Genomic DNA, 89,240 nt, shown 5'->3' on the forward strand with positions numbered 1-89,240 from the left:
ACTCATCCCAGAACCCCTTGCCCAGCTCTGGTTTCGATGTCATTTTGATCATAACGACGCGTCTTCGATGGTTCACTTGTATTCGCCTTCCCGACCCCCACCTGACACCGTCTCGCAGTGCCTTTTCCCTGTCGCTCACCACCACGACTCATTCACCGCAGCAACACAGGGCGGTTTGAGATCTCCGCCTGCACAGCGATCCCGAAGGGCCCACCTTCATCACAAACACAGCACCGCTCCAGTTCAGATCTCGCCTTCTACACCGAAACCCTCCCCTTTCACGTTCATGGCACACACAAGGCATCATCCCAGCCTGGCTGGCCAACGAGATCGCCAACGGCGACAACACCACCCTCCGTCGCATCATCACCGACCCCGACGACGGACAAATCATCTCCGTCGGCCGCCGCTCCTACCGGCCACCCGCCGCACTGGCACGCCTGGCCTACGCCCGAGATCGCGAATGCAGGTCCCCCGCGTGCCATCGACCCGCGCAGGTCTGCGAGCTCGACCACGTCGACGAGTGGGAAGCAGACGACGGCGAAACAGCGTACGACAACCTGGCCTCGTTCTGCACGAAGGACCACCATATCAAGGACCTGCCCGGCTGGTCGTACACAATGGACAAAGAGACCGGCGAGATCACCATCACGACACCTACCGATGACCAGTACACCAGCAAACCCGAGCCCCTCCACGAACCCCGCGAAAACCCACTCCCCGACGCCGACGAACCACCACCCTTCTGAATTCAGGGTCGGCGATGATTTTGGTATGCGTCTGATGCGTTGTCGTTGACCGCACATTGCCGCCTGGGTGACTGGACCAAGGCCGGGCTACGGCACAGAGTCCACCGCACTGTGCTCGACAAGTTCGGCAGCAGAGGGTTGCTCGACTGGTCCCGCGCCACCCTCAATAGACGGGACGCCGTAGGTGCCTGCGGTGTTGTTCATGCACCAGGTGTTTCGTATCGTCACGGTCCTGGTCGCCGATCGAGCACCGACGGCCCACAGGCACCTTACGACGAGCCCTAAGGAACCCCTCAGTTGCCGCGCAGCGGGCGTCCGGGGAACGCGTCTGCTTGCAGCGCACCGTCGCGTACGACGAACGTGCCGTCCACCAGCAGGTGGCAAACGCCCTGCGCAGGCCGGGTGGAATCGGCGAAGGTGGCCCGGTCGCTGACCGTTTCCGGGTCGATCACGACGATGTCGGCGTCGGCGCCGACGGCGAGATGGCCCTTGCCCCGGATGTCGGCGCACACCTGGTCGAGCACGCGCGCGGGCAGGTAGGAGCAGCGGCGGAAGGCTTCCAGCCAGCTCCACAGGCCGTGTTCGCGCACCATCAGCCGCAGCGACTTGGTGAACGTGCCCGCCGTCCGCGGGTGGGTTCGCCCGCCGGGCGGCAGCGGCCATTCGGTGCTTTCCCTCGTCCCATCCTGCCAGGTGACGAACATCGCGTCGCTGGCGACGATGCTGTCGGCGAATTCGAGGGCACCGCGTAGCAGCGCGCGATCGGCCTCAGCGCGCTCGTCGAGATAGTGCACGATGCACGGCGCGCCGGGATCGGCTGCACGAACCGCGCGCAACCGCGCTTCGTCGGCGATGCGTTCCCCGGTCTCGACGAGCACGAGGTCGGAGGGAACCATGCCCCACGCGGGAAGCCGTTCCGGGGAAAGGAAAAACGCGCCGATCGCGGTCGAACCGGCGCCGTAGGGGTAAGCCTCGACGGTGACCCGCGAACCGGCCGACCTCGACTGGTCCAATGTAGACAAGACGCGGTCGATGTGCCTACGGGACGTGCTGTTCACGTGGCAGTGGTGCATGGCCGCGCCGGTCTCCCCGGCGGCGATGGTGATTTCGGTGGAACCGTCCACGGGTGTCGTCGGATCCGCCTCGATGAGCTCGCGCACATGCGTGAAGGTCGGCACGTCCAGACGCGACGCGAGTCGCGCCACGTCAAGGAATTCGGCCGGATCGGTGCGCGGCGCGTAGCCGAGCAGGATGCCGACGCCGAGCCCGCCCGCGCCGAGTTCCTTCTCGAGCCGGCCGAGCCAGGTGGTGCGTTCGGCGGCTGTCGAGGACCGCTGCCATTCCGGTTCGCCCAGCACGGCGAGCGTGTCCTGCGTTTCGGTGCCGGTGTGCGCCACGAACCGCGCACCGGCCCAGGAAGCGGCGTACCCGTAGTGCAGCGGGCGTCCCTGCTGCGCGGCAGCGTCGTAGGCGTCGGCCACCCGTGGCGCCCCGGCCTCCAGTTCCAGGGTGGCGCATACCCCGTCCATCGCCTGCAACCGCTGCCCGGCGATCGAGTCCACGTGACTGTGCAGGTCGATGAAGCCCGGCCCGACGACGAGCCCACTCACGTCGAGCACCACCGCATCGGGCGGTGCGGTCAACTGGTCGCCGACCGCGGCGACCTTCCCGGCACTGACCAGGAGATCCGTCGTTCGCGAGAGGCCGGTTCCCGGGTCGCACACCAACCCGCCCCGCAGCAGTACATCCATCTCAGTTCCTCCTCAGTACCTCGATGGCCCGCGCGGCGGCGAACCCGATGAACGCGTCCCGTTCCGGAGCTTGCGCGCGGGCGTCGACGGCTTCGGTGAATACTGCGACCGCGAACCGCCCTCCGTCGTCGTACTCTACGACGCCGACCTCGTTGCGGATTGTCGGTAGTGTGCCGGTCTTCCCGCTGATGCGCACGTCGTCGGTGTGGAACCCGGAACGAAGCCGATGCGGCCACACCTGTAAGCCGAGCCAGCGTCGCACCTCTGCACACGCTTGCGGCGGTGCGGCCTCGTCGCGCCAGATCATGCCGAGCAGCCTGGTCATGTCCTCGGGCGTGGTGCGGCAGGTCTGGTCCGGCTGGAGAGCACGAAGCTTCCGCAGTTGCTGCGGGGACAGCTTCGTGAGCAGGCGCTCATCGTCCTCATAGGACAAGCCGAGGTCCTCGCCGATGGTGGCGAGCAGTTCCGCGCAGTCCTGGTCGATCACGGTCGCGGTGAGCCCGAGGCGGTCCAGCAGAGACCGGACCGCGGGTTTGCCGACCCGCGCGAACACCAGGTCCGTCGCGACGTTGTCGCTGATCCCGATCATCAGGGTGGCCAGCGCGTCGAGCGACAATGTGGCCGGATGGCGGAAGGTGGCGAGACCGTACGGGGAAGGCACCTTCGGCCCGGCCGGCACGGTGACCTGCTCGGCGAGATCGCATTCGCCGGCCACTGCCTGCCGCGCGAGTTCGACCGCGACCGGGACCTTGAACACCGAAGCCGTCACGACCGGTTCGGCCGAGGAGATACCGAAACTGGCGGTCCCGTCGATGTCAGTGGCATGCATGCGGACCCGCAGGCCGAGTTCGTCCGCGCGTGCGGTGATCTCCCGCTCCATCAGACTCCTTTCGCCGTGAAACTGAAATCCTCGGCGCGCTGCGGGATCCGCACCGCCAGCACGGCGCCGATCAGGCTCGCGACCACGAGCAGCCCGAACGCCGCCGGATAGGAGAAGCCGTCGACCAGCATCCCGAGCAGCAGCGGCGCGCTCGCACCCGCGACCTGCCCACCGAAGTTGATCACACCCATCCCGGAGCCGGTCAGCGCGGACGGGAACACTCGCATCGGCAGGCCGAACAGGCACATCGAGCCGAGCCCGTCGATGGCCATCGCGAGCGCCTCGAAGAGGATGAACTGGCCGGCGCTGGTCGCCAGGGCCATCGGGACGAGCAGGCACGCCGTGGTGAGCGTGGTGGCGAACAGATACCAGCGCGGGCGCGCGTTGAAGTAGCGATCGAACAGCCACCCGCCGAGGACCGTGGTGGCGAAGCTGACCAGCGGGGGGATGGCGGCGAGCACGCCGATCTTGGCGAGGGAGACGCCCTTGCTCTCCAGCAGGTAACTCGGCACCCAGGTGATCAGGCCGTACACGATGAAGTTCTTCGCGCAGAACAGGCCGGCCAACAACCACACCTGCGGTGAGCTGAGCACCGCGCGGCGTGCCTCGGGCGAGGGTTTCGGCGGCCGCTTCACCGACTCGCGCATCCTGGCGGGCAGCTTCCGCGGAATCAGCAGCCAGAGCACGATGCCGAGCACGGCACCAACGGCCGCCAGCCACACGAACGAACCGCGCCAGCCGTAGGCGATCAGCAACGGCGCCACGATCAGCGGCGTGATCCCGCTGCCGATGCCGCTCGCGGACATCACGATGCCCATGACCGTTCCGCGGTTCTTCGGCGTGGTGCGTTCGGCCACGGTCTTGAACGAGACTGCCGGGAAAAACCCTTGGGAGGCACCGAAAGTGGCGCGCAGGATCAGCAGGATGGCGAAGGACCCGGCCAGCGCGGTGAACATGGTGAATGCGGACCACAGCAGCAAGGTCGCCAGCAGCAGCACTCGCGCGCCGACGCGATCGGCAAGGACACCGGCCGGGATCTGGCAGAGCATGTACACCACGGCGAACACCGTGACGAGCAATCCCTGCTGGGTCTTGGAAAGATCGAATTCCGCGCCGATCGAAGGAAGCGCCATGCTGATCGCGAACCGGTCGACGTAGTCGATCGTGTAGGCCAGCAACAGCACGACACCGGTCATGATGCCGATCCGCCGCACCCGCCTGGTGTCCGGCTCGACCTCGACAAGTTCATCCACCATCGCGACCTCCATTGACGCCGTAGTGGTCAGTGATCACCGGGTCGGGTCCAGCCAGGCAAGTTCTGCGGGCATCGCGCCGGTGGCGATGTGCTCGGCGAGCATCCGCCCGGTGAGCGGGCCGAGCGTCACACCCCACATGCCGTGGCCGCCCGCCACGTAGACGCCTTCGGTCGCCGACGGCCCCACCAGCGGGATCCCGTCCGCGCTCAGTGGCCGTGCGCCGACCCAGCGGTGCTCGGCACGGTCCCAGTCGGCGCCCGTGAGCAGTGGACGGAGCGCGCGAATGATCGTCGCGATCGCGCGGTGGTCCAGCGGTGCGTCCGGCCGCTGGAACTCCATCACGCCGGTGACCCGCACCCGGTCACCGCGCGGGGCGAGCGCGGACCGCGCACCGGGGAAATACAGCGGGCCGGCGAGCGGTTGCCGCACCGGCACGGTGAAGCTGTAGCCGCGGCCGCCGAACTGGGGCATCCGAACGCCGTGCTCCGCGGCCAGTGCGGGCAGCCACGCACCGTTGGCGAGCACGACCGCGTCGGCCTCGCGCCGGCCGTCGGAGCATTCGACGACCACTCCCCCGCCATGCCTACGCACACCCGTGACGTTGACCTGCTCGGTGACCTGGCCACCCCGGTCGCGGACGTGCTCGGCGAGCGCGGCGGTGTAGGCGACCGGATCGAGCCAGCGCTGCCCGCGCACCCGCATGGCGAAGCCGATCCGGTCGGTGAGCAACGGTTCGGCGGCCTTCGCCTCGGCGCCGCTGAGCAGGTCCACCTCGACCCGCTGGCCGCTCGCGGCCACCCCGGCGAGCTCGTGATGCAAACCGGCGGCTGCGGCGACATCTCCGAACGCGGCGAGCACATCGGCCTCGTGTATCTCGGCGGGCACGCCGGCCGAAAGCTGCGCGTCGAAGGACTCGAAGATCTGTTCGTTCAGGCCGCGATATCCGGCCATGGCGCGTTTCCATTGCGGCCACGTGCAGTGACGGGTCATCCGGAGCAGGAAACGGGCAAGTTCTTGATCGGCCCGCACGGGCAGCCGAACCGGCGAATTCCGGTCGAGGACGGCGCGTATCCCGTAACGCAGGATCGACGGTTCCGGAAGCGGCACCGTGAACGCGGGGGCGACGAAGCCGGCGTTGCCCCACGAGGCACCATGCCCGGCCCTGCCCCGGTCGAGCACCTCCACTTCGACGTCGTAGTCCTGTAGTGACCACGCGCAGGACAACCCGACCATGCCCGCACCGATCACCACTACCCGCCGGGGACGCATCGAACTCGTTCCTCCTCCACCGCCACGTCGCAATACGCTGAACCTAGGCGGGCCACGACACGGCCTCTTCGTTGCGCACACCCAATCGGGCGGGGCAGATTCGTTGGATCCGACGAAGCCCCCGGTGTTTCGAAGGCGCGCGGTCGCCTCGGCCAGAACCACGGACCTTGAACGCGCGCTAGCCGGGCAGCACCCGCAGCTGCAGCATCGCGGCGAACCGCGCCTCCGGATCGCCGAGGTCGATGCCGCCGACCTCGGTCAGCCTGCGCAACCGGTAGCGGAAGGTGTTCGGGTGAACGTGCACCGCCTCCGCCGCGACGCCGACATCGCCGAAGGCGTCGAGCCAGGCGGCCAGTGTCGGCACGAGGCTGGCTCCGTGGCGCTCGTCGTAGTCCCGCAGCCGCGCGAGTGCCCCGCTGAACCGGTCGCCGTTGCCCACCGCCAGATCGCGCAACTCCAGCAACAACACCTGCGGGTGCACGTCGTCGAAACGCGCCACCTTCCGGCTGCCCGGCCGGTCCCGGAGGGCCCGCAGCGCGCGATCGGCACAGTGCTTCGCCGGCGCCAGTTCCGCGGTCGTGTGCGCGCCCAGGCCGACACCGATCACCGCGTCGGTGCGCGACCGGTTGAGGAAGTCCTCGGCGATCCGGACCGCGCGCTGCTCGGCCTCCACGCCGCACCGGTCGACCGGAAGCAGTCCGTACACCACATGACCGAGCAACGCGACCGCACTGCGCGGATGCATGGCGGCGAGGTGCATCGCGAACCCGTCCCGCACCCGCTGCCGCTCGGTTTCCCTGCTGGCCTCCTCGACGATGGTCTCCGCTTCCCCGGTGGGATCGAGCAGGCCGAGCGCCAGCACGACCACGGGCGTCCCGGCAAGCCCGAGCCGGTCGAGCGCGGAGTGCGCACCCGGCCCACCCTCCAGCGCGGTGCTGAGCAGGTCCGCGCGCAACCGCCCGCTCACATCGGCTCCGGCGCGCACTCGCAACAGGTGCAGGGCCACCAGCTTCGCCGCGTCGACCAGCACCGCCTCCCGCTCGGCGGAAAGCGGTTCGCTTACCGCGGCCCAGATCGAGCCGAGCAGTTCGTCGCCGGCTCGCACGGCGATGGCCGCCCGCGCCATCGTGATCGACTCGTCGCCGAACACCGCGCTGTCCACGTAGATCGCCCGGCGGCTGCGGTAAAGCTCGTCGAACACACCGGTTTCGGTGAGCAACCGCGAATAGCGCCGCGGGACCTGCCTGCCCAGCACCGTCTCCACGCGGGAACGATCCGCCCGGTCCTGGTGACCGGAGAAGGCCAGCACCCGCGAGCCGCGATCCTCGATCGTCACCGGCGCGTCCAGCTGCGCGGCGATCGCATTCGCCAGCGAGAACAGGTCACCGGACGGGAAGCCGCCCAGCGTCTCGGCGTCCTCGGCGGGAACGCCGTCGTCGATCAGCACCGAACGCAGCAACGCCGCCAGCTGCACCCAGGAAGCACCGGCCGCGACGCCGAGCAGCACCACGTTCGCCTCGGCCGCGGCGGCACGAACCCGTTCGTCGCACGGAACCGGCGAGCGGATCACCAGCGCCCCGGCACGACCGGCCAGCAGCCCGAGCAGCACGGCGATCTCCGCCGCATCGTGCACGCCCACCCCGAGGACCACCGCGGACTGCGGGATCACCAGCTCGTCCGCGGCATCGTGGATCACGACCCCTTCGATCCTCGTCACCCCGGCCGGATCGCCACAGATCACTTCCAGCAACGTGCCGCCGAGATCCTCGATGACCCTCGCCAAGCTCGCCCGAACCATTCGGGCACATTAACCGAACGATCCTCCTGAAGTGGTGTTTCAACAGTTTCTAGGGCGGCGGGGCGAGTTCGGCGTCCAGGGTCTCGTTGACCCGCATCAGCATGTCGATGTGATGCGCCAGCCAAACCATGAACTGGCTGTCCGCCGATCGAATGTCCATGTTCAGCACGCGGCTGACCCGGTTCAGCTTGTACAGCGTTGTGTTGCGGTGTAAGCGAAGGCGCCGTGCCGCAGCGTTGAGGTTGCCCGATTCCGCGATATAGGCGAGGACGACGGTCTCCAGGCTGCACGTGTTGCCGTCCGCCCGGCGCAGCGGTGCGAGGATCTCGCCGGCGAACTGGCGACCGCTTTCGGAGTGCGCCAGCTCACGGATGGCGACGTGGATGCGCAGATCGTCGTAGCCGACGACCGGGGAGGAGTTGACCCGGCGACCCAGCGCGAGCGCCGTGCGAGCCTCGCGATAACTGGCCGCGACTCCGCCGGCACCGATTCCCCACCGCCCGAACGCGACATGCGCGTCCGAGCCGAGACGTTCGCGCAGCACGCGCCGGATGGCGTCGGCGATCTCCCGTATCGAGGTGACCTCGGCGGGGTCGGCAACGGGACACACCACCACGAGGTTCCCGCCGATCTGCGTCGTCAGGGTGGGCAGGTTCGCGTTGGGGCAGAGCCGTTCGACAACGCGTGCGGCAGCGCTGAACCGGCGCACTGCCCTGGCATGGTCGGTGAGGGGTGGATCCAGCTCCGCGACATAGACCACGTAGGTGGCGTCGACACCGAACCCGTGGTGCCGGGCTCGGGCCTGGAGCTGCTGGCCGTCGGAAAAACGACCGTGCACGAGCTCCACGATGAAGTCGCCACGAATCCGTTCCTCGGCTTCGGTGATCGACCGGATCCGGAGCATCTCCGACCCGATCAGCACGGCGCCCTCGTGCGTGATGATCCGGCGCTGGGCGCGGTCGTGCGGGTCGGCGTCGACCATGTCCAGCGCGGCGGCGATCCCGGTGATCTCGCCGCCGAAGGTCACCGGTGAGGCGATGAGGACGACGCCACCCCGGCCGTCGCCCACGGGCTCCAGCACGACGGGGTCGACCGGGATCGTCCCGGCGGAGAGGCCACCGAGGTGGTCGATCAGGGCACTGACCAGCGGTCCCGCCGGCGGCTTCTCGGCACCGCCGACGCTTTCGTAGGCCAGCAACGAGCCGTCCAGATCGACGACCAGCACGGGCGTCTTACCCATGCGCGCCATGCCGTAGGCCAGCGCCTGCACGCCGGCACCCCGGGCGAGGATCTCGGCGAGCGCGCGGTGCACCCGGTCCCGGTACTCCAGCACATGCGTCGACTGCGCGAGCACCTTGGTGGCGACGAGCTGGCTGACCGTCCGGTAGTCGGCGGTGGGCGGCAGGAGCGCCAGCGGCAGCTCCACCGCGTCCGCGGCCGCGCGGGCCTCGGGGAAGGACGCCCGCAAGACCGTGGGGGGTCCCATGTCGCCCGGCTCGATCTGGACCAGGACGGCTACCGCGCCCGCGTCCTTCGCGCGCCGAACGGTCGCGGGCCCCGCATCGCCCCGCAGCAACTCGGCCGGGGCGTGGACCACGACGCCTTCGTTGTCCGAGGTCGTGGCCAGTTCCGAAAGCGGCAGGCACCAGCGCACAAACCGCATCGACCCGGACGATCCCGCGACGAGGTTGTTGCGCAGCAACGGTTCCGCGAGCAGGGCGGCGACCGTGAGCGTCTCGGGAACCTCCGCGTCCCGGCGGGACCGCTGGTGCGGGACTGTTGCCGACGTGTCGTCCATCCCTTGCGTCATATGGTGTGCCATATGCCTACTTCCGGTCGTGGAGTCGGTGCAGTTCGTCCAGTGTCAGCCATGGTGGTCTCGCCGGACAATCTTCAAAAGCCGTCACTGTCCACAATTCGCCGGAGGTTCTTCGTGCACTTCGCACCATCGGCCAGCCCCGCCGGGGGGCTCGCGCCACCTGGCCCAGCCGACGGCCGGTCCGTGAATCCTGCCGCACCCGGGCGGGTAGTCCACACCTTCCGTCCGGACACAGCGGCCGACGTCCGCGCCACCCTCGACGAGGCCGAGGCCGCCGCGCGCGAGTGGGCGGCGACCCCGCCGCTGCGCCGGGCGACCGTCCTCACCCGGATCGCCGAGAGGCTGGAAGACCGCCGTGACGAACTCGCCGCCCTGATCACCGGCGAGGAGGGCAAGCCGCTCGGCGCCGCGCGCGGTGAGGTCGGCAAGTCCGCGGAACAGTTCCGGCTCGCCGCTCAGCTCGCGTATCTGGTCGAGGGCACCACCTACCCGAGCGAGTCCCCCGGCACCTTCGCCTACACCCTGCGTGAACCGCTGGGTGTGCTCGCCGCGATCACCCCCTGGAACTTCCCGCTCTCCCTGGCCGCCCGCAAGATCGCACCGGCGCTCGCGGCCGGCAACGCCGTGGTGTTCAAGCCCTCCCCGGTCACCGCGGGGACCGGCGCGCTCCTGGTCGAAATCGCCGTCGAGGCGGGGCTTCCCACGTCGGTGCTGCCGATCCTCCAGGGGCAGGACGCGGAGGCGATGGCCGCCCTGCTCGGCGATGATCGCCTTCGGGGGATCAGTTTCACCGGCTCGGACGCCACCGGTGCGCTGATCCGCGCGCAGGCCAGCAGCCAGGCCCGGCTGCAACTCGAACTCGGCGGCCACAACGCCGCGGTCGTGTGTGCCGACGCCGACCTCGCGAAGGCCGCCGCGGACATCGCGGTGGGCGCGTTCGGCCTGACCGGCCAGGCCTGCACGTCGACGGACCGGGTACTGGTCGCCAGCGCGGTCGCGGCCGAGTTCACGGAGTTGCTGGCCGCGAAGGTGCGAGCCCTGCGCGTCGGCCCGGGCGACGCGGACGGGGTCACCACCGGACCCGTCGCCACCGCCGCCCAGTTCGAAAGGCTGACCGCCCTGAAGGAGTCCGCGGTGGCCGCGGGGGCCAAAACGGTCGCCGAGGCGGACCTGCTGGACGGCCGTGACCCGGACGGGTACTGGGTCGCGCCCACCTTGTTCGACGATGTCCCGGCCGATCATGCGCTCGTCACCGGCGAGGTGTTCGGGCCGTTCTGCTCGGTCGTCGGAGTGCACGACCTGGACGAGGCGCTCGCGATCGTCAACGCCTCCGCGCATGGTCTGGTCACCGGCGTGCACACCGCCGACCTGGCCGTGGCCCACCGTTTCGCCGCGGCGGCCCGCTGCGGGATCGTCAAGGTCAACGCCCCGACGACCGGCAACGGCGTGGCCCCGCCGTTCGGCGGCTGGAAGGCCTCCTCCGGCGGTGCCTTCCCGGAGGGTGGGCGCCAGGCCCTCGACTTCGTCACCGAAACCAAGACCGTCTACCTCACCCATGGAGCGAACTAATGCAGACCATCCACCGCCTGACCCTCGAAGACGCGCTGATCATCCTCAAGGCCGCCGAGGCCGAGGCCGAGCGGATCGGTGTCAAGCAGACGATCTGCATCGCGGACGACGGCGCCCACCCCATCGCGCTGCACCGCATGACCGGGGCCCGGCTCACCGGCGTGGAGATCGCGATCGCCAAGGCCTTCACCGCCGCCGGTCACCAGCGCGCCACCCACCTGTTCAACGAGCCACCGAACGGGCCCGCGCTGCCGGGCAATGAGGCCTTCGGCATCCAGCACATGCACACCGGGAAGTTCACCGTGTTCGTGGGTGGCTTCCCGATCGTCCACGATGGACAGGTCATCGGCGCGGTCGGCGTCAGCGGCGGCAACGGCGAGCAGGACAAGGCCGTCGGCGCGGCCGCACTCGCCGCATTCGACAAGCACATCGCCGGAGCCGTCGTGGCCTGAGTTCGGCAGGGGTACAGGTTCAACCGCTGTCGTTCCGACAGCACAGAGGGTCTTCGCGGGTCACAGCCCGCGAAGACCCTCTTTTGCGATCTTGCGACGGGGCGCATCCGGCCCGCGCCGGTCAGCGCGGCACTACCGGTGCCCGGCAGAACAACAGCGACTGGTGGGCCAGCACGAACAGCCGGATCATGAGCGCCAGCGAACTCAACCCGACCAGCGTGGTCGGCATGGAGAGGGTTACCCAGCCGACGTTGACCACCGCGGTGCTCACCATTATCGACATCTGCGACAGCGCCGTGCCGGCGATGCCCGCGGTGGCCATCAGGGTGAGCACCCGGCCTGCCGTCCGGCTGCCCAGCCTGCGCAGCAACGGCCTTGCCGCGACCAGGCCGACCAGCGCAAGCGCGGCGACCACCGGAGCGGCCTGATCGGTGATCGTCGCGATCTGGTGATACCAGTACGGGGCGGGCGGGCCACCGAGCGAGCTCCAGTCCCCGATCCAGATCATCCTGGTGAGCTCGAAGATCGCGTGCATGCCCGGAATCGCGATCAGAATCGTGCGCAGCGCCCGTATCCCACCGGCCAGCCCGAGCTCTCCCTGGTATGCGGGCGCGACGGTATCGACCTCGCCGAAGTCGCGCACTGCGAGTCGCTGCGCCTCGATATCCGGACGGCCGGCGGCGCGGTAGGCCTCCGCCGCGTCCATCAGCCCGTCTCTTGCCTCGTTCAGCAAATCGGCCTTGGCGGCGCGCGGACCCCGCAGCCTGGCGTCGAGCCGCGCGAGGTGTTCGGCGATGGGACCGGCGCCGGCCTCGATCAGTTCCGTCATGCTTGTTTCTCCGCGAGTTTGCGCGCGATCGCGATCGTGTCGACGGGGCGCCCCTGACGAGCACGGGTTACGCCGTGCAGAAGGGCGCCCCGCCGCCCCCATAGCGAAGCTTCGCCCACGCGCGCTCTGTGGCCGGCTTGACAGCCGCGAGTTGACGCAAGGGGCGTCATGGCCTCACCGGCCCGAGTACTCCGTTGATCACCGCAGTGAACTCCCGCCACTGTGCGCGTTCGGCGGCGAGTGCCCGCTGGCCGGATCTGGTGAGCTTGTAGGTGCGCCGTTTGCGGCCGCCGACCACATCCCATTCGCTGCTGAGATACCCGGCTGCCTCGAGCCTGCGCAGCGCCGGGTACACGGTCCCGGTCGGCAGGTCGAGCTGACCGTCGCTGCGCAACTGCAGCGCCTCGATGATCGCGTACCCGTGCAGCTTGCGGCCGTCCAGCACGGCGAGGAGCAACGCGTCGAGATGCCCTCGGAGTTCCTCCGCCTTCATACGTAGGGACTCTACCTAGCACGAAGATCCGGGGCGACCCCGAGGCGACCCTGAGTTTACCCTGACTTCTTGCATTTGCGCGCTACATGTAGCGGCACTACCTATACAGTCTCCGGCATGAGCAGTCCTGTATCAAGTCGCGGCAATCAAGGTGACCACCACGCGCGCCCCGAAGGCCCGCTATCGGGGCGGCGGGGCGCCCTGGTCGAGAACGTGACTCGATTTCGGATGGAGCGCCCTGTCGACACGATAAGGGGGTCTGGGGGCTTGCCCCCAGTCGGGGGTGTGGGGGCGGAGCCTCCGCAAGGCACGGTCGCGCGCAAACTCGCGGAGAAACAAGCATGAACGCGGTAGACCTGTCCAGGCTGCAGTTCGCCACCACCACGTCGTTCCATTTCCTGTTCGTCCTGCTGACACTGGGTTTGGTGACGCTGGTAACGATCATGCAGACCCGCCACACGATCGGCGGGAAACCCGAGCTGCGAAGAATGACTCGATTTTGGGGGAAGTTGTATGTCATCAATTACGCGTTGGGAATCGCCACCGGAATCGTGATGGAGTTCCAGTTCGGACTGAACTGGACCGGGGTCTCCGCGGTCGCCGGGGACATCTTCGGCGCCCCGCTGGCCATCGAGACGCTGGTCGCGTTCTTCCTCGAGTCGACGTTCCTCGGGCTGTGGATCTTCGGCTGGGACCGGATGAACAAGTGGCTGCACCTCACGCTGATCTGGCTGGTCGCCATCACCGCGTACGCGTCCGCGTTCTGGATCATGGTCGCCAACTCGTTCCTGCAGAACCCGGCGGGCACCAGGCGTGAAGGGAACGTGCTGCGGCTGACCGACTTCGGCGCATTACTGAGCAACCCAACGTTGCGTGCCGCGCTGCCGCACGTGCTGTTCGCCGCCCTGCTCGCCGGCGGCATGTTCGTGGTCGGAGTGAGCGCGTACCACTTCATCAAGCGCACCACCGAGGTCGAGTTCTTCCGGCGGTCGATGCGGCTCGGTGTGCTGGCCGCCGCGATCGCCGCACCCTTCGTGATGTTCTACGGTTTCAACCAGTTCGAACTGGTCCGCTCGGTGCAGCCGGCGAAGTTCGGCGACGGCGTTCCGCCGGAGCTGTTGCAGGCCTGGACGGCACGATTCGGGCCGGGCGACTATGCCCCGGCGTCCTGGACCGGCTGGCCGCTCGGCCTGATGATCGCGGCCGGGTCCTTCCTGCTGATGGTGATCTGGGCGACCGCGCCACTGCTGTTCCGGAACTGGCTGTTCCGGGTCAACTGGCTGCGGCCGGTGCTTTACCTGATGGTCGCGGGGACCCCGGTCCCGTTCGTGGTCGCGATCTTCGGCTGGCTGGCCAGGGAAGGCGGGCGGCAGCCGTGGGTGATCTACGGCGAACTGCTGACCAGGGACGCGGTCGCCGGACTGCCCGCGAGCCAGGTTCTGGTGTCCTATGTCGGTTTCACCGCGCTGTTCGCCACGCTCGCGGTCGCCGACTGGGTGCTGTTGTCCAGGATCGCCCGGCGCGGCCCGGAACCCGGCCGACCGGCCGTCGACAACGAGCGGCCGCACACCCTCGTGCTTTCGGGAGTATGACGTGGAAATCCTCTGGTCCGGTGCACTCGGACTGCTGCTGACCGGTTACTTCGCGCTGGCCGGATACGACTACGGCGTGGGCATGCTGGCGAGCCGGCTCGGCCGGGACGAGGCGGGCAGGCGCCGGGTGCTCGGCGCGCTCGGCCCCTTCTTCCTCGGCAACGAGGTGTGGCTGGTTGCCGCGGTCGGAGTGCTCTTCGGCGCGTTTCCACACCTGGAAGGCACCGTCCTGGCCGGCGGCTATCTGCTGGTGGTGACCCTCCTGCTGGGCCTGGTCGCGTTCACCGCCGCGGTGCAGTTGCGCAGCAGGCGCCCGGACGCCCGCCGCGGCGGCTGGGATGCGCTGATCACCGGTGGCGCACTGGTCACCACCGTGTCCTGGGGCATGCTGATCGGCAACCTGGTGCAGGGTTTTCCGTTGGACGCGAGCGGCAAACCGGACGGCGAGCTGACCTCACTGCTGAGCCCGTACGCGCTACTGTTCGGCGCCGGGTTCGTCGCGTTGCTCGCGCTGCACGGCGCGGTGTTCCTGACCGTGCGGGGGGACGACACGGTGCGCAAACCGGCGCGTCGGATCGCGCTCGCCCTGGTGCCGCCGTCGGTGCTGTTCGTGCTGATCGCGACCGGGTGGGCGGCGGTGGCCGGAGTGCCGGGCAGCACCGGCGTCAGCCCATTGATCGGCTTCGGCGGGGCACTGCTGGCGGTCGCGACGCTGCTCGGGGTGCGGCTGGCGTTGCGGGCCGGCCGGTTCCGGGTCGCGCTGGCCGCGACCATGCTGACGGCGGCGTTGCCGGTACTGGTCGCGGGATCGTTGCGGCTGCCGACCGTTCTGGTGTCCACATCGGAGGACTACCGGCTGGCGCTGGACACCGCGGCCGCTCCCCCGTCGACGCTGGCCCTGCTGACCACCATCGGCGGCCCGGCGATCTTGCTGGTGATCGTGGTCCAGTGGCTGACCTGGCGGGCGAACCGCCACCCGGTCGGCCCCCGGACCCTGCTGCACTTCTGAGAGTGGGGATTCCCGATGCGACCGATCGACAAACAGCTGCTCGGTGAGTTGCCGGTGCTACGGCGATATCTGCTGGTGCTGGCCGGTTTCGGAGTGTTGCTGGCGGCCGTGGTCCTGGTGCAGGCGGAATTCCTCGCCGCGCTGCTGGTCGGGTTGGCCGGCCATCCGGCTCCGGTCGCGGTGAGCACGGCGATCGCGGCGCTGGCCACGGTGGTCACCGGCCGCTGCCTGCTCACCTGGTACCAGGGCCGGGCGGCGGCCGCGGTGACGGCCTCGGTGAAGTCCGCACTGCGCAAGCGGATCCTCTCGTCCATAGTGGAGCGGCAGGACCAACGGGCCGGGGAGCTGGCGACCCTGGCCGGCAAGGGCGTGGACGCGGTGGACGGCTACCTCACCGGCTACCTTCCGCAGCTGGTGGTGTCGGTGACGGTACCGATCGCGGTGATCGCCCGGCTGTTCGCCGCGGATCTGGCGTCCGCGCTGGTGATCGTCGCGACCCTGCCGCTGATTCCGGTGTTCGCGATCCTGGTGGGCCTGCACACCAAGGCGAGCACCGCACGGCAGTGGCGCCTGCTGTCCACTTTGGGCGGTCATTTCCTGGACATGGTCACCGGGCTGCGCACGCTGAAGGTGTTCGGCCGGGCCCGGGCACAGGCCGGGGCGGTGCGTTCGGTGGCCGGTGCGCACGCGGACGCGACCATGCGCACGCTGCGGGTGACGTTTCTTTCCGCGCTGGTGCTGGAGCTGGTGGCGACGCTGTCGGTCGCACTGGTCGCGGTGCCGATCGGCTTCCGCCTGCTGGACGGCACGATCACCGCGCACGTCGCGCTGCTGGTGTTGCTGCTGGCGCCGGAGGCGTACCTGCCGCTGCGCGCGGCCGGGTCGAAGTTCCACGCCAGTGCCGAGGGGCTCGCGGTGGTCGAGCAGGTCCGCACGGTTGCCCGCCCGCCGGCCACGACGGTCGCGGCGGTGACCGAGGTACCGGACCTGCGCACGGTACGCATCGAGTTCCGCGGAGTGACCGTGCGCTACCCGGGTCGTGCGACACCGGCTCTGTCCGAAGTGGACCTGGTGATCGAGCCGGGCGAGCGGATTGCGCTGACCGGTCCGAGCGGCGCCGGCAAGAGCACCGTGCTGGCCGTGCTGCTGGGTCTGGTCCGGCCGGACGAGGGTGCGGTGCTGGTCGGTGGCACCCCACTGGTGGAGCTGGATCTCCAGCGGTGGCGGGAAGCGCTGGCCTGGGTTCCGCAGCGGCCGACGCTGTTTCCCGGCAGCATCGCGGACAACATCGCACTCGGCCGACCGTCCGCGACTGCGGCCGACCTCGCCGAAGCCGGGCGGGCGGCCGAACTGGCGCCGGTGATCGAGCGCTTGCCGGACGGTTATAGGACCACACTCGGGGAGGGCGGTGCCGGGTTGTCGTCCGGGCAACGGCAGCGGATCGGGCTGGCCAGGGCGTTGCTGCGCACCGAGTCCGGACTGTTGCTGCTGGACGAGCCGACGTCCCGGCTGGACGGGGACAGCGAGGCTGCGGCGCTCGCCGCGATCGGACGGCTCGCCACCGGCCGGACCGCGCTGCTGGTCGCACACCGGCCCGCGCTGCTCGGCCTGGCCGACCGGGTAGTCGAACTGAACAGTGTTTCAAAGGGCGCGCGATCGGTTTTGGGCAGCCAGGCCGTGACTCGCGCGTGATCCTTGCTTCCCAGGTTGGCGGCCTGCCTCCCCAAAACCGAGGCCTCCGCTGTGCGCGCCTGCGGTCACCTCAGGCGGGAACACCGACTTTGAGACGCACTCTAGACAACCGCCAGGTACGGAAGGAACTGTCGTGCGCACGTTAAGAATCTGGGGCGTGGAACGCGGCGATCTGCGCAGCCTGGCATTCGCGGCGCTGATCGCCGCCGGGGGCGAACTCGCCGGGCTCGCGCTGCTGAGCACCGCGGCCTGGCTGCTGCTGCGCGCCGCCGAACAACCGCCGATCGCCGCGCTGACCGTGGCGATCGTCGCGGTCCGCACTCTCGCGCTGTTGCGTGGCACCCTGCGTTACGCCGAGCGCCTCGCCGGGCACCGGGTGGTACTGCGTTATCTCGGCTCGCTGCGCACCAGAGTGTATGAATCCCTGGTACCGCACCGAAACCAGGCACACGGCGGCGATCTGCTCGCCCGGGCGGTGTCCGATGTGGACGCCATGCAGGACGCGGTGCTCCGCTGTGTGCTGCCCGCGCTGGTGGCGGCCGGGACCGGTCTGGTCACGGTGATCGTGGTGGCGTTCGCTTCGCCGGTGGCCGCACTGGTGCTGGCCGCCGGGCTCGCGCTCGCCGGGATCGGGCTGCCGATGCTGTCGGCGCGGATCACCGGGGCGGCCGCCCGTGACCGCGCACCGTCGCACGCCGAACTGGCCGCGCACACCGTGGAACTCGTGCGCGGCGCCGACGAACTCGCGGTGTTCGGCGCGCGTGAGCGGGCACTCGGCAACGCGAACCGGGTGGCCGACCGGCTGGCGCGGCAGGACAAACGCAGCGCGGCCAGGGTCAGCGCGCTCGGCGCGGCTGGAATGGTGCTGCAGTTCGGTACCGCGCTCGCGGTGTGCCTGCTCGCCGCCGACCTCGCCGGGCCGACGATCGCCGCGCTCACCCTCGGCACGATCGGGGTGTTCGAGGTCGCGCTGCCGCTGACCGGCGCGGCCGCTCGCTGGGCCGAGGCCAGCGCGTCGCTGCGCCGGGTGCATGACTTGCTGACCGCGCCCGCGCCGCGACCGGGCCCCCGGCAAACGCCCGAGGAGCCGGTGCGGGTGGTGGCCACCGGGCTCGGCGTGCGGTATCCGGGCCGTGAGGAGCACGCGCTGTCCGGATTGGACCTGGATCTGCCGTACGGCAAGCGGATCGCGCTGGTCGGGCCGAGCGGATCGGGCAAGAGCACGGTGCTGCACGCCCTGCTCGGGCTGGTCGAGCCGAGTGCGGGTGGGGTCACCGTGAACGGGGTGGCGCTGGGCGCGTTCGCGCCGGAGGCACTGGCCCCGGTGATCTCCGGTGCGCTCGCCGACGCACACGTGTTCCACACCACCGTCCGGGAGAACCTGTTGCTGGCCAAGCCTTCGGCGACCGACGCGGAATTGCGCGCGGCGTGCGCGACGGCCGGGCTGGGCGACTGGCCGGACGGGTTGCCGGCTGGACTGGGCACGGTGCTCGGCGCGGACGGCGCGGCGGTGTCCGGCGGGCAGCGGCAACGACTGGTGCTGGCCAGAGCGATGCTGGCGAACCCGCAGGTGCTGCTGCTGGACGAGCCGGTCGAGGGCCTCGAACCGGCAACAGGCGACGCGGTGCTGCGCTCGGTGCTCGCCGAAGCCCGCGGCACCGTGGTTCTGGCCACGCACCGACTGGCGCCGCTTGCCGACGAGCGCGCGTTCGACGAGATCGTGGTGCTGGACAACGGAAAGGTGATCCAGCGCGGCAGTCACCGTGAACTGGTCAACGTCCAGGGTTACTACGCGGACCGCTGGCGGGCCGAAGCATCTCTCGTATCGGCGGCCGCTCGGCGATGAGCACCCGACCGGACCCGGTGGGCACTGGGCGTGCGACGCCAGGAAGCGCTGGCGTCGCGGCAGCGACGCGGTGCATGATGTCTGCACAATGGATGAGTTGGCGCCTGATGGAGGCGAGGTAAGCCTCGCCTATGACTCGCTTGACGGACTTTCTGTCGGGGACGCGCTCGGTGCGCAGTTTTTCGTACCAGGTCGATCGTTTTCGGATTTCGCCGCCGGCTGGTTGCCGGAAAATCCGTGGGAGTGGACCGACGACACGGAAATGGCCTGCTCGGTGGTGACGGAGCTTCGTGATCACGGCAAAGTCGGCCAGGACAGGCTGGCGGCCGCCTTCGCCGACAGATGTGAGCCTTACCGTGGTTACGGTCCCGGAAGTGTCGTCATTCTGCATCAGATTCGCGATGGCGTCCCGTGGCGCAAAGCGGCCGCGTCGGCGTTCGGTGGCGAGGGGTCATGCGGAAACGGGGCCGCGATGCGCGTCGCGCCGCTGGGCGCTTATTACGCGGGTGATCTCGCCGTCGTCGCCGAGCAGGCAGTTCGTTCCGCCGAGGTCACCCACGCCCACCCGGAGGGGGTCGCTGGGGCGGTTGCCATCGCGCTCGGCGCATCGGTGGCCGGTACCGCACGTCTGGCCGGAACCCGGCCATCGCCACACGCCTTCCTCGATGCGGTCCTGGACAGTCTTGACCACAGCAGCGTCCGCCGTGGGATCGTGCGGGCACTGAGCCTGCTCGGCCGGTCGGTAGCGGAAGCCGCTTACGAATTGGGCAATGGCTCACGGGTGACCGCCCAGGACACGGTGCCGTTCGCCTTGTGGCTTGCGGCGACGCAGCTCGACAACTACCCCGCGGCGATCACGGGATGTGTCGAGGCCGGTGGTGACGTCGACACCATGGCGGCCATGGTCGGCGGTATCGTCGCGGCCTACACCGGGTCGGGCGTCGCCGACCGGCCTGGCGTGGCAGGAGTGCCACCGACGTGGATACGTTCGCGCGAACCACTACCGACCTGGACCCTCGGGTGTAGTCATTGAGTCGGCGGCTACCTATATAGCGAAGTCGACGACCAACTGCTGGACCGGGGACGTGCCTGCCTGAGCCAGGAACTCACGTGCCCGAACCAGGAACTCACGTGCCCAAACCAGGAACTCACGTGCCCAAACCAGGAACTCACGTGCCCAAACCGGGAACACGGGTGCCTGAGCCGGGAACACGGGTGCCTGAACCGGGGACACACCAAGTGCTGGCGTGTCCCCGGCTCGGGAGGGCGAGTTCTCAGTTCGGGAAGGCGAGTTCTCGGTTCGGGAGAGCGAGTTCCGGGTTCGGGAAGGCGAGTTCCGGGCTCGGGAAGGCGAGTTCTCGGTTCGGGAAGGCGAGTTCTCGGTTCGGGAGGGCGAGTTCTCGGTTCGGGAGGGCGAGTTCGCACCGGGCCGGTCCAGGGGTGGACGGCTCGCGACAATCAGGTTGGTACGGTAAGAAGAACGTGAGATACCTGCGACAACCATTCGCGTATGGCAGCGTGCGTGCCTTGGTGTGCAGGGCTCAGCAGGACGGGTCATCGGTGTCGTCGTGTAGAGCATCCTTTTTGGATTCGTCCGTTTTTCCGACGTTCGGTTCGAGGATGGTTCCTGGTCGGGTGGTGTGGGTGCGTCCGGTCGGAGTTGTCACTGCCAGTTCGCCCGTCGCCTCGTCCAGGTGGAAGTCCCGTCCTTCGCTCACAAAGACCAACCACTCGCTTCCCTCTACCGCCCCCGGAATTCTCGATAACCTCAGCGCGGTATCGTCCACGGGGGACGCCGGGAACGGCTACTACGCTCAGCGGGGTACGCGGCCGGCGAAGGTGACCAGCAGCGCTAGCAGGGCGGTGCCGCCACAGACCCCGGCCATGGTCGCGAACGAGCCGGCACCGTCCGGGGAGTCGCCGAGGATGATCGCGACGATCGCGCCGCCCATCGCGGCGCCGACGAAGCGGAGCATGTTGAAGACGCCGAGGCCGGTGCCCGACCCGGCGTCCTGCGCCGAGCGGCTGGCTCCGGCGGCCGCCGGGGTCTGGGTCAGGGCCATTCCCGCGCCGATGCACGTGGCCACCGCAACGATTGTCCACATCGGACCCGCACCGGAGCCACCCACCGCGAGGACGACCGCCAGGACGGCCTCGGCCAGGCCCAGACAGATCAGGCCGATTCGCAGCGCTTGGCGCGGACTCCAGCGCTCGGTGAGCAAGCCCGCTACCGGGGCGAGCAGCGTCATCGCCAGTGGCAGTGCGACGACGAGTAACCCGGCCGCCCGGGAACTGAAGCCCCAATGCGCCGTGACATACAACGGGATCGTGAGCAGGGTGGCCGTGAGGCAGAACATCTGACACAACGCGGCCACGGCGGAGCGGACGAAACGTGGTTCGGCCAGCAGCTTCGGCGGCACGAACGGTTCCGCCCGGCGCCGCTCGATCACCACGAACGCGCCGAGTACCGCGGCCGCGAGCCCGATTCCACCCCACGCGAGCAGCGAGCCCGGGCCGGCGGCGCCCAAGACCGACGCGCTGACCAGCACGAGTGTCACACCGAGGGCCAGCGAGCATGCTCCGGGCAGGTCCAGCGGGACCGCTCGCGGCGCGGTCTGCGGTATCCAGCGCCAGCCTCCCGCGAAGGCCGACACCGCGAAGGGCACGATCGCGATGAACACCGCTCGCCAGCCGAAGGCGTCGGTGAGGATCCCGCCCACGGTGGGGCCCGCGGCCTGGCCCGCCCCGTTGGCGGCGGCCCACCACGACACCGCCCGCCCCCGCCGCTCCGGCCCGACCGCCGTGGTGATCAACGCGAGCACGGTCGGCAGCACGAGTGCGCCGGAAAACCCTTGCACCAAGCGGAATATGACGAGCAGCGGCAGCGTCGGTGCGGTGGCCGCGCCCAGGGCGCCGATCGTCACGCCGACCATGGACGCCAGGAACACCCGCCGCCGGCCGAGCCGGTCGCCGAGCCACCCCGCGAAGGGCAGCCCGACGGCACAGGTCAGGTTGAACGCGACGACGATCAGCGTCCCGCTGGTCAGCGGCGCGCCCAGGTCGGCGGTGATCACCGCCAGCGGCACGTTGACCAGAGTGTTCGCGATGGTACTGGCGAAGGTGCCGACCATCAGCGCCGCGGCGAGCAATCCGAGTGGACCGCCCGTCCCGGAACGTACGGACCGTTCTCGTAGTGCTCCGGTCATGCGCCGGCCTCTCCCCACGCTCCGCCGTCGCTTCAGCGCACGGCCACGATCAGGTCCACCTCGACCGGGGCGCCCCCGGGCAGCGCGCGCACCCCGACCGCCGCTCGGACGGGCAGGGCGTGCTCGCCCAGCCGGGCGGCGAGTACCGCCGAGGCCCCGTCGGCGACGGCGGACAACTCGGTGAACTCGGGCGTGCAGCAGATGTAGACCGTCATCCGGACGCAGCGCTCGATGAGGTCCAGGCCGCCTGCCGCCTCGCTCACCGCCACCAATGCGTTGCCGGCAGCCAGCCCGGCAGCCCAGGACGCCGTGGCGAGGTCAAGATCCTGCCCCACCCGCCCGGTCACGACGAGCTTTCCCGCGCGGCGCGGCGTCATGCCGGCGCTGTAGGCCAGACCACCGGCGAGCACGGCGGTCCGGTACCGGCCTTGCGGGACAGGCGGCGGTGCGGATGCCTGTTCAGACACCGAGCGCCACCCCTTCCTGACGTGAGTCGGACCCGCCCGCGAAGCAGCCGTGCTCATGGTCGACCGAGATGACCTGCGAGCTCCCGCCCGCGCCCCAGTCGCCGACCGGCACCACGTGGTGTCCGAGCCGGCGCAGCCCGTCCAAAACGTCCGGCCCCAGCCGATCCTCGACGCGCAGTTCGGCGGGAGATCCGAGATCCCCGGCGTCGCTGCCGGGGAACACGGTGAACCGGGGCGCGTCGACCGCGGCCTGCGGTCCGGCGCCGTGGTCGAGCAGATGGGACACCAGTTGGGTGTTCCACTGCACCTGGCCGTCCCCGCCGGGAGTGTTGCCGACGTGCCGGAGCCGGCCTTCGTCATCGGTGACGAGCCAGGCGTTGAGGGTGTGCACGGGTTTGCGCCGCGGCTTGACCTCGTTGGGGTGACCGGGCACCAGGTAGGCGCCGCGGCCGAGCCGGTTGTTCAGCACGATCCCGGTGCCGGGGATCGTGATCCCCGCGCCGAAGGTGAAAGCAAGCGACTGGATCAGGCTCACCGCGCGGCCCTCGCCGTCGACGGCCACCATCGAAGTGGTGTCGCCGGACGGGTTCGCTCCGGCGGGTCCCGGCAGGTCGCCGGAGGCGATGCGGGCGCGGGCGGCTTCGACCGCGGCGGGCTCACCGCCAAGCCGCCAGCCGTCGGAGTCGCTTCCCGCCCGGGCGTAGCGGTCGGCGAAGGCGATCCGGGCGGCGCCGGCGAGCCAGTGCACCTCTTCGGCCGAAAGCGGGGCGTCGCCGAGTTCGCCGTCGCACACCGAGAGCTGGTCGAGGACCATCCAGCCCGGTGTCGGCATCGGGGTCTGGTACACCCAGTGACCGCCGTAGCGGCGGCGCAGGGCGGACTCGGGCAGCACGGTGGCGGCCGCGGCCCATTCGTCACCGGAAAAGGGCGCGTCAAGCCCGTTGAGGTGTTCGACGGCTCGTTCGGCCAGCTCACCGGTGTAGAGCGCGGCCGGGTCGTCGGCCAACCGTTTGATGGACGAAGCCAGCGCGAGCTGTGGTAGCCGGGTGCCGACCGCCGGGACTCCCCCACCGGGCAGCAGTGCCGCGGCGGTGTCCGGATCCGCGGCGAGGCGGGAGGTGTGCTCCCGGATGTCGCCCGCGGTCCGCGCGGTGCATGGCAGGCCGCGCTGCGCCAGCGTCACGGCCGGCGCCCACAAGTCGGTCAGCGACTGCGTCGCGCCAGCGCGGTGAAGCGCTTCCAGCGCCGCGATCGCTCCCGGCACGGTGACGGAAAGGGCGCCGTACCGAGGGATGCTACGCATGCCCGCATAACGTTCCGGCGTGCCGCCATCGGGGCCGAAACCGCTGCCGCAAAAGGCTTGTACGGTGCCGTCCGGCTGGTGAACCAGTGCGAACGCATCGCCTCCGATGCCACACTGCCCGGGTAGCGCCAGCCACGCCACCGCGGCCATGGCCAGCGCGGCGTCGACGGCCGTGCCGCCACGTTCGAGCACATTCGCGCCGGCGCGGCTGATCGCGGGGTGGCTGGCCGCGACCATGCCGTCGCTGCCGAGGCTGGCGGGTCTGAGCGCGTCGGGAAACCTGGTCATCTGCGCACCCTGGCACGAAACGCACGATGCTGGTTAGGTACGGATTGCACACCGCCTCGGGCCGGGATCTGTGCATTCTGCTGCTCCGGCAAACTGCACAATCCCGCACCCGGCGGATGTGCATGGTTGTCATGGCGGCACCCGCGCCGGTATTGCACGGTGACCCGCACCACCACAACCACCGCCAAGGTCGGCGGGAAGGAGGCCGCCGTGGCACTGACTGCCGCGCACTGGGTCTACCTGGCGGGGGTGCTCCTCATCATCGGAGTCACCATCGCCCGCAAGAATGTCCTCGTCCCTGCCTTGCTCGCAACCGCCGTGACCGCCTGGGTCATGACCGGAAGTCCGATCCGGGGCATTCAAGCGATCTTCGACGCCAGCCTGACCGCGGCGTCCGAGCTGTTCAACATCTTCCTGATCATCGCCATGGTCACCGCGCTGCTCGGCGCCCTGCGGGCGATGAAGGCCGATCAGCGCATGGTCACCCCGTTCCAGAAGGTCATGCGGGGCGGCTGGTCCGCCTATGCCGTGCTGGCCGTGGTCACCTACGGCATCAGCCTGTTCTTCTGGCCGACACCCGCGGTGCCGCTGATCGGGGCGATCCTCGTCCCGGCCGCGATCCGGGCCGGGCTGCCCGCGATGGGGGCCGCCATGGCGATTGCCGTTGCGGGCCAAGGAATGGCGTTGTCCAGCGACTACGTCATGCAGGTCGCGCCCGGGTTGTCCGCCACCGCCGCTGGAGCGAAGGCGTCCACGGTGGCCGACATCGCGCTCGTCCTCTCGTTGATCACCGGCGTCACCGCGCTCGTCATCACCGCGCTCATGATGCGTCGCCACATGAAACAACCGTCCGCCGAGAACTTGGAGCGGTGGGAGGCAGGCGTGGTGACCGACTTAACTCCGGCACGGCGGCTACTGCGCCGTATCAGGTCCACCGCCCAGCAGCCGACCGCCGAGCCGATCTCCGTCGAGGAGGTCGCCGAGGTGGTCGAGGAGGAGAAGGTCCCGGTAGGCGCCACGGCCGGACCGCCCGGCAACGATCTGCCCAGGGCTCCCCGCGGTGGCGGGGGCGGGCACGCCGGAAGCGACGATCCGCCGTCCTCCCCCGGAACCTCGGAAGCACCGGAAACGGAGACCGACGACCCCCGGGTCGCCCGGTTGTCGAAGATCTTCTCCGCCGGGGTGCCGTTGGTGTTCGTGCTGATGATCGCCTACCTGGTGCTCGGAAAATTCGACCTGGTTCCCTCGCTCGAGGGCGGCGACGCCGCGGCGCTGGTCGGCGGCCTCGCGGCCATCCTCGTGATCATCGCCGTGGTCGCGCTCGAAGGCCCGAAGAAGGCCCTGACCTCGGTGGGCGGGCATGTCACCGACGGCCTGGTCTTCGCGTTCCGCGCGATGGGCGTGGTGCTCCCGATCGCGGGATTCTTCTTCCTCGGTAACGCCGACTTCGCCGGCAAGATCCTCGGCTACGAGGACACCGACAAGGCGCCTGGTCTCCTCGTCGACCTGGTCACGGCCGCCGCGCGGTACATCCCGCACAGCGGGGTGATCGTGTGCTTCGGTGTGCTCATCATCGGCATGGCGTGCGGGCTGGAGGGCTCGGGCTTTTCCGGGCTGCCGCTGACCGGCTCGCTGGCCGGGGCACTGGGGCCGACCGTCGGCGTCGACCCGGCGACCCTGGCCGCGGTCGGGCAGATGGGGTCGGTGTGGGCGGGCGGCGGCGTGCTCGTCGCCTGGTCGTCCTTGCTCGTGGTGGCCGGGGTGACGCGCGTCCCCGTGATCGACCTGGCACGCAAGGCTTTTCTCCCCGTGATCGCCGGCCTGGTCCTGTCCACGCTCTTCGCGGCGCTCGTCCTGTAGGCCGCTCCAGTCACATCACGGCTCCGGTGCCCTGTGCACCGGAGCCGTTTTGCGTACTGCGGAGTCTGTACGAAACGCTGCAAGAAGTCGACGTTTCCTGTGCTTTTTGACCACGATTTGCCGATCCCTCCCTGACTAGCGTTCTGCATATCGGGTTCGGCCACCACACACCGGCCACCCGCTTCCGCCACTCTCATCGACTCCCGAGGAGGGTTCGCCATGACCCTGACAGTTGACAACTCCGCGGGCACGCAGGGCCTGCTGTCCCGAGACGACTTCCGCGCGGCACTCGAGGACGCCATCAAGGGACGCGAGGCCAAGAACGCCTCGTTCAGCAAGGCCTGGGCCGACGGCGAGCTCACCCGCGAGCACTTCGCTCGCTGGGCCGAGAACCACTACCACTACGTCGGCCCGTTCGCGGACTACCTCGGCTACATCTACGGCAACACCCCGGACAAGTACACCAATGCCAAGGACTTCCTGCTCCAGAACATGTACGAGGAGGAACTCGCCGACATCCGGCACACCGATCTCCTCATCAAGTTCGCCGAGTCGTGCGGCACCACCCGGGAACGCATCGAGAACCCGGAGAACATGAACGCGGTCACCCGTGGCCTGCAGGCATGGTGCTACGCGGTCGCGATGCGCGAGCACTTCGTGGTCGCCACCGCGGCGCTGGTCGTCGGCCTGGAGTCGCAGGTTCCGAGCATCTACAAGAAGCAGATCGTTCCGCTGCGCGAAAAGTACGGGTTCACCGAGGACGAGATCGAGTTCTTCGACCTGCACATCACCTCCGACGAGGTGCACGGCGAGCGCGGCTACCAGATCGTGCTCGACCACGCCGACACGCCGGAACTCCAGCAGCGCTGCCTGCAGCTGGTCCGCTGGGGTGCGGAGATGCGCTTCTCCTACACGAAGGCGCTCTACGACACCTACGTCGCGCCCTCGCGGTGAGACTCCGTCCGACTCTGTCGCGGGGGTGGGTGTCCGCACCCCCGCGGCCTGGCCTGGAGGTCCTTCCGTGAGCGACACGCAGACCTGGACGGCCACGGTCCCGCTCGCTGATCTGAAGCGCCGCAAGAAGACCCGAGTCGAGCTGGGCGACCGTGCGGTGGCCCTGTTCCTGGTCGGCGACCGGGTCTTCGCGCTCGACGACGTCTGCGTCCACAAGGGACGCTCGTTGTCGCGCGGAACGCTCTGGCAGGGCAAGGTCATCTGCCCCGGCCATCAGTGGCAGTTCGATCCGGAGACCGGCGAGGCCGACGACCAGGACGATTGCCAGCCAGTCCATGACGTGCGGGTGGTCGACGGCATCGTGTACGTCGCCGAGAACCCCCGCAGCTAGAGGAGACCCCCATGTCCCAACTGCCTCGCAGTTTCGTCGCCGTCGGGGGCGGCCAGGCCACCGCGACCGCCGTGCGCCTGCTGCGCCGTCGCGGCTTCGACGGCCCCGTGACGGTGCTCGCCGGCGAGAGGCACGCTCCCTACCAGCGGCCCCCGCTGTCGAAGGAATTCCTGCGCGGGGAAAGCACCATCGAGGAAGCCACGTTGCTCGACGAAGCCTGGTGCATCGCCAACGAGGTCGACCTTCGCCTCGGCACCCGTGCCGAATCCGTCGAGCCGGGCAAGGTCCGGCTGGAGGACGGGTCGGTCGTGCCAGGCGACGCCATCCTGCTCGCCACCGGCGCGCGTTCCCGCCGCCTGCCCGGCGTCGAAGGCGACCGGGTGCTCTACCTTCGCACGCTCGACGACGCCATCCGGCTGCGTGACCTGCTCTCGTCCGCGGAGCGGATCGCCATCGTCGGCGGCGGCTTGATCGGCTCGGAGGTGGCTTCCTCGGCTCGCGACGCCGGCGTCGCCGTGACCGTCCTGGAAGCCGGAACGCTGCCGATGCTCACGCAACTGGGCCCGCGGATGGCCCGCTTCTACGCGGACCTCCATCGCGAGTTCGGCGTGGACTTCCGCTGCGGTCAGGAGATCGGCGCGGTCGACAGCACCGCGGACGGGGTCGTGGTACGCACCGCCGACGGTGCGGTGGAAGCGGACCTGGTGGTGGTCGCGGTGGGTGCGGCCCCCAACGACGAGATCGCCGAGAAATCCGGGCTCGCCGTCGATCCGGTGCGCGGCGGAATCGTCGTCGACGACGCCTGTCGCACCGCGATGCCCGGCGTTTTCGCCGCCGGTGACGTCGCGGCGCGCGCGGTCGGCGAAGGATTCGTACGGGTCGAGCACTTCGACAACGCCGTCCGGCAGGGCACCGCGGTCGCGAAGACGCTCATCGGCAAGCCGGCCGGTGCGGTGGACGACACGCCGTGGTTCTGGTCCGATCAGTACGAACTGGGCATGCAGTTCCTCTGCCGTCCGCACCCGGACGCCGACCTCGTCGTCCGGGGCAGCGTCCCCGAGCGTGACTTCACCGCCTTCTACACGACTGACGGGGTGGTCCACGCGGCCTTCGCCATGGGCCGTGGTGGCGAGATTCCCGCCGTGAAGCAGCTCATCACGATGGGGCTACCGGTGTCCGCCGAGGCACTGGCCGACGACGACACCGACCTGTTCGAGCTTCTCGACACGATCATCGCTTGACGGCCTGTTCTCGAACTGCCGGGGCCCCTTGTCAAGGTGAGTCCTCGACCCGCCATCCGGAGGTAGCCGATCTTGGGGGCAGGGCTCCGACCAGGAAGACGTGAGCAACGCACTCAGGAGAGCCCTGTCCACAAGATCGGGTGGGCGGGTCCTCGAAAAACACAGAGGAGAAAGCCGTGGAATTCCACAAGATCGCCCGTTCCGGACAGATACCCGAAGGGGTCGTCCGCCGTTTCTTCGCCGGAGAGGTCGAGGTCGCGGTCTCCCGCTCCGACGGGGAAGTCCACGCGATGTCGAACTACTGCACCCACCTCGACTGCCTGCTCTCCAGCGGCCGGGTGACCGACGAGGGCCTGCTCTGTTCATGCCACGGCAGCGTGTTCGACTACGACAGCGGCGAGCCACTCCACCCGCCGGCCACGCGTCCGATCACCGTGTTTCCGGTGAAGGAGGAAGACGGGCACGTGTACGTCGGAATCAGCGAGGAACTGGCCGAAGCCGCGATGCGCCGCCGGGCCAGCGGGTCGCGCCGACTGAGCCCGCCGTCCGCGACATCGTGACGCTTGGAGACTCCCCGTGTCCGTACCCGCTTGGGTCTGGGCGGTCACGACCGCCGGTTTGCTGCTCCTGGTGCTGGCCGATCTGGTGCTCGGGACTCGCCGCCGCCATGCGGTGACCGTCGTCGAGGCCAGTTGCTGGCTGGGGCTTTACGTGGGTCTGGCCGTGCTGTTCGGCCTGGGAATCTGGTTGTTCGCGGGCGGTACGTATGCCGGTGAGTTCTTCGGCGGTTACATCACCGAATACTCGCTCTCGGTCGACAACCTGTTCGTCTTCGTGATCATCATGACTTCGTTCAAGGTCCCGGCGATCCACCAGCACCGGGCGCTGCTGATCGGCATCGTGGTCGCCCTCGTCCTGCGCGCCGCGTTCATCACGGCCGGGATCGTCGCGATCAACGCGCTGAGCTGGTTCTTCTATCTCTTCGCCGCGTTCCTGATCTACACCGCGATCAACGTGGTCCGGCAGGGCGTGGGAAACACGGAAGAGGAGTGGACCGAACCAAGGGCAGTCGGCCTGGTGCGCCGGCTGTACCCGACGACGGAACGGTTCTACGGCTCGAAGATGACCGTGCGGATCAACGGCAAGCGCTGGTTCACCCCCATGCTGATCGTGACGCTCGCGATCGGGCTCACCGACCTGCTCTTCGCGCTCGACTCGATCCCCGCGATCTTCGGCATCACCCAGCACGCGTTTTTGGTCTTCACCTCGAACGCGTTCGCACTGATGGCGCTGCGCCAGCTGTACTTCCTGCTCAGCAAACTGCTGAAGAAGCTGGTCTACTTGTCCTACGGGCTCTCCGCCGTCCTTGCCTTCATCGGCGTGAAGCTGTTCTTGCATGCCTTGCACGAGAACGAACTTCCGATACTCAACGACGGCAAGCCCATCCCCGTCCCCGAGATCGGCGTCTCGATTGCACTGCCGGTCATCGTGGGCATTCTCGCGATCACCACCATCGCCAGCCTGATCGCGGTACGGCGCAACCCGGCGCTTGCCGCAGCAGCGGCGGAAGACGAGGACACCGCTGCTGGGCACGCCGACCGAGTGGCGTCAGAACCGACCTTCGGGAAATGACGCCCGATTCCGGGTCATCCGGTTACGTTTTCATCGGGTGGGGACGCCAGCCGGGAGTGGCGGCGCGAGTATCCGAAGTAGACGACCAGGCCGATCGCGAACCAGATCGCGAAGCGCAGCCAGGTCTCGGGGTGGAGGAACGTGATCAGCCAGAGCGAGAACACCACGCCGATCGCGGGCACGACCGGGACAGCCGGGCAACGGAAGCCCCGTGGCAGGTCGGGTCGCCGGTAGCGCAGCACGATCACCGCCACACATACCACCACGAACGCCAGCAGGATGCCGATGTTGGTCAGTTCGGCGGCGGCGCCGATCGGCAGCAGGCCCGCGATCACCGCGGCGGCCCCGCCGAGGACCCAGGTCATCCGGGTGGGCACCCTACGGGTCGGGTGCGTGCCGGAGAACCACTTCGGCAACAGCCCGTCGCGGCTCATCGAGTAACCGACGCGGGTCGCGCCGAGCAGGAACGTGAACAGCACGGTCAGGATGCCCAGGATCGCGCCGACCGCGATCACCGCACCGAGCGCGTTCAGCCCGACCGAGGCGAACGCACTGGAGAAGGCGCTTTCCTTGTCGATGTCGCGGTAGTTCACCATCCCGGTTAGCACCAGACAGGCCAGCACGTAGAGCACCATGGAGATGCCCAGCGAGTACAGGATCGCCTTGGGCATGTGCTTGCGCGACTCCGTCGACTCCTCGGCCGCGGTAGACATCGCGTCGTAGCCGAACACGGCGAAGAACACGGTCGCGGCACCGGTGAACGCGCCGCTGATCCCGAACGGGAAGAAGTTCGACCAGTTGCCCGCCTTGATATGGAACGCGCCGACCGCTACCACCAGCAGCACCAGCGCGATCTTCAAGTACACCAGGAACGTCTCGAACCGGGCCGCCGAGCGCATGCCCTGGTTGAGCACGAACGCGATGAGCAGGCACAACAGCACCGCGAACAGGTTCACCTTGTACGACCCGGGCGCCACCCCGGCCGGCTCGGTGCCCGGCGCACCGGACATCCACGCGGGCAACTGAACGTGCATGAACGACAGCAGACTGTTGAAGTAGCCGGAAATACCGATGGCCACGACCGACACGATCGCGGTGTACTCGAGCAACAGGTCCCACCCGATGAACCAGCCCACCAACTCGCCGAGTACCGCGTAGCCGTAGGTGTAGGCCGAACCCGCCCGCGGGATGAGCCCCGCGAACTCGGCGTAGGAGAACGCGGCCGCGGCGCTCGCGATCCCCGCGATGAGGAAGGAGATCAGTACGGCCGGGCCGGCGGTCTCGTTGGCCACCGCGCCCGCCAGCGAGAAGATCCCCGCGCCGATGATGCCACCGATGCCGATCGCGGTGAGCTGCCACAGCCCCAGCGTCCGCCGCAGGCCACCGCCGTCCTCGGACTCGATGAGATCGATGGGCTTGCGGCGGAACACCCCGGTTTGAGTCATGATCACGCCCCAATCGTGTGCGGCAACGATTCAGGCACCGTAACTCAAAATCAACTCCGCGTGAACGGCCGAGCGGCGGCTCTGGAGGTGACGCGCCTCCCGGCGCGGTAGGTCGCCCGAACGGCGCGGGTGGCCGCGATGTCCTCGGTGGGATCACCATCGAAGACCGCCAGGTCGGCGAGCCGGCCCGGCCGCACGAAGCCGATTTCGCCGGCCAGCCGGAGGTAACCGGCATTGCCGCTGGTGGCCATCCGCAGGATCTCGATCGGCCGGTAACCGGCGAGAACCAGCAGGCTCAGCTCGGTGGCGAAGTCGCCGAAGGCGGTGTGCTTCCACCCGGCGTCCGAGGACGGGGCGATACGCCCGCCCATGGTCCGCACTCGGCTCGCGTTGTCGATGTAGTAGCCGGTCCGTTCGCGCTGCTCGTCGAGTTCGTCGCCGGGTACGTCCCCGGCCTCCGCCAGCTCGACATAGTGGAAGTTGCAGCCCAGGGTCGAACCGAACGTCGTGCCCCGGGCAATGGCCAGTTCGGCGAGGCTCTCGTCGAACACGCTGGCGCCGTCCGGGGTGAGGAACGCCATGTGCTCGATCCCGTCGCTGCCGGCGAGCACAGCGCGCCTGATCGCTTCGCTCGACAACGCATGCGTGGTGGCGAGCAGGCCATGCTCGTGCGCGACCGACACCGCCGCCGCGATTTGGTCCTGGGTAAGCGTTTCCTGGTGCGGAACGGTGCCCTTGGTGCCGCCACCGGTCGCGACGATCTTGACCCCGCCGGCGCCGAGTTCGATGTTGCCCCGCGCGATCGCGGCGGCTTCGGCGGCATCGTGCGCACCGCCGCCGAAGGGGTGCATGTGCCCCCGCACCCCGGTGACCGGCCTGCCGTAGCGAATGACCCTTGGCAGGTCACCCGCGTGGGCCGGCGACCAGCCCAGGAAATCCGCGTGCGACCCCAGGTCGCGCACCGTCGTCACCCCGGCGGCGAGGTGCTTGCGGAGGTTGTCCGCGGCCACGGCGAACCGGGCCGTGGCATCGCGGTTCGCCGCGGGTTCGTACGTGGTGCCGTCGCCGGGCAGGGTCAGGTGGACGTGTGCATCGATGAGTCCGGGCGTGAGTGTCGCGTTTGGATAGTGGTCCACCACGACGCCGGGCCACCGGGGCAGCAGTGCCTCCGCGGGCCCGGCTGCCGCGATCCGCTCGCCCTCGAGCGCCACGACCACGCCGTCGGTGACCAGTGTCTCGCCATCGAAGACCTGCGCAACCTGGATCAGCCGGTCAACGGGCATGTCAGTCCTCCTTGAGCGGAGTGTGGGCGGTCTCCGGAATCCTGAGCACCGCCAACGCCGTCACCGCGGCGGTCAGGACCAGGTAGTAGGCGGGCATCGACCCGTTACCCGTCACCGAGATCAGGTAGGTCATCAGGAACGGCGCCGAGCCGCCGAAGACCGCGGTCGAGATGTTGTAACCCAGTGCGAAGGCGGTATAACGCAAGCGAGTCGGGAACAGCTCAACGAGTACGATGTGGATCACGCCGGTGTGTCCGGCGAAGAGGATCGACATCAGCACACCGCCGACTACGGCCAACCAGACCGAGCCCTTGGTGAGCATCCAGTAGCACGGGTAGCCGAGGACGACGAGGGAGAGCGCGGATCCGGCGATGGTGCGCTTGCGGCCGATCCGGTCGGACAGGCGGCCGGCCAACGGGATCGCGATGATGATCGCGACCAGGCTGCACACGGTGATCAGCAGCCCCTGCACCACGGAGAAATGCAGCGTCTTGTTCAGATACGTGGGCATGTAGGTGAACAGGACGTAGTAGCCCGTGCCGTTGAGCACCGGGATCAGGATGGCCAGCACCACGGCCTTGCGTTGTCTGGCCGAGGCGAGTGCCTCCTTCAAGGGGTTGCGAGCCGGCCCGGAATCCTTGCGCAGTTGCTGGAATTTGGGCGTCTCGTCGAGCTTGCTGCGGATGTAGAACCCGATCACGGCCATCGGCACGGCGAGCAGGAACGGGACCCGCCAGCCCCACGCCGTCATCGCCTCCTGGCCGAGGGTCTCGGTGAGCGCGGTCGTGACGACGGCGCCGAGCAGGAGCGAGACGTAGGAGCCGAGCTGTGCGAAGGAGACCAGCACGCCACGGCGGCCCTCGGGCGAGTACTCCGCGACGAACGACATCGCGCCCGCGGTCTCGCCGCCCGCCGAGAAGCCCTGCGCAAGCCGCAACAGCAACAGCAGCAGCGGCGCCGCCAGGCCTATTGCCGAATAGGTCGGCAGCAGGCCGATTGCCACCGTCGAGCCGCTGATCAGCATCAGCACGATGACCAGCGTGCGCTGCCTGCCGATCCGGTCGCCGAGGTAGCCGCAAAGGACGCCGCCGAGCGGGCGCACGAAGAACGTGAGACCGAAGATGCTGAAGGTCAGCAGCAGCGCGGCGGTCCCGTCCTGCTGGGGGAAGAAGACCGCCGCGATGGTGCTGGCCATGAAGCCGTAAACGGCGTAGTCGTAGAACTCGACGAAGACGCCGACGGAACCGGCGATGGTGACCCGGCGCAGCGTCCTGCGATCTACTGTGGACTGTCCGGTGTCCGGAACTGTCTCCATCTCACGTCCTCTCTGACGGGGTGGCAGTCCTCGTATGGTTGTCGGGGAACGTCCGCTCGGCCCGGACCTACCGCCGGGCCGACCGGACGCTGCGCTAAACGCGGGGGAACTTGTCCAGGACCTCCGCCATGCGGTTCAAAGCCGCGTCCCACGCTTTCTCTTCCTGCGCGAAGCAGATCCGGAAGTGCTTGCGGCCGCGCGGACCGAACTGGTAGCCGGGGTTGACCACGAGGCCGGCGTCGCGCTTGAGCGCGATCGCGACTTCCTGGTCGGTCGCGTCGATTCCGGGGAACGCGGGGAACAGGTACGCGGAACCGCCGGCGGGCCGGACGTCCACGCCCGGCATCTCGCTGAGCGCCGCGAGGCTGACATCCCGCAGCGACTGGTACTCGCCGATTCGCTTGGCGACATAGTCGGCGTCGTCGTCGAGCCACCGCGCGAGGATGTGCTGTGCGTAAGCCGGGCAGCGCAGCGCGGCAACGCTCATCACGTCTTCCATCCGGTCGATGATCTCCGGCGGCGCGACGGCCAGGCCGATGCGGTAGCCGCTGAGGCTTTCCGTCTTGCTGGGGCCGAGCGTGGTGATGGTCCGGGCACGCATCCCGGGCTCGGACATCATGTGGGCGAAGGGCTTGTTGTCGTACACGAGCCGGCTGTAGAGCTGGTCGACGAGCAACAGCGCGCTGCTGTCGGCGATGAGCGCGGCGATCTCCGCCACGTGCGCGGGGTCGAACAAGGCGCCGGTCGGGTTGTTGGGATGCGAAAGCATCACCAGCTTCGGATTCTTGCGCAACCCCGCGGCGAGTGCCTCCAGGTCGAGGCGGGGGGATTCACCAGCCGGCCACAGCAGCGATACCGGATGGATGTCCGCGCCGAGGTACCGCACCGATCGTTCGCTGGTGATGTAGTCCGGGTCGGGCAACACGACGGTGTCTCCGGGTTCCACGATCGCCGAGAGCGCGGTGTAGAGCGCGGCCTGGGTTCCCGGGGTGAGGATGATTTCGCGGTCGCCGTCCAGCTTTTCACCGAGGAAGCTCCCGGCGTGTTCGGCGACCGCGCGGCGGACTCCCGCGTCGCCACGGTACGGGGTGTAGGTCATCCCCGCGCCCGACGCAGCCTTGACGAACTCGTCGAGAACCCAGGAGTCGGGCGGAAAACGGTGGGTGTCGGCGTAGGTGATGTCGAGGAACTCGGGGCCCGCCGGGGTGCGTTCGAGTTCGCGTTCCAACTCACGCAACGACGCCCCCTCGATCGCCGCTCGCTCCGGCACCTCGAGGCGCCGCAGGCGGGTGGTCGGCTGATAGCTGTCACTCATGGTGGTGCGCTCCAATGACACTGTTTTCGTCGATACTCACGATGCGGACCGGCGGCAGGGCCAGTCCGCACATCCGGCCGGCGAACGCGACCCCGTCCACGGGGTGTGGTCCGGTAAGGCAGAAAAGGTCCTCCCCGGTGGCACCGGTGCGACCGGAATCGCCCAGTAACCCGAGCGTCAGGTCCACGGCGCTGGCCAACGGGTCGATGAGGGGGAAACCGGGCGCGGCCGCACGCATCGTGTCGAGGATGCAGGTGAAGTCGGTGCACGCCAGGACCGCCGAGGTGCAGCCCGCCGCAACGAGGAGGTCCATCGCCTGCTCGGCGAGCCGCCCGAGCCGGCCCGGATCGTCGCCCCCGCCTTCCTCGGCCAGGCGCAGGAGTTCCTCGGTGGCCACCTGAAACACTTCCCGCTCCGGGAGCGTTCGCGGCAACACTCCACTTGCGACAGTGCCCGCCGTGGCCAGCACGCCCACCGGCCCCTCGGGTGCCGCGCGGACCGACTCCCGGACCGCGGACACCATGTCGACAACCGGCAGCGCGCCGATCCCGGCGGTCTCGGCCACGACGCTTGCGGTGTTGCAGGCGATGACCCACACATCGCAGCCGGCTTGCACGAAGAACCGTTCCGCTTGCCCGAGAAACCGGGCGACCTCGGCGGCGGGCCGCGGACCGTAGGGGCGGCGTGCCGCGTCGCCCAGGTACACCAGCCGGTGCTGTGGGGCACGTTCGCGCAGCACGCCGGCCAGCGGGAGACCGCCGATGCCCGCGTCGAAGACGCCAATCGAGGCGCGGGCGTTCACGGCGTCGTCTTCGTTGCACACAGGCGTTTTCTGGTCTTGCGCATCTTTTGCTCCTCGTGTTCGCCTGGCCCGCAAGGCGTGCCGGCTCGGGAGAGATGGCCCGTCCGAGATGTTCCGGCGAGCTGTCCAGCGGTCAGCTGATCCTGCACCATAGATTGAAATGACGCAAGAGAGTCTTCCCGTCTTTTGCCACTTGAATCAGCGTCCGTTTGCTTATAGGACAACGGGCTTGATCCATGGCCGCAACCCGAGCAACCCTTGCGTCATATTCGAAAATGATGCAAGATAATCGCCTGTGGACCGAACGGAGGCACCCATGACGCGCGATCACCACGCTACGGCAACGGCGGCCCTGTCGTTGAACACCGACATCGGAGAGGGCTACGGCGCCTGGGTCATCGCCGACGACGACGCGCTGTTGAAACTGGTGACCGACGCGAACCTGGCCTGCGGGTTCCATGCCAGCGATCCCGACATCATGCGCCGCACCTGCCAGACGGCGCGCGAGCGGTCGGTCGCGGTCGGAGCACAGGTGGGCTTCCGGGATGTGCTGGGCTTCGGACGCCGGTTCATCGACGTTTCGCGCTCGACGCTGACCAACGAAGTGCTCTACCAACTCGGCGCGCTCTACGCGTTCGCGTCCGTGGAGCAGACGCCGATCGCGTTCGTGAAGGTCCATGGCGCGCTTTATCACGCCGCCGTGCAGTACGAGTCCTACGCACTCGCGATCGCCGACGCGGTGCGGGAATTCGACCCGAATCTGCCGATGCTCTGCCAGCCCGGCACCTCGTTCTCCCGCGTCATGGCGAACGCGGGACTCCGCACGATCGCCGAGGGCTACCTCGACCGCGCCTACACCGCGGACGGCCTGCTCGTGCCGCGCGGTCAACCGGGCGCGGTGAGCACCGACCCCGAGACCGCCGCCCGCCGGGCCGTGCAGCTGGCCGTCGAGCGCACCGTGACCGCGATCGACGGGACGGTGATCGACATGCCGGTCGAGTCCGTGTGCATTCACTCCGATTCGCCCGGGGCGCCGGTCCTGGCGGCGGCCGTCCGCCAGGCGCTGGAAGAAGCCGGGGTCGCGTTGAGATCGCTGGCCGGCACCACGGTGGCCGCCGGTGACTGAGCCGGCGTCGGGGGCCATCACCTCGGTCCGCCGCGTCGGTGACCGAGGCCTGTTGATCGAGCTCGCCGAACGCGTCGACGCGCATCGCGTGGCGGCCTTCGTCCGCGATCACCCGTGCGCACCCGAACTGACCGAGGTCATTCCCGCCGCACGCACCGTCTTCCTGCTCGGCCGGCCCTCGGCGCTGGACCGGATCGGCCGGGCCATTCCTACGGCGGCCTGGCCTGAGGTGGACGAGCGCCGCGGCAAGACGGTGGTCGTACCCGTCCGATACGACGGTCCGGACCTCCATGAGGTCGCCGAGCGCACCGGCTTGTCGGTGCGTGAGGTCGTGCGGCGCCATAGCGGCACCGAATACCGGGTGGCGTTCTTCGGGTTCGCTCCCGGACAGGCGTTCTTCTCGGCGCTGCCGGATGTCCTGCGAGTGCCCCGCAGGCCGAGCCCGCGCGTGCGGGTGCCCTCGGGCAGCGTCGCGATAGCCAACGAGTTCACCGTCATCTACCCACTCGACTCGCCCGGAGGATGGAACCTGATCGGGACCCGAGCCGGGCCGCCACTGTGGAACACGCAAGCCCAGCCACCGAACGCCGTCGACGTCGGCGATCGAGTCGTCTTCGATGAGGTCCGTTGATCGAGGTGCTCTCCCCCGGTCCCCAGGCGACCATCCAGGACGGCGGCCGGTCCGGTCACGGTCACCTCGGCGTGCCGCGCGCCGGGGCGATGGATCCGCTCGCCCTGAGCCAGGCCAACCGGCTCGTCGGCAACCCGGCCGAAACCGCCGCGATCGAGTTCCTGCTCGGCGGGTTCACCATCCGGTTCACCGAGGCGGCGAGTTTCTCCCTGACCGGGGCTCCGGTAGCGGCCTATCTGGGCCCGACGCCGGTCTCGCGCAACAGGTGGACCTACGCCCGGCCGGGCGACGTCCTCACCGCCGGCCCGCCCGCCTACGGCCTGTGGACCTACCTGGCGGTCGCCGGTGGGATCGACGTTCCACCGGTGCTGTCGAGCCGGTCGACCGACTCGCTGTCCGGGTTGGGGCCGCCCCCGCTGGCTCCGCGCGACGTCCTCCCGGTCGGGTCCGGCGGGGGCACCCCGGCCGTCCCCAGCGACGTCTTCGTGGAGAACGCGTCGGCCGGCCGGCGACTCGAACTGAGCTTTCACTGGGGTCCGCGGGCCGACTGGTTCACCGAGGAGACCTGCCGGACCTTCCGCACCGCGACGTGGCGGGTCAGCAGCGAGGTCGACCGCGTCGCCGCGCGCCTGACCGGCCCGCGCCTGCCGCACCAGTGCCTCGAGCAACTGCCCACCGAAGGCGTGCATCCCGGTTCGATCCAGGTCCCGCCGTCCGGGCAGCCGCTGGTGTTCCTCGCCAACCACCCGCCGACGGGGGGCTACCCGGTCATCGGCGTGCTCTGCGAACGCGATCTGGGTCGAATGGCCCAGGCGGCGCCCGGAACAATGGTGAGCATGCGCGCGACCCGGGCCGGGGACGGCACGAGGAGAATGAACAAGGAGGGGTCCTGGTGACCAATGGTGCGAACTCGCTTCCGGAGCGAGTCAGGGTTCGCTACGACCTGCTCAGCAAGAGCCAGCGCAAGATCGCCCGCTACTGCGTTTCCCGGCCCGCCGAGGCGAGCTCACTCACCGCGATGAGAATCGCCGAGAAACTCGGGGTCAGCGAATCGACCGTCGTCCGGTTCGCCATCAAGATCGGCTATGACGGCTTTCCCGCGATGCAGGAAGCGATCCGGGAAGAATCGCACCACGCGCCGGCGCCGGCCGACCAGCCCGGCGAACACGACGCCGACGATATTTCGCTGCAATCGTTGCGCAACGATCTCGAGGCGCTGCAACAGTCCATCGACGAACTCGACCTTTCCGCACTGACGCGGGCCACGGACGCGCTGGCCGCCGCGGAAAACATCTTCGTCTGCGGTTTCCGCACCTCGTTCAGCCTCGCCTACCTGGCCGATTTCCATCTCCGGAAGGTGCATTCGTCGGCGCGCCTGCTCGGCGACATCGGCGGAACACTGATCGACGACCTCGAAGCAGTGGGCCCCGGTGACGCCGTATTGGCCTTCACCTTTCCCGTCTACGACGACCGCACCATCCAGGTGGTCAACCGGGCGGTCACGGTCGGCGCGTCGTGCATCGTGGTCACCGACAGCGCGCTCGCGCCACTGCCGATCGACCCGCTCGTGCATACCCTGATGGTGCGCCACGACAGCTTGAGCTTCTTCAACTCCACCGTCGCCGCGGCCGCACTGATCAACGCGATCGTGGCGCGGCTGATGGACATCCGCAACCGGCAGGAGCCCTCGTTCGAACGAACGATCGCGAAATCCTTCCACACGAGAGGAAAACTGTGACCATCGCGCACCGCGAACCACCGTCCGAAGACGGCCGCCGGCCCGTCCGGACCCCGGATGCGCCACCGCCCGCCGGCACCTACTCGCAGGCGATCATCGCGGGTGGTTTCGTGTTCGTCTCCGGGCAGACGCCCCGCCTTCCCGACGGCACCCGCCTCACCGAGTCTCCGTTCGATGTCCAGGCACGGCAGGCATTGCGCAATCTCGAGGCCGTCGCCCAGTCCGCGGGCAGCTCTTTGCGGCACGCGACGATGGTCACCGTGTACCTGCGAGATGCCGGCAACCGCACGGTGTTCGACGAGATCTACCGCGAATTCGTCGGCTCCCCGTTCCCGGCCCGGGCGATCGTGCAGTCCGACCTGTTCGGAATGGAGGTCGAGATCACCGCGGTCCTGCTGGCCGCCACCCCGCCAACGAAATAGGCTTATCCACACTGGACGGACAGAGAGGAATCACATGACGAGGCCTGCTTTCCATCTCGCCATCCCGGTCGACGACCTTGACGCGGCGCGGAAGTTCTACGGCGGTGCGCTCGGCCTGGCCGAGGGCCGTTCCGCCCAGATGTGGGTGGACTGGAACTTCTACGGGCATCAGCTCGTCACACACGTCGCCGGGAACGGCGAACGCATCGCGGCGCGCAACCCGGTGGACGGGCACGACGTGCCGGTGCCGCATTTCGGCCTCGTTCTGTCCATTCCGGACTTCCACGCGCTGGCGGACCGGCTGCGGGCGGCGGGCACCGACTTCGTGATCGAGCCCTACCTTCGCTTCGAGGGTGAGCCGGGCGAGCAGTGGACGATGTTCTTCCTCGACCCCGCCGGCAACGCGCTGGAGTGCAAGGCATTCGCCGACGAGTCCCAGTTGTTCGCCAAATGAGTCGCGCAGTACTCGTCACCGGCGCGTCGCGAGGCATCGGACGGGCCGTCGCCACCGCCTTCGCCGAGCAGGGTGACCGGGTCGCCGTGCACTACTCGACGCGCTCGTCCGACGCGGAAGCCACCTTGGCCGGCCTGGCCGGGCAGGGGCACGCCCTGATCGGCGGCGACCTGGCCGATCCCGAGCGGGCCCGGACGGTGGTCGCCGAGGCCGTCGCGGCGCTCGGTGGCGTGGACGTGGTCGTGAACAACGCCGCCACCATGATTCCGCACCCGGTCGCCGACACGTCCTATGTGGACTGGATCGAGGCGTGGCAGCGCACCTTCGACGTGAACCTGTTCGCCGCGGTCAACGTCAGCTACTGCGCCGCTCGGCACATGATCGACACCGGCCGCGCGGGACGCATCGTGAACGTCGGTTCGCGCGGCGCGTTCCGCGGCGAGCCCGACCATCCCGCCTACGGCGCGAGCAAGGCCGCACTGCACGCCTTCGGCCAGTCCCTCGCCGTTTCCCTTGCCCCCCATGGGATCGCGGTCGCCTCGGTGGCACCCGGCTTCGTCGAGACCGAGCGGGTGTCCGGCCGGCTCACCGGCGCGGAGGGCGAGGCCATCCGGGCGCAGAGCCCATTCGGCCGGGTGGCCAGTCCAGAGGAGGTCGCCTCCGCCGTCACCTATCTGGCCTCGCCCGCGGCCACCTGGTGCTCCGGCACGATCCTCGACGTGAACGGAGCCTCCTACCTACGCACCTGACCGGCGGTACGGTGGCGACACCACCGAGCGAAGGAGCGAACGTGCAGCGATTCACCGACCGGCGAGTCCTCATCACCGGAGGAGCATCCGGCATCGGCCAGGCCACCGTGCTCCGGCTGCTCGCCGAAGGCGCCACCGTCGTCGCCGCCGACCTCGCCGCCGAGGGCCTCGGGGAGACCAGCAAACTGGCCGCCCAGGCCGACAGCGGCGATCGCCTCACCACGATGACGCTCGATATCGCGGACGAGAACGCCGTCGGGGAGGTGGTCGGCGACTCGATCTCCCGGCTCGGCGGGCTCGACGTGCTGGTCAACGCGGCCGGCATGCTCCGCGGCGGGCACACTCACGAGTTCTCGCTCGAGCTGTGGAATCGCATCCTCGCGGTCAACATCACGGGGACTTTCCTGGTCACCCGTGCCGCACTGCCCGCGCTGCTCGACAGCGGGCACGGCGTGATCGTCAACTTCAGCTCGACCTCGGCCAGCTTCGCCCACCCGTTCATGGCGGCGTACTCCGCGAGCAAGGGCGCGGTCGAGGCCTTCACGCACTCCATCGCACTCGAATACGCCAAGCGCGGTATCCGGGCCGTGTCGGTCAAACCGGGCAGCATCTCCAGCGGCATCACCAACAACTTCCTCCAGTTCATGCCGCCGGACATCGACTGGTCACTGCTGGGCAAGCTCTCCCCGGCCCTCGGTGAGGGGTTCGCCGCACCCGAAACGGTCGCCGGTGTGGTGGCCATGCTCGCCTCCGACGACGGGAAGTTCATCACCGGCACCGAAATCCGCATCGACGGCGGCACCCACGCCTAAGACTGTTTTGAACACCACCTAGAACGTCCAGTTCGACTGCGAAAAGGCGATCATGATCACGACGCCGATCACGATCGTGAGCACAATGCCGAGCGTGCCCCCGAGCACCATGCCGGAACCGAACGACTTCCAGGGTGATCCTGGCGGGAGGATCCTGAGCACGCACCCCACCAGGATGGCGCCGATCGCGATGCCGGCGAACGCATACGCGTACTCGCCTGCGCGCCAGCCCGTGTCCCAGAAAACTTGACGCGAGAGGCCGAGCACCACCAACCCCAGCAGCACGACCGGCACCAGAAAGCCGGCGAACGCCACTCCCGGTCGCTTCGGTTTTCGCTGGTCCAGTTCGTTCATTTCTGTAGTATCTCAGCCGCCGCGCGGCCGAAGCCACAACTCGCCTGCCCGAACCGGGAACTCGGCTGCCCGAACCGGGAACTCAGCTGCCTGAACCCGGAACTCACGGTCCTGGGCCGGGGACACGCCGGCGCGTGCGCTGGTCAGGGGGTGGCGAGGGCCTCGGTGGGCGACAGCCGGGCGGCTCGCCAGGCCGGGTAGACCCCGGCACAGACGCCGATCGCCATCGTGGCGAGCAGGCCGCCGACGGTCGCCCAGCCCGGTACCACGACCGGCCAGCCCTGGTAGGCGGCGTACCCGGTGGTGACCGCGATCGCCAGCAGCACCCCGCCGGCCCCGCCGAGCACGGACAGCAGGAGCGACTCGGTCAGGAACTGCAGCCTGATCTGTCCGCGGGTGGCGCCGAGCGAGCGCCGCAGACCGATCTCCGGGCGCCGTTCCAGCACGGAGATCACCATCGTGTTGGCCACGCCCACCCCGCCGACGAGGAGTGCGACCGCGCCCAGCCCCAGCAAAAGCCCGGTCAGCGTCGCGTTGGCGGCATCCCTGGCCACCAGCGCGTCCGACGGCCGCGACACGCTGACCTCGTTCGGGTGCTCGGGATTGGCGGCCTTGGCCAGGATCGACTGGACCTCGGCCACGGCGTCGTCGCGGGTGCGGGTGTAGATGGTCGTCGGATACCCGTTGAAGTTCAGCTGGGCGGTGGCCTCCGGCCAGCCGATCAGCGCCGAGTAGTTCAGCTCCGGCGCGAGCGGGACCGGATCGAGCACGCCGACCACGGTGAACCACTGGCCGCCGAGCCACACCCGGGTGTCCGCCGAGGCCACGCCGACGCCGAGCCGTTGCGCGGCGGTCGATCCGAGCACCACCGCCGGGTACCGCTCGGTCGCCGGGTTGAGCCACGCGCCGCTGGCCAGCTCGGCGCCGACCGTGGGCAGCAGGTCGGTCCGGGCGGCGAGCACCGTGAGGCTGCCCGTCTCCGCCGCCGGTATCCGGTCGTTGCGGTAGACGTGCGCGGTCGTCAGCTTCGCCGTGGCGGTCACCGAGGTGACCCGGTCGATCCGGCCGATCATCGGCACCGCTTCGGTGGGCAGGTGGGAAGCGTCGCCGAAGACGGTGTTGCCGGGGGTGACCTTGAGCAGGTTCGTGCCCAGCGCGGCGAGCTGGCGGTCCAGGCTCGCCCGGCTGGAACTCGCGATGCCCACCACACAGACCATCGCGGCGATCCCGATCGAGATGCCCAGGGCGGACAGGATCACCCGCAGCGGCCGCGTGCGGAGGCCGCCCGCGCCGACCCGGAACACATCCCGGGGCGAGAGGCGAGCGACCCGGGTCGCCTGGGTCGACACGGTCATGACCTCACCTGCCCGTCGCGGATTTCCACCCGGTGCGGAAGGCCGGCGGCGATCTCGCGGTCGTGGGTGATCACCACGACGGTGGTGCCACCAGCGTTCAGCTCGCGCAACAGCCGCATCACCACCATTCCCGACCGGGAATCCAGGCTTCCGGTCGGCTCATCGGCCAGTACCACGTCCGGCTCACCGACGACGGCGCGGGCGATCGCCACCCGCTGCTTCTCACCGCCGGAGAGCTGGTGCGGACGATTGGTGGCGCGGTGCGCCAGCCCCACCCGTTCCAGGGCCTGCCCAGCGCGACGCCGCCGCTCCCGCAACCCGAGTCCGGTGTAGAGCAGGCCGTCGGCCACGTTGTCCACGGCGGGCACCCCGGCCGCGAGGTGGTACTGCTGGAACACGAACCCGATGGTTCGCCCGCGCAGCGCGGAAAGCTGCCGGTCGGACAGCCGGGACAGCTCGTGTCCGGCGATCGTCACCGAGCCGCTGGTCGGCAGGTCCAGCGCGCCGATCAGGTTCAGCATCGTCGACTTGCCGGACCCGGAGGGACCGACGACGCCGACCAGCTCCCCTCCTTCAATGGTCAACGACACGTCGCGAAGGGCGGTGACACCGCCGGGATAGGTCTTACCGACCTGGTCGAGCGTGATCACGAGGGCACCCCCACCCGCGTGCCCTCGGCGATCCCCGCGCCGGAGATCTGCACGCGCCCGTCCGCGAACATGCCGAGGTCGACCGGCACGACGTGGCTGGTCGATCCGGTCACCACCTGCACGCCGTACTTTCCGTCCGGAAGCACCATCAGCGCGGCGACCGGAACGGTGAGGACGTCCGCCACGCTGGCCGAGACCAGCTTCACGTCGACCGGCGCCTGATCGAGGCTGCCGAGCGTGGCCTGGTCCGCGACGGTGACCGTCACGTCGATGGTCGGCGGATCACCGGGCTGCTGCCCGGGGACGGCCACGGAGCCGACGGTGGCGACCGTGCCCTGGACGGTCCGGGCATCCGGCAGCGTGATCGTCGACGCGATGCCGGGCCGGACCAGCGTCTGCTGGGCCACCGGGAGGGCGATCTGCACGGTCCTGGTGGTACCGGTGTAGGAGAGCAGCCGCCCGCCGCCCGCACGGTCGCCGAGGTGCGCGTCGACCGCGGCGACCCGGATCGCGCCCGGCGTGATGACGACGCTCGACGGGTCGAAAACGCCGGTCTCGGTCAGTCCCAGATCGTTCTGCCACCTGCTCACCGCGCTCGCGGTCGCCGCGGTGTAGGTGTTGTCCACGGTGATTCCGGTGTAGCCGAGGGCGGCGAGGTTCTCCTCGACCTCCCGGACGTCGGCACCGGTGAGGCCGGCGCGGAGCTCCCGGTAGAGCGGCAGGCCGCCGATGAACAGCGGGACCGGGAGATCGTCCCGCTTGTAGACGGGCTGGCCACGGTTGATCATCGCGCCTGGCCTGGGCAGCCAGGTGATGGTGCCCTGGCCGCCCGAGGCGACCGGGGTCTGCGAGCCGTAGCCGATCGTCCCGTTCACGTCCTGGGTCTGGATCAGGGTGGTCCGGGTGACCGTCGCGGTCGCCGGCGGCAGACCGGCTTCCGAGGCGGGTGCCGGCGGGGCATGGCCGACGAGTCCGTTCACCACGACCGCGGCCGCCGCGACCAGCGCCGCGACCGCGATCGTGCCGGTCACCAGCGCGGTCCGCCGGTTCATTTGTGGCCCCCGTCGGTGACCAGCTTGTCCTGGCATGCCTGGCTCGCCGCCTGGTAGCCCGGATCGTTTTCGATCTGCGTCCGGGTTGCGTTGGCCAGGCGGCCACCGATCGTGCTCTGGCCGGTGTTCGGGTCGGGATCGCTCACCTCGATGCCGTGCTCCCGCATGCACACGGCGTATGCCCGCAGACCGTCGAGTTCACGCGGGTCCGGGGCCTGCGGTGCACCGCCGTTGGGGAGGAACTGCTGGCAGGCCTGCAAGACGGCGGTCCATTGCGGGGCTTGTACCCCGCTGGGCGGGACGAGGGACTGGTTCGAGGAGTTCGGATCGGGATCCGGCACGTTCACGCCGTGGTCACGCGCGCACTTGGCGAAGTTCACCATGGCGTTCCCCGCACTGGTGCCGGTGGAAGGCGACGCCTGACCACCGCCGGACGTGGCTCCGCCGGAATTGCAGGCCGCCACGGGCAAAAGCACGAGCAGTAGGACAGGTATGCACGCAAGTCGTTTCATGGCGAAAAGGTCTACGCCCGGGCCGATGACAGCACCGCTACTCGCGATGTCGCACGGATGTCATCTCCCATGGCCCAGAATGGGCACCATGCGAGTGCTGGTGGCCGAGGACCACACCACGCTGGCCGCCCGGGTCGCCGAGGGCCTGCGTGACGCCGGCATGGCCGTCGACGTCGTGCACGACGGCGCGGCAACGCTGGACGCCGCCGGCCACACGGCCTACGACGTGATCGTGCTCGATCGGGACCTGCCGGCGGTCCACGGTGACCAGGTATGCCGCACGCTCGCGGCCGAGGGCTCTGCCCGCATCCTCATGCTGACCGCGGCGGCCGGGGTGGACGACCGGGTCGACGGGCTGGAGCTGGGCGCCGACGACTACCTGGGCAAACCGTTCGCCTTCCACGAGCTGGTGGCGCGGGTGCGCGCGCTGTGCCGCCGGGCGCCGTCTGCTCCGCCGGTCGTGCGCCGTGGCGACCTCACCGTGGACCGGGCGCGGCACCGCGTCACCCGGGGCACCCGCGCGCTTTCGTTGACCCGCAAAGAGTTCGGCGTTCTCGAACTGCTGATCGCGGCCGACGGCGGCGTGGTGAGCGCGGAGGAACTGCTCGAACACGTCTGGGACGCCAACGTCGACCCGTTCAGCAACATCGTCTCGGTCACGATGGCCCGACTGCGGCGCAAGCTCGGGCCGCCGCCGCTGATCGAAACCGTGGTGGGCAAGGGGTACCGGATGTGACCCAGCCCCGACTGACGGTCCGGGCACGCCTGACCCTGTTGTACACCGGTCTTTTCGCCGCCTGCGGAGCCGTCGTCGTGGCGGTCACCTACGGGCTCGTGGCCGGCCTGCCCGTGTCGGTCAGCGGCCCGGACGGAGCATGGGCCCAGGTGACGGACCCCGAAGGCGTGCTGGACCGGTGCCGGCAGGCCGCCCAGACCGGCGAACTCGATCCTGGCCTGCAGACCAAGTGCGTGTCGCTGGCCGAGGGCGGCTTCCTCAACGGCGCACTGGCCCAGCAGCAGGCGACGCTGTCCCACCTGCTTGGGTACTCGCTGACCACACTGGCAGTGGTGATCGCCCTGGCGGCGGTCGCCGGCTGGATCGTCGCCGGACGGGTGCTGCGCCCGGTACACCAGATCACCGCGGCCGCGCGCGCCGCGTCCGAGCACAACCTGTCCGCGCGGGTGGCGCTGACCGGTCCGCGCGACGAGTTGCGCGATCTGGCCGACACGTTCGACGACATGCTCGCCCGGCTGCAGGCCACGTTCGACGGTCAGCAACGGTTCATCGCCAACGCCAGTCACGAGCTGCGCACCCCGCTGACCGTCATGCGCACGGCCCTGGACGTGGTGCTCGCCAAGCGCGACCCCACGCCGGCGGACCTGCTCGGCATGGGCCGCGACATCCGGGTGGCCGTGGACCACGCCGATCGGCTCGTCGAAGCTCTGCTCACCCTGGCCCGCAACGAGCGCGGGCTCTCCGTGCGCGAGGAGGTCGACCTGGCCACGGTCGCCGAGGACGTGCTTGACGCCACCGACCTTCGCGGCCGGTACCCACACCCCACTCTGCGGCCCGCCACGACCTCGGGAGACCCGGTGCTCCTGGAGCGCCTCGTGGCGAATCTCGTCGACAATGCCGTGCGCTACAACGCCTCCGGTGGCGAGATCTGGCTCTCGACCTCCAAAGTGGACGGACAGGTTCGCCTGGTGGTGGCCAACACCGGGCCGGTCGTTCCCCCGGACGGCCTGACCGGCCTGTTCGAGCCGTTCCAGCGGCTGCACGACCGCACCACCCGTGACGGCTTCGGGCTCGGCCTGGCCCTGGTCGCCTCGATCGCGGCCGTCCATCAGGGCCGGGTCGCCGCCACCCCGCGCCCCGCCGGCGGGCTCACCGTGACGGTCACGCTCCCAGCCTTACCCGGGCCCGGGTAAGGGTCTTCCGCCCGATCACCCGAGGCGGCGGGTCGCGCCCTGATGCCGGATCGCGACCACGAAGAAGGTCATGACCGCGAGGACGACGGTGGCCAGGAAGGGTGGCCACCGAAGGACTCCAGGCGCGGTGTCGGCCAGGGTGACCAGCCCGAACGTAAGGGCCAGGAGCCCGCAGTGACCGGTCAACTGGAGGGCACGCGGCCCCCACCCGGGCACCCGGTCGACCCGAGCGCGGCTGGTGCCCAGCAGTACGACTATCGCCGTCAGGCTGGTCGCGAAGGTGACCGCGACGAGCATCTTGCCGATCAGGGGAATCAGACCAGGCATGTTGGGCATCGTTTGCGGGTTGTGGTCCCAGGCGAGATTGGCGAAGGGCGCCAGCACAGAGAGGACCACCAGCAGGGCGATCGCCGTGACCCGGAGCCGGGTGATGTCGAGCTCGGCCTGGTACACCGGGGCGAGCTCGGCGACCGTGCCGAACTCGGCGACGGCGCGTCGGGTCGCGTCAGCCCGGTCGAAGCCCGCGGAGGCGTAGGCGTCCGCCGCGTCGAGCAGCCCCGCGCGGGCCTCCTCGATCAGCCGCCGCTTGGTGCGGGCCGGGCCGTGCAGGGCGTGGTCCAGGTCGCGAATCAGGCCGTCGATCACAGCGGGGCCTCACCCAGGATGGCGGTGACCGCGCCGGCGAACTGCTTCCAGCCGGCACGTTCCTCGCGCAGCCGGCGGCGGCCGATCGCGGTGAGGGTGTAGGTGCGGCGCCGACGGCCGGTGCTGTCATCCCAGTTGCTGCTGATCAGTTTCGCGCGCTCCAGCCGGTGCAGCGCGGGGTAGAGCGTGCCGGACGGCACTTCCAGCGTGCCGTCGCTGCGCAGTCGCATCGCTTCGATGATCCCGTAGCCGTGCAACGGTCGCTGTTCGAGCACGGCCAGCACGAGGCTGTCGAGGTGTCCGCGGATCGCGTCGGCGTTCATGTAGACAGCCTACCTTGGTCGCTGTAGGTTGCCTATATATAGGCTGTCTACACGACGAGGAAGTGGAGTCTGGGGGTGACCATGCTGGAAGTCCGCCCCCAGGCGGACCCGACGATGCCGCGCCGGGCGAGGGTGAGCCGGTCGGTGTTCCGTGCGGTGATCACGCTGCACGCGCTGAGCGTGTTCGCCCAACCGGTGCTGGCCGGGCGATTTCTCAACGGAGACGTCCCGATACTCGAACTGCACCGGACCAACGCGACCATGGCCGGCGTGCTGGGGTTCGTCCAGCTGGCCGTGGCGCTGACGCACCGGCTGATCGGGGCCGGGCCATGGTGGCCCGTACTGGCCTGCCTCGTCCTGTCGTTGGCCGAGCCAGCGCAGATCTTCCTGGGGTTCAACCGTTTCGTGGGCCTACACGTGCCGCTGGGGGCCGCCATCGTCGCGGCCACGCTGCTGCTGCTCGTCTCGGCCTGGCGGCCCGGATTCACCATGCCCCGCAACGGAAAGGGCGGAGGGGACGACCGATGACGTTGTCCCGTCGCGGATTCCTCGGCCTGCTCGGCGGCGTGGGCGCAGCGGCCACGCTGGGTGCCGGGGTGCCCTGGCTGGCTTCACCCGTCGAGATCGGGCGGTTGCTGCGCAGCCGGATTCCCCTGCCCGCGCCGTTCGCCGTCCCGCTACCCGTTCCTCCGGTCCTGCGTCCACGCACCGACGCGACCACCGACTACTACGAGATCACGCAACGCGCCGCCGTGCACGAAATCCTGCCCGGCGTCCGGACCGAGATCTGGGGTTACGACGGGCAGTTCCCCGGGCCCACCATCGTCTCCCGCAGCGGCCGGCGCACCGTCGTGCAGCACGAGAACCGGCTTCCCGTGCCCACGGTGGTGCACCTGCACGGCGGCCACACTCCCGCCGAAAGCGACGGCTACCCCACCGACCTCATCCTGCCCGTCGGCCAGGATCATGCGATGTCCCATTCCATGCCCGGCATGGGTATGGGCATGACGGACCATCGCGCGGTCGTCACCAAGGGCACCCGCACCTACGAGTACCCGATGCACCAGCGCGCCGCCACGCTCTGGTACCACGACCATCGGATGGACTTCACCGGCGCCAGTGTCTGGCGCGGCCTGGCCGGATTCCACCTCGTGCAGGACGACGAGGAAGCCGCCCTCCCGCTCCCGCACACCGAGCGCGACATCCCGCTCATGCTCACCGACCGGGCGTTCGACGCCGACGGATCGCTGGCCTACCCGTCTCTCGACCCGACTCTCCAGGACAAGCCCGGCGTCGAAGCCGCCTACGGCGAGGGCGTGCTCGGCGACGTCATCCTGGTCAACGGGGCACCGTGGCCGCAGGCGGAGGTCGACGCCGCCCGCTACCGCTTCCGCATGCTCAACGCCTCCAACGCGCGGCGCTACCGCCTTGCGCTGGACCCGCCGCCGCCGGGCGGGGCGGGCCTGGTGCAGATCGGCTCGGACGGCGGCCTGCTCGCCCAAGCGATCGCGCACGACGAGGTCGAGATCGCGCCCGCCGAACGATTCGACGTCGTGATCGACTTCTCCCGCTACCGCGTCGGCGACCGCGTCAGGCTGGTCAACCGGCTGGGCAGCGACACCACCGCCAACGTCATGCAATTCGTGATCGCCCGTACCGCGCGGGACGACAGCCACCTACCGGATCAGCTCTCCCGGATCGAAATGCTCGATCCGGCGAAGGCCACCGTCACCCGCGACGTCGTCTTCCGCACCAGCGGCGGTGGCATGTGGACGGTCAACGGGCAACCCTTCGACCCCAACCGCGCCGACACCATCGCGCGGCTGGGCGCTACCGAGATCTGGCGGTTCACCACCGATTTCCACCACCCCGTCCACATCCACCACAGCCCGTTCCAGGTGCTGACCCGCAACGGCCGCTCGCCCGGCCGGTACGACAGTGGCTGGAAGGACACCGTCATTGTCGAGCCTGCCGGACAGTTGTCGGTCATCATCCGCTTTGACGAGTACGCCGGCCGGTTCCTCTACCACTGCCACAATCTGGAACACGAGGACATGGCGATGATGGCCAACCTCGAAATCCAGCCCTGACCGCTCAGCGCCGGCCGGAGCGGTAGGCCGGCGGGGTGATCGCGGGGGCGGATCGCAGGACATGCGCCCGGAACGCGGTGGAGGCGGCCGGGAGTGGTCGCTCCGCCAGCCAGGCGAGCCCGAGATCGCGGGCGCATTCGACGTCGGTGACACGCAGGTGAGTAGCCGGGGCGGGGTGGATGTCCGATGTGGACGGCTCGAGGTACGGCGGCGGGAGCAGCGCGACGCCGAGGCCGGCCGCAACGAGCGCGCGCAGCGTGTCGATCTCCTCACCCTCGAAGGTGACCCGGGGCGCGAAACCGGCCTGGTGGCAAAGCTGTTCGGTGAGGGTGCGCAATCCGTAACCCTCGCGCAGGGCGATGAACGGCTCGTCGGCGACCTCGGCCAGGCGGACCCGTTTCCGCTGCCCGAGACGGTGGTCCGCGGGCACGGCCAGCCACAGCGGTTCGATCAGCAGCCGCTGCCAGGACACCTGCGCGTGGCCGGGATCGCCGCTGGTGAGGATGAAGTCCACGGAGCCGTCGAGCAGTTCCCGCAGGATGGTCGCCTCGCCGTGCTGACGGAGCTCGAAGCGCATCCGCGGGTGCTCGGCCCGGAACGTGCTGACCAGCGGTGGCACCAGCCAGGTGCCGAGGGTGTGCAGGAACGCCAGCGGGACGACGCCGCAGTCCGGGTCGACGAGCTCGACCACCGCACGCAGCCCGCGGTCGTAGCTCTCGAGCGCCTGGTCGAGGTGGTCGGCGAACAACCGGCCGGCCGGGGTCAGCCGCAGCGTCCGGCCGTTGCGGGTGAACAGCGGGGTGCCGACCTCGCGCTCCAGCCTGGCCAGCGCCCGGGACAGCGCGGGCTGGGTGACGTGGGCCGCCGCCGCGGCGCCGGTCACCGTGGCTCCGCCGGCCACGGCCTGGAACCAGCGCAGTACCTGCAGGTCCATGATCTTCATGCTCCCACGACATGGAACCGGTGAACAGTCTGCATTGGACGCATGGCCGGGGAAGGCGGAGAGTGGTCGGAGGAGAGACGTCGAGTTCGAGGAGCGGCAGCGATGGTCACGGTCGCGGATCAGTTGGTGCGCACGCTGAGCGAAGCCGGAGTGCGGCGGGTCTACGGGGTGGTGGGCGATAGTCTCAACCCGATCGTCGACGCGATCCGACGCACCGAGCGCATCGAGTGGGTACACGTCCGGCACGAGGAGACCGCCGCGTTCGCCGCGGCCGCGGAGGCGCAGGTGACCGGCCGGCTCGCGGTCTGCGCCGGCAGTTGCGGACCCGGGAACCTGCACCTGATCAACGGCCTGTACGACGCGCACCGCACCGGTGCGCCCGTGCTCGCGATCGCCTCGCACATCCCGTCGAAGGAGATCGGCACCGGCTACTTCCAGGAGACTCACCCGGACCGACTGTTCGCCGAGTGCAGCCACTTCAGTGAGCTGGTCTCCCAGCCCGCCCAGCTGCCGCACCTGCTGCGCATCGCCATGCAGACCTCCCTCGGGCAGGGCGGCGTGTCCGTGCTGACGATTCCCGGCGACATCGCCGCGCGACCCGGCGACGGCCCGGCGCACGCCCCGGTGCGGGTAGCCGGCCCGTCGCGGGTCGTGCCCGACACCTCCGAGATCGAGGCACTCGCCCGCGTGCTCAACGACTCCGAGCGGGTCATGTTGTTCTGCGGCGCGGGTTGCCGGTACGCCCACGACGAGGTCATGAAGCTGGCGGAGGCCCTCAAGGCGCCGGTCGGCCACTCCCTCGGCGGCAAGGAGTGGATCCAGTACGACAACCCCTACGACGTCGGGATGAGCGGCCTGCTCGGGTACGGCGCCTGCTACCAGGCCATGCAGTCCGCCGACCGGATCGTGTTGCTGGGCACCGACTTTCCCTACGACGACTTCCTGCCGCAGGCCCGGACGGTGCAGGTGGACATCGACGTGACGCGGCTCGGGCGCCACACTCCCCTCGACCTGGCCGTGCACGGCGATGTCGCCGAGACGATCAACGCGGTGCTCCCGCTGCTGCGGCCACGGTCCGACCGGTCGTATCTGGACCGGATGCTGGCGGAGCACGAACGCAAGCTGCAACGCGTGGTCGACGCCTACACCACGAACATCGAACACCGGGCGCCCATCCACCCGGAGTACGCCGCGGACGTACTCGACGATGTCGCGGCGGACGACGCGGTGTTCACTGTGGACACCGGGATGGGCAACGTGTGGGCGGCACGGTACCTGACGCCCAACGGGCGGCGCCGGGTGATCGGGTCGTTCCGCCACGGCAGCATGGCCAATGCCCTGCCGCACGCGATCGGCGCCCAGCTGGCGCAGCCGGGCCGGCAGGTGATCTCGATCTCCGGCGACGGCGGCCTGGCCATGCTCATGGGCGACCTGCTCACGCTCTCCGCCTACCGGCTCCCGGTCAAGGTCGTCGTGTTCAACAACGCGTCCCTGGGCATGGTCAAGCTCGAAATGCTGGTCGACGGTTTCCCCGAGTTCGGCACCGACCACCCGCAGGTCGACTTCCACGCCATCGCCGCCGGCTGCGGCATTCCCGCCGTGCGGGTCGAAAACCCCGCCGAGATCCGCGGCGCCCTCACCGAGGCGTTCGAGCGGCCGGGTCCCGCCCTGGTGGAGCTGCTCACCGACCCGAACGCCCTGTCCATCCCGCCGAAGATCACCGCGGCCCAGGTACGTGGCTTCGCCCTCGCCGCCGGGCGCACCGTGCTGGACGGCGGCGTCGGGAAAATGCTCGAGCTGGCGCGCAGCAACCTGCGCAACATCCCCCGGCCCTGACCGACCTCGGCGCGGAACCCCACGGCAACAGCAGAACAACCTCGGCGCGGCGGCCCGCGGCAGGAGCAGGGCAACCTCGGCGCGCACACCCGCGGTGAGAGCACAACGGTCGTACCGGCGACCTCAGCGGCGAAGCGCGCGGTAGGAGCACAATGGCGGTATGAGTGACGATTCCACCGAACCGCGGGTACCCGCACCACTGCCGACTCCGCCGGAGCCCGGCCAGCACCTCGGGGCGGACTACACCGAGAGCGGGGTGCCGACCTTCGAGCATGTCCGCGACCGGATCGAAAACCGGTTCGCCACGGCCGTCGGCGCCGCCGAACTCGCCGGTGAACCGGACTCGGTCGACGAACAGCTCGCCGACCGCGAGCGCACCGCGCGCGAACGACTCGAGCAGATCCGCCGCTCCCTGCGCGACGAGTAGCCCGCCCGCGACACCCGTGTCCCCGCCCCAAGCCGCCGAGTTCCCGCCTCAAGCCGCCGAGTTCCGGGTTCAGGCAGCCGAGGTCCGGGTTCAGGTGTCTGTGTCCCCGGCTCAGGCAGGCGAGTTCCGGATTCCGTCCACGCGACTCCGACAATCGGCGAGCCAACGCGGAGAACGCCATCGAGAGTGTCCATTGCGGACTCCGTGGTGAGGTCACGCGGCATGGACCAGGCAAGAGACTCTATAGTTCGTCTATATAGAGGCACGATACGACGCGCTATGCTGGTCGCATGAACCAACCGGCCCCAGCCGCGGATGCCCAAGGCACGGACCACCAGGACGTCGCCGAGACGATCTACCGCCTGCTGGTGACCCTCTTTCGCGGACTTCCGCGCGATCTGAGCCTGACCGCGATGGCGACACTGTCCACTCTGGAGCGGACAGGTCCGCGCCGCATCACGGACCTGGCGGCCATCCAGGGCGTTGCCCAGCCGTCGATGACCGCCTTGATCACCAACCTGGAACGGTCCGGCTACGTGGAACGGCGTAGCGACCCGGATGACCGGCGCGTGGCGCTCGTCTCGGTGACGCAGTCCGGGGCGACCTACATCCACGGGCGACGGCGAGCCGGGGCCGAAGCCATCGCCGAACTCGTCAACCACCTGCCGGACGATGAACTAGCGGCGCTTACCGCCGCGGTCCCGGCGCTCCACCACCTTCGCGAACTACACAACCAGCAGCGTGACCCGGGTCCACCGGTCAAGCAGTCAGAAAACAGCCGCTAGTACGCAAAGGATGATGACGATCGGCGCTGTTCGAGCCGGGCCTGGTCCGGAGAAACCGCTAAACAGCGTCGCGTTCGGCGGTTTCCATGGCCTGGTCGGTCACGCCGGTCAGAAGGGCGAGCGCGGCGAGCGACACCAGGCCCATGATGCCGAAAACCGCGCGGAGCCCGAGAAGTTGCGCCAGGACACCGCCGACGGCGGCCCCCAGCGGCTTGGTGCCCCACGCGACGAGCCGGTGGGAGCTGTTGACACGCCCGAGAAGCCGGTCGGGCGTGATTCGCTGCCGCAAGGTCACCGTCACGACGTTCGACACGAGCACCCCGGCGCCGCCGACGAAGAACGTGATCCCGATCAGGTAGGCGTTCGCGGTCACGGCCGGGACTCCGGCGACGAGAGTCCCGGCGAGGAACGACAACACGAGCGTGCGGGCCCGGCCTAGCAAGCGCTCAAGGTAATGGGCGACGAAGGAGCCGACCACGCTTCCCGCCGCGACGGTCGTCAGCAGCACACCGAAGGCCTGCCCGGACAAGCCCATGGCGGAAGTGGGCCCGACCGCGTAAAGCACGAGCACCGCGAACGTCGCACTCGACGCGAGGTTGAACACACCGACCATGACCGTGAACTTACGCAGAAGCCTTTGGTGCCACAGGAAACGCAAGCCTTCACCGATGTCGGCACGCACGCTCACGTGCTGCCTTCGCTCGATCCGGAACGAGCCGCGCATAAGGCACAGCGCCACCACCGCGACAACCCACAGCCCCACCGGCACTGCGACAGCGAAGGCCACACCGACCGTCACCAGGAAGCCGGCCAACGGCGGGCCGACGAACTCGTTTGCGGTCAACTGGGCCGCGTAGAGCCGCCCGTTGGCGCGCGGCAACTGGTCGCGCCGTACGACCTGCGGCACGATCGATTGCGCCGCGCTTTCGTAGATCGTCTCGGCCACACCGACGCCGAACGCGATCACGTACAGCGCCCAGATAGTGCCGGCATCGAGCAGCACAGCAAGTAGAAAAACGGCGACCAGCGAGGCACGGACCACGTTGGCGCCGAGCATCACCCGGCGACGGTCCAGCCGGTCGACGAGCGCACCCGCCGGCAGTGCGAACAACAGCCATGGCAGCGTGAACGCGAAGGTCGCGCCCGCGATCAGCGTCGGCGTTTGGGTCAGCCCGACGGCCATCAACGGCACGGCGACCTGCAGGGTCCCGTTGGCCAGGTCCGACAGGCCGGCCGAGCCCCACAACCGCCAGAACGCGATTCCCAGCCCACGCCCGCCCACCGCGGATCGCGCCGGCGCGTCGTCGATGCCCATTGGTGGAGAATCACACATCGATGGAGAAAAGTCCATCGATGTGATTATGTACCATCGCCGGACTATCCTTCGATCATGAACGACCGGACGGCGCGAAAGCAGTCACCGTTGCCACGACGCGAGACCACCGTTGAGGAGGCGAAGGCGCTGGCACACCCGCTGCGCCTGCGCATCCTGCGCCTGTGCTGGCAGCAGGAGCTGACCAACAAGCAACTGGCCGACCGGCTCGAGCGCGACCCCGGCACCGTCCTCTACCACGTCCGGCAGCTGACCGAGGCGGGCCTGCTGGAACAGGCTCCGGTGCGCACCGGCGAGAGCGGCGCCCTGGAGAAGCCCTACCGGACGAAGGCCCGATCCTGGTGGCTGGACGAGCCGGACCGCAACGAACCCGGCGCGGCGCTCGCTCCCCTCGAAGCCTTGCAGGACGAGCTCCGCGCCGCGGGTCCGGACTCCGTGCGGACGTTCCTTCGCTTCGCCGTGCACCTCTCGCCCGAGGACGCAGCCGAGTTGCACCAACGAATTCAGGCGATCCTCGATGAGTACCTGGCGACCGACGACCAGCGCCTCGACCAACCGGCACACGGGGGCGTCATCGTGCTGCACCGGCTTGCCGAGTGAGTCAGCGATCGGTCAGCGGCACCTGACCGGCGTCGTAGACGAGGACGTGCCGATCGGGTAACAGGCGCGCCTCGGGGCTGGGCCGGTGCGGATGGAGCTTGCCGTCGTGCATGAGATGGCGGACGTCCACACCCCGGACCAGCACCAGGAAGTCCGCGATCATTTTGCGGTGACAACGCCACCACACGGATTCCGCGCACATCACCGTGGTGAGCGCCTCGGCCGCGGTGGCGAGAAGGTCGTCGATGGCAGCCAGGAACTCCGGCGAGCGCATGTGCGCGGCGTAACCGCCGAAGGCCCGGTTGCGCAGTGCGGTGTCCGGACTGTCCGGCCGTGGTTTCCGCCAGCCACCGAGCCGCTTCTCCCACCGGTAGTCGATGCCCGCCTCGGCGAGCCAGCGGGCCATCGCGTCCCGTCCGGCGTCCGGATTGTGCCGGCTGCCGGGCGCGGTCCGCACGTCGACGAGCCGCCGCACGCCGGCGCCGCGTAGCAGGCGGGTCATTTCACTGGCGTCCGCGGTGCCGTGCCCGAAGGTCAGGACACGTTGCTCCACAGACGCAGTATCACGCCGGTCCGGCTTGATGCGCGCGACCACGTTATCCAGCACCGTTACCTTTGACACATTGTAAAGGAAAGCACAGACTCGTTACGTTTGACGGCATGTCAGAGATAAGGAACGAGTTTGGCCGGCGTGACGTGTTGCGTGCCGGCGTAGTCGTGGCCGCTGGCGCCGCTACCGCGGTCGGTGCGATGAGTACCGCGAGTGCGAGTCCTGCCTCGGCACCGGACCGTGTGACCGCATTGACGGGCGTGACGGTCATCGACGCCACCGGCCGCCCGCCGCAGCGGAACACGACGGTGCTCATTCGCCGAGAGCGCATCATCGGGATGGGGCACGGCGTCGGAATCCCGGCCGGCACGGAAGTCATCGCCATGCCCGGGAAGTTCGTCATTCCCGGGTTGTGCGACGCGCACGTGCACACCATGCCCATGGAGCAGATCTCGCCGCCGCTGTACCTGGCCACCGGTATCACCACCGTGCGGGAGATGTCCGGTACTCCGCTGCTTCACCAGTGGCGCGACCGGATCGAGCGCGGCGAGTTGCCCGGGCCGCGGTCGATGATGGCGAGCCGCATCATCGACGGCGCACCCACCACCGGCGACCCGGCGATGTTCACCGAGGTCGCCACCGAACAGGAGGCCCGGGAGGCGGTGCGACAGGCCAAACGGGACGGTGCCGACTTCGTGAAGCTGGTCTCCCGGATGCCCCGCGACCTGCACCAAGTGGTTGCCGACGAGTCACGCCGGCAGCGGATCCCGTTCACCGGGCACCTTCCCGACGCGGTGCCGCTGACCGTGGCCAGCGCGGCGGGCCAGCGCAGCATCGAGCATCTCTACGCGACCTGGTACGAAACCTCCACCCGCGAGAATGAACTCTATGCCCGCATTGCGAAGCTGACCTTCGAGCATGGCGACTACCCCGGCTGGCTGCGCGAGACCCACCGGCTGGAGTGGGACGCCGTCAACAGCTACAGCGCCCGGAAGGCGGCGGCGGCGTTCGCCGCGTTGGCCCGCAACGGAACTCGCGTCGTGCCCACCCTCTCGGTCTACCAGATGCTGGACCGACCGGACGACATCGATCTGACGGACCAGCGGCTCCGGTATGTGCCGGCGTCCGCAGTGGAGGGTTGGCGGTGGGCGCTGGAGAACATCATCATGGCCGGCCGCACCCCGGAGGAGATCGGGCAGCATCGTGAGTTGCTCGAGCATCGGCTGACTTTCGTGCGAGAACTCGCCAACGCCGGGGTGCCGGTGGTCGCCGGGACCGACGGCGGTGACCTGCCGTTCGTCATTCCCGGGTACGGCCTGCACGACGAGCTCGCGCTGCTCGTGCGCGCCGGACTGTCACCGCTGGCCGCACTGCGGGCCGGGACCATCGAGGCCATGCGCCTGCTCGGCCTGGATCACGCGCTCGGCACCGTCGAGTCCGGCAAGCTCGCCGACCTCGTCGTTCTCGACGCCGACCCACTGGCGGATATCCGCAACACCACCCGCATCCACGCTGTGGTCGCCCGCGGGCGCGTCATCACTGCCGAGCAACGCACCCGAATGCTCGACGACATCGCCATCGCGGCCGCCCAGTCTTGAAAAGGAAAGAGAACCATCATGTTGGTCCGGATCGTCACCGGACTCGCATTGCTGTCCGCCGGCCTGCTCGCGGGCGCGTTCGGCTATGGTGCCGCCAACGTCCAACCCACCTTCAACGCGGTACCAGTCGACGTGCGCCTGACCTTCCACACGGCACTCATGCACCTGAATTCCCCGATCGTGCAAACTGCCATGGCCGTCACCGTCCTCAGCTCCCTCGCTCTGGCCGTGCTCTCCCGTGGCGCATCGCGATACCTCGCGGGCGCGGCCGGCCTACTCGCCGTGGCCTCCTTCCTGATCACCCGGTTCGGCAACGTCCCCATCAACGGCCAGATGAAGATCTGGGCCGTCACCTCACCTCCGCCGGACTTCCGGTCGATCCTCGACCGGTGGGAAATGTTCAACGTCATGCGCACCGTCACCGCGCTCCTCGCATTCATCCTCATCATCACGATCGTCGTGGGTGTCACCAAGTCGTCGTCCAAACGGGATGCGTTGTCGTGACGTCGAACTGACCGGTCACCGCCGCGGTGATCAGCGCTCGTCGGCGTTCGAGCATAACCTCGCGCTGTCGCCGTACGCGGTCGGAGAACGCGACGACAAGGCGTTCCTGGCGGTCGAGACCGGCGGCGACGAGTTTCTGCACCGGCAATCCCGGAAGGAGGAAACGGAAGGACGCGATCTGGTCGCCGCTCAGATGGGGCACGGACACGCCGGTGAGCTGGCGCTCCACGGAGGTCTTGAAATGCGACGAACCGAATACCCGCCTGAGGTAAGCCATGCTCACGCTCCCGTTTCCCCGCAGGCGGGCCACTCGCTGCGACAGCAACGCCGGAAGATCCCGCTGTTCGACTTCGGCGACGCGCAGGCCGCCGGAAATCCACGGGCGGTCCATGCCCAGCACCAGATCTCCGGCCAGCAAACGGAATTGACGCGGGATGGGGTGACGCTTTTCGTCCCAGCAGACCACGTCATTCCAGTCGACTCTACCGACGCCGACGTTCACACCGCGCAGCAATGGTGTTCCGTCAGCCGCGAAGTTCTCGCTCGGAAACGGGTGGTCCGACTGCATCCGGCAGATTCGGCCGATCTTCACCGGTGTCCATTCATCGGCCGGAATGTCCAATGAGGACGTGTAGCCGGTCACCGCGGCGTCGACGATCTGCTGGAACCTGGCCTCCAGAAGAGCCGACTGGCGCGCCCGCGCCTCGATGACGCGGGCGAAGTGGCCGGCTTCGGCGTCCAGGAACTCGGTGATACGCCGCTGCTCGTCCAGCGGTGGACAGAGCAAGGTCAAGGAGCGGAAGGCGTCGTAGTCCAGATCCCATTGGTTCGGGCGAACGCCCTGGGAAAGCAACCGGTAAAGGTGCACGTAGGGCTCGGACCTGAGCAGGTAGTGGAGAAAACGTGGCTGGACAGCCGGGGAAAGCCCGCAGACGAGGTAGGCGGGGCTGACGATCCCTTCGTGCTCCGAAACCGCCAAGGATCCCTGCCACGCCTTCATCCTGTTCAGCACGAGGTCTCCCGGCCGGACGTACTGGTAGCGGCTCAGATCGTCACTGGGCCGGTTGAAATTGTCGTCCCGGCTGTCCTTCGGTACGACACCGTGATCGCGATACACCGAAAGGAGGGGCTTGCCCACGACCCCGGTCTTCTCGCGGCGACGGACCACCGTCCACAACGGAATTCTCCGCCAGTGCGCGGGCGCCGCGGCCAGCACGCCGGCCGATACCGCGAACGCGCTGCTCACCCGGTCGCCTCGCCGAGCAGGCGCCGGATCTCGGCCTCCAGTTCACCCAGCTCCACGTCGATCTCGGCAAGCGGCCGCGACGGGCAGAACCTGTGGAAGTGCCGGGTGAAGGGGATCTCGTACCCGATTCTGGTCTTGTCGCCCGCTACCCAGGCGTCGGGCGCATACGGCAGGACTTCCCGGGCCAAGTGGTCGTCCAGGGTCTCATCGAGCGGCACGTTCGCGGTCTCACGCAGGTCCGGGTCCGGCAGCGGATTTCCCTTGCGGTCTCGCTGAACCTCTCCCTCGGGGTCGGGCACCGACACGGCCGACCAGACCGCCCTGCGCACGACGGCGGGCAGTTCACCCAACGGCGCCAGCGTTTCCCGCAAAGCCCCGGCGAATTCGGCCCGGCGGAAAGCGGGCGGCCGTCCGGTCAGCCCACGCAACGCGTCGACCAGCTTCTCTCGGTCGCCGTAGGGCACCAGTGATTTGGCGACCGCCAGCTCCGCCAACGCCTCCTCGGTCACCTCGAACCGAAGCCGCAACGGCCGTTCCACGGTGATCCGCCGGTAACCGAAATCCCGGGTGGCAAAGACCTTCACCCTTTCGTGCATCGGATGCCCGGGGTCGGCCGCCACCTCGAAGGCCTCGCCGTAGAGCCGCGTGATCCGCGCGATCTGCTCCTCGGGAAGTTCCTTTCGCTTTTCCCCCAATGACTTCCGCGTTTTGACACCGTACTCGCGTGCGTCGAGCAGGATCACCCTGCCCGCGTGCGCGGAACCCTTGCGGTTGGTCAGGATCCAGATATAGGTGGCGATCCCGGTGTTGTAGAACAGCTGGTCCGGCAGCGCGACAACGGCCTCCAGCCAGTCGTTTTCGAGAATCCACTGGCGGATCTTCGACTCCCCCGACCCGGCTACGCCGGTGAACAGCGGTGAGGCGGTGAAGACGATCGCCAGCCGGGAACCACCGTCCTCCGGGCACCGCACGTGGTGGAGCATGTGCTGAACGAACAGCAACGATGCGTCGTTGATCCGCGGCAGCCCGGCGCCGAACCGGCCCGCGAAGCCGAGCGCGGCCTCCCGTTCCACGTCGGTCCGTACCTTCTTCCACTCGACGCCGAACGGTGGGTTGGCGAGCAGGTAGTCGAACCGGCGGCCGGCGTGCCGGTCGTGACTGAACGAGTTGCCGAAGCCGATGTTCTCGGCGTTCTCACCCCTGATCATCATGTCGGACCTGCAAATCGCGTAGGACTCGGGATTGAGCTCCTGGCCGTACGGCACCACGGTGGCTCGCGGGTTGCGCTCGGAGATGAAATCCTCGGCAGCGGTGAGCATGCCGCCCGTCCCGCACGCCGGGTCGAACACCGTCCGCACGATGCCCGGCGCCGCCAGTTCCGCCTCGTCCGGCGCGAGCAGCAGGTTCACCATCAGCCTGACGACCTCGCGCGGGGTGAAGTGCTCGCCGGCCGTCTCGTTCGAAACCTCCGAAAACCGCCGGATCAGCTCCTCGAACACGTAGCCCATGGAATGGTTGCCGACCGTTTCCGGGCTCAGGTCGACCTCGGCGAACCGCGCCGCCACGGCGTGCGCGAGACCGGCGCGGTCGAGCCGTTCGAGTTGGCGGGAGAAGTCGAACGAGGCGAAGATCTCCGCGACATTACCGGAGAACTTCCCGACATAGTTGCGGAGATTCTTCGAAACGTTCCCGGGATCCTCCACCGCCGTGGCGTAGGTCAGCTCCGACGTGTTGTAGAAGCTCACTCCGCTGACCTCCCGCAGCCGGCGGTCCAGGTCGCGGGCACCGGCCTTCTCCAACTCCGCCCGCCGCCGCAGCACGGCGTCCTTCGTCGGCGCAAGCACGCAGTCCAGCCGCCGCAGCACCGTGAACGGCAGAATCACCCTGCCGAACTCCGACTGCTTGTAGTCGCCGCGCAGCAACTCCGCCACCGACCAGATGAACCCGGCCAGATTGGTATGGCCCCTCGTCACGCTTCACCTCGCCCCGGCCCTTCCAAGGAAGGGCGCAGCATAACGCCGGCCCGGCGCCTTGCGGCGGTGCCGAGCCGACGAGATCGGGAACCATTCGATATTGCCATTCGGGCGGGTGAACACGACGCATATTCAGGCGTCGCAACTAACATTGAGGACGTGCAGCGCCCGCAGTGCGGATTCGATCTCGAACCGGACGTCGGGGTCGCGCAACCCGGCACCGAACGCGGTTTCGATCTGGCGCATCCGGTATCGCACGGTGCGCGGATGCACGCTGAGCCGGGTGGCGGCCTCCCGCACGTTGCCCTGCGCCTGCAGCCACGCGAACAGGGTGTCGGCCAGGCGCGAGCGCTGCTTGACCGGGAACCGCGCGAACGGCGCCAGCCGGCGCCGGGCAACCTGGCGCAGCAGGCCGGGATCGGCCAGCAGCCACAGGGTCGAGTAGTGCTCGGCGCACACGGTCACCGGAACGTCCGGCAGCACGCCTTCGGCGATCAGCCGCAGCGCCTGGCGCGCCCAGCGCAGGGAGGAGGCCGCCTCCGCGAGGGCGACGGTGGGGCCGATCGCGAGATGTGTGCCACGAAACGGCAGGCACAGCCGCTGGATGCGTTCGGTGGTGACCGGTCCGGGCAGCAGCATGCACGGCACCGGACCGCGCAGGTCGGCCAGCACGTCGGGGCCGAGCGCGGGGGCGCGCGGCAGGTAGCGGCCGCCGTCCAGCGCCACCAACGCGCACTGGTCGGGCACCACCCAGCCCGCGGTGGCGGCCAGTTCGTCGATCACGAAAGGCGAGACGGAGGGACGTCTGAGCACGAGGTGCAGCAGCCTGCGGCGACGGTCCCGGTCGGCGTCGGTCACGGCGCCTTGCCGGTAGCCCTGCGTTGACCGCGCACAAAGCTCGTCGAGGAAGGCGAACAACTGGTCGGCCAGCCAGGAAACGTCCTCTGTGGACAGACCGCGCCGCCGCCCGACCCGGGCGATCCGCCGCCAGCCGACCCGGCCACCGATCCGGAAGGCGGCGTGCAGGGAATCGAGCGTACGCCCGGCGTGGCCCTCCACCCGCCCGAGGGCGCGGCAGGTCTTGCCGGCCGCTTCCCCGGCCGATTGCGGGTGCTCGACGAGGTCGACGAACAGCTTGGCGAGATACTCCACACGCCGCCGCAGGATGACGCCGTGCGCCCGGCCGAGGCGCTGATAGTCGGGCAGCGCACCCCGGATCTCACGGACCAGTTCGTCGACGAGGCTGGGCAGTTCCGGCCGCAGCATCGCCGCCAGCCGGTGCCGGCGCGCCATACCTCCGAAGGGCCGGTCACCGCCCAGGGCGGACTCTTCTGCGTACATCACGGCCTCCTGAGCGCGAACAGGAGCAGTAGGCCACCGTCGCGCCTCGTGTGCGCTCCGTCGCTCACTGCATCTAGTGAATCGGCGCGCGCAGTCGTGATCGTTACCACTGAAAGCGCTATCTGACAAGGTGCAGTCGGGCAGTGGCCAGCCAGGGTCTATATCAATGTCGATCAGAGCCAATGGTTGATCGCAGCGGGGTGGACGGTGGCTTCGTGACAGGTGGCGAGTTGGCCGGAGCGGGTAGCCACAGCGCCGTGTTCCCGCTCCAGACCCCCGTGTTCCCGCTCCAGGAGGTTGTGTTCCCGCTCCAGGAGGTTGTGTTCCTAGCTCAGGAGTCCGTGTCCCTGGTCCAGGACACAGGCTCGTCGCGCTCGGGGGCAGGTGGGACAGTCCTGGCGACGTGCCTGGCAACGTTGCCGGGATAATCCGGCCTTCGGTACCGACGTTCCCAAGCCGGAACTCAAGTGCCTGAACCGGGAACACGCCCGCCCGAACGCGGAACTCACGTGCCCGAACCGGGAACTCACGTGCCCGAACCGGGGACACGCCAGGTGCTGGCGTGTCCCCGGCTGGGGACGGCGAGTTCCGGGTTCAGGACGGCGAGTTCCGGGTTCAGGACGGCGAGTTCCGGGTTCNGTTCCGGGTTCAGGACGGCGAGTTCCGGGTTCAGGACGGCGAGTTCCGGGTTCAGGACGGCGAGTTCCGGGTTCGAGAAGGCGAGTTCCGGGTTCGAGAAGGCGAGTTCCGGGTTCGAGAAGGCGAGTTCCGGGTTCGAGAAGGCGAGTTCTGGGTTCGAGAAGGCGAGTTCTGGGTTCGAGAAGGCGAGTTCTGGGTTCGAGAAGGCGAGTTCTGGGTTCGAGAGGGCGAGTTCGGGATTCGGGCAAGAACGCCAAAATCAGCCCAGACCACCCCAACCGACCTCGACACAGGCCCTAGATGTTTCAAAGGGGCGGAGCCGCTTGCGGTCGGCCATCAGGGCGAAGCAGTCTCTGGCGGTGGCGCACGAAATCACTTGCCGGGCGCCGAGCGCGCGACGAGCACCGGGCAGGCGGCGTGGTGAATCATCGCCTGGCTGGTCGATCCCAGCAGCATGCCGGTGAACCCGCCGCGCCCGCGACTGCCGACGACCACCAGTTGGGCCCGCTCGCTCCACTCCAGCAACGGCTTGCGCGGGTCCTCCCGCACGACGACCTGCTGGACCGCCACCTCCGGGTACTTCTTGCGCCATGCGGCCACCGCCCCACTCGCCGCCTCGGCGGTGCGCTCCATGGCGGGTTCGGCATGCAGCGCTACCAGCTGAACCCTCCGCAGGGACGCCTCCTCGAAGGCGAGACCCACCGCGGAGCCGGAGTGCGTGCTGCCGTCGATCCCGGCCACCACCGGTTCGTCCAGCCGGGGTTCGCGGCCCCGGACGACGGCGACCGGGCAGCGCGCGTGCGCGGCGAGCGTGCCCGCGGTGGCGCCCAGCACCAGGTCGCCGAGCAGGCTCCGTTGCGCCGAGCCGAGCACGACCATCCTGGCCGCCGAGGACCGTTCCAGCAGCAACGGCACCGGAGCGTCCAAAAAGGACCCCGTGGCCACGTCGAGCGCGGGATGCGCCCCGGTCACCACGTCCCTTGCCTCCGCCAGCCAGTCACGCGACTGCGCTTCCTTCGCCGCCAACCACTCCCGCGGCGGCGCGGTGTCGCCGTAGAACGCGTCCGGCACGCCGAAGGCGTGCACCAGCAGCAGCGGCGCATGGCGGTGCACGGCTTCGTCCGCGCCCCACGCCGCGGCACGCACCGCACCCGCGGTGCCGTTGACACCGACCACGATCGGTTGACCGTTCACCGGGACCTCCCCAACAACAGGCGACGTTCGGCCGACGCGATCGCCGCGCGCACGGCGAGAACGGCGCCGGGTTCGGCGGACACGCCGGTGATGCCGAAGCGAACCACGTGCTCGGCGAACTCCGGGCGGCTGGTGAGCACGCGGCCCCAGATCGTCGACGGGATCTCCAGCGCGGAAGCCTTCCCGGCCAGCTGGGCGATCATGTCGAGCACGGCCGGGTCGGACTCGTCGAACCCCCGCGCGCCGGACTCCCGGCTGTGTTCCAAAGGGCGCGCGATCGGAGTTGGGTAGCCAGACCGTGACTCCCGCGCACCCCTTGCCTTCCCAGGTCGGTGGCCTGCCTCCCCGAATCCGAGGCCTTCGGCGCGCGCGCCCGTGGTCACCTCGGGCGGAAACACCGACGTTGAGACAAGCTCCCGGCCCAGCACGAGCCGCGCCAGCTCGTCGACGCCGATTGACACCCCGTCGATGCCAAGGCCGACGTAGGACGGCAGCCAGTGCAGCACCGAGGGCACCTCGGCGGTGATCCACCGCTGCAGCCCGAGCTGGCGGCCGAGCGGGCTGGTGTCCACCAGCCGCAGGAATTCCTCCAGCTCCCAGCGCGAGCGCACGAACGGGATCATCAACTGCAGGTTGGGGGCGCGCTCGCGCGCCCGCGCCAGCGCGCGCAGTTCCAGGCCGAGCAGTGCTGGCTGGCGGACGTGCCGGTAGCAGCCGTGACAGCCGAGCACGGGACTCTCCTCCGCCGGCTCGTGCTCGCCCCCGCCGGCCAACGCCCGGAACTCCCGGGTGCGCAGGTCGCTCGCGCGGTAGATCACCGGCCGCGGCGCGAATGCCTCCGCCACGGCCAGCAGGCCCGGCACCACGGCGTCCACAAAGGACTCCTGCTCGCCGTGCACGAGCGCCTCGAGCGGGTGCCTTCCGCCCAGCGCGCCGACGACCATGCTTTCGGCGCGCAACAGCCCGACCCCGTCGACCGGCAACGCGGCAGAGGCCGGAGCGTCGGCGGGCACGGCAAGATCCACGTACAACCGGGTGCCGATCGGCTCGGCCACGCCCGGCGGGTACTCGGCCTCGCGGACCCGGGCCGGCAAACTCGCCCGCACCGGGCGCACCTCGCCCCGGTCCCCGTCCACGGTGACCGGCCGGCCGTCGGTGAGCACGCGGGTCGCGTCACCGGTGCCGACCACGCACGGCACCCCGAGTTCGCGGGCCACGATCGCGCCATGCGCGGTCAGGCCGCCGCCGTCGGTCACCAGGGCGGCGGCGCGGCGCACCGCCGGCACCCAGTCCGGATCAGTCATCGGCGCGACCAGCACCTCACCGTCACCAAGGTGGGGGCTCTCCCCCGGCGTGCTCAGCACGCGGACGATCCCGGTCGCCGTGCCCGGTGCCGCGCCGAGCCCGCTCACCAGCGGCCGGTCCGCCCCCGACTCGGCCGGCGTGGTGATCGGCCTGGTCTGCACCAGCCAGACGGCACCGTCCGCGCCGGCCACCCACTCGATGTCCTGCGGGCGGCCGAAGTGGTCCTCCACCCGGCAGGCCAAGCGCACCAGCTGGAGCAGCAACGCCTGGTCGAGCACGCGCCGGTGCGCCACGCGGGCGCCGAGCACCCGCAGGTCGTCCTTGTTCACCAGATAGGTGTCCGGCTCGTCGGCGACCCCGGGCGAGGCCTCGTCCAGACCGAAGACCGCCTCCACCACGGCGGTGGAGCGCTCGGCCGTGCGCGGGTCGGCGGTGAAGGTGACGCCGGCGCGCTGCGGCCGCACCATGCGCTGCACCACCACCGCCATCCCGGGCTCGCCGGCAAGGCCGTGACTCGCCCGGTAGGCGACGAGCCGCGGCGAGAACAGCGACGCCCAGCAGGCGGAAACGCGTTCCAGGACCGCGTATTCACCCCAGACGTCCGGATAGCTGGCGGTCATCCCGGCGAAGGAGATCTGCGGCGCGTCCTCGCCAATGGCCGAGGAGCGGACCGCGACGGCGGCCGCGGGGCTGAGCGCGCGGTAGGCGTTCAGCACGGCTTCACGGACCTCGGGCGGCGGCACGGCCTCGCCCGCCAGCTTCCGCATCCGCTCACAGTTCGCGGCCAGCTTCCCGGCGTCGCCGACCGAAGCCAGCGCCTCGGCGTGCAACGCGGCCAACTCCTCCCGCACCCCGGCGAGCTCGATGGCGGCGCGGTAGGCGTCGAGCAACACGACGAACCCCTCCGGCACCGGAAACCCGGCGCCGGCCAGCTCGCCGAGGTTCGCGCCCTTGCCGCCCGCGGTGAACGCGTCGGCGACCCGGATTTCGCCCAGCGGTCGGACGTAGGCCATCAGCCGCCCCGCGTGATCAGCACCGGGCACTTCGCGTGGTGGATGAGCGCCTGGCTGGTCGATCCGAGCAGCAGGTCCCGGAAGCCACCGCGGCCCCGGCTGCCCACCACGACCAGCCTCGCCCGCTCCGACCACAGCAGCAGCTGGTGCCGCGGCCGGTCCCCGACGATCACCCGCTCGACCGGCACGTCGGGGTACTTCTCCTGGTACCCGGCCAGCGACTCGGCGAGCAGCCGCTGCTGCTCCTCGGCGAACGTGTCGGTGTCGCCGAAGTAATGCGGGCTGCCGTGGAAGCTGTCGTACTCGAAGTCCGACCAGGCATGGACCGCGACCAGCGGGGCATCGTGCTCGGCCGCCTCGTCGAAGGCGAGCGCGATCGCCGGTTCGCCGACCGCGCTGCCGTCCACGCCCACCACGATCGGCCCGTCATGCTCGGTGCCGCGGATCACCGCCACCGGGCAACGGCCGTGCGCGCTCACCCCCACCGCGGTGGACCCGGCGAGCATTCCGACGAAACCGCCGCGGCCGCTGGAACCCAGTACGATCATGCCGGCCGTGCGGGACCGCTCGACCAGGCACGGCACCGGCGGCTCGTACGGCATCTCGCCCGTCACGGACAACTTGGGCGCGAAGCTTCGGGCGGTCTCCACCGCCTCCCCCAGCACCCGCGTCGCGTCCTGCTCCAGCGTGTCGAAAACGCTGGCGGGCAAGGGAACCCCGCTGCCGTAGTGGATGCCGGGCATGCCCCAGGCGTGCACCACGTGCAGGCCGAGCCGGCGCTGGAGCGCTTCCCGGGCCGCCCACCGCACCGCGTCGAGCGCGGGGGCCGATCCGTCGACGCCGACGACGATCGGCTTCGTGATGCTCATCTCGATCCTCCCCTGTTATTCGGTGACCTCACGTTGTGAACAACGCTCCTTCCGAATGGACGCTAGGAACGCACCGGGGCCTGGCTCGGCGGGCGGCCGGTCGTCTCGATGGGTGCATCCGGCTCCGGCGCAGTGACGGGATTGCCCACGCGCAGGAACAGCTGCGGATACTCGGAGAGCCCGAGCCGCCCGATCAGGCCCGCACGGACCTCGCGCAGCTGCAGCGGCTGGGTCAGCACCGACGCGACCAGCCCGCGGGTGATCGCGGCGAGCCAGACCTGCTGCATGGCCGCGCCGGCCAGCACATGATCGCGCCGGCCGTCGTCCGTGGTGAGGACCACCAGGATGCCCTCGCGCATCAGCCGCTCGGTGAGCGTGACCGTGTCCGGCACGCGGGTGTCGGTGCGCACCAGGCCGCCCCACGGGAGGGTGCTGTCGCTCGGGCCGCGGGTCCACGTCGACAGCTCACGCTGGTAGGCACGGTCGGCACGCAGCACCCCGGCCGCATAGTCGAACAGCTCGGCCAGCGTCGAACTCTCCGTGCGCGGGTCGATGACACGCACCCGCACACCCGGGTCGTCCACGACCCCGGCGAGTGCGCGCAACGTACCCCGGGAGAGCGGATGCAGGCTGAACGGCTCGCGATAGCTGTGCCGCCGGAAGATCGCGGCGTACCGCTCGACCTCGGTCTCGGAGGTGTCCTTCCGCCCAGCGGCGCGGACTCGTGCTACCAGCTCGGGCCGATCGGGCTCGGGGAACAGCGAAACCTCGGTGTCCCACCCCAGGGCGCGCACCGCCAGTTCCAGGTTGGTCAGCGCGGCGCCGCAGGAGATCGTCCGGTCCCGGCCGCTGGGGTCGTGCCGGGGCAGCGCGGCCTCGAACCGCTCGTACAGCTCGGCCTCCTCGGCGTGCGCCTCGAGCGCCCACGGCTGGGTGTCGTGCACCGATGGGGCATGGCTGACCGCTCGGGCGAACACGCCCACCTCGCTGCTGGACCAGGTCATATGGGCACCTCCTCCGGCAGATGCTGCCGGGTGACGGTCTCCACGGCGCGGCGCCGGGTCGCGGGCGCGGTGAAGCCGTAACCGAAGCGCAGCACGACCTGCGGATGCGCCTGGCTGCCGAGCAGCCGGCGAAGAGCGAGCCGGGTGGCCGGAACCTCCACCGGCTGGCACAGGAACGAGGCGCTCACCCCGGCGTTCGTGGCGGTGAGCAGCACCCGCTCCATGCCCTGTCCGGCGCGCAGTTGGGCCAGCGGCGTGTCGGTGTAGGAGTTGAGCACCGCGACCAGCGGCTCCTGCTCGTAGGGCCGGTCCGGCTGCGCGGCCGAGTACACGGCGTAGTGACGCAACGTCAGCAGGCTGCCGGGCTCGGGCCGAGGGCCACCGGCCATCGCCGGGACGCCGTCGTCGCGGCTGTCGGTGGTGACGGTCCAGCGGGCCAGCTCCGCCCGGAACTCCGGGTCCTCGCTCTGCAGGTGCTCGGCGTGACGCAACAGGGCCGCGAGCGCGTCCAGATCGCCGGGCTGCTCCAGCAGCACCAACTCGGCGCCCTCCCGGGCCGCGGCCTCGACCAGCGCGCGGCGGACCCGCGCCGGCAGCGGGCGGTCGGTGAACGGGCGACGGTTACTGCGCCGCAGCCCGATCGCCCTGGCCAGTGCGGTGTCGGCGGGCGCGATCGGGCGTGCGCCCCGGACCGACAACGTCGCCAGGTGCTCGTCGTGATCGGTGTCCGGCAGCAGGTGCACCAGCCCCGTGCGGCCGGCCGCCAGCAGCGCGATCCGCATGTTGAGAATCGCCGCGCCACAGGACAAGCGCGCTTCGCGGGCACCGCCGTCCACCACGTTCAGCACGCGGTCCTTGTCGAGCAGGACGTCGATCCGGTCGCCGGTCACCTCGAACCGCCACGGCTGGCTGTTGTGCGGGGAGGGTGCGCGAATGGCCGCGTCCAGGGCGAGCCGGACGGGTTCGCTCAGCGATGAACTGGTCGGCGAAGTGATCATTGTGGGCTCCTGGAACGGATTTCGCACTGCGTCCACGGTGCTCTGGATGCCCTGGCTCCGGGAGGGGCAGGTGTCCCCGATGGCCGAGTCTTTATGCCCTCGGTCATGGCATACGTGCTGGTAATCCGGTTCGGACGGTGCCACCATGGCAGCATGCCTTCGGACGGGGCTGTCCCGCTCGACGAGGTGCGGATTTCGTTGCGCGGTGCCACACAACTGCGGCTGCGTGAATTGTTGCGTGACGTCGAGGACCGGGTCGAACAGTTGATCAGCGCTCGCGACCAGATGGACCGGCTGCTCGAAGCGATGCTCGCGGTGACCTCGGGTCTGGAGCTGAGCGCCACGCTCCGCCGGATCGTGCGCGCGGCGATCGACCTCGTGGACTGCCGTTACGGAGCGCTCGGCGTGCTCAATCGTGACCAGGAGGGCCTGGCGGAGTTCGTCTACGAAGGCATCGACGAGGAAACCCGGCGCGGCATCGGTGACCTGCCGACCGGGCACGGCCTGCTGGGACAGCTGATCCGGCAACCGAAACCGCTGCGGCTGGACGATCTGTCCCAGCACGCCGCGTCGTCCGGGTTTCCCCCGCACCACCCGCCGATGCACTCGTTTCTCGGCGTTCCGGTGCGCGTGCGCGACGAGGTGTTCGGCAACCTGTACCTCACCGAGAAGAAGGGCGGGCAGCCGTTCACCGAAGATGACGAGGCCGTGGTGCAGGCGCTGGCCGCGTCGGCCGGTATCGCGGTGGAGAACGCCCGCCTGTACGAGGAAAGCCAGCTCCGGCAACGCTGGCAGGAGGCGACCAGCGAGATCCGCGTCAAGCTGCTCGCCGCCGCCGATCCGCACGATGTGCTGCCCCTGATCGTCAACCGCGCGCTCGCCCTCACCGGCGCCGACTACGCGTTCCTCGCCCAGCCCGCCGACCCCGAGGTTCCCGCCGACGAGCTGACCAGCCTGGTGGTCACGGTCTGCGCCGGGCTCCACTCCGACTGCCTGACCGGGCGGCACATCCCGGTCTGGGGCTCCAGCTGCGGCGCGGCCTTCGGCGGCGCCGTGCCCCGCCGGGTGGACAGCCTGACCTACGACCTGTCCTCCGGCGAGGAGCAGTTCGGGCCCGGGCTCGTGTTGCCGTTGCGGGCCTCAGCCGACACCGTCTCCGGAGTCTTGGTGACCCTCCGCAAAGCCGGCCGGGACCCCTTCGAGGCCGATCAGCTCCCGCTCGTCGCCGGGTTCGCCGACCAGGCCGCGCTCGCCCTCCAGCTGGCCGAGGACCAGCGCAACCTCAACGAACTGCGGGTGCTCGGCGACCGCGACCGCATCGCGCGCGACCTGCACGACCATGTCATCCAGCGGCTGTTCGCGCACGGGCTGGCGCTGCAGAGCACCCATCAGCGCGCCCGCGCCCCCGAGGTGCGGCAACGGCTCATCGATCTGGTGGACGACGTGCAGAGCATCATCGGCGAGATCCGCACGGCGATCTTCGACCTGCACGGTGACGTGCACGGCACCTCGCAACTGCGCCGGCGGTTGCAGGACGTGGTCGCCGACCTGACCGACGACGCGGGGTTACGCACCACGGTCCGGATGTCCGGACCGGTGGGCGTGGTCTCGCCTGAGCTCGGTGAGCACGCCGAGGCGGTGATGCGCGAAGCGTTGTCCAACGTGGTCCGGCATGCGCGGGCGAGCGCCGTCACCGTCGCGGTCTCAGCGGGCGACGACCTGGTCATCGAGGTCACCGACGACGGGGTGGGGATTCCCGAGAGCATCGCCCACAGCGGCCTGCACAACCTCCAGGTCCGGGCACACCAGGTCAGCGGCTCATTCCGGGTCGAGCGGCTGAGCCCTTCGGGCACGCGCCTCGTCTGGTCCGCCCCCCTGTGCTAAGCGCCCGTCTCCGTGTCCCCACCTCAGGCCCGCGTGTCCCCGATTCAGGCCCGCGTGTCCCCGACTCAGGCCGGCGAGTTCCCGATTCAGGCCCGCGTGTCCCCGGCTCAGGCCGGCGAGTTCCCGATTCAGGCCCGCGTGTCCCCGGCTCAGGCCGGCGAGTTCCCGGTTCAGGGCCGCACCACCGCGACCGGGCAGACACTGTGGTGCAGCAGCGCCTGGCTGACCGAACCGAGACCGACGCCTTTCAACGCGCCACGGCCGCGGGAACCGACGACGAGCAGTTGGGCATCCTCGGCCGTCGCCAGCAGACCGCGCACCGGCCGGTCGCGCAGCACAAGTTGCCGCAGCTCGACATCGGGGTACTTCTCCCGCCAGCCGGCCAGCCGCTCGGCGAGCAGGCGCCGCTCGTCCTCGGCGACCTCGTCGTAGTCGATGTCGAACGGCAGCACTGACCACGTCTCCCCCGCGGACATGTCGGTCCAGGTGTGCACGGCGATCAGCGGCACGCCGCGCAGGCTCGCCGCGTCGAAGGCGAACCCGACCGCGGCCTCGCTGATCCGCGAACCGTCCACACCGACCACCACCGGGCCACGGTCCGGTGGCGGTTCGTCCAGGGTGCGGCCACGCGCCACGACGACCGGGCAGTGCCCGTGCGCGGAGACCCCGACCGACACCGAGCCGACCAGCATCCCCTCGAATCCGCCGAGCCCGTGCGAGCCCAGCACCGCCATCCGGGCGTTCGCGGACTCCTCGATGAGCAGCGCGGCGGCGCCACCGACGCGCACCTCGCGGCTGACCTCGACCCCCGGCTCGACCTCCCGCACGGCCCGTTCGGCCTCCCGCAGCACCTGGTGACCGCACTCCACCAGCGCCTCGACCGCGCCTCCGGGCAGCGTGACCGGCCGGGACCCGGTCGGCGGCAGCACGCAGGCATGGAACAGCCGCAATGGAACGTGCCGCCGGGCGGCTTCACGCGCGGCCCATCGAGTCGCGTGCAAGGCCGATGGCGAGCCATCGACGCCGACCAGAATCCAGTGGTGTGTCGAGGTGTCCAACATGCTTCCAGCGTCACGGCCGCTCGTCGCCACCGGCAGAGCCCGCGGTACCGATCAACAGAGGACTTTTGTCCCGGCGACGGGGGACCATGGACACGGCCGCACGCGACCTCCCGGTCGTACAGTGACGGCTACCGAAGGGATGGGTACTTCGTGATCAAGGTTTTTCTCGTCGACGACCACGAGGTCGTCCGGCGCGGGGTCGCCGACCTGCTCGAAGCCGACCCGGACCTGACCGTGGTCGGGGAGGCCGCCAGCGCGGCGCAGGCACTGGCGCGCGTGCCGGCGCTGCGGCCGGACATCGCGGTCCTCGACGTCCGCCTGCCCGACGGCAACGGCATCGAGCTGTGCCGGGAACTGCGCTCGAAACTGCCGGAACTGAACGTGCTGATGCTGACCTCCTACACGGACGAGGAGGCCATGCTCAACGCGATTTTGGCCGGCGCCGGCGGCTACGTCATCAAGGACATCCAGGGCCTGCAACTGGTTTCCGCCGTGCGTGACGTGGGCTCCGGCCGGTCGCTGTTGGACAACCGCGCGGCCGCGACCCTGATGGCCAAGCTCCGCGCGGACGCCGACAGCAGCGGGCCGCTGGCCGGGCTCAGCGAGCGCGAACGCACCCTGCTCGACCTGATCGGCGAGGGCCTGACCAACCGCCAGATCTCCGAGCGCATGTACCTGGCCGAGAAGACGGTGAAAAACTACGTCTCCCGCTTGCTGACCAAGCTCGGCCTGGAGCGCCGCACTCAGGCGGCCGTGCTCGCCACGAAGCTGCGCGACGGCCGGCACGTCCGGGACAGCGAGGAGTAGCGAGGACTTAGGCCCCTTTCGGCACCGGCCCACCCGGGCGAGCCTGAGGACATGCCCTCCCGTGAGTTCGCCGTCACCGAGACCCACTCGGGCGTGGTGTTCTTCGTCGGCGATCATGTCTACAAGCTGAAGAAACGGGTCGACCTCGGTTTCCTCGACTACACCGAGCGGGAAACCCGGAATCGCATGTGTCACAAGGAAGTCACGCTGAACCGGCGGCTGTCCCCGGAAATCTACCTGGGAGTCGCCGACATCACCGGTCCCGACGGCGAACTGTGCGACCACGCCGTGGTGATGCGCCGCATGCCGGACGACCGCCGAATGTCCACTTTGGTGCGTCACGGTGGCTCGCTGGACGGCACGATCAAGCAGCTGGCCCGCAAGCTCGCCGCCTTCCACGCCGGCGCCGACCGCGGTCCGGAGATCACCGCCCAGGGCTCGCGCGACGCGGTCCGCGACCGGTGGCGGGACAGTTTCCGGCAGGTCCAGCCGTTCCACGGTGTGGTGCTCGAACCCACGGTGGTCGCCGAGATCGAGCGGTTGACCGAGGACTTCCTTGCCGGGCGCGAGGTCCTGTTCGACCGGCGGATGTCCGGTGGCCGGATCGTCGACGGCCACGGCGACATCCTCGCCGACGACATCTTCTGCCTCGCCGACGGTCCGCGCGTGCTCGACTGCCTGGAATTCGACGACCACCTGCGCTGGCTCGACGCTCTCGACGACATCGCCTTCCTGGCCATGGACCTCGAACGGCTCAAGGCTCCCGAGCTGGCACGTCAACTGCTCGACTGGTACGCGGAGTTCTCCGGCGACACCGCGCCACCCGCGCTGCGGCACCACTACATCGCCTACCGCGCGTTCGTCCGGGCCAAGGTGGCCTGCCTGCGCCACGCCCAGGGCGACCGGGACGCCGCGGGCCGCGCCCGGACCTACGCCGGGCTCGCGCTGCGGCATCTGCGCCAGGGCGTGCCCCGGTTGATCCTGGTCGGCGGGCTGCCCGCGTCCGGCAAGTCGACCGTGTCCGGCGCGATCGCCGACCGCTTGGGCGCCACGGTGCTGTGCTCGGACCGGGTGCGCAAGGAAATCGCCGGGCTGCCGCCCGGCCAGAGCGCGGCGGCCGGCTACCGCGAGGGCCTCTACGACCCGGCGCACACCGCGGAGACCTACCGGGAGCTGTGCCGCCGCGCCGGAGAACTGCTCGGGCTGGGCGAAACCGTGGTGCTCGACGCCTCCTGGACCGCGGTGGAACAGCGGACGCTGGCCGCGGAGGTCGCCAGCAAGGCCCGCAGCCGGCTGGTCCAGCTGCGGTGCTGGGCGCCGGAAACCATTACCGCGCAACGGCTCGCCGAGCGGGTCGACCCGAACTCGGACGCCACGCCGGAGATCGCCCGGCACATGGCCGCCAATGTGCACCCTTGGCCCGCCGCGCACACCATCCTCACCGCCGGCACCGAACACGACTCCCTCACCCAGGCGCTGGCCTACGTCGAGGCCTACGACGAGTAATCCATCCCCGCGATGGTTCCCTCCGCGGCGCGGGCGAGTTCGAGTTCGATCCGCGCGGTGATCATCAGCACTGCCACCGCCGCACCGTCCACGCTGATCAGCCGGTCCCCCAGCTCCGCCACCCGGGAGGAGCTGATCTGCAGGCCCAGCGGCGCCAGCCCACCGAGGAGTTCGGAGAGCAGCGCCGGCTGATGCTCGGCGACACCGCCGGTGAACACCACCGCGTCGAGCCGGTCCAGGCTCATCGCGGCCGCGCCGATCTCCCGGCGCAGCCGGTGCAGGTACACCCCGATCGCGATATCGGCTTCGGAATCTCCGGCGGCCCGCGCGGCGAGCACCTCGCGCACGTCCCCGCTGGTGCCGGTCATGCCGGCCAACCCGGAACGCAGAAACAGCGTTTCGCTCATCTCGTCGACGCCGATCTCGCCGGTCGACAACACGTGCAGCAGCAGCCCCGGATCGACCGAACCGGACCGCGTGGAGGACACCGCGCCCTCGACCGGGGTGAATCCCATCGACGTATCCACGCTGTGGCCGTCCCGGATCGCGGTCACCGACACCGCCGAACCGAGATGGCAGCACACCAGCCGCAGCGAATCGGAGTCCCGGCCGAGCATCCGCGCGGTGCGGCGCAGCGCGTACCGGCAGGACAGGCCGTGAAAACCGTAGCGGCGCAAGCGGTTCTGCCTGGTCCAGGTGCGCGGCAGGGCGTAGCGGGCCGCCGCCTCCGGAAGTCCGTTGTGGAACGAGGTGTCGAAGCAGGCGATGACCGGGACCCCGGGCAGCAGCGACCACATCAGCCGCACCGCCTGCACCGACACCGGTTGCTGCGTCGGTGCCAGCGCGGTCAGGCGCTCCAGGTTCGCCAGCTCGGACTCGTCGAGCACCACCGGGCGCGGGCGCGAACCACCGTGCGCGAACCGGACGGCGACCGCGTCCGGCGTGGCACTGATGGCGTGGACCCTCTCGGCGAACGCGGCGATGTCCGCATGGGCCCAGGTCTGCGTCACGGTCGTGTCGCCGTGCACGACGACCGCGGCCTTGAGACTGCTCGCGCCCGGGCTCAGCGTCAGGATCCGCATGAGTAATCCGGTGTCGAGCCGCGGCTCCCCGGCCGACCCGATCGCGGTCGCGGTCGCGGTCGCGGGCAAACTCGCGGAGAAACAGGCATGAGCTCAGGTGCGCTCGCCGGGTACGACCATCACCGGGCAGTCCGCGTGGTGGATCAACGCCTGGCTGGTGGAGCCGAGCACCAGGCCGGCGAACCCACCGCGGCCCCGGCTGCCGGTCACCACCAACTGAGCACGCTCGGAGTGGTCCAGCAACTGGTGCCGGGGGCGGCCGGGCACGATGACCCGCTCCACCCGCACGTCCGGGTACTTCTCCTGCCAGCCGGCGAGGCTTTCGGCCAGCACCGCTTGCCCGGCTTCTCTCGCCTGGTCCGGCCGGCTCGTTCCCAGGAACTCGCGGTCCTGGACGGCGTGCACGGCGACCAGCGTCGCCTTCCGCCAGGCCGCCTCGTCGAAGGCCGCCGCGATCGCCCGCGCCCCGGCCTGGCTGCCGTCCACCCCGACCACCACCGGTCCGGGCCGCCGGCTGCCGCGCACGATCACGACCGGGCAGCGGGCGTGTGCGGACACCGAAACCGCGGTGGAACCGGCCAGCATGCCGACGAAACCGCCCGCGCCCACCGCACCCAGCACGATCATGCGCGCCCGCCCGGACAGCTCCAGCAGCGCACGGACCGGCGGTTCCTCCAGCATGTCGGTGGTCACCGCGACCCGGCCGCCCACCATTGCGGACGCTTCCTCGAGCAGCCTGCGGCCCGCCCCGGCGAACTCGGAATAGGTATCCCGCAGCACGGGCAGTCCGGCGCCCTTGAACGCGGCCAGCGGCGCGAACGCGTACACCAGGTGCAGGGTTGCGTCGCGCAACGCGGCCTCGTCCGCGGCCCAGTCCAGCGCGCGCTCGGACTCCGGCGACCCGTCGATCCCGACGACGACGGCGCCGTCCGCCGCCGTCACCGCGCACCCGCCGACACGTTCGCCGTGACCACCCGGGGCCTCAACGTCGTCACGGTGACCACCAGAGCGCTCACGATGTCCTGTGCTCGCATCACCGAAATCTCCTCCTTCGTGGCTCCTGGCGGCGATCATGCCGCTCGGGCGACGACAACCGGGCAGAGGGCGTACGACATCAGCGTCTGGCTGGTCGAACCGAGCAGCATCCCGGCCAGGCCGCCGCGCCCGCGGCTGCCCACCACGATCAGCTGCGCGCGGTCGGCCACCGAGAGCAGTTCGTCGGCCGCCCGGCCCCGCTGCACCAGCCGCCGCACCTCGACGTCGGGGTACTTCTCCGCCCAGCCGGCCAGCCGCTGTGCGAGCAGTTCCCGCTCGTGCTCCTCCACCGCGGAACGCTCCAGCTTCATCCGGTGTTCCTCGACCAGGGCGGCCAGGAAGGAGTCGTCCCAGACGTGCACCGCGACCAGCGGCACACCCCGCCAAGATGCCTCGTCGAAGGCCAGCGCGACGGCCGCGTCGCCGGCCGGTGAGCCGTCGACCCCGACCACGACCGGACCGTCGACGGGCGGCGCCTCGTCGCCGGCGTGCGCGCGGATCAGCGCGACCGGGCAGTTCGCATGCGCGGCCAGCGCGACCGACACCGACCCGACCAGCGCCCGCCCCAGTGGCCGGATGCCGGTCGTGCCCAACACCAGCAGGCTCGCCGTCTCCGACTCGGCTTGCAGCGCCTCCACCGTCCGGCGCTCGCTCAACTCCACCTCGACGAACACGTCCGGAGCCACCTCGCGCACCGCGTCGCGTGCCTCATGCAGCAGCCGCTGGCCACGCCGCCCGAACATGACGGCCACATCATCGGTGCCGGAGGGCAGCGGGTAACCCAACTTGAGGTCGTCGAGCGCATGCACCAACCGCAGGGTGCGGTTTCGTTGCGCCGCCTCAGCGGCCGCCCAGCGCGCGGCCTGCACGGCCGAACTCGACCCGTCGACGCCCACCACGATCGGGCCCGCGGTGTTTCCCGCCATCGGACTCACTCCTTGCCCCGACGGTAGTTCCTGCCGTGAAGTTACGGAGAATCCCGGCTTTCCAGCGACGGGCCTACGTCCCCGGCGGCGGGGACCTTCGCCCCTGCGTCCCCTTTCCCGCCGTGTCCCCGCCCCAGGCACCTGAGTTCCCGCCCCAGACGCGCGAGTTCCCGGTTCAGGGATCTGATTTCCCGGTTCCGGCGTGCGAGTTCCCGCGCCGCCACGTCACAGGAGGGATACTGCCTGTATGGCTGGTGCTTGGGAGTTCTGGGTCGACCGTGGCGGCACGTTCACCGACGTTGTGGCGCGATATCCGGACGGGCGGCTGGTGACGCACAAGTTGCTCTCGGAGAATCCGGGCCGGTATTCGGACGCGGCCGTGGCCGGGGTACGTGCGCTGCTGGGGATCACCGAGGACGAGCCGGTGCCGGCCGAGCAGGTCGAGGCGGTGCGGATGGGCACGACGGTGGCCACGAACGCGCTGCTGGAGCGCAAGGGCGAGCCGACGGTCTTGGTGATCACCAAGGGTTTCGGTGACGCGTTGCGGATCGGCTACCAGAACCGTCCGCGGATCTTCGACCGGCGTATCGAGGTGCCGGAAATGCTGTACGCGCGGGTGATCGAGGTGGACGAGCGGATCACCGCCGAGGGGGAGGTGCTGCGCGCACCCGAGTTGGATCCACTGGCCGCGCAGTTACGGGAGGCCTACCGCGACGGGATCCGCGCGGTCGCGGTGGCGTTGCTGCACAGCCACCTGTATCCGGCGCATGAGCAGCAGATCGGGAAGCTGGCCGAGCAGATCGGCTTCCCGCAGGTGTCGCTGTCGGACGAGGTCAGCCCGTTGATGAAGCTGGTGCCGCGCGGTGACACCACCGTCGTGGATGCCTACCTGTCACCGGTACTGCGCCGCTACGTCGACCACGTCGCCGCGCAACTGGACGATGTGCGGTTGATGTTCATGCAGTCCAACGGGGGCCTGGCCGAGGCGCGGCATTTCCGGGGCAAGGATGCGATCCTGTCCGGTCCGGCGGGCGGCATCGTCGGCATGGTGCGCATGTCGGCGCTGGCGGGGTTCGACCACGTGATCGGGTTCGACATGGGCGGCACCTCCACCGACGTCTCCCACTATGCCGGGGAGTTCGAACGGGTGGTGACCGCGCAGGTGGCCGGGGTACGGCTGCGCGCCCCCATGCTGGAGATCCACACGGTTGCCGCGGGCGGCGGGTCGATCCTGCATTTCGACGGCAGCCGTTACCGGGTGGGCCCGGATTCCGCGGGTGCGCACCCCGGGCCCGCGTGTTACCGCAACGGCGGGCCGCTGGCCGTCACCGACGCGAACGTGATGCTGGGGCGCATCCAGGCCGCGCACTTCCCCGCCGTGTTCGGTCCCGACGGCGACCAGCCGCTGGACGCCGATCTCGTGCGGGAGCGGTTCGCCGGACTGGCCGCCGAGATCCGGGAGCGGACGGGCGATGACCGGTCCCCGGAACAGGTCGCCGAGGGTTACCTGCGGATCGCGGTGGCGAACATGGCCAACGCGGTGAAGAAGATTTCCATCCAAAAAGGACACGACGTCACCCGGTACGTGCTGACCACCTTCGGCGGGGCGGGCGGCCAGCATGCCTGCGCGGTGGCCGACTCGCTCGGCATCCGCACCGTGCTGGTGCCCCCCATGGCCGGGGTGCTCTCCGCACTGGGCATCGGTCTGGCCGACACCACCACCATGCGCGAGCAGTCCGTGGTCGCCCCGCTGGAGGCGGACATCCTGCCGCGGCTGCAGGAGGTGGCAACTGAACTGGCGGACGCCGCGCATGCCGAACTACTCGACGAAGGCGTTGCCACGGAACGAATCCGCATCAACCGCCGCGTCCACCTGCGCTACGACGGCACCGACACCCTCATCCCCGTCACGTTGTCCGATGTGGACACCATGGTCGCTGATTTCCGGACGGGCTACCAGAAGACCTACTCGTTCCTGATGGACCGGCCGGTGATCGTGGAAGCGGTCACGGTCGAGGCCGTCGGCGTCACCGACCAGCCCGACCTGTCCCGCCTCGGTAACGCCGAGCAGTCACAGACCGGACCGGTCGACACCGTCCGTCTCTACAGCGGGGACGCCTGGCGGGACGCACCGCTGTACCAGCGGGAACGGATGCGGGCGGGGGAAACCGTGACCGGGCCGGCGATCATCGCGGAGGCCAACGCCACCACCGTGGTCGACGACGGCTGGCAGGCGAACGTCACCGAGGACGGGCACCTGCTGCTGGCCCGGGTGGTGGCGCCGGCCGAGGAGGACGTCACCGCGCAGGCCGATCCGGTGCTGCTGGAGATCTTCAACAACCTGTTCATGTCGATCGCCGAGCAGATGGGTACCCGGCTGGAAGCGACCGCGCAGTCGGTGAACATCCGCGAACGCCTCGACTTCTCCTGTGCCCTGTTCGACCCCGACGGCAACCTCGTCGCCAACGCCCCGCACATCCCGGTCCACCTCGGCTCCATGGGCACCAGCGTCAAGGAGGTCATCCGCCGTCGTGCCGGAAACATCCAGCCCGGCGACGTCTACGCCGTCAACGACCCCTACCACGGTGGCACCCACCTGCCGGACATCACCGTGATCACCCCCGTCTTCGACCGCGACGGCCGGGACATCCTGTTCTATGTGGCCTCCCGCGGCCACCACGCGGAAATCGGCGGCATCACCCCCGGTTCCATGCCCGCCACCAGTTCCTCGCTGCCGCAGGAAGGAATCCTGTTCGACAACTGGCTCCTGGTCTCCGGCGGACAGTTCCGCGAGGCCGAGACCCGGCGCCTGCTCACCGACGCGCCCTACCCGTCCCGTGACCCCGACACCAACCTCGCCGACCTCCGCGCGCAGGTGGCGGCGAACGCCAAGGGTGTCGAAGAGGTCGGCAAGATGATCGACCATTTCGGACTCGACGTAGTCCAGGCTTACATGCGGCACGTGCAGGACAACGCCGAACAGGCCGTGCGGAGGGTCATCGACACCCTCACCGACGGGGACTACCGGTACGAAACAGACTCCGGCGCAACGATCTCCGTGAAGGTCACGGTCGACCGTCAGGCGCGCACCGCCACGATCGACTTCACCGGCACGTCACCACAACTCGACAGCAACTTCAACGCCCCCTCCTCCGTCGCGACCGCGGCCGTGCTTTACGTCTTTCGCACCCTCGTCGCCGACGACATTCCGCTCAACGACGGCTGTCTGCGCCCCATCGACATCATCATTCCACAAAGGACGATGCTGTCTCCGGAATACCCGGCGGCCGTCGTGGCCGGGAACGTGGAGACCTCCCAGGCCATCACCGGCGCGCTCTTCGCCGCCCTCGGCGTACAGGCGGAAGGATCGGGGACGATGAACAACCTCACCTTCGGCAACGAACGCCACCAGTACTACGAAACCATCGCCTCCGGCTCCGGCGCCGGAAAGGGCTTTCACGGCACATCGGCCGTGCAAACCCACATGACGAACTCGCGCCTCACCGATCCCGAGGTGCTCGAATGGCGGTTCCCGGTGCTGATCGACGAATTCCGTGTCCGCCACGACAGCGGCGGAACCGGACGCTGGCACGGCGGCGACGGGGTGATCCGGCGCCTCGTCTTCCGCGAGCCGATGACCGCCAGCACGCTGTCCGGCCACCGCCGCGTCCCGCCCTACGGCATGGCGGGCGGGCAGCCGGGCGCGCTCGGCCACAACCGGGTCATCCGCACCGACGGCACGGTCGAAGAACTCGCGGGCTCCGACTCCGTCGATCTGCAAACCGGCGACACACTGGAAATCCGGACACCGGGCGGTGGCGGATACGGCACGGCCTGATCGCACGCCCGGTAGCATGAGCCGGGCGAGAAGGGATGGCGCCGTGGCCGGATGGGACGGGCAGGGCTTGCCGCCGGCGGTAGCGCACCGCGCCGCCCGGTTCGATGGCTCGCGATCAAAAACCTCCCTGCTCACCGCCCCGGACACCGCGTCGTTGGAGGCTGTCGGCTTCGACCCGGTCGGCGACGTGATGGGCTGCACGGTGCAACGGATCAGCCGGCCGCTAGGGGTCGGCGTCACCTTGGATTACCGCGAATACGCAGCGGCGCAACGGCGCGGGTACGAACTGGCCATGCAGCGCCTGATGGCGGAAGCGGCCCGGATAGGCGCCGACGGTGTGCTGGGCATCGATATGACGGTGGAGCGCGAAACCCAGAACATCGAGGAGTTCGTCGCGCTGGGCACCGCGGTCCGCGCCCGCTCCGCGCACCGGCCCCGGCGGCCGTTCACCACCGGCCTGCCCGGGCCGGATGTCGCCAAGCTGCTGCTCTCCGGATGGGTCCCGGTCGGATTCGTCTTCGGGGTGACCATTCAGACGCGCTATCTCGACTACGGGACGCGCCGGGACCTTGCGATGTTGGCGGGTAACTACGAAATCCGCGCGTGCACCGAACTCGTCGCACAGGCGCGGTCCGCGGCGCGCAAGGAGTTCACGGCACGGGTCAGCGGGGCGAGCGCCGACGGTGCGGTCGTTTCGTCCATGTCCGTGGACGCCTGGGCCGCACAGGAATCCTGGCTGGTCGCACAGGCCGAAGTGTTCGGCACCGCCATCGCCCGCTTCTCGCCGGGCGCGCCTACGCGGGGATTGACCATGATGCCGCTCAACGCGGGGAGGAGCACCCCATGACAGTCGCCGAAGGGATTCCCGAGGATGCGATGCAGCGCCTGTCGCACATGCAGCCGGAGGGAAAGACACCGCTGTTCACCTCCGATCTGAGCGTGAACGAGTTCCTGCTCGTGCGGGAGGCGGGGTTCCGCCCGCTGGGTCTGGTCCTGGGCTCCAGCATCTACCACGTCGGCTTCCAACTGGCCCGCTGGGGACGCAACCAGGAGCTGGACGTGCTGTCCACGGCCATGTATCACGCCCGCGAGCTGGCGATGACCAGGATGGAGGCCGAGGCCGACGTGCTCGGCGCGGACGGCATCGTCGGGGTCCGGCTGGACATCGAGTTCAAGGAGTTCGGCAGCGACCTGGCCGAGTTCATCGCGGTGGGCACGGCGGTGAAGGCGGAAAAGCCCGGCGAGTGGCGCAACAACACCGGAAAGCCGTTCACCTCGGACCTGTCCGGTCAGGACTTCTGGACGCTGGTCCAGGCCGGGTACGCCCCGCTGGGCATGGTGATGGGCACCTGTGTGTACCACATCGCGCATCAGCGTTTCTGGAAAGCCGTGGGCAATATCGGGCAGAACGTGGAGATTCCGCAGTTCACCCAGGCTCTTTACGACGCGCGTGAGCTGGCGATGGCCCGGATGCAGGCGGAAGCCGAACAGTTGGCAGCCGAGGGGATCGTCGGCGTGCAGTTGCTTTCACTGCCGCACCGATGGGGTGGCCACACCACGGAATTCTTCGCCATCGGCACCGCGGTGAAACCGTTGCGCGCCGACCACACGATCGCCAAGCCCCAACTCGTGCTACCACTGACGGACTGATCACCATGCTGGAAGTGCACCTGCTGGCGCAGGCATTGCGCAGCGACCGGGCCGATATCGAGTCGTACTACCGGCTGCTGTCCGAGACGCTGGGCCAGGCGCTGCCGCCCGGCGTGGTCGAGGTGGAGCGGCAGCGCCGATTGTTCGGCCGCGACCGCACGCCGGTGGCCCTGCGCGTGCACACGCCGGACCGCCAGCTCGAACTGCGCACCGGCCGGCACGGCCTGGAAGCCGAGGTCCGGCAGGTGGTGCGCGATGTGGTGATCAGCCGGCGGGCCATCGGCGTGGACGAATGGCTCGAGGCACTCGCCGAGGAACTGGCCAAACTCGCCGACCGGAACGCCACCGCCCGCGAAGCCCTCACCCGCCTGCTGAACGACTGAATCGTGCGACGAGCCCGACGCCGATCAGGAACGGAAACCGTCAGCCCCAAGCGCCGAACCGCGCGTGCGCGCCCGCTGCCGACGATATTCTCGCTCCTTCACGGCGAAATCGGCGATGGCGAAGGTGACCCCGTCGGGCAGCCCCACCACGGCTGCGCCCGCGCGCGACTCGCCCGCGATCCACAGCCTGCGCCGGATGGCGACCTGCCAGGCCAATTCCGGCGGGCAGCTGGTTATGGTGAAACGAGCGCGGATCCCATCCGGAAAGACGGCCCAGCCCCGCATGGACCGGGACCTCCACCCCTCTGGAGAGCTAGCCGCGGCAACCTCGGTCCACATTCCGGCATCGAGCAAGGCGGTCGTAAACCCCAGTCGTAACCGCCGGATACCCATAACGGCAACAACGAAGATCATCACGACCAGCAGGGTCCATGCCAGCACACCACCCAGCGCGACGAAGGCTGTGACCTGGAACGCGGCCGCCAGCACCAGCACGACCCAGAAAGTGATGGAGCGTCGGCGAAGTCGCTTGTGGACATTCGACTGCGGAGGCGGAGTCCACGCCCGAAGAGACGACCAGTCCACAGTGGTCTTGCCGCGGGCAAAGTCATCGCCACCCGGCGGACCCGCCACAATGGCACCGGGACGAGCACTGTTCACCCAGAGCTTTCCGGTCCGGCCGATCGCCGAAACAACAGACGGCGGGCAGTCGCTGAGGGTGAAGTAACCCGGTGAACCATCGGTAAAAGTCAGCGTACCGGTCACAAATGGTCCGGTTTCGGTCACAGTTTGCGTTGACAGCGGTGTCCGCGCCTCTGCGAGCAGGCGGAGGCTACCGACGGTTCGCACCCATTTCACCGCGACCGACACGACTACCCCCAGCGCACACGTCACGACGAACGTCGCGTACAGGATCTCGGCACCACGCGGTGGATGATCAACGAAAGCCACGACAATCCCCGCCAGGGCCGGCACAGCGACGATCAACGCCAAGGTCAGACGGTTGCGCCGGCCGCGTAACCACGACCGTGACCAGGGGCGAGGCAACTGTTCGCCGGTCATCCAGGGCGGCAGTCGCCGAACGAACACCAGGACCGCCGTGCACGCCAAACCGACCGGGAGCCCGATGGCGTCCGATGTCGACCAGCCGCTGCTCACATGAACACCGGCGATCACGACAAAGACCCCGAACAGCCACCACCGCGGTCTCCACGCGTCGTCAGCCGATCTCTCGTTCATGGCTCCCACTCTGTCTTCCAGGGTCCATCCCGGACCGCTCTGCCTTGTGTGACACGCCCACAGCACCGCAGGTACCGACCCAGCGGGCCGAACAGCAAGCACGGGAAACCGGAGATTACGGCAATCGCAGCGCGTCAACGACCGGGTTTCACCGTGTCCCGGCCCAGGACGCCGAGTTCCCGATCCAGGACGCCGAGTTCCCGGTTCAGGCCACCGAGTTCCCGGTTCAGGCCACCGTGGTCTCCAGGTCGGACAGAGCCGCGACGTCGAACGTGGGTCCGAACGATCGCACGACTTCAGGCTGCCACCGGAACAATACGGACGCGATTTCTACTCATGAGCCAGCAGTTACCTCACGTCCAGGAAGGCGGTTTCGGTGGCAGAGGGCCTCCCGGGCCTGCGGGTCCCAGGTGACCAAGTGGTGCTCCGCCGCGAGTTGCTCGCTCAACGTCGACCCACAGGAACGGACGGTGGCGGTCGGGCATCACCTGATCCGGGTCAAGGGCCAGGGGCTCGTCCGGATCGCCAACCATAAGGGCAACCAACCGGGCCTCCTGCTGCGGGTGCCGGAGTGGTCGGTGCCGATGCTGCGGCGGCGGAAGCTTGCCTCGGCCGGCGGTCCCCTGTACTCGAGTGGAACGGTGAGTGGCTGGACCCAAGCAACGTCGTACAGCGCATTCAGGAAGCCTTTGCCGAAGTCGGCTATGGGTGGGTCACGTCACACGTCTTCCGCAAGACGGTCGCCTCGGTGTTGGACGAAGCCGGCCTTCCACTGAGCGCAATCGCGGATCAGCTCGGCAACACCCAGAAGGTCGCCGACAAGCACTATCGGAAGCGCCGGGTGGCCAATGAAGCCTCAGCGGCGGCACTCGAAGGCATGTTCGGAGAAGGCGCTGGCGCCTGACGAAAATGGCGGGTTGAAAATGGCGGGTTTCTGGCGGGTTCGGGCCAAATCAGCCCAGACATGAAAGAGCCCCAGGTCGCTGACCTGGGGTGAAGCTCCCCCGGTTGGACTCGAACCAACAACCCTTCGGGCAATCCGCCACCCGTCGTCACATCTCGTCTCACTACGCTGAGCTGCGCGAGTTAGGCTCCCTTCACTCGCCCAACACCGTCTCAGTACGGGGTGAATCGCGGCGTTTCCGTGCGGTTTCCGTGCGATCGAGCGAGCACCACGCGCACCGCGGCCGCCACCGGATGCAGATCCGCACCCGCCTCCGGGCCCTCCGCCGGCGGCTCGCCACACCCGGCCAGGAGTGGAGCCTCAGCCAGCACTTCACTGCGACCGCCACGGGAGCCTTCGCGCTCATCGTGGCCGCCGGCATCCTGTGGGGTGCGCTGTGACCCGCATCCTCCTCGGCGCGCTCGCGGCGGCGGCCGCGGTCGTGCTGATCACTCTCGCCGCCAGCTGGGCGCCGGACGCGCCGCCGGCCTGCCACATCCCCGGCCACGCCCGCACCACCGTGGCGGAATGCGAGGGGCGATGAACGAAGGCCGCCACGAATCACCCGCCAGTTACGCGATCGGCCTGGCCATCCTCGGCGCCGCGACGGCGTTGACCATTACCCGCCGGCGTCGGCGCCAGCCGGGATTTGAGCAGTTGATGGCCGCGCGCCGCCGGAACTTCGAGCAGCGCGGCTGTAATGCCTGGCGGAACAGCAGCGACTGTACGGAGTCGACTAACTGTCACCGGAGGAAACTGTGAGTCTTCGACAATTCCTGATCTTGATCTCTGCCTTGTTTGTTGTCGGCGCCATCGTCACGCTCGCGATCCCCGTTCATGCGTCGGCTGGCGGGCACAACTTCACGTGCGGAAATGGGTTCTCCGAGGACGCCAGCGGCGCTGCCCACGAGGCCCGTGTCGATGACCTCAGCAACGCGCTTGCGCCCTACTACGGCAACTACGGGGCCAAGTTNGGTGGTGACACGAAAACCTACGTCGCTAGCTGCGACTCNGCAGTTACCANCCGCCGGGCCATTGGATGGCCTATTGGTGGNCTGGGTGCCGTCGGCCTGCTTGGCGGCCTGCTCGTCNGGCCGGGCGTTCGCCGCGAAGGCCCAGCTACCCGACCGGCCTGATTNCCGGACACGGCCCCGGAGCAGCGTGCGCTCCGGGGCCGTCGCCATGGGTGGCTACCGCTGTCGTCGGTACTCCTCGGCCAGCCGGCGCAGAATGTCGATCGCCTGCTCGCCCTCGGCGGCGGCTTTCCAGAGCCGGTCCGTCATCCGGTGGTAAATGGCCACCTGCTCCGGGTCGTCGATCTCCAACTCGCTGGTGACCGTCTCGACCGCTACCCGGTCGTCGACGATCCAGTAGCCATGC

At 69.4% G+C, this 89,240-nt stretch carries 82 protein-coding genes; 42 read left to right on the top strand and 40 right to left on the bottom strand.

Features of this window, described 5'->3' with window-relative positions:
- Window positions 1-1,042: 1,042 nt before the first annotated feature.
- The 6 genes from A3CU_RS0127765 to A3CU_RS46925 all read right to left on the bottom strand — a co-directional run bounded on the left by A3CU_RS0127765 (window position 1,043) and on the right by A3CU_RS46925 (window position 9,501).
- Window positions 1,043-2,500 (bottom strand): amidohydrolase family protein, encoded by a 1,458-nt coding sequence (locus tag A3CU_RS0127765; RefSeq protein WP_027945050.1) that lies wholly within the window; start codon window positions 2,498-2,500, stop codon window positions 1,043-1,045.
- A gap of 1 nt (window position 2,501) precedes the next feature.
- A complete protein-coding gene (locus tag A3CU_RS0127770) occupies window positions 2,502-3,380 on the bottom strand; it encodes a serine hydrolase (RefSeq protein WP_027945051.1) in 879 nt (292 codons plus the stop codon).
- A complete protein-coding gene (locus A3CU_RS0127775) occupies window positions 3,380-4,636 on the bottom strand; it encodes an MFS transporter (RefSeq protein ID WP_043842785.1) in 1,257 nt (418 codons plus the stop codon). The genes A3CU_RS0127770 and A3CU_RS0127775 overlap by 1 nt, the downstream gene beginning before the upstream one ends.
- A gap of 33 nt (window positions 4,637-4,669) precedes the next feature.
- Window positions 4,670-5,905 (bottom strand): NAD(P)/FAD-dependent oxidoreductase, encoded by a 1,236-nt coding sequence (locus A3CU_RS0127780; RefSeq protein ID WP_027945053.1) that lies wholly within the window; start codon window positions 5,903-5,905, stop codon window positions 4,670-4,672.
- Between the two features lie 178 nt (window positions 5,906-6,083).
- Window positions 6,084-7,703 (bottom strand): PucR family transcriptional regulator, encoded by a 1,620-nt coding sequence (locus A3CU_RS0127785; RefSeq protein ID WP_027945054.1) that lies wholly within the window; start codon window positions 7,701-7,703, stop codon window positions 6,084-6,086.
- Between the two features lie 49 nt (window positions 7,704-7,752).
- Entirely contained in the window at window positions 7,753-9,501 is a 1,749-nt protein-coding gene (locus A3CU_RS46925) for a helix-turn-helix domain-containing protein (protein ID WP_052372276.1), read from the bottom strand.
- A 204-nt stretch (window positions 9,502-9,705) separates the two neighbouring features.
- On the opposite strand from A3CU_RS46925, the gene A3CU_RS46930 reads away from it, so the two are divergent.
- A complete protein-coding gene (locus tag A3CU_RS46930; protein ID WP_043842789.1) occupies window positions 9,706-11,091 on the top strand; it encodes an aldehyde dehydrogenase family protein in 1,386 nt (461 codons plus the stop codon).
- On the top strand, window positions 11,091-11,543 hold the full coding sequence (locus tag A3CU_RS0127800; RefSeq protein WP_027945055.1) for a GlcG/HbpS family heme-binding protein: 453 nt from the start codon (window positions 11,091-11,093) through the stop codon (window positions 11,541-11,543). The genes A3CU_RS46930 and A3CU_RS0127800 overlap by 1 nt, the downstream gene beginning before the upstream one ends.
- A 121-nt stretch (window positions 11,544-11,664) precedes the next feature.
- Here A3CU_RS0127800 and A3CU_RS46935 read toward each other — a convergent pair whose 3' ends face one another.
- Window positions 11,665-12,372 carry a permease prefix domain 1-containing protein gene (locus A3CU_RS46935; RefSeq protein WP_052372278.1) on the bottom strand — a complete coding sequence of 236 codons (708 nt, stop codon included), beginning with the start codon at window positions 12,370-12,372 and terminating at the stop codon, window positions 11,665-11,667.
- Window positions 12,373-12,538: 166 nt separating this feature from the next.
- Complete coding sequence (locus A3CU_RS0127810) at window positions 12,539-12,865, bottom strand: helix-turn-helix transcriptional regulator (protein ID WP_027945056.1); 327 nt, start codon at window positions 12,863-12,865, stop codon at window positions 12,539-12,541.
- A gap of 341 nt (window positions 12,866-13,206) precedes the next feature.
- On the opposite strand from A3CU_RS0127810, the gene A3CU_RS0127815 reads away from it, so the two are divergent.
- The 5 genes from A3CU_RS0127815 to A3CU_RS0127835 all read left to right on the top strand — a co-directional run bounded on the left by A3CU_RS0127815 (window position 13,207) and on the right by A3CU_RS0127835 (window position 20,037).
- Window positions 13,207-14,457: a cytochrome ubiquinol oxidase subunit I gene (locus A3CU_RS0127815; RefSeq protein WP_027945057.1), complete on the top strand. Its 1,251-nt coding sequence runs from the start codon at window positions 13,207-13,209 to the stop codon at window positions 14,455-14,457.
- 1 nt (window position 14,458) lies between these two features.
- Window positions 14,459-15,466, top strand: a complete 1,008-nt coding sequence (gene cydB, locus A3CU_RS0127820; RefSeq protein ID WP_027945058.1) for a cytochrome d ubiquinol oxidase subunit II — start codon at window positions 14,459-14,461, stop codon at window positions 15,464-15,466.
- Between the two features lie 15 nt (window positions 15,467-15,481).
- Entirely contained in the window at window positions 15,482-17,158 is a 1,677-nt protein-coding gene (cydD, locus tag A3CU_RS46940) for a thiol reductant ABC exporter subunit CydD (RefSeq protein ID WP_043842765.1), read from the top strand.
- Window positions 17,159-17,291: 133 nt separating this feature from the next.
- Window positions 17,292-19,004, top strand: a complete 1,713-nt coding sequence (gene cydC / locus A3CU_RS46945; RefSeq protein WP_084143855.1) for a thiol reductant ABC exporter subunit CydC — start codon at window positions 17,292-17,294, stop codon at window positions 19,002-19,004.
- A 97-nt stretch (window positions 19,005-19,101) separates the two neighbouring features.
- Window positions 19,102-20,037: an ADP-ribosylglycohydrolase family protein gene (locus A3CU_RS0127835; RefSeq protein WP_245617375.1), complete on the top strand. Its 936-nt coding sequence runs from the start codon at window positions 19,102-19,104 to the stop codon at window positions 20,035-20,037.
- Between the two features lie 781 nt (window positions 20,038-20,818).
- On the opposite strand, the gene A3CU_RS46950 is transcribed toward A3CU_RS0127835, so the two are convergent.
- The 3 genes from A3CU_RS46950 to A3CU_RS0127860 are packed head-to-tail and all read right to left on the bottom strand — an operon-like array spanning window position 20,819 to window position 24,268.
- Complete coding sequence (locus tag A3CU_RS46950) at window positions 20,819-22,210, bottom strand: MFS transporter (RefSeq protein WP_052372279.1); 1,392 nt, start codon at window positions 22,208-22,210, stop codon at window positions 20,819-20,821.
- 32 nt (window positions 22,211-22,242) lie between these two features.
- Window positions 22,243-22,677, bottom strand: coding sequence for a RidA family protein (locus tag A3CU_RS0127855; RefSeq protein ID WP_027945061.1), 435 nt, complete (start codon window positions 22,675-22,677; stop codon window positions 22,243-22,245).
- Window positions 22,670-24,268, bottom strand: coding sequence for a gamma-glutamyltransferase family protein (locus A3CU_RS0127860; protein ID WP_027945062.1), 1,599 nt, complete (start codon window positions 24,266-24,268; stop codon window positions 22,670-22,672). The genes A3CU_RS0127855 and A3CU_RS0127860 overlap by 8 nt, the downstream gene beginning before the upstream one ends.
- A 210-nt stretch (window positions 24,269-24,478) precedes the next feature.
- Between A3CU_RS0127860 and A3CU_RS0127865 the strand changes: the two genes are divergently transcribed.
- The 6 genes from A3CU_RS0127865 (at window position 24,479) to A3CU_RS46960 (ending at window position 30,346) form a co-directional block, all read left to right on the top strand.
- On the top strand, window positions 24,479-26,128 hold the full coding sequence (locus tag A3CU_RS0127865) for a hypothetical protein (RefSeq protein ID WP_027945063.1): 1,650 nt from the start codon (window positions 24,479-24,481) through the stop codon (window positions 26,126-26,128).
- Between the two features lie 219 nt (window positions 26,129-26,347).
- On the top strand, window positions 26,348-27,082 hold the full coding sequence (locus A3CU_RS0127870) for an iron-containing redox enzyme family protein (protein ID WP_052372281.1): 735 nt from the start codon (window positions 26,348-26,350) through the stop codon (window positions 27,080-27,082).
- Between the two features lie 67 nt (window positions 27,083-27,149).
- Window positions 27,150-27,473: a Rieske (2Fe-2S) protein gene (locus A3CU_RS0127875; RefSeq protein ID WP_027945065.1), complete on the top strand. Its 324-nt coding sequence runs from the start codon at window positions 27,150-27,152 to the stop codon at window positions 27,471-27,473.
- A gap of 11 nt (window positions 27,474-27,484) precedes the next feature.
- Window positions 27,485-28,714 carry an NAD(P)/FAD-dependent oxidoreductase gene (locus A3CU_RS0127880; RefSeq protein WP_027945066.1) on the top strand — a complete coding sequence of 410 codons (1,230 nt, stop codon included), beginning with the start codon at window positions 27,485-27,487 and terminating at the stop codon, window positions 28,712-28,714.
- A 176-nt stretch (window positions 28,715-28,890) separates the two neighbouring features.
- The gene (locus tag A3CU_RS46955; protein WP_043842767.1) at window positions 28,891-29,274 is read left to right on the top strand and encodes a Rieske (2Fe-2S) protein; all 384 of its coding nucleotides are present in this window, start codon (window positions 28,891-28,893) and stop codon (window positions 29,272-29,274) included.
- A 16-nt stretch (window positions 29,275-29,290) separates the two neighbouring features.
- Window positions 29,291-30,346 carry a TerC/Alx family metal homeostasis membrane protein gene (locus A3CU_RS46960; protein WP_063628902.1) on the top strand — a complete coding sequence of 352 codons (1,056 nt, stop codon included), beginning with the start codon at window positions 29,291-29,293 and terminating at the stop codon, window positions 30,344-30,346.
- Between the two features lie 14 nt (window positions 30,347-30,360).
- On the opposite strand, the gene A3CU_RS0127895 is transcribed toward A3CU_RS46960, so the two are convergent.
- The 5 genes from A3CU_RS0127895 to A3CU_RS46965 all read right to left on the bottom strand — a co-directional run bounded on the left by A3CU_RS0127895 (window position 30,361) and on the right by A3CU_RS46965 (window position 36,527).
- On the bottom strand, window positions 30,361-31,791 hold the full coding sequence (locus A3CU_RS0127895) for an amino acid permease (RefSeq protein ID WP_027945067.1): 1,431 nt from the start codon (window positions 31,789-31,791) through the stop codon (window positions 30,361-30,363).
- A 50-nt stretch (window positions 31,792-31,841) separates the two neighbouring features.
- Window positions 31,842-33,074, bottom strand: a complete 1,233-nt coding sequence (locus tag A3CU_RS0127900) for an amidohydrolase family protein (RefSeq protein WP_027945068.1) — start codon at window positions 33,072-33,074, stop codon at window positions 31,842-31,844.
- A 1-nt stretch (window position 33,075) separates the two neighbouring features.
- Window positions 33,076-34,389, bottom strand: a complete 1,314-nt coding sequence (locus tag A3CU_RS0127905) for an MFS transporter (RefSeq protein ID WP_027945069.1) — start codon at window positions 34,387-34,389, stop codon at window positions 33,076-33,078.
- A 94-nt stretch (window positions 34,390-34,483) separates the two neighbouring features.
- Entirely contained in the window at window positions 34,484-35,704 is a 1,221-nt protein-coding gene (locus A3CU_RS0127910) for an aminotransferase class I/II-fold pyridoxal phosphate-dependent enzyme (protein WP_027945070.1), read from the bottom strand.
- The gene (locus A3CU_RS46965) at window positions 35,697-36,527 is read right to left on the bottom strand and encodes a glutamate racemase (RefSeq protein ID WP_052372283.1); all 831 of its coding nucleotides are present in this window, start codon (window positions 36,525-36,527) and stop codon (window positions 35,697-35,699) included. The genes A3CU_RS0127910 and A3CU_RS46965 overlap by 8 nt, the downstream gene beginning before the upstream one ends.
- Window positions 36,528-36,822: 295 nt before the next feature.
- Between A3CU_RS46965 and A3CU_RS0127920 the strand changes: the two genes are divergently transcribed.
- Genes A3CU_RS0127920 through A3CU_RS0127955 form a run of 8 tightly spaced genes read left to right on the top strand, consistent with a single transcriptional unit; the run spans window position 36,823 to window position 42,438 of the window.
- Window positions 36,823-37,632 (top strand): LamB/YcsF family protein, encoded by an 810-nt coding sequence (locus A3CU_RS0127920; RefSeq protein WP_211246529.1) that lies wholly within the window; start codon window positions 36,823-36,825, stop codon window positions 37,630-37,632.
- Window positions 37,625-38,263, top strand: a complete 639-nt coding sequence (locus A3CU_RS0127925) for a 5-oxoprolinase subunit B family protein (protein ID WP_052372284.1) — start codon at window positions 37,625-37,627, stop codon at window positions 38,261-38,263. The genes A3CU_RS0127920 and A3CU_RS0127925 overlap by 8 nt, the downstream gene beginning before the upstream one ends.
- A 5-nt stretch (window positions 38,264-38,268) precedes the next feature.
- Window positions 38,269-39,159 carry a 5-oxoprolinase subunit C family protein gene (locus A3CU_RS46970; protein WP_245617378.1) on the top strand — a complete coding sequence of 297 codons (891 nt, stop codon included), beginning with the start codon at window positions 38,269-38,271 and terminating at the stop codon, window positions 39,157-39,159.
- Window positions 39,156-40,001 (top strand): MurR/RpiR family transcriptional regulator, encoded by an 846-nt coding sequence (locus tag A3CU_RS0127935; RefSeq protein ID WP_027945073.1) that lies wholly within the window; start codon window positions 39,156-39,158, stop codon window positions 39,999-40,001. The genes A3CU_RS46970 and A3CU_RS0127935 overlap by 4 nt, the downstream gene beginning before the upstream one ends.
- A complete protein-coding gene (locus A3CU_RS0127940) occupies window positions 39,998-40,423 on the top strand; it encodes a RidA family protein (protein ID WP_245617376.1) in 426 nt (141 codons plus the stop codon). Before A3CU_RS0127935 ends, A3CU_RS0127940 begins: the two co-directional genes overlap by 4 nt.
- A gap of 34 nt (window positions 40,424-40,457) precedes the next feature.
- A complete protein-coding gene (locus A3CU_RS0127945) occupies window positions 40,458-40,877 on the top strand; it encodes a VOC family protein (RefSeq protein ID WP_027945075.1) in 420 nt (139 codons plus the stop codon).
- Window positions 40,874-41,626 (top strand): SDR family NAD(P)-dependent oxidoreductase, encoded by a 753-nt coding sequence (locus tag A3CU_RS0127950; protein WP_027945076.1) that lies wholly within the window; start codon window positions 40,874-40,876, stop codon window positions 41,624-41,626. The genes A3CU_RS0127945 and A3CU_RS0127950 overlap by 4 nt, the downstream gene beginning before the upstream one ends.
- A 41-nt stretch (window positions 41,627-41,667) precedes the next feature.
- Window positions 41,668-42,438, top strand: a complete 771-nt coding sequence (locus A3CU_RS0127955) for an SDR family NAD(P)-dependent oxidoreductase (protein WP_027945077.1) — start codon at window positions 41,668-41,670, stop codon at window positions 42,436-42,438.
- 18 nt (window positions 42,439-42,456) lie between these two features.
- Here A3CU_RS0127955 and A3CU_RS0127960 read toward each other — a convergent pair whose 3' ends face one another.
- The 5 genes from A3CU_RS0127960 to A3CU_RS50075 all read right to left on the bottom strand — a co-directional run bounded on the left by A3CU_RS0127960 (window position 42,457) and on the right by A3CU_RS50075 (window position 46,325).
- Window positions 42,457-42,792 (bottom strand): hypothetical protein, encoded by a 336-nt coding sequence (locus tag A3CU_RS0127960; protein ID WP_027945078.1) that lies wholly within the window; start codon window positions 42,790-42,792, stop codon window positions 42,457-42,459.
- A gap of 143 nt (window positions 42,793-42,935) precedes the next feature.
- Window positions 42,936-44,147 (bottom strand): ABC transporter permease, encoded by a 1,212-nt coding sequence (locus A3CU_RS0127965; RefSeq protein WP_027945079.1) that lies wholly within the window; start codon window positions 44,145-44,147, stop codon window positions 42,936-42,938.
- Window positions 44,144-44,797 (bottom strand): ABC transporter ATP-binding protein, encoded by a 654-nt coding sequence (locus A3CU_RS0127970; protein ID WP_027945080.1) that lies wholly within the window; start codon window positions 44,795-44,797, stop codon window positions 44,144-44,146. The genes A3CU_RS0127965 and A3CU_RS0127970 overlap by 4 nt, the downstream gene beginning before the upstream one ends.
- Window positions 44,794-45,849, bottom strand: a complete 1,056-nt coding sequence (locus A3CU_RS0127975) for a peptidoglycan-binding domain-containing protein (RefSeq protein WP_027945081.1) — start codon at window positions 45,847-45,849, stop codon at window positions 44,794-44,796. The genes A3CU_RS0127970 and A3CU_RS0127975 overlap by 4 nt, the downstream gene beginning before the upstream one ends.
- Entirely contained in the window at window positions 45,846-46,325 is a 480-nt protein-coding gene (locus A3CU_RS50075) for a hypothetical protein (protein ID WP_052372286.1), read from the bottom strand. The genes A3CU_RS0127975 and A3CU_RS50075 overlap by 4 nt, the downstream gene beginning before the upstream one ends.
- 124 nt (window positions 46,326-46,449) lie before the next feature.
- On the opposite strand from A3CU_RS50075, the gene A3CU_RS0127985 reads away from it, so the two are divergent.
- Both A3CU_RS0127985 and A3CU_RS46980 read left to right on the top strand, forming a co-directional pair.
- Window positions 46,450-47,097 carry a response regulator transcription factor gene (locus A3CU_RS0127985; protein WP_027945082.1) on the top strand — a complete coding sequence of 216 codons (648 nt, stop codon included), beginning with the start codon at window positions 46,450-46,452 and terminating at the stop codon, window positions 47,095-47,097.
- A complete protein-coding gene (locus A3CU_RS46980; RefSeq protein ID WP_043842773.1) occupies window positions 47,094-48,290 on the top strand; it encodes a HAMP domain-containing sensor histidine kinase in 1,197 nt (398 codons plus the stop codon). Before A3CU_RS0127985 ends, A3CU_RS46980 begins: the two co-directional genes overlap by 4 nt.
- 15 nt (window positions 48,291-48,305) lie before the next feature.
- Here A3CU_RS46980 and A3CU_RS50080 read toward each other — a convergent pair whose 3' ends face one another.
- Window positions 48,306-48,935, bottom strand: a complete 630-nt coding sequence (locus tag A3CU_RS50080) for a permease prefix domain 1-containing protein (protein ID WP_052372288.1) — start codon at window positions 48,933-48,935, stop codon at window positions 48,306-48,308.
- On the bottom strand, window positions 48,932-49,258 hold the full coding sequence (locus A3CU_RS0128000) for a PadR family transcriptional regulator (RefSeq protein ID WP_027945083.1): 327 nt from the start codon (window positions 49,256-49,258) through the stop codon (window positions 48,932-48,934). Before A3CU_RS0128000 ends, A3CU_RS50080 begins: the two co-directional genes overlap by 4 nt.
- Window positions 49,259-49,333: 75 nt before the next feature.
- Between A3CU_RS0128000 and A3CU_RS46990 the strand changes: the two genes are divergently transcribed.
- A complete protein-coding gene (locus A3CU_RS46990) occupies window positions 49,334-49,786 on the top strand; it encodes a hypothetical protein (RefSeq protein ID WP_052372290.1) in 453 nt (150 codons plus the stop codon).
- The gene (locus A3CU_RS0128010; protein ID WP_156960583.1) at window positions 49,783-51,348 is read left to right on the top strand and encodes a multicopper oxidase family protein; all 1,566 of its coding nucleotides are present in this window, start codon (window positions 49,783-49,785) and stop codon (window positions 51,346-51,348) included. The genes A3CU_RS46990 and A3CU_RS0128010 overlap by 4 nt, the downstream gene beginning before the upstream one ends.
- Window positions 51,349-51,352: 4 nt before the next feature.
- On the opposite strand, the gene A3CU_RS0128015 is transcribed toward A3CU_RS0128010, so the two are convergent.
- Entirely contained in the window at window positions 51,353-52,291 is a 939-nt protein-coding gene (locus A3CU_RS0128015) for a LysR family transcriptional regulator (RefSeq protein WP_027945085.1), read from the bottom strand.
- Between the two features lie 102 nt (window positions 52,292-52,393).
- Here A3CU_RS0128015 and A3CU_RS0128020 point away from each other — a divergent pair, with 102 nt between their 5' ends.
- From A3CU_RS0128020 to A3CU_RS0128030, 3 genes are all read left to right on the top strand, one after another.
- Window positions 52,394-54,127 (top strand): pyruvate dehydrogenase, encoded by a 1,734-nt coding sequence (locus A3CU_RS0128020; protein ID WP_027945086.1) that lies wholly within the window; start codon window positions 52,394-52,396, stop codon window positions 54,125-54,127.
- A gap of 160 nt (window positions 54,128-54,287) precedes the next feature.
- Window positions 54,288-54,554, top strand: a complete 267-nt coding sequence (locus A3CU_RS0128025) for a hypothetical protein (protein ID WP_027945087.1) — start codon at window positions 54,288-54,290, stop codon at window positions 54,552-54,554.
- Between the two features lie 290 nt (window positions 54,555-54,844).
- Window positions 54,845-55,339 (top strand): MarR family winged helix-turn-helix transcriptional regulator, encoded by a 495-nt coding sequence (locus A3CU_RS0128030; RefSeq protein WP_245617377.1) that lies wholly within the window; start codon window positions 54,845-54,847, stop codon window positions 55,337-55,339.
- Between the two features lie 58 nt (window positions 55,340-55,397).
- Here the strand turns inward: A3CU_RS0128030 and A3CU_RS0128035 are convergent, their stop codons facing one another.
- Window positions 55,398-56,654, bottom strand: a complete 1,257-nt coding sequence (locus A3CU_RS0128035) for an MFS transporter (RefSeq protein WP_027945089.1) — start codon at window positions 56,652-56,654, stop codon at window positions 55,398-55,400.
- Window positions 56,655-56,729: 75 nt separating this feature from the next.
- On the opposite strand from A3CU_RS0128035, the gene A3CU_RS0128040 reads away from it, so the two are divergent.
- On the top strand, window positions 56,730-57,272 hold the full coding sequence (locus A3CU_RS0128040) for an ArsR/SmtB family transcription factor (RefSeq protein ID WP_027945090.1): 543 nt from the start codon (window positions 56,730-56,732) through the stop codon (window positions 57,270-57,272).
- 1 nt (window position 57,273) lies between these two features.
- On the opposite strand, the gene A3CU_RS0128045 is transcribed toward A3CU_RS0128040, so the two are convergent.
- Complete coding sequence (locus A3CU_RS0128045) at window positions 57,274-57,825, bottom strand: DUF488 domain-containing protein (protein ID WP_027945091.1); 552 nt, start codon at window positions 57,823-57,825, stop codon at window positions 57,274-57,276.
- Window positions 57,826-57,932: 107 nt separating this feature from the next.
- Here A3CU_RS0128045 and A3CU_RS0128050 point away from each other — a divergent pair, with 107 nt between their 5' ends.
- Together A3CU_RS0128050 and A3CU_RS0128055 are read left to right on the top strand one after the other, a co-directional pair.
- Window positions 57,933-59,420 carry an amidohydrolase family protein gene (locus A3CU_RS0128050; protein WP_084143863.1) on the top strand — a complete coding sequence of 496 codons (1,488 nt, stop codon included), beginning with the start codon at window positions 57,933-57,935 and terminating at the stop codon, window positions 59,418-59,420.
- A gap of 18 nt (window positions 59,421-59,438) precedes the next feature.
- Window positions 59,439-59,924, top strand: coding sequence for an anthrone oxygenase family protein (locus A3CU_RS0128055; protein WP_027945093.1), 486 nt, complete (start codon window positions 59,439-59,441; stop codon window positions 59,922-59,924).
- Here A3CU_RS0128055 and A3CU_RS50085 read toward each other — a convergent pair.
- The 8 genes from A3CU_RS50085 to A3CU_RS0128105 all read right to left on the bottom strand — a co-directional run bounded on the left by A3CU_RS50085 (window position 59,887) and on the right by A3CU_RS0128105 (window position 71,506).
- Complete coding sequence (locus A3CU_RS50085) at window positions 59,887-61,170, bottom strand: restriction endonuclease subunit S (protein WP_052372293.1); 1,284 nt, start codon at window positions 61,168-61,170, stop codon at window positions 59,887-59,889. The two genes, A3CU_RS0128055 and A3CU_RS50085, sit on opposite strands and share 38 nt — an antisense overlap.
- Entirely contained in the window at window positions 61,167-63,143 is a 1,977-nt protein-coding gene (locus A3CU_RS0128065) for a type I restriction-modification system subunit M (RefSeq protein WP_027945094.1), read from the bottom strand. The genes A3CU_RS50085 and A3CU_RS0128065 overlap by 4 nt, the downstream gene beginning before the upstream one ends.
- 132 nt (window positions 63,144-63,275) lie before the next feature.
- The gene (locus A3CU_RS0128070; protein ID WP_052372295.1) at window positions 63,276-64,484 is read right to left on the bottom strand and encodes a PucR family transcriptional regulator; all 1,209 of its coding nucleotides are present in this window, start codon (window positions 64,482-64,484) and stop codon (window positions 63,276-63,278) included.
- Between the two features lie 1,011 nt (window positions 64,485-65,495).
- Entirely contained in the window at window positions 65,496-66,317 is an 822-nt protein-coding gene (locus A3CU_RS0128085) for a universal stress protein (protein ID WP_027945098.1), read from the bottom strand.
- Window positions 66,314-68,635, bottom strand: a complete 2,322-nt coding sequence (locus A3CU_RS0128090; RefSeq protein WP_027945099.1) for a PEP/pyruvate-binding domain-containing protein — start codon at window positions 68,633-68,635, stop codon at window positions 66,314-66,316. The genes A3CU_RS0128085 and A3CU_RS0128090 overlap by 4 nt, the downstream gene beginning before the upstream one ends.
- On the bottom strand, window positions 68,635-69,504 hold the full coding sequence (locus A3CU_RS0128095) for a universal stress protein (RefSeq protein ID WP_043842778.1): 870 nt from the start codon (window positions 69,502-69,504) through the stop codon (window positions 68,635-68,637). The genes A3CU_RS0128090 and A3CU_RS0128095 overlap by 1 nt, the downstream gene beginning before the upstream one ends.
- A gap of 62 nt (window positions 69,505-69,566) precedes the next feature.
- A complete protein-coding gene (locus A3CU_RS47000) occupies window positions 69,567-70,508 on the bottom strand; it encodes an Acg family FMN-binding oxidoreductase (protein WP_052372296.1) in 942 nt (313 codons plus the stop codon).
- Window positions 70,505-71,506: an Acg family FMN-binding oxidoreductase gene (locus tag A3CU_RS0128105; protein ID WP_052372298.1), complete on the bottom strand. Its 1,002-nt coding sequence runs from the start codon at window positions 71,504-71,506 to the stop codon at window positions 70,505-70,507. The genes A3CU_RS47000 and A3CU_RS0128105 overlap by 4 nt, the downstream gene beginning before the upstream one ends.
- 153 nt (window positions 71,507-71,659) lie before the next feature.
- Here A3CU_RS0128105 and A3CU_RS0128110 point away from each other — a divergent pair, with 153 nt between their 5' ends.
- Window positions 71,660-73,390, top strand: a complete 1,731-nt coding sequence (locus tag A3CU_RS0128110) for a sensor histidine kinase (RefSeq protein ID WP_169739699.1) — start codon at window positions 71,660-71,662, stop codon at window positions 73,388-73,390.
- Window positions 73,391-73,560: 170 nt separating this feature from the next.
- Here the strand turns inward: A3CU_RS0128110 and A3CU_RS0128115 are convergent, their stop codons facing one another.
- Window positions 73,561-74,451 carry a universal stress protein gene (locus A3CU_RS0128115; protein ID WP_027945103.1) on the bottom strand — a complete coding sequence of 297 codons (891 nt, stop codon included), beginning with the start codon at window positions 74,449-74,451 and terminating at the stop codon, window positions 73,561-73,563.
- Window positions 74,452-74,601: 150 nt separating this feature from the next.
- Between A3CU_RS0128115 and A3CU_RS0128120 the strand changes: the two genes are divergently transcribed.
- Both A3CU_RS0128120 and A3CU_RS0128125 read left to right on the top strand, forming a co-directional pair.
- Window positions 74,602-75,258, top strand: coding sequence for a response regulator (locus A3CU_RS0128120; RefSeq protein ID WP_027945104.1), 657 nt, complete (start codon window positions 74,602-74,604; stop codon window positions 75,256-75,258).
- Window positions 75,259-75,309: 51 nt separating this feature from the next.
- Window positions 75,310-76,764 (top strand): bifunctional aminoglycoside phosphotransferase/ATP-binding protein, encoded by a 1,455-nt coding sequence (locus A3CU_RS0128125; RefSeq protein ID WP_027945105.1) that lies wholly within the window; start codon window positions 75,310-75,312, stop codon window positions 76,762-76,764.
- Here the strand turns inward: A3CU_RS0128125 and A3CU_RS0128130 are convergent.
- The 3 genes from A3CU_RS0128130 to A3CU_RS0128150 all read right to left on the bottom strand — a co-directional run bounded on the left by A3CU_RS0128130 (window position 76,752) and on the right by A3CU_RS0128150 (window position 79,807).
- Window positions 76,752-77,846: an acetate/propionate family kinase gene (locus A3CU_RS0128130; RefSeq protein ID WP_027945106.1), complete on the bottom strand. Its 1,095-nt coding sequence runs from the start codon at window positions 77,844-77,846 to the stop codon at window positions 76,752-76,754. The genes A3CU_RS0128125 and A3CU_RS0128130 overlap by 13 nt on opposite strands.
- A 93-nt stretch (window positions 77,847-77,939) precedes the next feature.
- Window positions 77,940-78,788: a universal stress protein gene (locus A3CU_RS0128140; protein ID WP_027945107.1), complete on the bottom strand. Its 849-nt coding sequence runs from the start codon at window positions 78,786-78,788 to the stop codon at window positions 77,940-77,942.
- A gap of 128 nt (window positions 78,789-78,916) precedes the next feature.
- Complete coding sequence (locus A3CU_RS0128150; RefSeq protein WP_027945108.1) at window positions 78,917-79,807, bottom strand: universal stress protein; 891 nt, start codon at window positions 79,805-79,807, stop codon at window positions 78,917-78,919.
- A gap of 247 nt (window positions 79,808-80,054) precedes the next feature.
- Here A3CU_RS0128150 and A3CU_RS0128155 point away from each other — a divergent pair, with 247 nt between their 5' ends.
- From A3CU_RS0128155 to A3CU_RS0128170, 4 genes are read left to right on the top strand one after another with little or no spacing between them, the layout of a single operon-like run.
- Window positions 80,055-83,645 carry a hydantoinase B/oxoprolinase family protein gene (locus A3CU_RS0128155; protein WP_027945109.1) on the top strand — a complete coding sequence of 1,197 codons (3,591 nt, stop codon included), beginning with the start codon at window positions 80,055-80,057 and terminating at the stop codon, window positions 83,643-83,645.
- A gap of 43 nt (window positions 83,646-83,688) precedes the next feature.
- Window positions 83,689-84,492: a heavy metal-binding domain-containing protein gene (locus tag A3CU_RS0128160; protein WP_052372299.1), complete on the top strand. Its 804-nt coding sequence runs from the start codon at window positions 83,689-83,691 to the stop codon at window positions 84,490-84,492.
- On the top strand, window positions 84,489-85,295 hold the full coding sequence (locus tag A3CU_RS0128165) for a heavy metal-binding domain-containing protein (protein WP_027945111.1): 807 nt from the start codon (window positions 84,489-84,491) through the stop codon (window positions 85,293-85,295). The genes A3CU_RS0128160 and A3CU_RS0128165 overlap by 4 nt, the downstream gene beginning before the upstream one ends.
- Window positions 85,296-85,300: 5 nt before the next feature.
- Window positions 85,301-85,678, top strand: coding sequence for a hypothetical protein (locus A3CU_RS0128170; RefSeq protein WP_027945112.1), 378 nt, complete (start codon window positions 85,301-85,303; stop codon window positions 85,676-85,678).
- Window positions 85,679-85,702: 24 nt separating this feature from the next.
- Here the strand turns inward: A3CU_RS0128170 and A3CU_RS47005 are convergent, their stop codons facing one another.
- A complete protein-coding gene (locus A3CU_RS47005; protein ID WP_156960585.1) occupies window positions 85,703-86,671 on the bottom strand; it encodes a hypothetical protein in 969 nt (322 codons plus the stop codon).
- Window positions 86,672-87,488: 817 nt separating this feature from the next.
- Between A3CU_RS47005 and A3CU_RS0128185 the strand changes: the two genes are divergently transcribed.
- The 4 genes from A3CU_RS0128185 (at window position 87,489) to A3CU_RS52795 (ending at window position 88,622) form a co-directional block, all read left to right on the top strand.
- Complete coding sequence (locus tag A3CU_RS0128185; RefSeq protein ID WP_027945113.1) at window positions 87,489-87,821, top strand: hypothetical protein; 333 nt, start codon at window positions 87,489-87,491, stop codon at window positions 87,819-87,821.
- Between the two features lie 251 nt (window positions 87,822-88,072).
- Window positions 88,073-88,261: a hypothetical protein gene (locus A3CU_RS52785; protein WP_156960586.1), complete on the top strand. Its 189-nt coding sequence runs from the start codon at window positions 88,073-88,075 to the stop codon at window positions 88,259-88,261.
- Window positions 88,258-88,404, top strand: a complete 147-nt coding sequence (locus A3CU_RS52790; RefSeq protein ID WP_156960587.1) for a hypothetical protein — start codon at window positions 88,258-88,260, stop codon at window positions 88,402-88,404. The genes A3CU_RS52785 and A3CU_RS52790 overlap by 4 nt, the downstream gene beginning before the upstream one ends.
- The gene (locus A3CU_RS52795) at window positions 88,389-88,622 is read left to right on the top strand and encodes a hypothetical protein (protein ID WP_156960588.1); all 234 of its coding nucleotides are present in this window, start codon (window positions 88,389-88,391) and stop codon (window positions 88,620-88,622) included. The genes A3CU_RS52790 and A3CU_RS52795 overlap by 16 nt, the downstream gene beginning before the upstream one ends.
- Window positions 88,623-89,050: 428 nt before the next feature.
- On the opposite strand, the gene A3CU_RS53635 is transcribed toward A3CU_RS52795, so the two are convergent.
- Window positions 89,051-89,240 (bottom strand): Scr1 family TA system antitoxin-like transcriptional regulator (locus A3CU_RS53635; protein WP_027945114.1); only part of this gene is annotated, 190 nt, incomplete at its 5' end.

It is taken from the genome of Amycolatopsis taiwanensis DSM 45107, assembly GCF_000519205.1.
Lineage (GTDB): Bacteria > Actinomycetota > Actinomycetes > Mycobacteriales > Pseudonocardiaceae > Amycolatopsis_E > Amycolatopsis_E taiwanensis.

What these genes read in the sequence shown, in the direction of transcription:
- A3CU_RS0127765 (WP_027945050.1), bottom strand. Translation starts at nt 2,500, where the DNA reads ATGGATGTACTGCTGCGGGGCGGGTTGGTGTGCGACCCGGGAACCGGC.
- A3CU_RS0127770 (WP_027945051.1), bottom strand. Translation starts at nt 3,380, where the DNA reads ATGGAGCGGGAGATCACCGCACGCGCGGACGAACTCGGCCTGCGGGTC.
- A3CU_RS0127775 (WP_043842785.1), bottom strand. Translation starts at nt 4,636, where the DNA reads ATGGTGGATGAACTTGTCGAGGTCGAGCCGGACACCAGGCGGGTGCGG.
- A3CU_RS0127780 (WP_027945053.1), bottom strand. Translation starts at nt 5,905, where the DNA reads ATGCGTCCCCGGCGGGTAGTGGTGATCGGTGCGGGCATGGTCGGGTTG.
- A3CU_RS0127785 (WP_027945054.1), bottom strand. Translation starts at nt 7,703, where the DNA reads ATGGTTCGGGCGAGCTTGGCGAGGGTCATCGAGGATCTCGGCGGCACG.
- A3CU_RS46925 (WP_052372276.1), bottom strand. Translation starts at nt 9,501, where the DNA reads ATGGACGACACGTCGGCAACAGTCCCGCACCAGCGGTCCCGCCGGGAC.
- A3CU_RS0127800 (WP_027945055.1), top strand. Translation starts at nt 11,091, where the DNA reads ATGCAGACCATCCACCGCCTGACCCTCGAAGACGCGCTGATCATCCTC.
- A3CU_RS46935 (WP_052372278.1), bottom strand. Translation starts at nt 12,372, where the DNA reads ATGACGGAACTGATCGAGGCCGGCGCCGGTCCCATCGCCGAACACCTC.
- A3CU_RS0127810 (WP_027945056.1), bottom strand. Translation starts at nt 12,865, where the DNA reads ATGAAGGCGGAGGAACTCCGAGGGCATCTCGACGCGTTGCTCCTCGCC.
- A3CU_RS0127815 (WP_027945057.1), top strand. Translation starts at nt 13,207, where the DNA reads ATGAACGCGGTAGACCTGTCCAGGCTGCAGTTCGCCACCACCACGTCG.
- cydD (WP_043842765.1), top strand. Translation starts at nt 15,482, where the DNA reads ATGCGACCGATCGACAAACAGCTGCTCGGTGAGTTGCCGGTGCTACGG.
- A3CU_RS46950 (WP_052372279.1), bottom strand. Translation starts at nt 22,210, where the DNA reads ATGACCGGAGCACTACGAGAACGGTCCGTACGTTCCGGGACGGGCGGT.
- A3CU_RS0127860 (WP_027945062.1), bottom strand. Translation starts at nt 24,268, where the DNA reads ATGACCAGGTTTCCCGACGCGCTCAGACCCGCCAGCCTCGGCAGCGAC.
- A3CU_RS0127870 (WP_052372281.1), top strand. Translation starts at nt 26,348, where the DNA reads ATGACCCTGACAGTTGACAACTCCGCGGGCACGCAGGGCCTGCTGTCC.
- A3CU_RS0127880 (WP_027945066.1), top strand. Translation starts at nt 27,485, where the DNA reads ATGTCCCAACTGCCTCGCAGTTTCGTCGCCGTCGGGGGCGGCCAGGCC.
- A3CU_RS0127895 (WP_027945067.1), bottom strand. Translation starts at nt 31,791, where the DNA reads ATGACTCAAACCGGGGTGTTCCGCCGCAAGCCCATCGATCTCATCGAG.
- A3CU_RS0127900 (WP_027945068.1), bottom strand. Translation starts at nt 33,074, where the DNA reads ATGCCCGTTGACCGGCTGATCCAGGTTGCGCAGGTCTTCGATGGCGAG.
- A3CU_RS0127905 (WP_027945069.1), bottom strand. Translation starts at nt 34,389, where the DNA reads ATGGAGACAGTTCCGGACACCGGACAGTCCACAGTAGATCGCAGGACG.
- A3CU_RS0127910 (WP_027945070.1), bottom strand. Translation starts at nt 35,704, where the DNA reads ATGAGTGACAGCTATCAGCCGACCACCCGCCTGCGGCGCCTCGAGGTG.
- A3CU_RS0127920 (WP_211246529.1), top strand. Translation starts at nt 36,823, where the DNA reads ATGACGCGCGATCACCACGCTACGGCAACGGCGGCCCTGTCGTTGAAC.
- A3CU_RS0127945 (WP_027945075.1), top strand. Translation starts at nt 40,458, where the DNA reads ATGACGAGGCCTGCTTTCCATCTCGCCATCCCGGTCGACGACCTTGAC.
- A3CU_RS0127950 (WP_027945076.1), top strand. Translation starts at nt 40,874, where the DNA reads ATGAGTCGCGCAGTACTCGTCACCGGCGCGTCGCGAGGCATCGGACGG.
- A3CU_RS0127960 (WP_027945078.1), bottom strand. Translation starts at nt 42,792, where the DNA reads ATGAACGAACTGGACCAGCGAAAACCGAAGCGACCGGGAGTGGCGTTC.
- A3CU_RS0127965 (WP_027945079.1), bottom strand. Translation starts at nt 44,147, where the DNA reads ATGACCGTGTCGACCCAGGCGACCCGGGTCGCTCGCCTCTCGCCCCGG.
- A3CU_RS0127975 (WP_027945081.1), bottom strand. Translation starts at nt 45,849, where the DNA reads ATGAACCGGCGGACCGCGCTGGTGACCGGCACGATCGCGGTCGCGGCG.
- A3CU_RS0127985 (WP_027945082.1), top strand. Translation starts at nt 46,450, where the DNA reads ATGCGAGTGCTGGTGGCCGAGGACCACACCACGCTGGCCGCCCGGGTC.
- A3CU_RS0128000 (WP_027945083.1), bottom strand. Translation starts at nt 49,258, where the DNA reads ATGAACGCCGACGCGATCCGCGGACACCTCGACAGCCTCGTGCTGGCC.
- A3CU_RS0128010 (WP_156960583.1), top strand. Translation starts at nt 49,783, where the DNA reads ATGACGTTGTCCCGTCGCGGATTCCTCGGCCTGCTCGGCGGCGTGGGC.
- A3CU_RS0128015 (WP_027945085.1), bottom strand. Translation starts at nt 52,291, where the DNA reads ATGAAGATCATGGACCTGCAGGTACTGCGCTGGTTCCAGGCCGTGGCC.
- A3CU_RS0128020 (WP_027945086.1), top strand. Translation starts at nt 52,394, where the DNA reads ATGGTCACGGTCGCGGATCAGTTGGTGCGCACGCTGAGCGAAGCCGGA.
- A3CU_RS0128025 (WP_027945087.1), top strand. Translation starts at nt 54,288, where the DNA reads ATGAGTGACGATTCCACCGAACCGCGGGTACCCGCACCACTGCCGACT.
- A3CU_RS0128030 (WP_245617377.1), top strand. Translation starts at nt 54,845, where the DNA reads ATGAACCAACCGGCCCCAGCCGCGGATGCCCAAGGCACGGACCACCAG.
- A3CU_RS0128035 (WP_027945089.1), bottom strand. Translation starts at nt 56,654, where the DNA reads ATGGGCATCGACGACGCGCCGGCGCGATCCGCGGTGGGCGGGCGTGGG.
- A3CU_RS0128040 (WP_027945090.1), top strand. Translation starts at nt 56,730, where the DNA reads ATGAACGACCGGACGGCGCGAAAGCAGTCACCGTTGCCACGACGCGAG.
- A3CU_RS0128050 (WP_084143863.1), top strand. Translation starts at nt 57,933, where the DNA reads ATGTCAGAGATAAGGAACGAGTTTGGCCGGCGTGACGTGTTGCGTGCC.
- A3CU_RS0128055 (WP_027945093.1), top strand. Translation starts at nt 59,439, where the DNA reads ATGTTGGTCCGGATCGTCACCGGACTCGCATTGCTGTCCGCCGGCCTG.
- A3CU_RS0128070 (WP_052372295.1), bottom strand. Translation starts at nt 64,484, where the DNA reads ATGTACGCAGAAGAGTCCGCCCTGGGCGGTGACCGGCCCTTCGGAGGT.
- A3CU_RS0128090 (WP_027945099.1), bottom strand. Translation starts at nt 68,635, where the DNA reads ATGGCCTACGTCCGACCGCTGGGCGAAATCCGGGTCGCCGACGCGTTC.
- A3CU_RS0128095 (WP_043842778.1), bottom strand. Translation starts at nt 69,504, where the DNA reads ATGAGCATCACGAAGCCGATCGTCGTCGGCGTCGACGGATCGGCCCCC.
- A3CU_RS47000 (WP_052372296.1), bottom strand. Translation starts at nt 70,508, where the DNA reads ATGACCTGGTCCAGCAGCGAGGTGGGCGTGTTCGCCCGAGCGGTCAGC.
- A3CU_RS0128105 (WP_052372298.1), bottom strand. Translation starts at nt 71,506, where the DNA reads ATGATCACTTCGCCGACCAGTTCATCGCTGAGCGAACCCGTCCGGCTC.
- A3CU_RS0128110 (WP_169739699.1), top strand. Translation starts at nt 71,660, where the DNA reads ATGCCTTCGGACGGGGCTGTCCCGCTCGACGAGGTGCGGATTTCGTTG.
- A3CU_RS0128115 (WP_027945103.1), bottom strand. Translation starts at nt 74,451, where the DNA reads ATGTTGGACACCTCGACACACCACTGGATTCTGGTCGGCGTCGATGGC.
- A3CU_RS0128125 (WP_027945105.1), top strand. Translation starts at nt 75,310, where the DNA reads ATGCCCTCCCGTGAGTTCGCCGTCACCGAGACCCACTCGGGCGTGGTG.
- A3CU_RS0128130 (WP_027945106.1), bottom strand. Translation starts at nt 77,846, where the DNA reads ATGCGGATCCTGACGCTGAGCCCGGGCGCGAGCAGTCTCAAGGCCGCG.
- A3CU_RS0128150 (WP_027945108.1), bottom strand. Translation starts at nt 79,807, where the DNA reads ATGGCGGGAAACACCGCGGGCCCGATCGTGGTGGGCGTCGACGGGTCG.
- A3CU_RS0128155 (WP_027945109.1), top strand. Translation starts at nt 80,055, where the DNA reads ATGGCTGGTGCTTGGGAGTTCTGGGTCGACCGTGGCGGCACGTTCACC.
- A3CU_RS0128165 (WP_027945111.1), top strand. Translation starts at nt 84,489, where the DNA reads ATGACAGTCGCCGAAGGGATTCCCGAGGATGCGATGCAGCGCCTGTCG.
- A3CU_RS0128170 (WP_027945112.1), top strand. Translation starts at nt 85,301, where the DNA reads ATGCTGGAAGTGCACCTGCTGGCGCAGGCATTGCGCAGCGACCGGGCC.
- A3CU_RS52795 (WP_156960588.1), top strand. Translation starts at nt 88,389, where the DNA reads ATGCGAGGGGCGATGAACGAAGGCCGCCACGAATCACCCGCCAGTTAC.